104 protein-coding genes, 1 tRNA gene, 1 pseudogene and 1 riboswitch are annotated in these 113,926 nt (G+C 63.3%); of the genes and pseudogenes, 44 read left to right on the forward strand and 62 right to left on the reverse strand.

Translation table 11 applies throughout. From position 1 onward, the window contains the following. Positions 1-42 precede the first annotated feature (42 nt). From DSC91_RS28140 to rsmA, 3 genes are all read left to right on the forward strand, one after another. Positions 43-1,404, forward strand: coding sequence for a peptidylprolyl isomerase (locus tag DSC91_RS28140; RefSeq protein ID WP_115781853.1), 1,362 nt, complete (start codon positions 43-45; stop codon positions 1,402-1,404). Between the two features lie 5 nt (positions 1,405-1,409). Beyond that, positions 1,410-2,420 carry a 4-hydroxythreonine-4-phosphate dehydrogenase PdxA gene (pdxA, locus tag DSC91_RS28145; RefSeq protein WP_115781854.1) on the forward strand — a complete coding sequence of 337 codons (1,011 nt, stop codon included), beginning with the start codon at positions 1,410-1,412 and terminating at the stop codon, positions 2,418-2,420. Between the two features lie 184 nt (positions 2,421-2,604). Continuing rightward, complete coding sequence (gene rsmA, locus DSC91_RS28150; RefSeq protein ID WP_115781855.1) at positions 2,605-3,450, forward strand: 16S rRNA (adenine(1518)-N(6)/adenine(1519)-N(6))-dimethyltransferase RsmA; 846 nt, start codon at positions 2,605-2,607, stop codon at positions 3,448-3,450. 27 nt (positions 3,451-3,477) lie between these two features. On the opposite strand, the gene DSC91_RS28155 is transcribed toward rsmA, so the two are convergent. Then, a complete protein-coding gene (locus DSC91_RS28155) occupies positions 3,478-4,413 on the reverse strand; it encodes a DMT family transporter (RefSeq protein WP_115781856.1) in 936 nt (311 codons plus the stop codon). A gap of 360 nt (positions 4,414-4,773) precedes the next feature. Between DSC91_RS28155 and DSC91_RS28160 the strand changes: the two genes are divergently transcribed. The 3 genes from DSC91_RS28160 (at position 4,774) to DSC91_RS28170 (ending at position 6,809) form a co-directional block, all read left to right on the forward strand. Then, positions 4,774-5,883 (forward strand): porin, encoded by a 1,110-nt coding sequence (locus DSC91_RS28160; protein WP_115781857.1) that lies wholly within the window; start codon positions 4,774-4,776, stop codon positions 5,881-5,883. 114 nt (positions 5,884-5,997) lie between these two features. Beyond that, on the forward strand, positions 5,998-6,384 hold the full coding sequence (gloA, locus tag DSC91_RS28165) for a lactoylglutathione lyase (RefSeq protein WP_115781858.1): 387 nt from the start codon (positions 5,998-6,000) through the stop codon (positions 6,382-6,384). 26 nt (positions 6,385-6,410) lie between these two features. Next, complete coding sequence (locus DSC91_RS28170; protein WP_115781859.1) at positions 6,411-6,809, forward strand: hypothetical protein; 399 nt, start codon at positions 6,411-6,413, stop codon at positions 6,807-6,809. A 110-nt stretch (positions 6,810-6,919) separates the two neighbouring features. Here DSC91_RS28170 and DSC91_RS28175 read toward each other — a convergent pair whose 3' ends face one another. From DSC91_RS28175 to DSC91_RS28210, 8 genes are all read right to left on the reverse strand, one after another. Further along, complete coding sequence (locus DSC91_RS28175) at positions 6,920-7,810, reverse strand: M48 family metallopeptidase (RefSeq protein WP_115781860.1); 891 nt, start codon at positions 7,808-7,810, stop codon at positions 6,920-6,922. 44 nt (positions 7,811-7,854) lie between these two features. Beyond that, positions 7,855-8,613 (reverse strand): lysophospholipid acyltransferase family protein, encoded by a 759-nt coding sequence (locus DSC91_RS28180; protein ID WP_115781861.1) that lies wholly within the window; start codon positions 8,611-8,613, stop codon positions 7,855-7,857. A gap of 40 nt (positions 8,614-8,653) precedes the next feature. After that, positions 8,654-9,208 carry a D-glycero-beta-D-manno-heptose 1,7-bisphosphate 7-phosphatase gene (gmhB, locus tag DSC91_RS28185; RefSeq protein WP_115781862.1) on the reverse strand — a complete coding sequence of 185 codons (555 nt, stop codon included), beginning with the start codon at positions 9,206-9,208 and terminating at the stop codon, positions 8,654-8,656. Between the two features lie 10 nt (positions 9,209-9,218). Further along, on the reverse strand, positions 9,219-11,369 hold the full coding sequence (glyS, locus tag DSC91_RS28190; RefSeq protein ID WP_115781863.1) for a glycine--tRNA ligase subunit beta: 2,151 nt from the start codon (positions 11,367-11,369) through the stop codon (positions 9,219-9,221). A 15-nt stretch (positions 11,370-11,384) separates the two neighbouring features. Then, positions 11,385-12,392 (reverse strand): glycine--tRNA ligase subunit alpha, encoded by a 1,008-nt coding sequence (gene glyQ / locus DSC91_RS28195; RefSeq protein WP_115781864.1) that lies wholly within the window; start codon positions 12,390-12,392, stop codon positions 11,385-11,387. Positions 12,393-12,686: 294 nt separating this feature from the next. Then, on the reverse strand, positions 12,687-14,297 hold the full coding sequence (locus DSC91_RS28200; protein WP_115781865.1) for an FMN-binding glutamate synthase family protein: 1,611 nt from the start codon (positions 14,295-14,297) through the stop codon (positions 12,687-12,689). 227 nt (positions 14,298-14,524) lie between these two features. Beyond that, positions 14,525-15,682: a tRNA 2-thiouridine(34) synthase MnmA gene (gene mnmA, locus DSC91_RS28205; protein ID WP_115781866.1), complete on the reverse strand. Its 1,158-nt coding sequence runs from the start codon at positions 15,680-15,682 to the stop codon at positions 14,525-14,527. Between the two features lie 153 nt (positions 15,683-15,835). After that, a complete protein-coding gene (locus tag DSC91_RS28210) occupies positions 15,836-16,318 on the reverse strand; it encodes an NUDIX hydrolase (protein ID WP_115781867.1) in 483 nt (160 codons plus the stop codon). 244 nt (positions 16,319-16,562) lie between these two features. Here DSC91_RS28210 and DSC91_RS28215 point away from each other — a divergent pair, with 244 nt between their 5' ends. The 3 genes from DSC91_RS28215 to DSC91_RS28225 are packed head-to-tail and all read left to right on the forward strand — an operon-like array spanning position 16,563 to position 19,498. Beyond that, positions 16,563-17,705, forward strand: coding sequence for a Re/Si-specific NAD(P)(+) transhydrogenase subunit alpha (locus DSC91_RS28215; protein ID WP_115781868.1), 1,143 nt, complete (start codon positions 16,563-16,565; stop codon positions 17,703-17,705). A gap of 12 nt (positions 17,706-17,717) precedes the next feature. Next, positions 17,718-18,044, forward strand: coding sequence for an NAD(P) transhydrogenase subunit alpha part 2 (locus tag DSC91_RS28220; protein WP_115781869.1), 327 nt, complete (start codon positions 17,718-17,720; stop codon positions 18,042-18,044). Then, positions 18,044-19,498 (forward strand): NAD(P)(+) transhydrogenase (Re/Si-specific) subunit beta, encoded by a 1,455-nt coding sequence (locus DSC91_RS28225; protein ID WP_115781870.1) that lies wholly within the window; start codon positions 18,044-18,046, stop codon positions 19,496-19,498. The genes DSC91_RS28220 and DSC91_RS28225 overlap by 1 nt, the downstream gene beginning before the upstream one ends. Positions 19,499-19,729: 231 nt before the next feature. Here DSC91_RS28225 and DSC91_RS28230 read toward each other — a convergent pair whose 3' ends face one another. The 7 genes from DSC91_RS28230 to DSC91_RS28260 all read right to left on the reverse strand — a co-directional run bounded on the left by DSC91_RS28230 (position 19,730) and on the right by DSC91_RS28260 (position 26,360). Then, a complete protein-coding gene (locus DSC91_RS28230) occupies positions 19,730-20,470 on the reverse strand; it encodes a helix-turn-helix transcriptional regulator (RefSeq protein ID WP_115781871.1) in 741 nt (246 codons plus the stop codon). A gap of 46 nt (positions 20,471-20,516) precedes the next feature. Beyond that, entirely contained in the window at positions 20,517-20,900 is a 384-nt protein-coding gene (locus tag DSC91_RS28235; protein WP_115781872.1) for a VOC family protein, read from the reverse strand. Between the two features lie 228 nt (positions 20,901-21,128). Continuing rightward, entirely contained in the window at positions 21,129-22,424 is a 1,296-nt protein-coding gene (locus tag DSC91_RS28240; RefSeq protein WP_115781873.1) for a THUMP domain-containing class I SAM-dependent RNA methyltransferase, read from the reverse strand. 146 nt (positions 22,425-22,570) lie between these two features. Then, the gene (locus DSC91_RS28245) at positions 22,571-23,299 is read right to left on the reverse strand and encodes a PqiC family protein (protein ID WP_115781874.1); all 729 of its coding nucleotides are present in this window, start codon (positions 23,297-23,299) and stop codon (positions 22,571-22,573) included. Next, a complete protein-coding gene (locus tag DSC91_RS28250) occupies positions 23,296-24,954 on the reverse strand; it encodes a PqiB family protein (protein WP_115781875.1) in 1,659 nt (552 codons plus the stop codon). The genes DSC91_RS28245 and DSC91_RS28250 overlap by 4 nt, the downstream gene beginning before the upstream one ends. Next, positions 24,947-25,597, reverse strand: coding sequence for a paraquat-inducible protein A (locus tag DSC91_RS28255; protein ID WP_115781876.1), 651 nt, complete (start codon positions 25,595-25,597; stop codon positions 24,947-24,949). Before DSC91_RS28255 ends, DSC91_RS28250 begins: the two co-directional genes overlap by 8 nt. 7 nt (positions 25,598-25,604) lie before the next feature. Beyond that, on the reverse strand, positions 25,605-26,360 hold the full coding sequence (locus DSC91_RS28260) for a paraquat-inducible protein A (protein ID WP_115781877.1): 756 nt from the start codon (positions 26,358-26,360) through the stop codon (positions 25,605-25,607). A gap of 568 nt (positions 26,361-26,928) precedes the next feature. Between DSC91_RS28260 and DSC91_RS28265 the strand changes: the two genes are divergently transcribed. The 4 genes from DSC91_RS28265 to DSC91_RS28280 all read left to right on the forward strand — a co-directional run bounded on the left by DSC91_RS28265 (position 26,929) and on the right by DSC91_RS28280 (position 30,285). After that, positions 26,929-27,489: a cytochrome b gene (locus tag DSC91_RS28265; protein ID WP_115781878.1), complete on the forward strand. Its 561-nt coding sequence runs from the start codon at positions 26,929-26,931 to the stop codon at positions 27,487-27,489. 8 nt (positions 27,490-27,497) lie between these two features. Beyond that, positions 27,498-28,061 (forward strand): YceI family protein, encoded by a 564-nt coding sequence (locus DSC91_RS28270; protein WP_115781879.1) that lies wholly within the window; start codon positions 27,498-27,500, stop codon positions 28,059-28,061. An 83-nt stretch (positions 28,062-28,144) separates the two neighbouring features. Further along, on the forward strand, positions 28,145-28,714 hold the full coding sequence (locus tag DSC91_RS28275) for a YceI family protein (RefSeq protein ID WP_115783536.1): 570 nt from the start codon (positions 28,145-28,147) through the stop codon (positions 28,712-28,714). A gap of 293 nt (positions 28,715-29,007) precedes the next feature. Continuing rightward, positions 29,008-30,285, forward strand: a complete 1,278-nt coding sequence (locus DSC91_RS28280) for an MFS transporter (RefSeq protein WP_115781880.1) — start codon at positions 29,008-29,010, stop codon at positions 30,283-30,285. A gap of 164 nt (positions 30,286-30,449) precedes the next feature. Here the strand turns inward: DSC91_RS28280 and secF are convergent, their stop codons facing one another. The 5 genes from secF to queA all read right to left on the reverse strand — a co-directional run bounded on the left by secF (position 30,450) and on the right by queA (position 36,676). Then, positions 30,450-31,400 carry a protein translocase subunit SecF gene (secF, locus tag DSC91_RS28285; RefSeq protein WP_115781881.1) on the reverse strand — a complete coding sequence of 317 codons (951 nt, stop codon included), beginning with the start codon at positions 31,398-31,400 and terminating at the stop codon, positions 30,450-30,452. A gap of 18 nt (positions 31,401-31,418) precedes the next feature. Continuing rightward, a complete protein-coding gene (gene secD, locus DSC91_RS28290; protein ID WP_115781882.1) occupies positions 31,419-33,467 on the reverse strand; it encodes a protein translocase subunit SecD in 2,049 nt (682 codons plus the stop codon). Positions 33,468-33,585: 118 nt separating this feature from the next. After that, positions 33,586-33,915, reverse strand: a complete 330-nt coding sequence (yajC, locus tag DSC91_RS28295; RefSeq protein ID WP_007179286.1) for a preprotein translocase subunit YajC — start codon at positions 33,913-33,915, stop codon at positions 33,586-33,588. A 206-nt stretch (positions 33,916-34,121) separates the two neighbouring features. Next, positions 34,122-35,327 (reverse strand): tRNA guanosine(34) transglycosylase Tgt, encoded by a 1,206-nt coding sequence (gene tgt / locus DSC91_RS28300; protein ID WP_115781883.1) that lies wholly within the window; start codon positions 35,325-35,327, stop codon positions 34,122-34,124. Positions 35,328-35,617: 290 nt separating this feature from the next. Further along, the gene (gene queA / locus DSC91_RS28305) at positions 35,618-36,676 is read right to left on the reverse strand and encodes a tRNA preQ1(34) S-adenosylmethionine ribosyltransferase-isomerase QueA (RefSeq protein ID WP_115781884.1); all 1,059 of its coding nucleotides are present in this window, start codon (positions 36,674-36,676) and stop codon (positions 35,618-35,620) included. Positions 36,677-36,824: 148 nt separating this feature from the next. Between queA and recG the strand changes: the two genes are divergently transcribed. The 7 genes from recG (at position 36,825) to ubiA (ending at position 44,065) form a co-directional block, all read left to right on the forward strand. After that, positions 36,825-39,143 (forward strand): ATP-dependent DNA helicase RecG, encoded by a 2,319-nt coding sequence (recG, locus tag DSC91_RS28310; protein ID WP_115781885.1) that lies wholly within the window; start codon positions 36,825-36,827, stop codon positions 39,141-39,143. Between the two features lie 68 nt (positions 39,144-39,211). Beyond that, entirely contained in the window at positions 39,212-40,171 is a 960-nt protein-coding gene (locus DSC91_RS28315; protein WP_115781886.1) for a LysR substrate-binding domain-containing protein, read from the forward strand. Between the two features lie 183 nt (positions 40,172-40,354). Continuing rightward, positions 40,355-40,504 carry a hypothetical protein gene (locus tag DSC91_RS37925; protein ID WP_167470527.1) on the forward strand — a complete coding sequence of 50 codons (150 nt, stop codon included), beginning with the start codon at positions 40,355-40,357 and terminating at the stop codon, positions 40,502-40,504. A gap of 70 nt (positions 40,505-40,574) precedes the next feature. Beyond that, entirely contained in the window at positions 40,575-42,029 is a 1,455-nt protein-coding gene (locus DSC91_RS28320) for a catalase (protein WP_115781887.1), read from the forward strand. A gap of 80 nt (positions 42,030-42,109) precedes the next feature. Beyond that, positions 42,110-42,271: a hypothetical protein gene (locus tag DSC91_RS37930; RefSeq protein ID WP_167470528.1), complete on the forward strand. Its 162-nt coding sequence runs from the start codon at positions 42,110-42,112 to the stop codon at positions 42,269-42,271. A gap of 154 nt (positions 42,272-42,425) precedes the next feature. Further along, positions 42,426-42,914 (forward strand): Dps family protein, encoded by a 489-nt coding sequence (locus tag DSC91_RS28325; RefSeq protein WP_115781888.1) that lies wholly within the window; start codon positions 42,426-42,428, stop codon positions 42,912-42,914. A gap of 287 nt (positions 42,915-43,201) precedes the next feature. Further along, positions 43,202-44,065, forward strand: coding sequence for a 4-hydroxybenzoate octaprenyltransferase (gene ubiA / locus DSC91_RS28330; RefSeq protein WP_115781889.1), 864 nt, complete (start codon positions 43,202-43,204; stop codon positions 44,063-44,065). 288 nt (positions 44,066-44,353) lie between these two features. Here the strand turns inward: ubiA and proC are convergent, their stop codons facing one another. The 6 genes from proC to DSC91_RS28360 all read right to left on the reverse strand — a co-directional run bounded on the left by proC (position 44,354) and on the right by DSC91_RS28360 (position 51,756). Beyond that, positions 44,354-45,169: a pyrroline-5-carboxylate reductase gene (gene proC / locus DSC91_RS28335; protein WP_115781890.1), complete on the reverse strand. Its 816-nt coding sequence runs from the start codon at positions 45,167-45,169 to the stop codon at positions 44,354-44,356. A gap of 55 nt (positions 45,170-45,224) precedes the next feature. Continuing rightward, a complete protein-coding gene (locus DSC91_RS28340) occupies positions 45,225-45,923 on the reverse strand; it encodes a YggS family pyridoxal phosphate-dependent enzyme (protein WP_115781891.1) in 699 nt (232 codons plus the stop codon). A 204-nt stretch (positions 45,924-46,127) separates the two neighbouring features. After that, positions 46,128-47,354, reverse strand: coding sequence for a glycolate oxidase subunit GlcF (gene glcF / locus DSC91_RS28345; protein WP_115781892.1), 1,227 nt, complete (start codon positions 47,352-47,354; stop codon positions 46,128-46,130). An 8-nt stretch (positions 47,355-47,362) separates the two neighbouring features. After that, positions 47,363-48,451: a glycolate oxidase subunit GlcE gene (glcE, locus tag DSC91_RS28350; protein ID WP_115781893.1), complete on the reverse strand. Its 1,089-nt coding sequence runs from the start codon at positions 48,449-48,451 to the stop codon at positions 47,363-47,365. A gap of 269 nt (positions 48,452-48,720) precedes the next feature. Next, on the reverse strand, positions 48,721-50,214 hold the full coding sequence (locus tag DSC91_RS28355) for an FAD-linked oxidase C-terminal domain-containing protein (protein ID WP_115781894.1): 1,494 nt from the start codon (positions 50,212-50,214) through the stop codon (positions 48,721-48,723). Positions 50,215-50,340: 126 nt separating this feature from the next. Further along, a complete protein-coding gene (locus DSC91_RS28360) occupies positions 50,341-51,756 on the reverse strand; it encodes an FAD-linked oxidase C-terminal domain-containing protein (protein WP_115781895.1) in 1,416 nt (471 codons plus the stop codon). Positions 51,757-52,009: 253 nt separating this feature from the next. Here DSC91_RS28360 and DSC91_RS28365 point away from each other — a divergent pair, with 253 nt between their 5' ends. Both DSC91_RS28365 and hmpA read left to right on the forward strand, forming a co-directional pair. Next, positions 52,010-52,564, forward strand: a complete 555-nt coding sequence (locus tag DSC91_RS28365; protein WP_115783537.1) for a cob(I)yrinic acid a,c-diamide adenosyltransferase — start codon at positions 52,010-52,012, stop codon at positions 52,562-52,564. Between the two features lie 110 nt (positions 52,565-52,674). Beyond that, positions 52,675-53,880, forward strand: coding sequence for an NO-inducible flavohemoprotein (hmpA, locus tag DSC91_RS28370; protein WP_115781896.1), 1,206 nt, complete (start codon positions 52,675-52,677; stop codon positions 53,878-53,880). 55 nt (positions 53,881-53,935) lie between these two features. Here the strand turns inward: hmpA and DSC91_RS28375 are convergent, their stop codons facing one another. The 6 genes from DSC91_RS28375 to DSC91_RS28400 all read right to left on the reverse strand — a co-directional run bounded on the left by DSC91_RS28375 (position 53,936) and on the right by DSC91_RS28400 (position 63,059). Then, the gene (locus DSC91_RS28375; RefSeq protein WP_115781897.1) at positions 53,936-54,268 is read right to left on the reverse strand and encodes a helix-turn-helix domain-containing protein; all 333 of its coding nucleotides are present in this window, start codon (positions 54,266-54,268) and stop codon (positions 53,936-53,938) included. 3 nt (positions 54,269-54,271) lie between these two features. Beyond that, positions 54,272-54,610: a type II toxin-antitoxin system RelE/ParE family toxin gene (locus DSC91_RS28380; RefSeq protein WP_115781898.1), complete on the reverse strand. Its 339-nt coding sequence runs from the start codon at positions 54,608-54,610 to the stop codon at positions 54,272-54,274. Positions 54,611-54,808: 198 nt separating this feature from the next. Further along, the gene (gene aroG, locus DSC91_RS28385) at positions 54,809-55,882 is read right to left on the reverse strand and encodes a 3-deoxy-7-phosphoheptulonate synthase AroG (RefSeq protein WP_115781899.1); all 1,074 of its coding nucleotides are present in this window, start codon (positions 55,880-55,882) and stop codon (positions 54,809-54,811) included. Between the two features lie 403 nt (positions 55,883-56,285). Continuing rightward, the gene (tldD, locus tag DSC91_RS28390; RefSeq protein WP_115781900.1) at positions 56,286-57,752 is read right to left on the reverse strand and encodes a metalloprotease TldD; all 1,467 of its coding nucleotides are present in this window, start codon (positions 57,750-57,752) and stop codon (positions 56,286-56,288) included. Between the two features lie 93 nt (positions 57,753-57,845). Next, the gene (locus DSC91_RS28395) at positions 57,846-58,736 is read right to left on the reverse strand and encodes a carbon-nitrogen hydrolase family protein (RefSeq protein ID WP_115783538.1); all 891 of its coding nucleotides are present in this window, start codon (positions 58,734-58,736) and stop codon (positions 57,846-57,848) included. Between the two features lie 123 nt (positions 58,737-58,859). Continuing rightward, positions 58,860-63,059 (reverse strand): YhdP family protein, encoded by a 4,200-nt coding sequence (locus tag DSC91_RS28400; protein ID WP_229758295.1) that lies wholly within the window; start codon positions 63,057-63,059, stop codon positions 58,860-58,862. Positions 63,060-63,267: 208 nt separating this feature from the next. On the opposite strand from DSC91_RS28400, the gene glnE reads away from it, so the two are divergent. Next, positions 63,268-66,060, forward strand: a complete 2,793-nt coding sequence (gene glnE, locus DSC91_RS28405) for a bifunctional [glutamate--ammonia ligase]-adenylyl-L-tyrosine phosphorylase/[glutamate--ammonia-ligase] adenylyltransferase (RefSeq protein WP_115781901.1) — start codon at positions 63,268-63,270, stop codon at positions 66,058-66,060. 29 nt (positions 66,061-66,089) lie between these two features. Here the strand turns inward: glnE and recN are convergent, their stop codons facing one another. Both recN and DSC91_RS28415 read right to left on the reverse strand, forming a co-directional pair. Continuing rightward, on the reverse strand, positions 66,090-67,760 hold the full coding sequence (recN, locus tag DSC91_RS28410; RefSeq protein ID WP_115781902.1) for a DNA repair protein RecN: 1,671 nt from the start codon (positions 67,758-67,760) through the stop codon (positions 66,090-66,092). Between the two features lie 80 nt (positions 67,761-67,840). Beyond that, on the reverse strand, positions 67,841-68,743 hold the full coding sequence (locus DSC91_RS28415) for an NAD kinase (RefSeq protein WP_115781903.1): 903 nt from the start codon (positions 68,741-68,743) through the stop codon (positions 67,841-67,843). Positions 68,744-69,097: 354 nt separating this feature from the next. Here DSC91_RS28415 and hrcA point away from each other — a divergent pair, with 354 nt between their 5' ends. The 3 genes from hrcA (at position 69,098) to DSC91_RS28430 (ending at position 71,788) form a co-directional block, all read left to right on the forward strand. Beyond that, positions 69,098-70,117: a heat-inducible transcriptional repressor HrcA gene (hrcA, locus tag DSC91_RS28420; protein WP_115781904.1), complete on the forward strand. Its 1,020-nt coding sequence runs from the start codon at positions 69,098-69,100 to the stop codon at positions 70,115-70,117. 184 nt (positions 70,118-70,301) lie between these two features. Beyond that, positions 70,302-71,372: a ferrochelatase gene (gene hemH, locus DSC91_RS28425; RefSeq protein ID WP_115781905.1), complete on the forward strand. Its 1,071-nt coding sequence runs from the start codon at positions 70,302-70,304 to the stop codon at positions 71,370-71,372. Positions 71,373-71,380: 8 nt separating this feature from the next. Then, complete coding sequence (locus DSC91_RS28430; protein ID WP_115781906.1) at positions 71,381-71,788, forward strand: RNA-binding S4 domain-containing protein; 408 nt, start codon at positions 71,381-71,383, stop codon at positions 71,786-71,788. Here DSC91_RS28430 and DSC91_RS37935 read toward each other — a convergent pair. Next, complete coding sequence (locus DSC91_RS37935) at positions 71,760-71,921, reverse strand: hypothetical protein (RefSeq protein WP_012431795.1); 162 nt, start codon at positions 71,919-71,921, stop codon at positions 71,760-71,762. The genes DSC91_RS28430 and DSC91_RS37935 overlap by 29 nt on opposite strands. Before the next feature lie 379 nt (positions 71,922-72,300). Here DSC91_RS37935 and grpE point away from each other — a divergent pair, with 379 nt between their 5' ends. From grpE to pabB, 5 genes and pseudogenes are all read left to right on the forward strand, one after another. After that, entirely contained in the window at positions 72,301-72,885 is a 585-nt protein-coding gene (gene grpE, locus DSC91_RS28435; RefSeq protein WP_115781907.1) for a nucleotide exchange factor GrpE, read from the forward strand. 68 nt (positions 72,886-72,953) lie between these two features. After that, positions 72,954-73,096 (forward strand): annotated as a pseudogene (locus DSC91_RS38695) (thioredoxin family protein); the annotation flags it as partial. Between the two features lie 227 nt (positions 73,097-73,323). Next, positions 73,324-75,285, forward strand: a complete 1,962-nt coding sequence (gene dnaK / locus DSC91_RS28445) for a molecular chaperone DnaK (protein ID WP_115781908.1) — start codon at positions 73,324-73,326, stop codon at positions 75,283-75,285. A 266-nt stretch (positions 75,286-75,551) separates the two neighbouring features. Continuing rightward, a complete protein-coding gene (dnaJ, locus tag DSC91_RS28450; RefSeq protein ID WP_097391362.1) occupies positions 75,552-76,694 on the forward strand; it encodes a molecular chaperone DnaJ in 1,143 nt (380 codons plus the stop codon). A 24-nt stretch (positions 76,695-76,718) separates the two neighbouring features. Further along, positions 76,719-78,638, forward strand: coding sequence for an aminodeoxychorismate synthase component I (gene pabB / locus DSC91_RS28455; RefSeq protein WP_115781909.1), 1,920 nt, complete (start codon positions 76,719-76,721; stop codon positions 78,636-78,638). Positions 78,639-78,710: 72 nt separating this feature from the next. Here the strand turns inward: pabB and panB are convergent, their stop codons facing one another. The 7 genes from panB to DSC91_RS28490 form a co-directional block, all read right to left on the reverse strand. Beyond that, complete coding sequence (gene panB, locus DSC91_RS28460) at positions 78,711-79,526, reverse strand: 3-methyl-2-oxobutanoate hydroxymethyltransferase (protein WP_115781910.1); 816 nt, start codon at positions 79,524-79,526, stop codon at positions 78,711-78,713. Positions 79,527-79,561: 35 nt separating this feature from the next. After that, positions 79,562-80,242, reverse strand: coding sequence for a deoxynucleoside kinase (locus DSC91_RS28465; protein ID WP_115781911.1), 681 nt, complete (start codon positions 80,240-80,242; stop codon positions 79,562-79,564). Further along, positions 80,239-80,787, reverse strand: coding sequence for a 2-amino-4-hydroxy-6-hydroxymethyldihydropteridine diphosphokinase (gene folK / locus DSC91_RS28470; protein WP_115781912.1), 549 nt, complete (start codon positions 80,785-80,787; stop codon positions 80,239-80,241). The genes DSC91_RS28465 and folK overlap by 4 nt, the downstream gene beginning before the upstream one ends. A 48-nt stretch (positions 80,788-80,835) precedes the next feature. Further along, positions 80,836-82,419, reverse strand: coding sequence for a polynucleotide adenylyltransferase PcnB (pcnB, locus tag DSC91_RS28475; protein ID WP_115781913.1), 1,584 nt, complete (start codon positions 82,417-82,419; stop codon positions 80,836-80,838). Then, positions 82,416-83,102, reverse strand: a complete 687-nt coding sequence (locus tag DSC91_RS28480) for a histidinol-phosphatase (RefSeq protein ID WP_115781914.1) — start codon at positions 83,100-83,102, stop codon at positions 82,416-82,418. The genes pcnB and DSC91_RS28480 overlap by 4 nt, the downstream gene beginning before the upstream one ends. After that, positions 83,095-83,868 (reverse strand): DnaA regulatory inactivator Hda, encoded by a 774-nt coding sequence (gene hda, locus DSC91_RS28485; RefSeq protein WP_115781915.1) that lies wholly within the window; start codon positions 83,866-83,868, stop codon positions 83,095-83,097. Before hda ends, DSC91_RS28480 begins: the two co-directional genes overlap by 8 nt. A gap of 106 nt (positions 83,869-83,974) precedes the next feature. Next, the gene (locus tag DSC91_RS28490; RefSeq protein ID WP_115781916.1) at positions 83,975-85,051 is read right to left on the reverse strand and encodes an AI-2E family transporter; all 1,077 of its coding nucleotides are present in this window, start codon (positions 85,049-85,051) and stop codon (positions 83,975-83,977) included. Positions 85,052-85,210: 159 nt separating this feature from the next. On the opposite strand from DSC91_RS28490, the gene purM reads away from it, so the two are divergent. Next, positions 85,211-86,266 (forward strand): phosphoribosylformylglycinamidine cyclo-ligase, encoded by a 1,056-nt coding sequence (gene purM / locus DSC91_RS28495; RefSeq protein ID WP_115781917.1) that lies wholly within the window; start codon positions 85,211-85,213, stop codon positions 86,264-86,266. Between the two features lie 83 nt (positions 86,267-86,349). Here the strand turns inward: purM and miaA are convergent, their stop codons facing one another. Then, positions 86,350-87,306: a tRNA (adenosine(37)-N6)-dimethylallyltransferase MiaA gene (miaA, locus tag DSC91_RS28500; RefSeq protein ID WP_115783540.1), complete on the reverse strand. Its 957-nt coding sequence runs from the start codon at positions 87,304-87,306 to the stop codon at positions 86,350-86,352. Positions 87,307-87,349: 43 nt separating this feature from the next. Beyond that, entirely contained in the window at positions 87,350-89,392 is a 2,043-nt protein-coding gene (gene mutL / locus DSC91_RS28505; protein WP_115781918.1) for a DNA mismatch repair endonuclease MutL, read from the reverse strand. Positions 89,393-89,564: 172 nt separating this feature from the next. On the opposite strand from mutL, the gene DSC91_RS28510 reads away from it, so the two are divergent. Next, positions 89,565-90,239 (forward strand): DedA family protein, encoded by a 675-nt coding sequence (locus DSC91_RS28510; RefSeq protein ID WP_115781919.1) that lies wholly within the window; start codon positions 89,565-89,567, stop codon positions 90,237-90,239. Between the two features lie 167 nt (positions 90,240-90,406). Here DSC91_RS28510 and DSC91_RS28515 read toward each other — a convergent pair whose 3' ends face one another. From DSC91_RS28515 to DSC91_RS28525, 3 genes are all read right to left on the reverse strand, one after another. Next, a complete protein-coding gene (locus DSC91_RS28515) occupies positions 90,407-91,219 on the reverse strand; it encodes a mechanosensitive ion channel family protein (protein WP_115781920.1) in 813 nt (270 codons plus the stop codon). Between the two features lie 193 nt (positions 91,220-91,412). After that, positions 91,413-91,790: a hypothetical protein gene (locus DSC91_RS28520; RefSeq protein WP_115783541.1), complete on the reverse strand. Its 378-nt coding sequence runs from the start codon at positions 91,788-91,790 to the stop codon at positions 91,413-91,415. A gap of 244 nt (positions 91,791-92,034) precedes the next feature. After that, positions 92,035-92,979, reverse strand: a complete 945-nt coding sequence (locus DSC91_RS28525; protein ID WP_175172078.1) for an AraC family transcriptional regulator — start codon at positions 92,977-92,979, stop codon at positions 92,035-92,037. 186 nt (positions 92,980-93,165) lie between these two features. On the opposite strand from DSC91_RS28525, the gene DSC91_RS28530 reads away from it, so the two are divergent. Both DSC91_RS28530 and DSC91_RS28535 read left to right on the forward strand, forming a co-directional pair. Further along, positions 93,166-93,627, forward strand: a complete 462-nt coding sequence (locus tag DSC91_RS28530; RefSeq protein ID WP_115781922.1) for a (2Fe-2S)-binding protein — start codon at positions 93,166-93,168, stop codon at positions 93,625-93,627. A gap of 2 nt (positions 93,628-93,629) precedes the next feature. Next, on the forward strand, positions 93,630-95,840 hold the full coding sequence (locus DSC91_RS28535) for a xanthine dehydrogenase family protein molybdopterin-binding subunit (protein WP_115781923.1): 2,211 nt from the start codon (positions 93,630-93,632) through the stop codon (positions 95,838-95,840). Between the two features lie 207 nt (positions 95,841-96,047). Here the strand turns inward: DSC91_RS28535 and DSC91_RS28540 are convergent. The 9 genes from DSC91_RS28540 to ydfG form a co-directional block, all read right to left on the reverse strand. Next, positions 96,048-96,123 (reverse strand) — tRNA-Lys (locus DSC91_RS28540). Positions 96,124-96,318: 195 nt separating this feature from the next. After that, on the reverse strand, positions 96,319-97,068 hold the full coding sequence (ybgF, locus tag DSC91_RS28545) for a tol-pal system protein YbgF (protein ID WP_115781924.1): 750 nt from the start codon (positions 97,066-97,068) through the stop codon (positions 96,319-96,321). Positions 97,069-97,087: 19 nt separating this feature from the next. Then, a complete protein-coding gene (pal, locus tag DSC91_RS28550) occupies positions 97,088-97,597 on the reverse strand; it encodes a peptidoglycan-associated lipoprotein Pal (protein ID WP_035552920.1) in 510 nt (169 codons plus the stop codon). Between the two features lie 32 nt (positions 97,598-97,629). Further along, complete coding sequence (gene tolB / locus DSC91_RS28555; RefSeq protein ID WP_115781925.1) at positions 97,630-98,922, reverse strand: Tol-Pal system beta propeller repeat protein TolB; 1,293 nt, start codon at positions 98,920-98,922, stop codon at positions 97,630-97,632. A gap of 139 nt (positions 98,923-99,061) precedes the next feature. After that, entirely contained in the window at positions 99,062-100,063 is a 1,002-nt protein-coding gene (tolA, locus tag DSC91_RS28560; protein ID WP_115781926.1) for a cell envelope integrity protein TolA, read from the reverse strand. Next, positions 100,060-100,503 (reverse strand): protein TolR, encoded by a 444-nt coding sequence (tolR, locus tag DSC91_RS28565; RefSeq protein WP_115781927.1) that lies wholly within the window; start codon positions 100,501-100,503, stop codon positions 100,060-100,062. The genes tolA and tolR overlap by 4 nt, the downstream gene beginning before the upstream one ends. Before the next feature lie 10 nt (positions 100,504-100,513). Next, positions 100,514-101,191 (reverse strand): protein TolQ, encoded by a 678-nt coding sequence (tolQ, locus tag DSC91_RS28570; RefSeq protein ID WP_012431821.1) that lies wholly within the window; start codon positions 101,189-101,191, stop codon positions 100,514-100,516. 155 nt (positions 101,192-101,346) lie between these two features. Next, positions 101,347-101,826: a tol-pal system-associated acyl-CoA thioesterase gene (ybgC, locus tag DSC91_RS28575; protein ID WP_115781928.1), complete on the reverse strand. Its 480-nt coding sequence runs from the start codon at positions 101,824-101,826 to the stop codon at positions 101,347-101,349. Between the two features lie 70 nt (positions 101,827-101,896). After that, complete coding sequence (gene ydfG, locus DSC91_RS28580) at positions 101,897-102,643, reverse strand: bifunctional NADP-dependent 3-hydroxy acid dehydrogenase/3-hydroxypropionate dehydrogenase YdfG (RefSeq protein WP_115781929.1); 747 nt, start codon at positions 102,641-102,643, stop codon at positions 101,897-101,899. A 238-nt stretch (positions 102,644-102,881) separates the two neighbouring features. Continuing rightward, positions 102,882-102,990: riboswitch (ZMP/ZTP riboswitch) on the forward strand. A gap of 166 nt (positions 102,991-103,156) precedes the next feature. On the opposite strand from ydfG, the gene glyA reads away from it, so the two are divergent. The 7 genes from glyA to DSC91_RS28620 all read left to right on the forward strand — a co-directional run bounded on the left by glyA (position 103,157) and on the right by DSC91_RS28620 (position 107,937). Then, a complete protein-coding gene (gene glyA, locus DSC91_RS28590; RefSeq protein ID WP_115781930.1) occupies positions 103,157-104,404 on the forward strand; it encodes a serine hydroxymethyltransferase in 1,248 nt (415 codons plus the stop codon). Between the two features lie 6 nt (positions 104,405-104,410). Then, entirely contained in the window at positions 104,411-104,893 is a 483-nt protein-coding gene (gene nrdR, locus DSC91_RS28595; RefSeq protein WP_027799387.1) for a transcriptional regulator NrdR, read from the forward strand. 199 nt (positions 104,894-105,092) lie between these two features. Then, on the forward strand, positions 105,093-105,659 hold the full coding sequence (locus DSC91_RS28600; RefSeq protein WP_167470529.1) for a GspH/FimT family pseudopilin: 567 nt from the start codon (positions 105,093-105,095) through the stop codon (positions 105,657-105,659). After that, entirely contained in the window at positions 105,656-106,114 is a 459-nt protein-coding gene (locus DSC91_RS28605) for a type IV pilus modification PilV family protein (RefSeq protein ID WP_268238874.1), read from the forward strand. The genes DSC91_RS28600 and DSC91_RS28605 overlap by 4 nt, the downstream gene beginning before the upstream one ends. After that, positions 106,111-106,920 carry a PilW family protein gene (locus DSC91_RS28610; protein WP_115781932.1) on the forward strand — a complete coding sequence of 270 codons (810 nt, stop codon included), beginning with the start codon at positions 106,111-106,113 and terminating at the stop codon, positions 106,918-106,920. Before DSC91_RS28605 ends, DSC91_RS28610 begins: the two co-directional genes overlap by 4 nt. A 44-nt stretch (positions 106,921-106,964) precedes the next feature. Beyond that, positions 106,965-107,495 carry a pilus assembly PilX family protein gene (locus tag DSC91_RS28615; RefSeq protein WP_373291917.1) on the forward strand — a complete coding sequence of 177 codons (531 nt, stop codon included), beginning with the start codon at positions 106,965-106,967 and terminating at the stop codon, positions 107,493-107,495. A gap of 10 nt (positions 107,496-107,505) precedes the next feature. Then, complete coding sequence (locus DSC91_RS28620) at positions 107,506-107,937, forward strand: type IV pilin protein (RefSeq protein ID WP_115781933.1); 432 nt, start codon at positions 107,506-107,508, stop codon at positions 107,935-107,937. Positions 107,938-108,014: 77 nt separating this feature from the next. Here the strand turns inward: DSC91_RS28620 and DSC91_RS28625 are convergent, their stop codons facing one another. The 3 genes from DSC91_RS28625 to DSC91_RS28635 form a co-directional block, all read right to left on the reverse strand. After that, positions 108,015-108,494: a DUF3318 domain-containing protein gene (locus DSC91_RS28625; RefSeq protein ID WP_115781934.1), complete on the reverse strand. Its 480-nt coding sequence runs from the start codon at positions 108,492-108,494 to the stop codon at positions 108,015-108,017. 141 nt (positions 108,495-108,635) lie between these two features. Then, positions 108,636-109,022: a phage holin family protein gene (locus tag DSC91_RS28630; RefSeq protein WP_115781935.1), complete on the reverse strand. Its 387-nt coding sequence runs from the start codon at positions 109,020-109,022 to the stop codon at positions 108,636-108,638. A 140-nt stretch (positions 109,023-109,162) separates the two neighbouring features. Beyond that, positions 109,163-109,465, reverse strand: a complete 303-nt coding sequence (locus DSC91_RS28635; RefSeq protein ID WP_028198798.1) for an ElaB/YgaM/YqjD family protein — start codon at positions 109,463-109,465, stop codon at positions 109,163-109,165. Between the two features lie 345 nt (positions 109,466-109,810). Between DSC91_RS28635 and DSC91_RS28640 the strand changes: the two genes are divergently transcribed. Then, on the forward strand, positions 109,811-110,449 hold the full coding sequence (locus DSC91_RS28640; protein WP_115781936.1) for a peroxiredoxin: 639 nt from the start codon (positions 109,811-109,813) through the stop codon (positions 110,447-110,449). A gap of 161 nt (positions 110,450-110,610) precedes the next feature. Here DSC91_RS28640 and DSC91_RS28645 read toward each other — a convergent pair whose 3' ends face one another. Continuing rightward, positions 110,611-111,801 (reverse strand): acyl-CoA dehydrogenase, encoded by a 1,191-nt coding sequence (locus DSC91_RS28645; RefSeq protein ID WP_115781937.1) that lies wholly within the window; start codon positions 111,799-111,801, stop codon positions 110,611-110,613. Between the two features lie 109 nt (positions 111,802-111,910). On the opposite strand from DSC91_RS28645, the gene DSC91_RS28650 reads away from it, so the two are divergent. After that, the gene (locus tag DSC91_RS28650; RefSeq protein ID WP_115781938.1) at positions 111,911-112,696 is read left to right on the forward strand and encodes an IclR family transcriptional regulator; all 786 of its coding nucleotides are present in this window, start codon (positions 111,911-111,913) and stop codon (positions 112,694-112,696) included. A 131-nt stretch (positions 112,697-112,827) separates the two neighbouring features. Here the strand turns inward: DSC91_RS28650 and DSC91_RS28655 are convergent, their stop codons facing one another. Beyond that, positions 112,828-113,661, reverse strand: a complete 834-nt coding sequence (locus tag DSC91_RS28655; protein ID WP_115783544.1) for an EAL domain-containing protein — start codon at positions 113,659-113,661, stop codon at positions 112,828-112,830. Between the last annotated feature and the right edge of the window lie 265 nt (positions 113,662-113,926).

A 113,926-nucleotide genomic window follows, 5' to 3' on the forward strand; every position in this document is an offset into this window, starting at 1 on the left:
CGAAAAGACGGGCCAGGCGCGCCCGACATCATTGGAGTATCTGTGGCAATCATGAAAAAGCTTCGCTTGGCAACGCTTGCGGCCGGTCTCGCCGCCGCGGCGTCTTTCCTGTCGGTAGCGCCGGTTCAGGCGCAGGCGTTGTCCGGCAATCGCGGCCAGACGGTCGACACCATTGCCGCAGTCGTCAACAACGGTGTCATCACGCGGCGCGAGCTCGACGAGCGCATCGGCCTGATCGCCCGCCGGCTGAACCAGCAGAACGCGCCGGTCCCGCCGATGGACCAGTTGCGTCAGCAGGTGCTCAACCAGATGGTGCTGGAACGCATCCAGTTGCAGAAGGCGAAAGAAGACGGCATCAGCATCGACGACGCCACCGTGCAAAAAACGCTGGAGCGGCTCGCGCAGGCGAACAACCTGACACTCGACACGTACCGTGCGCGCATCGAGGCGCAAGGCGTGCCCTGGACCACCTTCACGAGCGACGCGCGCACCGAACTCACGCTCTCGCGTTTGCGTGAGAAGGAAGTGGACAGCAAGGTGACGGTCTCGGACGCCGAGGTCGCGAACTACATCGCCAGCCAGCGCGGACCGAACGCCGGCCTGACGAGCGATCTGCACCTTCAGCACATCTTCCTGAAGGCGCCGCTGAACGCCTCGGAAACCGACATCGAAGCCGCGCAGAAAAAGGCGCAGGCCCTGCTTACCGAAGCCAAGGGTGGCGACAACTTCGAAAAGCTGGCGAAGTCGAATTCGCAAGCGCCGGATGCGTCGAAAGGCGGCGATACGGGTTTCCAGTCGCCGTCCAAGCTGCCGCCTGAGTTCGTCAAGGCCGCCTCGGCGCTGCGCCCGGGCGAGGTCAATCCGGAGCTGATCCGCACCAACGACGGCTTCGAAATCGTGCGCCTCGTCGATCGCCGCGCAGGCCAGGGCGCCAGCTCCGATGCACCGAAGCTCGTACAGACGCACGTTCGCCACATTCTGCTGCGCGTCGGCGATGGCATGTCCGAGCCGCAAGCGCGTCAGAAGCTGCTCGAAATCAAGAGCCAGATCGCCGGAGGCGGCGACTTCGCGAAATTTGCCCACACCTACTCGCAAGACGGTTCGTCGTCGCAAGGCGGCGACCTCGGCTGGATCAGCCCGGGCGAGACGGTGCCGGAATTCGAGCGCGCCATGAACAACCTGCAGGACGGTCAGATCAGCGACCCGGTGCGCAGCGAATACGGCTATCACCTGATTCAGGTGCTGGGCCGCCGCGAATCGGAAGGCTCGGTTTCGCAGCAGATGGACCTGGCGCGTCAGGCAATCGGTCAGCGCAAGGCGGAACAGGCCTACGCCGACTGGCTGCGCGAACTGCGCGACACCGCCTACGTGGAAGTGAAGCCGGCTCTGACGAGCGCACAATAACCACCATGACAACCGCCGCGCAATCCGCCAGCCTTCCGTTGCAGATCGCGATCACGACCGGCGAGCCTGCCGGCGTCGGTCCCGAGTTGACCGTGCAGGCGCTGGCGGGCGCGGCAGCGCATTGGCCCGGAGTACAGTTCACCGTGCTGGGCGATGCGGATTTGCTGGCTGAACGCGCGCACGCGGTAGGCGTCGATTGGTCTGCGCTGGTGGCGGGCGGCAAGCGCGTGCAGGTGGCGCATCGGCCGCTTGGCGCGCCTTCGCTGGCCGGCAAGCTGGACGCCGCCAATGGCCGCTACGTGCTCGATCTGCTCGACAGCGCGATCGACGGCGCCATGGCCGGCACGTTCGACGCTATCGTGACGGCACCGCTGCAAAAAAGCACCATCAACGACGCTGGTGTGCCGTTTACCGGCCACACGGAATATCTTGCCGAGCGTACGCACACGCCGCGCGTGGTGATGATGCTGGCCGGCGCTGGCAAGCGTCCGTTGCGCGTCGCACTCGCCACCACGCATCTGCCGCTCAAGGACGTCTCCGCCGCGCTGACGATCGAAGGTATCGTCGAGACGCTGCGCATCGTCGATCACGATTTGCGCCACCACTTCGGTCTGCCCGCGCCGCGTATCCTCGTGACGGGTCTGAACCCGCATGCGGGCGAAAACGGTTACCTGGGCCGCGAGGAAATCGAGGTGATTTCTCCGGCGCTGAAACTCGCGAACGAGCAAGGCATCGACGCACCCGGCCCCTATCCGGCGGACACCTTGTTCCAGCCGCGTTATTTGGAGCAGGCCGACTGCGTGCTGGCCATGTTCCACGACCAGGGCCTGCCGGTGTTGAAATACGCAACGTTCGGCGAAGGCATCAACATCACGCTCGGCTTGCCGATCATCCGCACCTCGGTCGATCACGGCACCGCGCTCGATCTGGCCGGCACCGGCCGTGCCGATTCGGGCAGTCTGATCGCCGCGATCGATACGGCGGTTTCGATGGCGAAGCACCGCCGCGCGGGCTGATACTGCCGTGTCGATGGCATCGCGTCGCCTCGCCGGGCGGTCTGATCCGGCGGTGTCGATGGCGTAGCATGGCCGGGCAGGCCGCTTCAGCGGCGAGACCGCACGGCTTCATCAGCGTTTGCCGCGATTGCGCGTGGTTCCGCGTGCTCATTTTTTAAGCAGTTCTCTTTTTAGCGTTTCTTCGATGTCCACCAGCAGACAACAACAGGGCCGGCACCAAGGTCATATCGCGCGCAAGCGTTTCGGCCAGAATTTTCTCGTCGATATGGGCGTGATCGATTCGATCGTGGACGTGATCCGGCCGCAGCGCGGCGAGCGCATGGTCGAGATCGGTCCGGGACTCGGCGCGCTTACGGAGCCGCTGATCGAGCGTCTGGCGACGCCCGAGGCGCCGTTGCACGCCGTCGAACTGGATCGCGATCTGATCGGCCGTCTCAAGACAAAATTTGGCGATCTGCTCGAACTGCATGCGGGCGACGCGCTCGCGTTCGACTTCGGCACGCTGGCGGCACCGGGTGAGAAGGCGTCGCTGCGCATTGTCGGCAATCTGCCGTACAACATTTCGAGCCCGCTGCTGTTTCATCTGACCACGTTCGCGCATCGCGTGATCGATCAGCATTTCATGCTGCAGAACGAGGTCGTCGAGCGCATGGTGGCGGAGCCGGGCACCAAGGCGTTCAGCCGCCTCTCGGTGATGCTGCAGTACCGTTACGTGATCGACAAGCAACTCGACGTGCCGCCTGAAGCATTCCAGCCGCCGCCGAAGGTCGATTCGGCGATCGTGCGGATGATCCCGTACGAACTGCATGAACTGCCGGCCGTGGACGAGCGCGTGCTCGGCGAAGTGGTGACGGCGGCCTTCTCGCAGCGGCGCAAGATGTTGCGCAACACCTTGGCGGCGTTTCGTGACGCGGTGGATTTCGAAGCACTGGGCTTCGATCTGCAGCGCCGCGCCGAAGATGTGCCGGTGGCCGAATATGTGCGCGTGGCGCAGATCGTGGCGGCTTCGCCGTCGCGCGGTGCCGTTTAGGGCGCGCGCCCGGCGCCCGTACTGCGCCTAGGCGGCCCGACGCTTCGCCGGTGCATTGACCAGCGCGATGCCGGTCAGCACCAGCCCCGCGGCCATCAAAAAGCGCAGACTGAACGACTCGCCGAGCAACAACACGCCGAAGCTCACGCCGAACAACGGCGTCAGGAACGAGAACACCGACAGGCGCGACGCGGTGTAACGCGTCAGCAGCCAGAACCACACCAGATAGCTGACGAACGCCACGATCACCGCCTGATACGCAAGGCTCATCACCGCCAGCGGCGTGACGGTTTCCACGCGTGCCTGGCCCAGCCCCAGCGCGAGCGCGATCAGCACTACCGCCGACACCGCCAATTGATAGAACAGCGTCTTGCTGGCGCTCGATTGGGCGAGGCGCGTGGCGCGCACCACCACGGTGGTCGCCGCCCACGTAACGCCGGCCAGCACGCCGAGCGCGTCGCCGGCCACACCTGCCAGCATCGACCCCTGCGCCGCATGGCCGTGCAGGAAGCCGTCGGCGAACGCCAGCGCCATCCCCGCAAACGCCACCAGGATGCCGAGCCACTGAATGCGCCGCATCCGCTCGCCGTCGACGAACCAGTGCAGCCCGAGCGCGGTGAAGCACGGCGCGGTGTACAGAAAGACCGCCATGCGCGAAGCGCTGGTCAGCGTCAGGCCGAGAAAAATGCACACGAATTCCGCCGCGAACAGTACGCCCGCGAGCAAGCCCGCTCCCAGCGTGCCGTCGTCGCGAAAGAGGGGCGTGCCGCGCGAGCGCGCCCAGCCCCATACCAGTACGGCCGCGATTGCCGAGCGCAGGCCCGCCTGAAACACCGGCGGCAGCGTCGCATTGGTGCTTTTGATCGCAACCTGCTGGAACCCCCAGATCGCGCACAGCCCGATCATCAGAACGATGGCGAAGCTATCCGGGGCGCGGCGCGCGGGCAGGGCGGTGGTGCTCATGGCGGGGGCGTGGCGATCAAAGGTCATACCATATCAAAATCGTCCCCGCTACGATGCGATGACCCCATCGCCTACGCGTGCTTCTTGCAGGCTGCAAGCACTTCGATGACATAACAACACTTACGTCAGTCTATTTTCTTACAGCCCCTGTTTCGCGCTAAGGTTCACTCACACGCATTTCGTCAGCTTATTCAGACAGCCTGAACGGGCCGTCGTGCGAGGTTCCGATGTGGACATTGGGACTTTGCACTGTACCTGTCGATTTGCGCGGCCTCAAAAGAACAGCGTGCCGGTACTTTGCGTCAAGCGTGGCGGTGTCGAAATATCCGTGAAAAGCGGGAATCTGTACGAGGAGACGAAATGAAGCGCGTAAGCAGATGGGCGATGGCCGCGGTGCCGGCGGCACTGGCGTGTCAAATGGCGCACGCTCAATCGAGTGTGACGCTCTACGGCGTGATCGACGAAAGTGTGCGGTATCTGACCCACGCAAACCAGGCCGGCGATTCGTCGATCGGACTCGGCAGCGGCGGTATGACCGAAAGCCGCTGGGGGATACGGGGCGTCGAGGATCTGGGCGGTGGCTGGTCGACGTTCTTCAAGCTCGAAAACCGTTTCTATATCAATAGCGGCCAAAGCGATCCCACCTTGCCGTTCTTCAATGAAGCGCAGGTGGGTGTGCGCTCGGATTCCTACGGTCAGGTGATCCTGGGCCGTCAGTACAACGTGATGATCGAGGGCGTGACCATCGGCGGCTACGGCAGCAATATCTGGATTCCGTACGACTTCAGCTTTCAGCCGGAAGTGACGATGACAGGCGGCATCTGGACCAGCAACCAGGTGCAGTATCAGGCGAAATATGCCGGTTTTCATCTTGCCGCCGGCTACGCGTTCGGTGGTAACGCGGGCAATTCGTACGGCAGTCAGATCGGCGTGGCGGCGGCCTACGCGCCGGGCGGACCGTTCACCTTCGGCGGCGCGTATCAGGAGTCGAAAGATTCGGTCAACGGCGCGGCCTCGAAAGCGTGGACCTTTGGCGGCTCGTACACGTGGAACATGACCCGCTTCTCGGTCGGCTATATCGTCAATCAGAATGACGCCGGCTTTTCGAATTTCGCCAACGGGCCGTTCACGGCACCCGCTTTGACTGCGCTCAAGTACACGGACTTTTCGCGGCGTCGCATGATCATGGGCGGCATCACGCAGCAGGTCGGCACCACGTGGCACTTTGCCGCGAATGTCTGGCGCACCTTGCAGGACGGCAAAACCGCCGCGCAGGACGGCTCGGCATGGCAGTACCAACTGGTCGCCGACTACAACCTGTCCTTGCGCACCGATGTCTATCTGGAAGGCGATTACTCGCTATATCGGGGCGACCTGATCGGCGCGCAGTTGCAAGGTGTCAACGGTGTCGGGCTCGCGCAGAAGGGTAGCCAGATTGGCGTGATGGCCGGCATACGCCATCAGTTCTGAGCGCGTGCCCACGTCGGCGCGCACCACGCGTTTCGCCGCGTGTGACGCACGCTGCAGCGCGGCGTGATTCCGGGTACATTGTCGCTCTCGATATCACGCACTGGGGAGTACACAATGCGCCTGCTTCACACCATGCTCCGGGTCGGCGACCTGGACCGTTCGATCGCCTTCTACACCGAATTGCTCGGGATGAAATTGTTGCGCCGCGATGACTATCCTGACGGCAAATTCACGCTTGCTTTCGTCGGCTATGAAGACGAACGTGACGGCACCGTTCTCGAACTCACGCACAACTGGGACACGCCGTCGTATGACCTCGGCAACGGCTTCGGGCACCTCGCCGTCGAAGTCGAAGACGCATACGCCGCTTGCGACAAGATCAAGGCACAAGGCGGTAAGGTCGTGCGCGAAGCCGGCCCGATGAAACACGGCACCACCGTGATCGCTTTCGTCGAGGATCCGGACGGCTACAAGATCGAGTTCATCCAGAAGAAAAAGTGACGTAAGCGGTGGGGCGAGGACGAGCAATGAATACCAGCAATCCCTACTTCAAAGAACTTGACGACATCCATGTCGAAATCCAGTCTTTGTTCGACGGCTCCGCGGATCACGGCGCGCTGGAGCGCATCATGGCGCGCTTCGCTCCGCAATTCACACTGGTCATGCCGTCCGGTCTCACACTCGATCACGCGGGCCTGCGCGAGATTTTTGCGAAGCTGAACGGTGCGCGTCCCGGCTCGCAGATCACCATCCGCGATATGGAGATCGTGTCCGAGTACCCGTCGGGCGCGGTGGTGAAATATCGTGAGTATCAGCGCGACAGTGCGGGCAATGCGAACGTGCGGCGCTCAACGGCGGTGATGGACCTGGATGCGCACGGCAAGGTGACCTGGCGTCACTTGCAGGAAACTTTCTGCGCGGAGTGAGCGGTAGGTTTCGGAACGGCCGGCGCTTCGAATCGAGGCGCCGGCTTCAGGCCTTCATGACCGAAGTCCGAGGACCGAAGTCTTGAAGCGTCGAAAAAGACCCGAAGGCTTTAAAGCGTCGGCAGCAATTCCGGCGGATGCGACTTCAACGTCTGCCGCGCTTCGCGGAATTCCGGAAAAATCGATTCGACTGTCTGCCAGAAGCGCGGACTGTGATTCATCTCGCGCAGATGCGCGAGTTCGTGCGCGACGACGTAATCGATGATCGACAGCGGGAAGTGGATCAGCCGCCAGTTCAGGCGGATTTTGCCGTCGCTCGAACAGCTACCCCAACGCGTGGCCGCCGAAGAGAGTGCGTACGCGCGATAGTTGACCCCCAGCTTCTCCGCGTAGATCGCGAGGCGCTCGCCGAACAGGCGCTTTGCTTCGCCTTGCAGCCAGCCTTGCACGCGGTCCTTGATCTGCTGCGGGTCCGCTTGCAACGGCAGCGGCACTTGCAGTGCGGCTTCATTCGCGTCGAACGCGAGCGTGCCTTGCGGCGAACCGAGCTTCACGCGCACCGGCTGACCGAGATACGGCACTTCCGCACCGTCTTTCCAGTCGACCTTGGGCAACGCGCGCTGCTCGACACGCGTTTGCCATTCGATCAGCTTCGTAAAAATCCAGCGTTGCTTTTCCGTGATCGCGGTTTCGATATCGGCGAGCGTGACCCAACGTGGTGCGGTAATCATCAGGCCGCTGCTGTCGATCGCAAAACCGATCGAGCGGCGCGCCGAACGCTTGAGCACATAGTGCAGCGTGCGCGAACCGATGGTGAGGCTGCGCAGCTTGGTACCGTCCGGTGCGAGCGGCACGGCCGGCGGCTGCCCGCTCTGCGAGCCCGGCGATGGTGCGGAGGGTGTTGGGGACGACGACGTCGACCCCGGCTCGGCGAAGAGCGGGAGATCGAGTTGCCGGTTATCGAGCGCCGCAGCGGGCTGCGACGTAGGAGACTTCTGCATCGGATTCGGCTTCGCGCAAATGCGCCTTCGAGGGCGCGGGCGCGTCAGATTGGTGCGGCGGCGGAGCTGCTATCCGCCGCGCGGTACGCGGTAGGATCGATGCGCCGCATTTCAGCTTCGATCCACTGTTCGACGCGCGTGTTCACTTCGTCGGGCGTGAGCCCCTTCGTGTCGATTGGCTTGCCGATCGACACTGTGACTATACCCGCATATTTGAGAAACGAGTTGCGCGGCCACACACGTCCGGCGTTGTGCGCGATCGGCACGACCGGTGCGCCGGTGGCAATCGCAAATCGCGCGCCGCCGGTTTTGTACTTGCCTTGCTTGCCGGTCGGCGTGCGCGTGCCTTCCGGGAACATGATCACCCATGCACCTTCCGCCATGCGCTGCTTGCCTTGCTTGATGACCGATTCGAACGCGTACTTGCCTTCCTTGCGGTCGATGTGGACCATCTTCAGCAGGCCGAGCGCCCAGCCGAAGAACGGCACATACAGCAGCTCGCGCTTGAACACGTAGCACAACGGCCGCGGCATCAGTGCCGGAAACGCCAGCGTTTCCCAGGCCGATTGATGCTTCGACAGCAGCACGGCCGGACCATCGGGCAGGTTCTCAAAGCCCTCGATCCTGTAACGGATGCCGTTCAGCCAGCGTACCGTGCGCAGCGTGGCGCGGCACCAGCCGGCCGCCATCCAGTAGCGATTGTCGGCGCGCATGAACGGAAACGCGATGAAGCACGCGATCGCGTACGGCACCGTGAAGAGCACGAAGTAGATCAGCAGCAGCAAAGAACGAATGAAGCGCATCGGCGTGGTCGGTGAGGGTTGGGGACGCGCGTGGCGCGCGTCACTCTTGAGCGTCGGAAAGGAAGTCGAGTGCGAACGCGCGCAGGTCGTCGTGTACGCGGGTGCCTTCAGGCAGGCCGCCGGCTGCGAGCGTCTTGCGGCCCTTGCCGGACAGCACCAGATGAGTCGGATGGCCAAGCGACGCGCCCGCTTGCAGGTCGCGCATCGCGTCGCCGACCACCGGCGTATGTTCCGGATCGACTTCGAAACGTTCGGCAATCATCTTCAGCATGCCGGGCTTCGGCTTGCGGCATTCGCACTGATCTTGCGCGGTGTGCGGGCAGAAGAACACCGCGTCGATGCGCCCGCCGACCGCCGCCGCCATGCGATGCATTTTCAGATGCATGGCGTTGAGCGCGTTCATGTCGAAGAGGCCGCGGCCGATGCCCGACTGGTTGGTCGCGATCGCAATGCGATAACCCGCCTGGTTCAGCCGCGCGATTGCCTCGAGCGAACCGGGCAAGGCAACCCATTCGTCCGGCGACTTGATGAACGCGTCGGAATCGACGTTGATCACGCCGTCGCGGTCGAGGATCACCACTTTTTTGGTCGGCATGGCGCGGGGCTCAGGCGGCGAGTCGGGAAATGTCGGCGACGCAATTCATCTGCTGATGCAGCGCGCCGAGCAAGGCCAGACGGTTGGTGCGCAACGCCGGATCTTCGGCATTGACCATCACGTCGTTGAAGAACGTGTCGACCGGTTCGCGCAGCGCGGCGAGCGCCGTCAGCGCGCCCGTGTAGTCGCGTACGGCGAGTTGCGATTGCACGCGCGGGGCGACCTGTTCGAGCTGCGCGTGCAAGGTTTTTTCGGCCGCTTCGATCAGCAGCTCGGCCTGCACGCCGCCGTTCGTGGTGCTTTCCGATTTCTTCAGGATGTTCGAGATGCGTTTGTTGGCTGCCGCGAGCGATGCCGCTTCCGCCAGCGCCGCGAATTCGCGCACCGCGTCCAGACGCGCGACGATGTCGTCGAGGCGCGTTGGGTTCAAGGCCAGTACCGCATCGATTTCACCCGGCGCGTAGCCGCGTTCGCGCAGCAGACCGCGCAGGCGGTCCATACTGAATTCGTAGATCGCCTGCGTCGAATCGGCGACGCCCGGCACGGTGGCGAATTGCGCGTAAGCGGCGCGCAGCAGATCGACCAGATCGACCGGCAATTGCTTCTCGACCAGAATCCGCAGCACGCCGAGCGCATGACGGCGCAGCGCGAACGGGTCTTTCTCGCCGGTGGGTTGCAGGCCGATGCCCCAGATGCCGACCAGCGTTTCGAGCTTGTCGGCGAGCGCGACGACGGTGCCGGTTGTCGTGGTCGGCAAGGCATCGCCGGAGAAGCGCGGCTGATAGTGTTCGGAGCAAGCGAGCGCGACTTCTTCCGGCTCGCCGTCGTGGCGCGCGTAATACGTGCCCATCGTGCCTTGCAGCTCGGGGAATTCGCCGACCATGTCGGTGATCAGGTCGGCCTTGGCGAGACGCGCGGCGCGCTTTGCCAGCGCGACATGTCCACTGATCACCACGGAGACGTCATCCTTTGCCGCTTGGTTTTGCTCGCCCTCTTCGATCATCGACGCAATCGCGCCGGCCAGCGCTTCCAGCCGCTCGACGCGTTGCAGCGCCGAACCCAGTTTGTTGTGATACACGACGTTGGCGAGCAGCGGCACACGATCGGCGAGCGGCTTCTTCTTGTCCTGCTCGAAGAAGAACTTCGCATCGGCCAGACGCGGACGTACCACGCGTTCGTTACCTTCGACGATATCGCCAGGCGTCTTCGTTTCGATATTCGACACGATCAGGAAGCGCGAGCGCAGCTTGCCGTTCGCATCCGTCAAGGCGAAATATTTCTGGTTCGTCTGCATGGTCAGGATCAGGCATTCCTGCGGCACTTGCAGGAATTCGTCCTCGAAACGGCAGGCGTAGACCACCGGCCATTCGACCAGCGAATTCACTTCATCCAGCAGCGATTCCGGCATCACGACCTGGTCGCCCTCGGCTTGCGCGAGCAGGTGCGTGCGGATGGTTTCCTTGCGGTCGGCGAAATTCGCGACCACGCGGCCCTTGTGCAACAGCGTGTCGGCATAGGAATCCGCGTGCTGGATCTGCACGAAGCCTTCGGACAGGAAACGATGGCCGAGCGTGGTGTCGTCGGCGTCGACACCCAATGCCGTGACCGGCACGACCTGTTCGCCGTGCAAGGTGGTTAGACGATGCACCGGACGCACGAACTGCACATTGGTGCCGTCCGGGCGCTGATACGTCATGACCTTCGGGATCGGCAGCTTGGCGAGCGTTTCGTCGAGCGCGGTTTGCAGGCCTTCGGCGAGCGTGGCGCCCGGCGCGGCGTAGCGCAAAAAGAAAGCCTCGGCCTTACCGTCCTGCGCGCGTTCCAGGTCGTTCACCGAAAAATCGGGGAAGCCGAGCGCGGCCAGTTTCTTGGCGAGCGGCGCGGTGGGCTGGCCGTCTTTGTCGAGCGCGACGGAAACCGGCAGCACTTTTTCGCGCACGTGTTTTTCCGGTGCGACCGAACGCACGTTCCTGATCGTGACGGCGAGGCGGCGTGGCGTGGCGTAACGTTCGAACGACAGTTCGCCTTCGACCAGGTCGCGCGCCGCGAGGCGCTGCGCAATGCCTTCGGCGAAGGCGTCGCCGAGACGCGCGAGCGCTTTCGGCGGCAGTTCTTCGGTGAGCAGCTCGACGAGCAGGGTAGCTTGATGGGGTTGAGTCATTTCTTGATGTTCTCGTCAGTCCTGGTCGATCTTGCGTTCGACTTTCAGCGGCGGTGCCCACGCGGGCATGGCGGCATCCTGTTCGTCGGTGGTCAGGCCGGGCACGCCGTGCACCGGATTGCCGAGCATCGGAAATCCGAGCTTTTCGCGCGAGTCGTAGTAAGCCTGCGCGACCAGACGCGACAGCGCGCGAATCCGGCCGATATACGCCGCGCGTTCCGTGACGGAGATCGCACCGCGGGCGTCCAGCAGGTTGAACGTGTGGCCGGCCTTCAGCACCAGTTCATAGGCGGGCAGCGCGATCTGCGCTTCGATCATGCGTTTGGCTTCTGCTTCGTAGCTGTTGAAGAACGTGAACAGCAAGTCGACGTTCGCCTGCTCGAAGTTGTAGGTCGACTGTTCGACTTCGTTCTGGTGATACACGTCGCCGTAAGTCAGGCGACGAAGTTCCGGGCCGTTCGGGCCCTGCTCTTCCCACTCGGTCCAGACCAGGTCGTAGACGTTCTCGACCTTCTGCAGATACATCGCGAGACGTTCGAGACCGTAGGTGATTTCGCCGAGCACCGGCTTGCAATCCAGACCGCCGACTTGCTGGAAGTAGGTGAACTGGGTCACTTCCATGCCGTTCAGCCACACTTCCCAGCCGAGGCCCCACGCGCCGAGCGTGGGATTTTCCCAGTCGTCTTCGACGAAGCGCACGTCGTTCTGCTTCAGGTCGAAGCCGAGGGCCTCCAGCGAGCCGAGGTACAGGTCGAGGATGTTTTCCGGCGCCGGCTTCAGCACGACCTGATATTGGTAGTAATGCTGCAGGCGGTTCGGGTTCTCGCCGTAGCGGCCGTCTTTCGGGCGGCGCGACGGCTGCACATAGGCTGCGCGCCACGGTTCCGGACCGATCGCGCGCAGGAAGGTGTGAACGTGGGACGTGCCCGCGCCGACTTCCATGTCGATCGGCTGGAGCAACGCGCAACCCTGCTTGTCCCAGTAGGACTGCAGTGTCAGGATGATTTGCTGAAACGTGAGCATGAAGTGCCTTTCGGGCATGGGGCCGTGCTGTAAGCGCCAAAGCGCGCCAGCTGGCCGTGGAGCGAAGTGCTAAACCGTAGATTTTAACGGAAAGGGAGGGGGGTGTCCGTTTTGCGGGGACGGACGGGACCCGGCGCGTTCTTCAAAAGACAAAAGGCCGCTGCGGGCGGCCCTGGGTTGTTTGTCGTCCCGGGAAGTGTTCCGGCTGCCAACGCCTCAAACTCATCAACGCATGCGTGGCGGCATTCACTTCCACGACGATCGGCATGTCGGCCGACCGTCATCGCAACCGGATTACGTCGCCGCCAGCTCAACCTTCGGCGCAAACGAATCGCTTTGCGCCATGGGCCAATACTTCTCGTACAACGAGTAGCGATAGTTGCCGTTGAGCAGATCGTTCGGATCGAGATACTTCAGCAGTTCCGACATCAACCGCACCTCATGCGACGACACACGCCGCACGATGTGATGCGCGCGCAGCTCGGCCGGATGCTTGAGCCCCGCCGCCTGAATGATTTCCTTCAGCGCATGCAACGTGTTGTGATGGAAGTTGAACACGCGATCGGCCTTGTCCGGAACCACCAAGGCACGCTGACGCACCGGATCCTGCGTTGCGACGCCGGTCGGGCAGCGGCCGGTGTGGCAGGTCTGCGCCTGAATGCAGCCCACCGCGAACATGAAGCCGCGCGCCGCGTTGACCCAATCCGCGCCGATCGCCAGCGTCTTCGTGATGTCGAACGCGGTAATCATCTTGCCGCTCGCGCCGATGCGGATACGCTGACGCAAGCCGATGCCGACCAGCGTGTTGTGCACCAGCAGCAGGCCTTCCTGCAACGGCACGCCGACGTGATCGGTGAACTCCAGCGGCGCGGCGCCCGTGCCGCCTTCCGCACCGTCGACCACAATGAAGTCCGGCAGAATCCCCGTCTCCAGCATCGCCTTCGCAATGCCGAAGAATTCCCACGGATGCCCGATGCACAGCTTGAACCCGGTCGGCTTGCCGCCGGACAGCGTGCGCAAACGGTCGACGAATTCGAGCAGGCCGCGCGGCGTCGAAAACTCGGAGTGGGTGGCGGGCGAGATGCAGTCGCGGCCCATCGGCACGCCGCGCGTTTCCGCAATCTCGGGCGTGATTTTCGCGGCCGGCAGCACGCCGCCATGACCGGGCTTCGCGCCTTGCGAGAGCTTCACCTCGATCATCTTCACTTGCGGTTCGGCGGCCTGCTTCGCGAACTTTTCCGCGCTGAAGCTGCCGTCGTCGTTACGGCAGCCGAAGTAGCCCGAGGCGATTTCCCAGATGATGTCGCCGCCGTGCTCGCGGTGATATTTCGACATCGAACCCTCGCCCGTGTCGTGCGCGAAGTTGCCTTTCTTCGCGCCGAGGTTCAGCGCCATGATCGCGTTCGCCGACAGCGAGCCGAAGCTCATCGCGGAGACGTTGAAGATCGACATCGAGTAAGGTTGCGCGCGCTCGGGCCCGACGACGATACGGAAGTCGTGGTTGTCGAGTCTGGTCGGCGCGAGCGAGTGGCTGATCCATTCATGCGCGACGGCTTTGACGTCGAGCTCGGTGCCATACGGACGGCTGTCCACGTCGTTCTTCGCGCGCTGATAGACGATGCTGCGTTGCGCACGCGAGAACGGTTTCTCGTCGGTGTCGTCCTCGACGAAATACTGGCGGATTTCCGGGCGAATGAATTCGAACAGGAAGCGGAAGTGGCCCCATAGCGGATAGTTGCGCAGAATCGCGTGGCGCTCCTGTGTCAGGTCGAACAGGCCGAGCGCGACGAGCGCCGCCGGCACGATGATCCAGAACCACGAGATGTGATGCGCCGAGGCGAGCGCCGCACAGGCTGCGAGCAGAATGACCGCGCACCACATCGCCAGATAACGTCGAGAAAGCATGGGGACTCCAGTGCAGTGAAGATCGTCGCGGGGGGATCGTCGACGTTGTCGGCGCAGACGGAATCCGCCGCGAAGGGAAACGACCACCTGCTTGTTATAGTGAAGCTAGCTGCGGCTCGAAGATGAAACGCGTCGGTGAAGCGTGAAGTCTGAAGCTTGAAGATGAGGCATGCGGGTGAAGCAGGTGCGGCGGCGCGAAGGCGTAGCCGCACGGCCGGATTCATGGCTCAACGGGCGGTGAGCAGCGCGGCCTGTTGCGGCTGGCGCGCCGTTGGCTGCCCGGTCATGGCGTGTTCGATGATACCGCCACCGAGGCACACGTCGCCATCGTAGAGCACCGCAGATTGCCCCGGTGTGACAGCCCATTGCGCGGTGTCGAAATTCAGCTCGAAGAGACCGTCGCCGCCGTTTGCCACACTCGCCGCCGCGCTAAAGGAGCACGGTGCATCCGCTTGCCGGTAACGGGTTTTCGCCCCGCACGCAAAACCGTCGGCCGGCGGTTCGCCCGCGACCCAGCTCGTATTGCCCGCGCTCAACGTATGGCTCAGCAGCCACGGATGGTCGTGGCCCTGCGCGACATACAGCGTGTTCGACGCAATATCCTTACCGGCGACGAACCACGGCTCGCCGCTGCCTTCCTTGCTGCCGCCGAGGCCGATGCCCTTGCGTTGCCCGAACGTGTAGAAGGCGAGGCCGATGTGCTCGCCGACCACGTTGCCGTCGGTGGTTTTCATCGGGCCGGGTTGGGTCGGCAGATAGCGGTTCAGGAAGTCGCGGAACGGCCGTTCGCCGATGAAGCAGATACCGGTCGAATCCTTCTTCTTCGCATTCGGCAACGCGATCTGTTCGGCGATTTCGCGGACTTTGGTTTTCGGAATCTCGCCGAGCGGAAACAGCGTCTTCGACAACTGCGCCTGGTTCAGCCGATGCAGAAAGTACGACTGGTCCTTCGTATGATCGAAGGCCTTCAGCAGTTCGAAGCGGCCGTTGTTTTCACGCACGCGCGCATAGTGGCCGGTCGCGATGGTTTCCGCGCCGAGCGACATCGCGTGATCGAGGAAGGCCTTGAACTTGATCTCGGCGTTGCACAGCACGTCTGGATTCGGCGTGCGGCCGGCCGAGTATTCGCGCAGGAATTCGGCGAACACGCGGTCTTTGTATTCGGCGGCGAAGTTGACCGCTTCCACGTCGATGCCGATCAGGTCGGCGACCGAGACGACGTCGATCCAGTCCTGCCGCGTCGAGCAGTACTCGCTGTCGTCGTCGTCTTCCCAGTTCTTCATGAACAGGCCGACCACGTCGTAGCCCTGTTCCTTCAGCAGCCACGCGGTAACCGACGAATCGACGCCGCCCGACATGCCTACTACGACTTTCTGCTTGCTCATAAGGTGCTCACTGGGTGCTGCATGACTTCATTGATCGTGGATTGACCGTGTTGCCCGGTCGCCTGGCTGGCCGCTTATGACGGACCCGGCTCGTTTATGACAGGTTAAGCCTGCTACGCCTTGCGAAGCCCGCTTCCGTCTGCTTATGTCTGCCTATGTCTGTTTATGCCCGACCGAATGCGTATGCACGAAGTCGAGCGGGAATCGCCGCCCCGCGAGGTAGTCGTCGAGACATTGCATGACGAGCGGCGTGCGGTGCCGTTCGGGGCAGGCGCGCAATTCGTCGGCGCTCATCCACAGCGTGCGGACGATGTCGGGATCGAGCGTGCGCCTCGCATCCGCTTCGCCGCTCGTGCCGCAATAGGTGAGGCGCAGATACGTGACGCCCTCACTACCGGGCCGCTCGACATGCGTCACGTACATGCCGACCAGCGCCGTGGGCGTGAACGGATGCGCGGTTTCTTCGAGCGTTTCGCGGATGACCGCTTCCGGAAGCGTTTCACCCGCCTCCAGATGGCCGGCGGGCTGATTCAGGCGCAGGCCGTCGGCGGTATGTTCCTCGACCACGAGAAAACGCCCGTCACGCTCGACGATGGCCGCAACGGTGACGTGCGGCAGCCAGGTTTCCGGTTTCATGGCTGCGCATTTTACCGTTTATGGGCCTGGGCTGCCGGGAAGCGGGCGATCGGCTGCGCGGGCCGCCCAGCCCGCCCGGCCCCGGCCAGGGAGCCGTCCCGCCCGCCGGGCAACCCCGGATTGTCCCCGATTTCTGCGCAACCCCAGGTTTCGGTTAAAGTGACGCCGTTAGCCGTTGCACTTGCAAGCCGGCGTGCCTCGTCGGCAGCTCTGTCGTAAAACAGGAAGTCGAGGAGGAGAAACGATGCACATCGGAGTGCCAGCCGAGACGCGCGCGCACGAAACCCGCGTCGCCGCGACGCCCGAAACGGTCAGGAAGTATGTGACCCAGGGCCACCGGGTCACGATCCAGAGCGGCGCCGGTACCGGCGCAAGCTTTCCTGACGATGCCTTTACAGCCGCCGGCGCGGAAATCGTCGATGCGGCGACTGCTTTTGGCGCGGATCTCGTTTTGAAGGTCCAGTCCCCGACCGATGCCGAATTGCCGCTGCTCAAGCGCGGCGCGACGCTGGTCGGCATGCTCGATCCTTTTAACGCCGAAAACGCGCTGAAACTGGCTGCGGCCGGCGTCACCGCATTCGCTTTAGAGGCCGCGCCAAGAACCACCCGCGCGCAGAGTCTGGACGTGCTGTCGTCGCAGGCGAACATCGCCGGGTACAAGGCCGTTCTGCTGGCCGCCACGCTTTATCCCCGCTTCATGCCGATGCTGATGACGGCCGCAGGCACCGTGAAAGCGGCCCGCGTGCTGATTCTCGGCGCGGGCGTGGCCGGTCTGCAGGCGATTGCGACCGCCAAGCGCCTGGGCGCGGTGATCGAAGCGTCTGACGTGCGCCCGGCGGTCAAGGAGCAGATTGAATCGCTCGGCGCCAAATTTCTCGATGTCCCCTATGAAACGGATGAGGAGCGCGAAGCCGCGCAGGGCGTCGGCGGCTACGCGCGGCCGATGCCGCCTTCGTGGCTTGCGCGCCAGTCCGCACTGGTTCACGAGCGCGCGAAACAGGCCGACGTGGTGATCTCGACCGCCCTGATTCCGGGCCGCGCGGCGCCGACGCTGATCTCGGTGGAAACCGTGCAGGCGATGAAGCCCGGCTCCGTGCTGGTGGACCTCGCGGCAGGACGCGGCGCCGAGTACGAGGGCCGGCGCGGCGGCAACTGTCCGCTCACCGAAGCGGACCAGGTCGTCACCCGACATGGCGTGCAGATCGTCGGCTACACGAATCTGGCCTCGATGGTGCCCGCCGACGCGTCGTCGCTCTACGCACGCAACCTGCTCGACTTCCTGAAGCTGATCATCAGCAAGGAAGGCGCCCTGAACATCGATCTCGCGGACGACATCGTCGCGGCCACGCTGCTGGCCCGCGACGGCGAAGTCACGCGCAAGGCCTAGAGGAGAACGGCGATGGAAGTCATCAACCACACCGTCATCAACCTGATCATCTTCGTGCTGGCGATTTACGTCGGCTACCACGTCGTCTGGAACGTCACGCCCGCGCTGCATACGCCGCTGATGGCCGTGACCAACGCGATCTCGGCGATTGTGATCGTCGGCGCGATGCTGGCGGCCGGTCTCACGCTGGGTGCGCCCGGCAAGTTCTTCGGCACGCTGGCCGTCGCGCTCGCGGCAGTGAACGTGTTCGGCGGGTTCCTTGTGACGAGGCGAATGCTGGAGATGTTCAGGAAGAAAGAGCCGAAGAAGCTCCCCGCAGCCGCCAAGGAGAACGCGTAATGAGTCTGAACGTCGTCACGCTGCTATATCTGGTCGCGTCGGTCTGTTTCATCCAGGCGCTCAAGGGGCTGTCGAATCCGAAGACGGCGCGCACCGGCAATACCTTCGGCATGGTCGGGATGGCGATTGCGATCCTCACCACCATCGCGCTGATCGTCAAGCAGGCGAATGCACTCGGCTCGAATCTCGGGCTGGGGCTCGGCCTGCTGCTGGTCGCACTGGTGATCGGCGGCGCGATCGGCGCGTTTGTCGCCGCGCGCGTCGAGATGACCAAGATGCCGGAACTGGTCGCGGCGATGCACTCGCTGATCGGTCTCGCGGCCGTGTGTATCGCCTATGCGGTGGTGTCGGAGCCGTCGGCCTTCGGTCTCGTCGATCCGGAGAATCCGGTGCCGGGTTTCCTGCCATACGGCAATCGCGTCGAGCTGTTCATCGGTACGTTCGTCGGCGCGATTACGTTCTCCGGTTCGGTGATCGCGTTCGGCAAGCTGTCGGGCAAGTACAAGTTCCGGCTGTTCCAGGGCGCACCGGTGGTCTATGCAGGGCAGCACCTGATCAACCTGATGCTTGCGCTCGCGATGCTCGGTTTCGGCGTGATCTTCTTCCTCACGCAATCGTGGCTGCCGTTCATCATCATGACGATCATCGCCTTCGTGCTCGGCGTGCTGATCATCATTCCGATCGGTGGCGCGGACATGCCGGTGGTCGTGTCGATGCTGAACTCGTACTCGGGCTGGGCGGCGGCGGGCATCGGCTTCTCGCTGAACAATCCGATGCTGATCATCGCGGGCTCGCTGGTGGGCTCCTCGGGTGCGATCCTGTCGTACATCATGTGCCGGGCGATGAACCGCTCGTTCTTCAACGTGATTCTCGGTGGCTTCGGCAACGAGGCGGGTGCGGCGGCGGCGGGTGGGTCGGCGGAGCAGCGTCCGGTGAAATCCGGTTCGGCTGATGACGCTTCGTTCATGCTCGGCAATGCGGAAACCGTGGTGATCGTGCCGGGGTATGGTCTTGCCGTGGCGCGCGCGCAGCATGCGTTGAAGGAACTGACCGACAAGCTGGTCGAGAAGGGCATCGAGGTGAAGTACGCGATTCACCCGGTGGCCGGCCGGATGCCGGGCCACATGAACGTGCTGCTTGCGGAAGCCGAAGTACCGTACGACATGGTGCACGAGATGGACGACATCAACGGCGAGTTCGGCCAGGTCGACGTGGTGTTGGTGCTGGGTGCGAACGACGTGGTGAACCCGGCGGCGAAGAACGATCCGAAGTCGCCGATCGCGGGCATGCCGATCATCGAGGCGTACAAGGCGCGCACGGTCATCGTGAACAAGCGTTCGATGGCGGCAGGCTACGCCGGTCTCGACAACGACTTGTTCTACATGGACAAGACGATGATGGTATTCGGCGACGCGAAGAAAGTGATCGAGGATATGGTGAAGGCGGTGGAGTAACGCGCCTCGTTGCCTCGGCGGTTCGCGGCTTGCCTGACGGCAGGCGGCGGACTGCCGGGCGTACAGCCTTGGATGCGTGTGCGAAATCTAGCCGGCGCAGGGCGCTTCGTGATTCACCGCCTGGGACTGTCCGTTCTTGAAATTCAGGCAGATTGCGCGACCGGCACGTGAGGTCGGGTGTCAAATCCTGGACATGCGCTCGCGTCTCACTGCTGCGTTGCATCCACATCTTTACCGCGGCTTCGCATTCACATGCCGCAGCAAGTCCGCCAAGCGTCGTCCTTCCTGATCCGGATACGTTTCGAGCACCTGAAGATCCTGGATCTTCTCCAGACCGAAATTGCGGAAATCGCTGCGCAATTCGCACCATGCGCCGAGTGTCCAGCGTGCGCCCCAATAGGCCAGCGCCAGGGGCCACACGCGCCGTTCGGTCGCGGCGCCGTTCGCATCGGTGTAGGCAAAGCTCACGACGTGCCGGGTGTCGATCGCGCGATGCAGGATATCCACCTTCGCTGAAAAATCCGCCTTGATGTGAAACGACGGCGCGAAGATCGCCAGCCGTTCGAGCGTTGCGCGTTTGTCGGCGGGCATTGCCGAGGCGATCTTTGCCAACGCCCCACGCGCGCCGCTCGCGAAGCCGGCGCCACCCCACGATTCGAGCATTCGCGCGCCTGCTGCGAGCGCGGCCAGTTCATCGACGGTGAAAGTGAGCGGCGGCAGGCTCGCCGCGCGGCTCAACCGATAGCCGATGCCCGCTTCGCCTTCGATCGGCACGCCTGATAGCTGCAGATCGCGCACGTCGCGATAGACCGTGCGCAGCGAGATATTCATCCAGTCGGCGAGTTGTTGCGCGGTGGTCAGACGCCGTCCGCGCAACAGTTCGGCGATCTGGAAGAGGCGGTCGGCGCGGCGCGTCATCGTGGGCGTCTTGTAGAAAAGGACGGGGACAGTCCCGCGATGATAGCGCCGCATGCTGCGCTCCGGTCGGCGTTCTGCGTGGTGCCTGCTGGCCGCGCGCTTAACCGTTGGTCCGCGAATGCAGGCCGAGGCGGTTGCCTTCCGTGTCGATGAAGAACGCGATGTAGCCGATGTCCTGCGGCAGTTTGATCACCGGGCCGTCGGTCTTGCCGCCGGCCTGTTCGACGCGGGCGAGCACCGCGTCCACGGTGGGTTGCGCGTTCAGATAGACGAGCACGCCGTCGTCGGTCGGTGTCATCGACGGGCTATGGACGATTGCGCCGCCGGTGGCCGGTTCCTCGTAGCCGAAGATGGCGATCGGCTGGCCGCCGACTTCCTCGCGATTCAGTTTGACGTCGAGTGCGGTTTCGTAAAAGCGCACAGCGCGCTCGAAATCGACGGACGGAATTTCGAACCATGCAACAACTTTGGATGATGCGGACATGACACTCTCCTGTGAATGGCGGTAAGCCGTGCAAAGCGCCGGATGGCGTGAGAAGGAGTGTGCGGGGGTGCTACTGACAGCGTAGTGTCAGTAGGGCGCGGCGAGTGCAGTAAAAGGATCGGGGGAGGAGGAGTGCGCCGGGCGACCGCCGAGTATCGGCGAAAAAAAACCGCGGACCAGGATCCGCGGTTTCTTTCGATGCTGTTCAGCCTCAGCTTCAGCTTTGGCTTACGCTGCCGGCGTGTCGTTGCTCTGCGGCCGTTGGCGAACGCTGCCCGCGATCAGATCGAAGCGGAACAGCCGGCATTCGAGCGCGCCGTTGAAGAGTGGCGTCTTGGTCGATTCACGCAGACGCAACTGGCCCGGGAGTTTGCGATCCGACGTCAGGATGAACGCGTGCCAGCCGGTGAAACGCTGCTTCAGCGCATCGCCGAGCGATTGGAAGAACTCGCTGTCTGGTGCTTCTTCCTGGGCGCGGTGGAAGGTGTCGTCGTCGCGGCCTTCGCGCGCCGCACGGCCTTCGCGGATTTCGCCGCGCGCATTGCGGCCGCGCACTTCAATCCGCTCGCCATAGGGCGGATTCGCGACGAGGATGCCCGGCTCCGCCGACGGCGCCGTCATGCCGCGCGCATCGACCTGTTTGAGCGGAATGGAAGGCAAACCGGCACGTTGAAAGTTCGCACGCGCCTTGTCGAGCATGTCGCCGGAAATATCGCTGCCGAAGATTTGCAGATCGGCGCGCGAAGAGCGGGCGGCATGCTTGGCGTCGAGCGCGGCAGCCTTCAGCGGTTGCCAGGTTTTGGCGTCGAATTGCTTGAGCTTTTCGAAGCCGAAGCGGCGTTCCGCGCCCGGCGCGATATTCAGCGCCACTTGCGCGGCTTCCGCGAGGAAGGTGCCGCTGCCGCACATCGGATCGTACAGCGGCGTGCCCGCGGTCCAGCCGGTCAGGCGCAGGATACCTGCCGCGAGGTTCTCGCGCAGCGGCGCCGCGCCCTTGTCCAGCCGCCAGCCGCGCTTGAAGAGCGGATCGCCGGAGGTGTCGAGGTAGAGCGTGCAGTCGGTGGCGGTGAGGAACGCGAACACGCGCACATCGGGCATGGCGGTGTCGATGCTCGGACGCGCGCCACTTACTTCACGCAGACGGTCGCAGATCGCGTCCTTGACGCGCAGCGTGGTGAATTCGAGACTGCGCAGTGGCGACTTGATGGCGGTGACGTCCACGCGCAGCGTTTCGTTCGCCGAGAACCATTGCTCCCAGCGCTGTTCAACTGCGAGCGCGTAAATGTCCTGTTCGCTGCGATACGGCCGATGCGCGATTTTCAGCAGCACGCGGCTTGCGAGGCGCGAGTGCAGATTGGCGGCCATACCGGCGGCCCAGCCGCCGCGGAAATGCACGCCACCGGGCACTTGCGCGCCGGCCGTGAACGGCGCGCCGTTCAGGTGCTTCGCGGCAATTTCGGCGAGTTCGGCGGCGAGCGAGGCTTCAAGGCCGCGCGGACAGGGAAGGAAGAAATCGAAGGACATTGAGGTTGCCGGAAGGCGTTAGATAAGGCGCTATTGTACGCGGTCGGGGTGAGGCACCACTTTGGCCGGCCACACCAAGTCCAGCGGATGCCGGAACACCCGCTACCAGATCGCGCCACCCACCACCCGCAGGGAAAAAACCTTCCTCAACTACCCGCGCCAGCAGTCACACCAGCAGAAGGACACGCCGGCACGGCAAAACCAGTCCCCTTGGCAGCGGAGCCACTTTTAAGCCCCGACCCCGCCATCCCCTGCACACCAGCAGCAACCTGCACAGCAATCCGCTGCAAAGCCGCCCGATGCCCATTAACAAGCGCATCGTAGCCGCCGCTAACCGGCTCATTCACCACACTCCGGCAGGTCATCACAGCACTACCCCGCACAGCCCGCACACTCCAGACCGCATCGATCAACGCATGCGACCCCGGCCATGACTCGAACCGCTGCACATTCATGCTGACCCGGTACACCGGCGTCGTATCCGGATACGCGGTGCCATACACGTCGATCGTGCCTAGCTGCTGCGTAAGACTGGTCGACAAGGCCCGGCGAATCTCGTCACCCGGCAACGAAGCCCAACGCTCCTGTTCGAGCACCTGAACCTGTGTCGGTCCCGTCTGCACGACAAGCTGATTCTTCGCCACTTGCGGCGGCACATCGATCGGCGCGACCTCGATCAGCCATGCCGGTGCAGCAGAAGTCCGGGCGCTAACCGGCGCCGCGGAGCCAGCGGGCGCGCCTTCCGCGCCGAGCGTATAAAAGCGGCTGCTCGGCGACGAACACGCCGCCATCGCCACCAGTCCGGCCAGAGCGCCGACATAAACAGCGCCGCGCACGAGCCCGCGCGGCGGGCGGGGGAGCCGGGCAAACATCATGGTTTATCTCCTGTTTTACCGCGCAACAGCGATTCCGGATGACGCTCCAGATAATCCGACAACGCATTCAGCGACTGCAACGTGCGCGTCAGCTCCTGCAACGCCTGATGAACATCGGACTGCAACGGCGAGTCCTGCTGCAACGTCGCCTCGGCCGATCCGAAGGTCCGCTTCGCCGCGGCCAGCGTGTCGCGCGCCTCCGGCACGACTTCCTTGTCGAGTCGCGCGAACAGTTGGTCGGCATTCTTCAACGCGCTGTTCAGGTTCGAACCGATCTGGTCGAACGGCACCTTGTCGAGCTTCTTCGCAATGTCGGCGAGCTGCACCTGCAGTTCGTCGAGCGAGTTCGGAATGGTCGGCAACTCGAGCGGATCGCCCGTGACGTCGACCGTGGCCGGCGGCGCTTTCGGGAAGATATCGAGCGCGACGTACAACTGGCTCGTGATCAGATTGCCGGTCCGCAGCTGGCCGCGCAGGCCATGCTTGACGAGTTGCTGCAGCAAGGTTTGACCCGCGAGGCTGCCCGGTGCCGGCGCGGTTTCGCGGAAGCGCTTGCCGAGACGGTCCGGGTACAGATTCATCGTTACCGGCATGGTGAAGCTGCGCGTCTTTGGATCGTAGTCGATGCCGATGTTGGTCACCTGGCCCAGCACGATGCCGCGGAAATCGACGGTTGCGCCGACCGACAGCCCACGCAGCGACTGATTGAAGTTCATCACCACGCGCAATGGGACGCCGTCCGGTTCGCGCATCGCGTCCTGTTCATCCGAGCCGAGGCGGAATGTCGTGTTGTTCGGCGCCTGTGCGCCCACGCCCTGGCCTGGCGGCGACTGGAACGACAAGCCGCCGACGATCACCGTTGCAAGCGACTGCGTATTCAGCTTGAAGCCGCTCGAATCGAGCCGCAGATCGACGCCGCTCGCATGCCACCAGCGCGAATTGGTGCCGACATACTGGTCGAACGGCGCCGACACGAAGACCTGCATCGTCACGCCGGTGCCGTCCTTGTCCAGTGAGAAACCGACTACCTGGCCGACCTGCACGCGTCGGTAGAAAATCGGCGAACCGATGTCGATCGAGCCGAGCGAGTCGCCGTGCAGAATGAACTGGTGGCCCTTCTGGTCGCCGGTGATGGGCGGCGGCGTTTCCAGGCCGACGAAGTTCCTCTCGCTGTCCGGTGAATGGCCGGCGTCCGCGCCGATGTACGCGCCCGAGAGCAGCGTGGTCAGCCCGGATACGCCACTCGCGCCGACGCGAGGGCGCACCACCCAGAAGCGCGAATCCTTGACCGCGAAGTCTTCGCCTTCCTTGGTGAGCTGCACCTGAACCAGCACGTGTGAGAGATCCTTCGACAGCGTGATGGTCTTTACCGAGCCGACGTCGACGTCCTTGTACTTGACCTTGGTCTTGCCGGGCTCGAGGCCTTCGGCGCTGACGAACGTGATCGTGATGGTCGGGCCTCTTTCGGTCACCGACTTGATCACGAGTGCGACGCCGATCAGCGCGGCGATCAGCGGAATCACCCAGACGAGCGAGGGCAGCCAGCGGCGGCGCTGTTCGATCTCGGGATCGGGTAGTTCGGGGGGCAGCTTCGGTCCGTTCGAATCGTTGCGCGGCGCATCGGAGGCGGGCGTCGGTCCTTGCGGGCTAGTCATGGTCGAGGTCCTGAGGTTTTTGGGTACTGCCTTCCACGTTGTCCCAGATGAGCCGTGGATCGAATTGCATGGATGCCATCATCGTCAGAATCACCACCGAGCCGAAGGCGATCGCGCCCGGTCCGGCCGTGATCACAGCAAGCGACTTGAAGCGGACCAGCGCGACGGTCAGCGTGACGACGAACACGTCGAGCATCGACCAGCGCCCGATCCGTTCGACCATCCGGTACAACGTGGTGCGTTGCTCCGGCCGCCAGCGCGAGCGGCGCTGCGCGGTGACGGTGAGCAGCACCAGCACGCTGAGCTTGAGCATGGGCACCATGATGCTGGCGATGAACACGATCACGGCCAGCGGCCAGTCGCCCGAGGTCCAGAAGTACACGACGCCGCTCATGATGGTGTCGTCTTCCGAACCGAGCAGCGACGACGTATGCATCACCGGCAGCAGATTCGCGGGAATATACAGCAAGGCAGCGGCGATCAGCAGCGCCCACGTGCGCATCAGGCTATCGGGGTGGCGCCCGTGCAGCACCGCGCTGCAACGGCTGCAGTGCTGTGGCGTGACCGAGCGGATGCGCGGCTCGACGCGTCCGCACGCATGGCAGGAGACCAGACCCGCGCGCTTCGCAGTGACGTATTTCATCGTGCGCTCATCCCTGATGCGGGGCCGGTGGCGCGCCGGGCGGCAATGCGGATTGCGCGCCGCCTCGCACCTCGGGCGGCGCGGTCGGCCCGGCGACCGAACCGACGGTAGCCGCCGCGTTGTCCGCGGAGGTACCCGGCAACGGCCGCCGGCCGCGGTCGGCTATTTCGTCGGCGACATCCCACAGCACGCGCGGATCGAACGTGAGAACCACCGCGATCATCAGCGTCAGCACGCCGAACGCGAATAGCGCAGCTTCGGGAATCACGCGCGCGAGACTCACCATCTTCACGATGGTGATCAGCACGCCGAGCATGAACACTTCGATCATGCCCCACGGCCGCACGAACTGGATGGCGCGCAACACCCGGTTGAAGGCGGGCGGCACATAACCGGCGCGCAGCGGGATCAGCACGTAGAGCAGCGCGACCAGCTCGGTCAGCGGGAACAGGATGGTCGAGCAGAACACCATGACCGCGACGATCTGCATATCCTCGCCCCATAACGCGACTAGCGCGCCGAACAGCGTGGTTTGCGAGGTGATGCCGCTGGTTTCGAGTTCGACGATCGGGAAGGCCTGGGCGATGATGAAGGTGATCAGCGCGGCCAGCGTCATCGCGCAGATGCTGTCGAGCTTGCGGGAGACGCCGCGATAGAGTGTCGCGCCACAACGCGGACAGCGCGCGACCGTACGCCCGACAAGCCGAGGCTTGCGGAACAGCGTATCGCATTCATGGCACGCGATCAGGTTGTCATGGTCCATACGGCAGAAGGGCTAACGACGTGATGGGAGGCGCGCGGTGCCGATTTTAGGGCAGGGCTGCAGAAAGCGTGGGGCAATAGTACCAAACGCGCTTCGCCGCTGGGCTGGCCATTGCACCCTGTGCGAGTAGTGAAGCCGGCGGTGCCGGAATTAGGATTAGGAATAGTCTTGCACAAGAATGCTTACTTCTGACACTGTCCGTCCCTAATTGTTCAATATCATTCTGCACGCGGGGAAATTTTCCGCATGACAGCCTTCAGGGCCGCTAGCTCGGCTGGGACCGGGGTAAGTGCTTTGCATGGGACTGGAGTAAGAGCTTTGCATGGGACCTGAGTAAGCGCTAAAGCGCTAACTCAGGTCGACGGCTTTGCATGGGACCTGAGTAAGCGCTAAAGCGCTAACTCGGGTCGACACAGCCAGCTTTTTCCGCTTGCGGTAGCATGGCGGCCTTGGCGTGTGCCGCAGCGGCCATGCTTTCTATCGTGTCGTACGAGGCAGTCTGCCTTGGCGGCGTGGAATAGCAGGGCCGGCTGCGCCGTTAACCTTTCTTAGCTTGCGTTGACCTGTCATGGCACTCAATCCTTCTTTCGGCGGCCGGGAGTCGTACACGCGGACCGCCATAGCCTTTCACTGGCTGATCGCGCTGCTGATCGTGTGCGGCTTCGCGCTCGGCTGGGTGATGACCGACATCCCCGGCTTCACGCCCACCAAGCTGCGCTACTTCTCCTGGCATAAATGGATCGGTTGTACGGTGTTCGCGCTCGCCGTGCTGCGCATTCTGTGGCGCGCTACCCACGCGGGCCCGCCCATGCCGCGCCGCATGCCGGCCTGGCAACGCGGCGCCGCGCATCTCACGCATTTCCTGCTCTACGTGCTGATGATCGTGATTCCGGCCTCTGGCTATCTGTATAGCTCGGCGGCCAACATACCGGTGGTGTACCTCGGCCTGATTCCGCTGCCTCGCCTGATCGCACCGGATCCGCATCTCAAGGAGTTGCTGAAGAACGTGCACATCGCATTGAATTACACGTTGCTCGTGCTGGTCGCGTTGCACGTCGCGGCGGCGCTCAAGCATCAATGGTTGGACCGCGACGGCCTGTTGTCGCGCATGCTCCCTTTCATCAAATAAGGATAACCATGAAAGTTTCGTTTTATCGCTACATGCTCGCCGCGTTCGCCGCGGCCTCGCTGACCGCAGCCGGCAGTGCGCTGGCCCAGGTCGACGTCGCGAAGAGTTCGGTGACGGCAACCTCGAAGCAGATGAACGTGCCGGTGGAAGGCAAGTTCGGCAAATTCACGGCGCAAGTGAAGTTCGATCCGGCAAAACCGGCCGAGGGCAGTGCGCAGTTCAGCATCGACGTGGCCAGCTACGATCTCGGCGACGAAAGCTATAACGACCAGGTGCGCGGCAAGGACTGGTTCGACGCGAAGACCTATCCGACTGCAACGTTCGTGTCGAGCGCGATCGCGCCGGCCGGCGGCAGTCAGTACAAGGTCACCGGCAAGCTGACCATCAAGGGTAAATCGCAGACCGTCGTGGTGCCGGTCACGGTCACCCAGCAGGGCGCGACCCAGACGTTCGACGGCTCGCTGCCGATCAAGCGCTCGCAATTCGACATCGGCACCGGCGAATGGAAAGACACCTCGGTGGTCGCCGACGACGTGGTGATCAAGTTTCGTATCGTCGCAGCACACAAGTGACGTTCGCCGCGCCCTCCGCGCGCAGCCGCTTCCCTTTCAGTCGGGAATTCCGGAAACATAAGGAGCATGAATTGAAAACATCCCTGTTGATCGCCGTCGGCGCATTGGCTTCTTCTTTTTCGCTCGGCGCGTTTGCCGCTGCCGATACCTATCAGCTCGACCCGACTCACACGTATCCGAGCTTCGAAGCGGATCACTTCGGCGGCCTCTCGGTGTGGCGCGGCAAGTTCGTCAAGAGCGCCGGCACGGTCACGCTCGACCGCGCAGCGAAGACCGGCACGGTGGACGTCACGGTCGACCCGGCTTCGGTCGAAACCGGCAACACCAAGCTCGACGACCATCTGAAGACGGACGCATTCTTCGACGTGACCAAATATCCGTCGGTGACGTATAAGGGCACCGATATCAAGTTCGACGGCGACAAGCCGGTCGAAGTGGTCGGCAGCCTGACGATCCGTGGCGTGACCAAGCCGCTGAATCTGACGATCGAATCGTTCAAGTGCATGCCGCATCCGGTGCTCAAGCGCGAAGTGTGCGGCGTGGAAGCGAGCGCTCATTTCAACCGCAACGACTATGGCTTGGATTTCGGCGCCAAGTACGGCTTCAGCATGGATACCAAGCTGCACATTCAGGCTGAAGGCATCAAGCAATAAGCGCTTTAACGTGCCTTTTGCGTACTCGTATTGAATGTCACGGGTGGCGCGGCCATTGCGCCGCAACAAAAAAGAAGACCGCTTTGTTCGCTTTTGCGACAAAGCGGTTTTTTATTGCCCGCTCGAAACGCCGGAAGCCTTGTGCAATGGCAACAAGCGATTTGGCGCTCGCGCCGTTTTAATTTTTCAGGTACATAGAGCGCTGACACCGCATTGGTTGTGCGCGCACCCAGTTCGGCAAGATCCGGCGTAAAACCTACGTAGAAAATATTTCGCGCGCATTGGAGATCTGCATGAATGCAACGACAGCGGCAAATCTCGCGGGGAGCCGGCAGAATTCGTGGCGCGCGGTGGTCGCCGCCTCGATCGGCAACGCGCTGGAGTGGTTCGACCTGGTGGTGTACGGCTTTTTCGCGGTCACCATCGCCAAACTGTTTTTCCCGGCGGGTAACGACACGGTGTCGCTGCTGCTGACGCTCGGCACCTTCGGCGTGTCGTTCTTCATGCGGCCGCTCGGTGCGATCGTGATCGGCGCTTACGCCGACCGCGCCGGACGCAAGGCGGCGCTCACGCTGTCGATCCTGCTGATGATGTGCGGCACGCTGATCATCGCGGTTCTGCCGACGTATCAGAGCATCGGCATTGCCGCGCCCGTGATTCTCGTGATGGCGCGCCTGATGCAGGGCTTTTCGGCGGGCGGCGAGTTCGGCAGCGCCACGGCCTTTCTCGCGGAACACGTACCGGGACGGCGTGGCTTCTTCGCGAGCTGGCAGGTCGCGAGCCAGGGGCTCACCACGCTGCTCGCGGCCGGCTTCGGCGTGCTGCTGACCGGCAAGCTGTCGCCGGAGCAGATGGCTTCGTGGGGCTGGCGCGTGCCGTTCTTCTTTGGTCTTCTGATCGGGCCAGTGGCGTGGTACATCCGCACCAAACTCGACGAAACGCCGGAGTTCCTTGCGGCGGACACCACCACGACGCCGCTGCGCGACACGTTCACGAACCAGAAACTGCGCCTCCTGATCGCGATTGGCGTAGTCGTGCTCGGTACGGTGTCGACCTATCTGGTGCTGTTCATGCCGACTTATGGCGTGAAGCAGCTGGGGCTGGCGCCTTCGGTCGCGTTCGCGGCGATCGCGCTCACCGGCGTGATCCAGATGGTGTTTTCGCCGCTGGTCGGACATCTGTCGGACCGTCACGGGCGCACCACGATCATGCTGATCTCGGCGTTGCTGCTTCTCGTGCTGATCAATCCGGCGTTCGTGTATCTGGTCGCGCATCCGACTTTCGGTACGCTGATTGCGCTGCAGGTCGTGTTCGGCTTTCTGATGACGGGTTACTTCGCGGCGCTGCCGGGTTTGCTCTCCGAGATGTTTCCGGTCCAGACGCGCACGACCGGCATGTCGCTGGCCTATAACATCGCCGTGACGATCTTCGGCGGCTTCGGGCCCTTCATCATCGCGTGGCTGATCAGCTTTACCGGTTCGAAGGCCGCGCCGAGCTACTACATGATTCTTGCCGCGGCCGTGAGCCTGGTGGCGCTGATGGCGGCGCGGCGCAAGCTCGGGTTCCGCTGAAACGTTGCTGGGTTGTCCTGCCGCGCGGCAGGGCTCGGCGAGCGCGTAGCGAGCCGGTGCAGATGGCCGGTGCAACCAGGCAGGCAGTGCGGCAAAGCGGTAAACGTAAAAGGCCGGTTCGCGAGAACCGGCCTTTCTTATTGCGACTTCCAGCTACAGCAAGCTCAAACCTGTGCGCCTGCGTTTGGATCGTCCGGATCGACGCGTTCCTTCTTGTCCTTGATCAGGTCTTCGCGCTTTACGCCGAGCCACATGGCGAGCGCCGCGGCGACGAACACCGACGAGTAGATACCGAACAGAATACCGACCGTCAGCGCCAGAGCGAAGTAGTGCAGCGTCGGGCCGCCGAACAGGAACATCGACAGCACCATCATCTGCGTGCAGCCGTGGGTGATGATCGTGCGCGACATGGTGCTGGTGATCGCGTGGTTGATCACCTCGATCACGGTCAGCTTGCGTTCGCGGCGGAAGGTTTCGCGAATCCGGTCGAAGATAACGACGGATTCGTTCACCGAGTAGCCGAGCACCGCGAGCACCGCGGCGAGCACCGACAGCGAAAACTCCCACTGGAAGAACGCGAAGAAGCCGAGAATGATGATCACGTCGTGCAAGTTGGCGATCACGCCGGCCACGGCGTATTTCCACTCAAAGCGGAACGACAGGTAGATCACGATGCCGACCACCACGCAGGCCAGCGCGAGCAGGCCGTCGGTAGCGAGTTCCTTGCCGACCTGCGGGCCGACGAACTCGACGCGCTGCAGCTGCACTTGCGGATCCTGGCCCTTCAGCGCGCCCATCACCTGATCGCTCTGTTGAGCCGACGTGTAGCCTTGCTTGAGCGGCAGACGGATCAGCACGTCGCGCGAGGTGCCGAAGTTCTGCACCTGCGCGTCGGCATAGCCGAGCTTGTTGAGCGTGCCACGTACCGGTTCGAGCGGTGCGGCCCCCGGATACTGCACTTCGATGACCGTACCGCCGGTGAATTCCACCGACAGATGCAGCCCGCGATGCAGCAGGAAAAACACGGCGGCGACGAACGTCAGCAGCGAGATTGCGTTGAACAGCAACGCACGCTGCATGAACGGAATGTCTTTGCGAAAACGGAAAAATTCCATGGTCTTGTTCTCCGGGACTCAGCGGGATGAACCCGGTTTCTGCGGCGTGTTCGACGAACCCGACGCGTCGCGGCGGCGCACGGTCGGCTTGGCGCGCGCCTGGGCCGCAACTTTGGCTTTGGGCTTGGCGCTGGCCGCGGCGACGGCTCGTGCTGTGTCGGTCGCGGCGTCATCGTTGCCGAGGTAGGCGGCAGCGCCGTCGATGCCTTCCGGCTGCGGACGCCACACCTGACCGATGGCCAGCGACTTGAGCTTCTTCTTGCCGCCGTACCAGAGGTTCACGAGGCCACGCGAGAAGAACACGGCCGAGAACATGGAGGTCAGGATGCCGATACAGTGGACCATCGCGAAGCCGCGCACCGGGCCGGAGCCGAAGGCGAGCAGCGCGAGGCCGGCGATCAGCGTGGTGACGTTCGAGTCGAGAATCGTCGCCCATGCGTGCGCGTAGCCGTTCTGGATCGCCAGTTGCGGCGGCGCGCCGTTACGCAGTTCTTCGCGCACGCGCTCGTTGATCAGCACGTTCGCGTCGATCGCCATACCGAGCGCGAGCGCGATAGCGGCGATACCCGGCAAGGTGAGCGTGGCCTGCAACATGGACAGCACGGCGATCAGCAGCAACAGGTTGACCGACAGGCCGATCATCGAGATCACGCCGAACAGCATGTAGTACGCGATCATGAAGACGGCGATTGCCGCGAAGCCCCATACCACCGAGTGGAAGCCCTTCTTGATGTTGTCCGCGCCGAGGCTCGGGCCGATCGTGCGTTCTTCGATGATGTCCATTGGCGCGGCCAGCGAACCGGCGCGCAGCAGCAGTGCGAGGTCGGCGGCGCCTTGCGGCGTGGCCTGGCCGGTGATCTGGAAGCGATCGCCCAGTTCCGACTGGATCGTCGCCACCGTCAGCACTTCGCCCTTGCCCTTTTCGAACAGCACCATCGCCATCGGCTTGCCGATGTTGTCGCGCGAGACGCTGCGCACCGCGCGGCCACCCGCCGAATCCAGCCGGATATTCACCGACGGACGCTGGTGCTCGTCGAAACCTGCCGACGCGTCGATGATGCGGTCACCCGTGAAGATGATCTGCTTGCGCAGCAGGACCGGCGTCTGATTGCCTTGCGTGAACAGCTCGTCGCCCGGCGGCACCGGATCGGACGGATTCGGGTGCGTGTTCACCGGGTCGGCGAGGCGCGCTTCGAGCGTTGCCGTGCGGCCGATGATGTCCTTCGCCTTCGCCGTGTCCTGCACACCCGGCAGTTCGACGACGATACGGTCCGAGCCTTGCTGCTGGATCACCGGCTCGGCCACGCCGAGTTCGTTCACGCGGTTATGCAGTGTGGTGATGTTCTGCTTGAGCGCTGCGTCCTGCACGGCTTTCTGCACCACTGGCGTGAACGTGCCGACCAGTTGCACCCCGCCGTCCGGGTTCGCTTGCGAGGCCCACTGGAGTTCGCTGATGCCGCGGCCCAGTTGTTTGGATGCCGCGTCCGCCGTAGCCTGGTCGGCGAAATTGATCACCACCGTCTGGTTGACGCGGTTCACGCCGCCGTCGCGGATGTTGTTGTCACGCAGCATGGTGCGTGCATCCGATGCGTCGGAGTCGAGCTTCTTGTTCAGCGCGCCGGCCATGTCGACCTGCAGCAGGAAGTGCACGCCGCCGCGCAAGTCCAGGCCCAGGTACATCGGCAGCGCATGCAGGGCGGTCAGCCAGCGCGGCGACGCGCTTTGCAGGTTCAGTGCAACGATGAATTGCGGGTCGGTCGGGTCGCTGTTCAGCGACTTCTGCAACAGGTCCTTCACGCGCAATTGCGTGTCGGTGTCGAGGAGACGCACGCGGATGTTCGCGTTGGTCGACGAGTTGTCGAACGTGACGTCGTCAGGCTTGATCTGATTGGCGGCAAGCGCCGCTTCGACTGCCGACAGCGTGGTCGAGTCGAGCTTGACCGTTGCCTTGCCGCTCGACACCTGCACCGCCGGCGCTTCGCCGAACAGATTGGGCAGCGTGTACACGAGGCCGATGACCAGAGCCACCAGCATCACGGCGTATTTCCAGAGGGGGTAGCGATTCATGAGTGGTCCAACGGGAAGGTTGGCTTGGAAGCGATGCGTCCGGCGATGAGCGCGGGCAGTTCGGCGTTGTTTCGCGAGAACCGCCGGCGAGGCCGCGCCGGACGCGAGAGAGCAGGCCTTACAGCGACTTGATCGTGCCCTTCGGGAGAATCGTCGTGACCGACGCTTTTTGCACGGTGATCTCCGTGCCTTCCGAGATTTCGACGCCGACGTAAGCCTCGCCCACCTTGGTCACCTTGCCGACGATGCCGCCATTCGTCACCACTTCGTCGCCCTTGGCCATGGCGGCGAGCATGTTGCGGTGCTCCTTCTGGCGCTTCATTTGCGGGCGAATCATGATGAAGTACAGCACGCCGAACATCAGGATCAGCGGCAGGAAGCTCATCAGGTTCGATTCAATGCCACCTGTTGCTGTGCCTTGGGCGAAGGCATTGGAAATGAACGACACGTTGGTCTCTCCGTTATAAATCAAAACGATCAAAAAAATCAGCCGGTTATTCTACCACCGGCCAGACAAGGCTCGGCGCGGCGAATCGGCTTTGCGATCAACCGTTTAAAGCCTTTTTTGCTGCGCACGAAAGTTAATTGTAAGGTTTTCCGTGCGAAGCCGGCCGATTCGTCCGGCAAATTCGTCAGCTGATTTCCGGCTACCGGCTAGTCGATGCCGCGCGCACGGTTCTCGTGGAAGCGCTTGCGGAAAGGCTCGAACAGTTTTGCGTCGATCGCGTCGCGCATTTCCTGCATCAATTCGAGGTAGTAGTGCAGGTTGTGAATCGTGTTCAACTGCGCACCGAGGATTTCCCCTACACGATGCAGATGGTGCAGGTAGCCACGGGTGAAATTTCGGCAGGTGTAGCAGCCGCATTGCTCGTCGAGCGGGCGCAGCGAGTTTTTGTGCACGGCGTTACGGATCTTGATGTCGCCGAAGCGGGTGAAGAGCCAGCCGTTGCGCGCATTGCGGGTCGGCATCACGCAGTCGAACATGTCGACGCCGGCGGCCACGCCCGCCACCAGGTCTTCCGGCGTGCCGACGCCCATCAGGTAGTGCGGCTTGTCGGCCGGCAGCTTCGGGCCGATGTGGTTCAGCACGCGCATCATGTCTTCTTTCGGTTCGCCGACCGAGAGGCCGCCGATCGCGAGGCCATGGAAATCCATCTCCGCGAGGCCCGCCAGCGATTCGTCGCGCAGGTCTTCGAACATACCGCCCTGGACGATGCCAAAGAGGGCATTCGGATTGCCGAGGCGATTGAATTCGTCGATCGAGCGCTGGGCCCAGCGCATCGACATGCGCATCGAATCGGCCGCCTCCTGATGCGAGGTCGGCACATTGTTGGTTGCGTAGGGCGTGCATTCGTCGAACTGCATGACGATGTCCGAGTTCAGCACCTTCTGGATCTGCATCGACACTTCCGGCGACAGGAAGAGCTTGTCGCCGTTGATCGGCGATGCGAACGTGACGCCATCTTCGGTGATCTTGCGCAGATCGCCGAGCGAAAATACCTGAAAACCACCCGAATCCGTCAGGATCGGCTTCTTCCAGCCCATGAAGCCGTGCAGGCCGCCGTGCGCCTCGATCGTTTCCAGGCCCGGGCGCAGCCACAGGTGGAAGGTGTTGCCGAGGATGATCTGCGCGTGCATTTCCTCGAGCTCGCGCGGCTGGACTGCCTTCACCGTGCCGTACGTGCCGACCGGCATGAAAATCGGCGTTTCGACTACGCCGTGATTCAGCGTGACGCGCCCGCGGCGGGCTTGCCCGTCGGTGCCGAGCAGTTCGAACTTGAGGCCGTTTTCAGGGCGCTCGCCTTGGCTCGCGCAGGTAGTGCAGGTACCGCTTGTATCGTGGGTATGACCGTCGGTCATGGGGACTCCTGTGCCACCGGAGAACAGCCTTGCATGGGACCGGAATAAGCGCTGAAGCGCTAACTCCGGATCGACAAGTCCGGCGCAAATGATGAACGCCGCCGGGTAGGCCACGGCGGCTGGGTAAAGAAAACTCGAAATGCAGCGCCGATCTGCTGTTGCACGTGAGTGCAGGAGAGGTCAGCGACGACCTGCCGCTACACCAACGTAGCAAGGAGCGGCAGACTACCGCGCGCGCTGCCGGCGCGCAACGCTATCGCACGGGATATCCCTGTGCGACACGGAACATGTCAAACGTCGCGGCGCGTCAGCAGCATCGCGTCGCCATAACTGAAGAAGCGGTAACGCTGTTCGATCGCATGCCGATACGCCGCGCGGATGGTTTCAACGCCCGCGAACGCCGACACCAGCATCAGCAACGTCGACTTCGGCAAATGGAAATTGGTCACCAGCCGGTCAACCACGCGGAATGGGTAACCGGGCGTGATGAAGATGTCGGTTTCCGTGCTGGCCGCGCCGAGCGGGCGTCCGGCGGCTTCGGCATCGCGCGCGGCGGCTTCGAGCGCGCGCATCGACGTCGTGCCCACCGCGATCACGCGGTTGCCGCGCGCCCGCGTCGCCGCGATCTTGTCGGCGAGCGATTGCGGCAGGTGATACCACTCGCTGTGCATCTTGTGTTCGGCCAGATTTTCCACTCGCACCGGCTGGAATGTGCCGGCGCCGACGTGCAGCGTCAGCGTCGCGCGTTCCACGCCGCGGGCGTCGAGTCGCGCCAGCAGCGCGTCGTCGAAATGCAGGCCGGCGGTGGGCGCGGCCACCGCGCCCGGATTTTGCGCGAACACCGTCTGGTAACGGGTTTCGTCGGTTGCGTCGGGATCGTGCTCGATGTACGGCGGCAGCGGCAGGCGGCCGAATTGCTCGATCAGCGTCAGGCAGTCGTCGGGGAAGTGCAGCGTGTAGAACGGCTCGACGCGTTCGCCGACTGTCACGTCGAACGCGTTGGCGAGACGGATCGTGGTGCCCGGCTGCGGACTCTTGCTCGCACGGATCTGCGCGAGCGCCGTGCGTTCGCCGGTCAGGCGCTCTACCAGCACTTCGATCTTGCCGCCACTGGCCTTCTGGCCGAGGAAGCGCGCCTTCAGGACTTTGGTATCGTTGAACACCAGCAGATCGCCGGGCGCGATGCACTCGGGTAACTCGGCAAAACGGCGGTCGATCAGGCGCGCGGCGTCGGGGGCATCGGCCGTGTTGGCTACTTCGAGCAGACGGCTGGCGCTGCGCTCGGGCAGCGCGACTTGCGCGATCAGCTCGGGCGGCAGATCGAAATCGAAATCGGAAAGCGTAAACATGCGGACGACTGAAAGCGAATTGGGACTGAATTGAGCCGAAGCCGGAGCCGGGCGGCTATGATTGCGGGACGCCGGAGCGGCCCGCGAGCCCGCGCGCTGATTGGCGGCGACACCTTTGACAGCCGATATTGTACTTGCGAAGCAACCCATGCCTTTGTCCGAACGCCGATTGCCCTCCGCTACCGACGAAGTGAGCGCCGAGCCGAAGCGCCGCGTCTCGCGGGGCAAGGCAGCGGCGGCGGGCGTCAACGACCTCGCCGCGGGTGCCGCGCTGGAGAGCGGCAAGACCGCGCGTGAAGGTGGGATTGCCGACCCATTCGGTGACAAGCCCGCCGGCAAATCCGTGGGCAGAGCCACCGGGAAGGCGGCTGCCGAAGCCGGCGCCAAATCCACCACCAAACCCGCGGCCAAACCCGTCGACAAGCTCGCCAAACTCGGCCTCACGCGCGACATCGATCTGGTGTTGCATCTGCCGATGCGCTACGAAGACGAGACCTCGCTGACGCCGATCGGGCATCTGCTGCCGGGCGGCATCGCGCAAACAGAAGGCGTGGTGTTCGACAACGAGATCGCCTATCGCCCGCGCCGGCAGTTGCTGGTGAAACTGCGCGACGATGCCGGAGACGAACTCGTTCTCCGCTTTCTGAATTTCTACGGCTCGCAGGTCAAGCAGATGGCGATCGGCGCGCGGCTGCGCGTGCGCGGCGACGTGCGCGGCGGCTTCTTCGGCGTGGAGATGGTGCACCCGGCAGTGCGTGTGGTGGACGAAGACACGCCACTGCCGCAGGCGCTCACGCCGGTGTATCCGAGCACGGCAGGCGTGACGCAGGCGTATCTGCGCAAGTCGATCGACAACGCATTGTCGCGCACCTCGTTGCCGGAGCTGCTGCCCGAGCCGATCGCGCAAGCTTATTTGCAGCCGCTCGGCGTGCCTGCGCTGATGGAGGCGGTGCGCACGCTGCATCACCCGGGTGTGCAGTCCGATGAAACCGCGTTGATCGACGGCACGCATCCGGCGTGGGTGCGCATCAAGTTCGAGGAATTGCTGGCGCAGCAGATGTCCTTGAAGCGCGCCCATGACGAGCGCCGTACGCGTGCGGCGCCGGCCATGCCGCGCCGCAAGCTGGGCGATGAATCGGCGCTGGTGGCGCGTTTGCTGAAGGCGCTGCCGTTTTCGCTGACGGCGGCGCAAGAGCGCGTGGGTGGCGAGATCGCGCTCGATCTGACGCAGCCTCATCCGATGCAGCGGTTGCTGCAGGGCGATGTCGGCAGCGGCAAGACAATCGTGGCCGCGCTGGCCGCGGCCCAGGCGATCGACGCCGGCTACCAGGCCGCGCTGATGGCGCCGACCGAAATCCTGGCTGAACAGCACGCGCGCAAATTGCGCGGCTGGCTGGAGCCGCTCGGCGTAAGCGTCGCGTGGCTCGCCGGCAGTCTGAAGACCAGGGAAAAGCGCGCCGCGATCGAAGCGGCGGCGCTCGGCACCGCGCAACTCGTCATCGGCACGCACGCGATCATCCAGGACGCGGTCGAGTTTGCGCGGCTGGGCCTTGTGATCGTCGACGAACAGCATCGCTTCGGCGTGGCGCAGCGCCTCGCCTTGCGCGCCAAGGCGCAGAACGCCGCCGACGGCGCGCACGATTTCCAGCCGCATCAATTGATGATGTCCGCCACGCCGATTCCGCGCACGCTGGCGATGACCTACTACGCCGACCTCGATGTCTCGACCATCGACGAATTGCCGCCTGGACGCACGCCGATTCTGACCAAGCTCGTTTCCGACGCACGCCGCGAGGAGGTGATCGGCCGGGTCCGCGAGGCTGCGCTGACGGGGCGCCAGGTGTACTGGGTGTGTCCGCTGATCGAGGAAAGCGAGACCTTGCAGCTGCAGACCGCGGTCGAGACCTACGAGACGCTGGTGGCCGCGTTGCCCGAATTGAATGTCGGTCTCGTGCACGGACGTCTCGCGCCGGCGGAGAAGGCTGCCGTGATGGATGCGTTCACGCGCAACGAGGTGCAGTTGCTGGTGGCGACGACGGTGATCGAAGTGGGCGTCGATGTGCCGAATGCGTCGCTGATGGTGATCGAGCATGCCGAGCGGTTCGGTCTCGCGCAGTTGCATCAGTTGCGCGGGCGGGTGGGGCGCGGAAGTGCCGCGTCGGTCTGCGTGCTGCTCTATACCGGGCCGCTGTCGATGACGGCGCGGGCGCGCCTGCAGACCATGCGGGAGACGACTGACGGATTCGAAATCGCCCGGCGCGACCTGGAGATTCGCGGTCCGGGCGAATTTCTGGGCGCCCGGCAGTCGGGTGCGGCCATGTTGAGATTTGCCGATCTCCAGAATGATCAGTGGCTCATCGAGCCGGCCAGAGAGGCCGCCGCGGCTTTGCTCGCGACGTATCCGGACGTGGTGATGCAGCATCTGACCCGCTGGCTGGGCGCTCGCGAGCAATATTTGAAGGCCTAGGTTGGCGAACCGACCCTATCGGTGTATAACTAGAACCTATCGAACTCATCGCACTGATTGGTCCCCCAATGACGCTCACCGAATTGAAATATATCGTCGCGGTTGCCCGCGAGCGGCACTTCGGCCGGGCCGCCGAAGCGTGTTTCGTTAGCCAGCCGACCTTGTCGGTGGCAATCAAAAAGCTCGAAGACGAGCTCAACGTCCAGATTTTCGAGCGCGGCACCAGCGAAGTCAGTGTCACGCCGATCGGCGAACAGATCGTCACGCAAGCGCAGCGCGTCCTCGAGCAAACGCTCGCCATCAAAGAGATCGCGAAACAGGGCAAAGACCCGCTGGTCGGGCCGTTGCGCCTCGGCGTCATCTATACGATCGGGCCGTATCTCCTGCCTACGCTCGTCAAACAGATGATCCAGCGCGTTCCGCAGATGCCGCTGATGCTGCAGGAAAATTACACGGTCAAGCTGATCGAACTGCTCAAACAGGGCGAAATCGACGTCGCCATCATGGCACTGCCGTTCCCGGAAACGGGTCTCATGCAACGCCCGCTCTATGACGAACCGTTTGTCGTCGCCCTGCCTTCCGGTCACGCGTGGGAAAACCGCACGAAGATCGACGCCGAGGATCTGAAGCAGGAAACCATGCTGCTGCTCGGCAGCGGGCACTGCTTCCGCGACCACGTGCTGGGCGTCTGTCCGGAACTGATGCGTTTCTCGCAGAACGCGGACGGCATCCAGAAGACCTTCGAAGGTTCGTCGCTGGAAACCATCCGTCATATGGTGGCGAGCGGCGTCGGTATTACCGTGCTGCCGCGCATGTCGGTGCAGGAGGTCAAGCCGCACGCCGGCGGTATCGACGCGGGTCTGCTCAGCTATGTCGCCTTCGACGAGCCGGTGCCGGATCGCCGCGTCGTGCTTGCCTGGCGCAAGAGCTTCACGCGGATGCCCGCGATCGACGCCATTTGCGACGCCATCAACGCCTGCGATCTGACGGGCGTCAAAAAGCTCGATCTGCCTGTCGCCGTCAATTAAAGGGCCACGCCCGCACCCAGGCCGGACCGCCGCGCACTCTCTGCGCGCCGGTTCGGCGGCGCCCAAGGCGCCGATGGTCGCAATCCCTATCGAATAGATATAATTAATCAAACACGATAATTCGATAGGGTTGTTATAGTTTCCTCCATGGATCGCCCGATCCCACCAGACCCGGAGGAAATCATGACGCAATCGAACTCGCAACCAGTCCAAACCGTCGCCACCCAACCGGCTCGTATCGCCACCGGCAGCACCGGCACTTTCGCCGCTTCGGTGCGCAGCATACGCACGGTCGCCGTGTCCTTGCTGGTCGATCGGGCCTTGTCCGCATAAGCCGTCAGCATCGGCGCGCCGCACCTCTCCCCACATTTCGTTTCCGATAAAAGCCACTCAGGAGTCACGCATGTCCGAACGTAAGCTCACCAATGCAGCCGGCGCACCCATCGCCGACAACCAGAATTCGATGACCGCCGGCGCGCGCGGTCCGGTCGTCTTGCAAGACGTCTGGCTGCTCGAAAAACTCGCTCATTTCGACCGTGAAGTGATTCCGGAACGCCGCGTTCATGCCAAAGGTTCGGGCGCATTCGGCACGCTGAAGGTCACGCACGACATCTCGCGTTTCACGAAGGCGAAAGTGTTCGCCGAGGTCGGCAAGGACACGCCGGTCTTCATGCGATTCTCGACGGTGGCGGGCGAACGCGGCGCCGCCGACGCGGAACGCGACGTGCGCGGTTTCTCCATCAAGTTCTACACGGAGGAAGGCAACTGGGACGTGGTCGGCAATAACACGCCGGTGTTCTTCATCCGCGATCCGCTGAAGTTCCCGGACTTCATCCACACGCAAAAGCGCGACCCGTACACCAACATGCGCAGCAATGTCGCGGCGTGGGATTTCTGGTCGCGCCATCCGGAGTCGCTGCATCAGGTCACCATCCTGATGAGCGATCGTGGAATTCCGCAGAACTACCGCCAGATGCACGGTTTCGGCTCGCACACGTACTCGTTCATCAACGCGAACAATGAGCGCTTCTGGGTGAAGTTCCACTTCAAGTCGATGCAGGGCGTTGAGAACTTTACCGATGCCGAAGCGGCGCAAGTGGTCGCACAGAATCGTGAAAGCGCGCAACACGATCTGCTCACGAGCATCGAGGCAGGCAACTTCCCGAGATGGCGTTTTGCCATTCAGGTGATGCCGGAAGCGGAAGCCGCCGCCTATCGCTTCAATCCATTCGACATCACGAAGGTGTGGTCGCAGAAGGATTACCCGTTGATCGACGTCGGCACGATCGAGTTGAACCGCAACGCGGCGAACTACTTCGCGGACGTGGAGCAGGCAGCATTCACGCCGGCCAACGTGGTGCCGGGGATCGGCTTCTCGCCGGACCGTCTGTTGCAAGGCCGTTTGTTCTCGTATGGCGACACGCAGCGCTATCGTCTCGGCGTCAATCACCATCAGATTCCGGTGAATGCACCGCGCTGCCCGGTCCACCATTCGTTTCATCGCGACGGCGCGATGCGCACGGACGGCAACCTCGGCGGCAATGTGAACTACGAGCCGAATCGCTTCGGCGACTTCGCGCAGGACAGCAACGCGGCGGAGCCGCCGCTCGCAGCGGGCACGGTCGATCGCTACGATCATCGGCTGGACGAGGACTACTACACGCAGCCGGGCATGTTGTTTGCGCTCTTCGATGCGGCACAGCGTCAGCGGTTGTTCGACAACATTGCGCGCCATATCGACGGTGTGCCGCAAGAGATCGTCGCGCGTCAGATCGAGCATTTCCGCCGTGCCGATCCGGCCTATGCGGAAGGCGTGATCGCCGCGATAGCCGAACTCGCCGAAGGCGGCAAGAAGTAATCAGTCGAAGTGAGTCGATGCAGCAGGGCGGGGCGCAACGGGGCCCCGCCGGTATTGATACGAATCGAGGAAGCACGATCATGATCCAGATGATGATGTCCACCATTGGCGGCTCGTCGGCCGCCCGCGGCACGCACCGGCACCACGCATCGATGCTGCGCAAGGCCGTGGGATTCGCGATCGTCCTGAGCGGACTCGTGGTGATCGTTGCGCAAGCCGTGCAACATGCGCTCGGTGGGTGATTGAACGGCAGGCCGTGGGTGCCGCGAGCGACCACGCGTCACACGAACGCAACGGCTTTCCAGGCTAAACTGGCGGGCGTTCGGCGCGCCGGCTTTGCTATCCGCGCGCCGTCACTCTACCGATCGGTTCGTATCGCTCTTCAAAGGAGTCATCATGGCCAAGAAAGAAACCGTACAGCACGTCAATATCGGCATCAGCGACAAGGATCGCAAGAAGATTGCGGAAGGTCTGTCGCGATTGCTCGCCGACACCTACACCCTCTACCTGAAAACCCACAACTTCCACTGGAACGTGACGGGTCCGATGTTCAACACGCTGCATCTGATGTTCGAAACGCAGTACAACGAGTTGTCGCTCGCGGTCGATTCGATCGCTGAACGTATTCGCGCACTGGGCGTGCATGCGCCGGGCAGCTACAAGGAATTCGCGAAGCTGTCGTCGATTCCGGAAGCGGACGGCGTGCCGGGTGCGGAAGACATGATCCGCCAACTGGTGGAAGGTCAGGAAGCCGTGGTGCGCACCGCGCGCGCGATTTTCCCGTCGACGGAAGCCGCCAACGACGAGCCGACCGCCGACCTGCTGACGCAACGCATGCAGACGCATGAAAAGACCGCGTGGATGCTGCGCTCCATGCTGGCTTGAATGCCCTGGCGTTCCGGGCGTAGTGCCCGGAATTTCAGCGCCGTGCCTGAGCGTGGCGTTGAATCGTTGAATGGCAACACCAACAAAGCCTCCCTTTGCGGGAGGCTTTGTTTTTTTGAGGTGCAGGTTTTCGGCTGTGAGCTTCGGGGTTCAACTCGGACCTGGCGTTGGTCTTGATGCTGGTTTCGGTTTTGGCGCTCGGCATTTTCGCCTTGCTTGCCCGAAGGCTGCCTGACGTCCGCATCCCGTAAAATAGCGGCACTGTCTGCACTTCACCGAATCCGCCCATGTTCGCCCGACTTCCCCTGTATCTGCGCCTCGTCCGCATGGACAAGCCGATCGGCAGCCTGCTGCTGCTGTGGCCGACGCTCAACGCGCTGTGGATCGCGTCCAACGGTCATCCGTCGTGGCCGCTGCTGGCGATCTTTACGGTGGGTACGGTGTTGATGCGCTCGGCGGGTTGCGCGATCAACGACTACGCCGATCGCGACTTCGATCGCTACGTGAAGCGCACGGAAAACCGGCCGATCACCTCGGGCAAGATCAAGGCATGGGAAGCGGTGGCGCTGGCGGCCGGCTTGTCGCTGCTAGCCTTTCTGCTGATTCTGCCGCTGAATACGCTGACCAAGGAGTTGTCGGTGGCGGCGCTGTTCGTTGCCGGTTCGTATCCGTTCACGAAGCGCTTCTTTGCGATTCCGCAGGCTTATCTGGGCATCGCGTTCGGCTTCGGCATTCCGATGGCGTTCGCCGCAGTTCAGGATCACGTGCCGATGCTCGCGTGGGTCATGCTGCTGGCCAACGTGTTCTGGTCGGTTGCGTACGACACGGAATACGCGATGGTCGATCGCGACGACGACATCAAGATCGGCATCCGCACGTCGGCGCTGACGTTCGGCCGCTTCGACGTGGCGGCGATCATGCTGTGCTATGCGGTGACGCTGGGAATTTACGTCGGCATCGGCATGATGCTCGGCTTTGGCGTGTTGTATTGGCTGGGATGGGCGGCGGCGGCGGGTTGCGCGATCTATCACTACACGCTGATCCGCAATCGCGAGCGCATGGCGTGCTTCGCGGCGTTCCGTCATAACAACTGGCTGGGCGGCGCGTTGTTTGTCGGCATTGCCGCGCATTACGCTGCTGCTTCGTTGTAGTTCTTCTGGTTTTTTTCATGGCTCGCGCCATAGAAGCCGGCTTGTTTTAATTCTTCCGCGCTTCTTCATACCCCGGCCATATAAGCTACTTTGGTTTGAACCGCGCCGAGCAGCCCCTCTTGCGGCGCGGACGCCGCCCGGGTTCTATCCGGGGCGCAGCGTCGCTTTACGTACACTCCTTCCAGACGGCCAGACGGCCAGACGGCCAGACGGCCAGACGGCCAGACGGCCAGCCGCCAAGCGCCAAGCGCCAAGGGCCAAGCGCCAAGCGCCAGCCACCAACCGCGCTTACAGCTTGCCGAACTCGTCGCCCATTTCCCTGGCGCGTGCATCGGCGGCGAGTACGCCGCGCACAATCGCGTCCTTGATCCCGCTAGCGTCGAACGACGTCAGCGCGGCCGCCGTGGTGCCACCCTTCGACGTCACCCGTTCGCGCAGCAGGCTCGGCGGCTCGTCCGAGTTCGCGGCCAATTGTGCCGCACCGGTGAAGGTCGCGACGGCCAACGCGCGGCCTTGCGCTTCATCCATGCCGAGCTGGCGCGCGGCCTCCTGCAACGCTTCGATGAAATAAAACACGTAAGCGGGGCCACTGCCCGAGATCGCGGTGACGGCGTCGATCTTCGCTTCGTCGTCGAACCAGACGGTTTCACCGACTGCGCCCAGCACCTGCGATGCGAGCGCGCGGCCGGCTTCGTCGACGCTGCCGGTCGCAACCAGGCCCGTGACGCCCATGCCGATCAGCGCCGGCGTATTCGGCATGACGCGCACGATGCGCGCGTGGCCGTTCAGCCAGCGCGACATGTCATCCATGCGAATGCCCGCGACGATGCTGATCGCCAGTTGCGGCGCCGTCAGATACGGCGCCAGCGCCTCGGCGACGCTCTTCAGGATCTGCGGCTTCACCGCCAGCACGACGGCATCGTACGACGCGAGCGCGGCGTCCGCGGCAGCGCCGGTCTTGATGCCGAATTGCTGCTCGTTGCGTTTGCGCGCGTCTTCGTTGGGGTCGATTGCGTACAGGTCAGCGGGCGCGACGCCGCGCTTGATGAGACCGCCGATCAACGCCGCAGCCATATTGCCGCCGCCGATAAAAGCAATTTTCATGATGTTCCGAAAGAAGTGCCGTGAGGTGTCGAGAAAAGGAAAAGGCCTGAAACGGTCAGTGAGCGTAGTCGCGCGCGCCGAAGATCGCGGTGCCGACGCGCACGATCGTCGCGCCTTCCAGCACGGCGGCTTCGAGGTCGCTCGACATGCCCATCGACAGCGTATCGAGTTCGAGGCCGTCGTTACGCAGACGCTCGAACAGTTCACGCAGTTGCCGATGCGGCACGCGCTGCTCTTCGATGCTGCCGACCGGCTCCGGAATCGCCATCAGGCCGCGCAGATTCAGCTTCGGCAGCGCGGCGATTGCCTGCGCGACCTCCACGGCCTCGGGAATGCTCACACCGCTTTTCGACGCTTCGCCGCTAATGTTGATCTGCAGGCAGACGTTCAACGGCGGCAGGTTGTCCGGGCGCTGCTCCGATAGCCGCTGTGCGATCTTCAGGCGGTCGACCGAATGCACCCAGTCGAAATTCTCGGCAACCGGCCGCGTCTTGTTCGATTGCAGCGGTCCGATGAAATGCCATTCGAGCGAAGTGCGCAGATCGGCCAGCGCGTCGATCTTGGCAATGGATTCCTGCACGTAGTTTTCACCGAACGCGCGTTGGCCGGCCGTGTGGGCGGCGCGCACGTCTTCGGCGGGGAACGTCTTCGAGACCGCGAGCAGGGCGATCGAGCGCGGGTCGCGTTCGGCCGCCTGCGCGGCTTGGGCGATGCGCTGCCGCACCGCTTCGAGGTTGTGAATCAGATCGGGCATGGAACGGATCCGGAAATCCAGCGAAAGGCGATGGTCGAATTATACGGACGCCGCCTTATACCGTTGCGGACCTGATCGGCAATGCCGCCAACCAGGTCGGGAACTCCGCTGGGCAGCCGGGTTGCGGCCTGTTGCAGGAGCGAAGGCGGTCACCGTGACGTGTACCGCAAGCCACGTGCCGCGCTTGCCTCAAAATCGATCGCCTCAAGCGGACAGCATGTGCTCCACCAGTTCGATCCAATGCGCGACCGGCGTGGACGTGCCGCTTTGCAGATGCGCAATGCAGCCGACATTCGCCGACACGATCACCTGCGGCTCCTGCGCCTGCAGCCGCTCGAGCTTCTGATCGCGCAGCGCGTACGAGAGCTTGGGTTGGGTCAGCGAATAAGTGCCGGCCGAGCCGCAGCAGAGATGATTGTCGGCGGGCAGACGCACTTCCACGCCGAGCGCCGTCAGCAGATGTTCGACCTTGCCGCGCACCTGCTGGCCGTGCTGCAAGGTGCACGGCGGATGGAATGCGACCGTATGGATCGCGCGGCGGCGCGTCACGGCAACGAGCGCTTCCTCGAATTCCGGCAGGATCTCCGCGACGTCGCGCGTCAGCTCGGTCACGCGGCGCGCCTTTTCCGCATACGCAGGGTCGTTGCGCAGCAGATGCGCGTATTCCTTGACCGTCGCGCCGCAGCCGGACGCGTTCATCACGATCGCTTCGACACCTTGTTCGATATACGGCCACCAGGCGTCGATGTTGGCGCGCAGGTCGTCGAGCGCTTCTTCGTTGTAGCCCAGATGCAGACGGATCGCCCCGCAACAGCCGGCTTCCGGCGCGATCAACGTTTCCACGCCGAGCGCGTCGAGCACCCGCGCCGTCGCGACGTTGACGTTCGGCATCATCGACGGTTGCACGCAGCCCGCGAGCATCAGCATCTTGCGCGGATGGTTCGCGGTGGGCCATTCGAGCGGACGCTGCCGCGCGGGCACCTTGTCGCGCAGTTTTCTGGGCAGCAGCGGGCGGATATGCTGACCGAGGCGCATGGTCGGCGTGAACAATGCGCTGTTTGGCACGAAGCTCGCGAGCAGCCGGCGCACCATCCGCTGACGGAGCGGACGGGTGACTTTTTCCTCGGTGATCTTGCGGCCGATCTCGACCAGCCTGCCGTATTGAACGCCGGACGGGCAGGTGGTCTCGCAGCTGCGGCACGTGAGGCAGCGGTCCAGATGAACCTGGGTGCTGCGCGTGACCGCCGCGCCTTCGACCATCTGCTTGATCAGATAGATGCGGCCGCGTGGGCCGTCGAGTTCGTCGCCGAGTATCTGATAGGTCGGGCACGTCGCCGTGCAGAAACCGCAATGCACGCAATTGCGCAGGATGGCGTCGGCTTCGTCGCCATCGGGCGTGTTGCGAATGAAGTCCGCGAGGTTGGTTTGCATCGCGTCGCTCAGAAGTCGGGGTAGAGGCGGCCGCGATTGAAGATGCGGGCCGGGTCGAAGGCGGTTTTCAGGCCGCGATGGATTTTCATGAGCGGTGCGGGCAGCGGCGTGAAGACCCCGGCGCTGCGGTCGTAGCCATAGCCGGTACGAAAGATGGTGGCGTGGCCGCCGGCCTGTTTGGCGCTGATGCGCACGGTTTGCGCGTCGGTGTCGGTGATCCACCAGCGCTGGCCGCCGCCCCATTCCATCAATTGCGCGCCGGGCAATTGCATCGGCTCGGTGATCGACGGCAGGGCGAGGCGCCATAGCGCGGCCTTCGGCGGGATCGCTGCAAAGAACGAGTCGGTCTGTTCGCGCAAGCCGGCCCAGAAACGCTCCGCCTCAACGGCATCGACGACTTCGCCGCCGAGCGCGGTGCGCGCTGCCTTGACCGCGGCTTCCGCACCGCCCATGCGCACAGCCAGCGTGCCGTGGCGCCATGCGCTCGCCGTGATCGGCAGTGGGCGGCCGCCCCATTCGTTGAGCTTGCGGACCGCGTCGGTGCCGTTCATGTCGAACTTGAGCGTGGCTTCGGCCTGCGGCAGCGGCAGCACTTTGATCGACAGTTCGAGGATCAGCCCAAGGGTGCCCAGCGAACCCGCCATCAAGCGGGAGACGTCGTACCCGGCGACGTTCTTCACCACCTGGCCGCCAAAATGCAGCGTCTGGCCCTGGCCGTTCATGATGACGGCGCCCAGTACGAAGTCGCGCGCCGCACCGGCGGACGGGCGGCGTGGACCGGCAATGCCCGCCGCGATGCAGCCGCCGAAGGTAGCCTGCGGCCCGAAGTGCGGCGGTTCGAAGGCGAGCATCTGATGATGTTCGGCGAGCGCGGCCTCGATCTCCAGCAGGGGCGTGCCCGCGCGCGCCGTGATGACCAGTTCGGCCGGGTCGTAGGCGATGATGCCGCGATAAGCGCGCGTGTCGAGGATGTCACCTTCCAGCGTCTGACCGTACCAGTCTTTGGTGCCGCCGCCACGGATGCGCAATGTGCGCCCTTCGGCGCTGGCTGAACGCACGCGTTCAGACCAAATGGCGACGATGTCGTCCTCTTCCATGGTGTCCTGCGTCGTTGTGTTTCGATTGATTGTACCGGGCGGGGGCGCGCTGGCAACCCGGAACGGACCCGCATCCGGGTAATCAGGGTGGGAGCCCGTAAGCGCTGCGGGCGCGGGTCATGCGGGATGGATCGGCGGGGAACTTGCGTGCGGGGGAGCGGGCGGCGCGGCATGCGGGCGTTCCGCGATCCGGACAGGCCCAGCCGCGCGGGACGGCCGTGCCATGCGACGCTGCCGGGCCGCCCTCGGCCGGCAGCGTCGCATGCCTCCTAGAACCGCGGCAGCTCCGGATGCGGCAGCAAGCCGCCGCGCACATGCATCTTGCCGTACTCGGCGCAACGCGCACGAGTGGGAATGCCCTTGTCTGGATTGAGCAGGCCCGGCGCGTCAAAGGCACGCTTGACGGCGTGGAACGCATCGCGCTCTTCGGGCGAAAACTGCACGCACATCGAATTGATTTTCTCGATGCCCACGCCATGCTCGCCGGTTACCGTGCCGCCCAGTTCGACGCACGTCTCGAGAATGTCGCAACCGAACGCTTCGGCCCGGTGCCACTCGTCCATATCGTTGCCGTTGAACAGGATCAGCGGATGCATGTTGCCGTCGCCGGCATGGAACACATTGATGCAGCGCAGACCGTATTTCTTCTCCATGACTTCGATGCGCGCCAGCAGCGGTCCGATACTGCGGCGCGGCACGGTGCCGTCCATGCAGTAGTAGTCGGGCGAAATGCGTCCTGCTGCCGGAAACGCGTTTTTGCGCCCGGACCAGAAGCGCAGCCGTTCATTCTCCGAGCGCGAAATCTGGATGCGGGTTGCGCCCTGTTCGCGCAGCACCGCGGTCATGCGCACGATCTCGTCGGCGACTTCTTCAGGCGTGCCGTCCGATTCGCACAGCAGGATCGCCGCCGCGTCGAGGTCGTAGCCCGCGTTGACGAACTCCTCGACGGCGCGCGTAGCCGGTTTGTCCATCATCTCCAAACCCGCCGGAATGATGCCTGAGGCAATGATGCCGGCGACGGCGTCGCCGCCTTTCACGACGTCGTCGAAACTGGCCATGATGACCTGCGCCGTTTGCGGCTTGGGGATCAGCTTGACGGTGACTTCGGTGACGATCGCGAACATGCCTTCACTGCCGATCAGCACCGCGAGCAGATCGAGCCCGGGCGCGTCAGGCCCGAGCGAGCCGAATTCAACGATGTCGCCTTCCATTGTCACGGCGCGCACACGCAGCACGTTGTGCACGGTCAGGCCGTATTTGAGGCAGTGCACGCCGCCCGAATTCTCGGAGACGTTGCCGCCGATCGTGCAGGCGATCTGCGACGACGGATCGGGTGCGTAGTAAAGGCCGTAGGGCGCGGCGGCTTCGGAGATCGACAGATTGCGCACGCCCGGCTGCACGGTCGCGGTCCGGGCGTACGGGTCGACTTCGACGATCTTGCGGAAGCGGGCGAGCGACACCACCACGCCGTGGCGAATCGGCATCGCTCCGCCGGACAAACCGGTGCCCGCGCCGCGCGGGACGATCGGCACGTCGAGCCGGTGGCAGATCTGCACGATGCGCTGGACCTGCGATTCCGTCTCGGGCAATGCGACTGCGAGCGGCAGACGCCTGTACGCAGCGAGGCCGTCGCATTCGTAGGCAACGGTGTCTTCTTCTCGATACAGCAGACAGTGGTTCGGCAGTACCGCCATCAACGCCTGCACGACTTCGCGCTGGCGCTGGGCGAGAACTTCGGCCGTCAGTTCGACGGGTGCGTTCATATGACTTGTCTCCTGGTGTCCTTCACCCTGCGTGCCCGGTCAAGCCTGGTTGTGCGGCTGCGGACGTTGCTGCTGCCGCTGTCGCTGTCGCAACTGAGCTGAGCTCAGCTGAGCGTCGATGATCTCTCAAGCCGCCCAGGAAAAGATCTTGCCCGGATTCATCAGATTGCGCGGATCGAGCGCGTGCTTGATGGAGCGCATCGTGTCGACGGCGACTTCGCCGTGTTCTTCGAGCAGGAAGTTCATCTTGTGCAGACCGACACCGTGTTCGCCCGTGCAGGTGCCGTCCATGCGCAGCGCGCGCTGCACGATGCGATGGTTCAGGCGTTCGGCCTCGACGAGTTCTTCCGGCTTGTTCGGATCGATCAGGATCGCGACGTGGAAGTTGCCGTCGCCGACATGGCCGACGATCGGGCAAGGCAGCGGCGACGCGTTCAGATCCTGCTCGGTTTCCACCACGCATTCCGCAAGGCGCGAGATCGGCACGCACACATCGGTCGTGACGGCGCGGCAACCGGGCTTCAGTTGCAGCATCGCGAAATAGGCGTTGTGACGCGCGTTCCACAGGCGGCTGCGGTCTTCCGGCCGGGTTGCCCATTCGAAGCCTTCGCCGGCATTCTGCGCGGCGATCTCCTGCACCAGTTCCGCTTGCTCTTTCACACCGGCTTCGGTGCCGTGGAATTCGAAGAAGAGCGTGGGCGCCTCACGCAATGTGAGGTTCGAATGGCGATTGATCGAGCGGATCGCGAGCGCGTCGACGAACTCGACGCGCGCAATCGGCACACCCATCTGAATCGTTTCGATGACCGCGCGCACCGCATCGCCCATCGACGGGAACGTGCAGACTGCCGCCGAGACCGCTTCCGGCTGCGGATACAGCCGAACGGTAATCTCGGTAATCACGCCGAGCGTACCTTCCGAGCCGACGAACAGGCGCGTGAGGTCGTAACCCGCCGACGACTTGCGTGCGCGCGTGCCGGTTTTGATCACGCGGCCGTCGGCGAGAACCACGGTCAGCCCGAGTACGTTTTCGCGCATCGTGCCGTAGCGCACGGCGTTGGTGCCCGAGGCGCGCGTAGCCGACATGCCGCCGATGCTCGCGTCGGCACCGGGGTCGATCGGGAAAAACAGGCCGGTGTCACGCAGTGCTTCGTTCAGCTGTTTGCGCGAGATGCCGGGTTCGACGGTGACGGTCAGGTCTTCGGCGTTGATCGACAACACGCGGTTCATTTCCGACAGGTCGATCGACACGCCGCCTTGCACCGCCAGCAGATGCCCTTCGAGCGACGATCCGTTGCCGTAGGGGATGATCGGTACGTTGTGCTGGCCGCACAGCTTGACGATGGTTTGCACGTCTTCCGTATTGCGCGCGAATACGACGGCGTCGGGCAGTTGGGGATCGAACGGCGACTCGTCGCGGCCATGGTGGGCACGCACGGCCTCCGCGGTGGACACGCGTTCGCCGAAAGCGGCTTTGAGGGCAGCCAGCAACTCGGCGGGAAACGGCCGGCGCAGCGGGGCCGGCGGCACGGGATGGTTCACGCATGTCTCCAGATATTGGGGCGGAGTTGTTCTACAGCATGTGCTTCATTTTACGCCGATCGTCTGCGGGCCGGCGTCGGGGGGTAGCTGCCGCTCCTATAATGGCGGCGACCTCGCGATGCGCGCAATATGGATAAACGCGGTGGCCGGCCTGGTGGTGGCTGACCTGCCGGATTTGCCGGATAGATTCAACGGATGGATTCGGCGGCGCCGTGCCGACGCATCGTCACTGAATGAATGCATGGGAGACATCATGGGCAACCGCTTGAGCAAGATCGCCACCCGTACGGGCGATGACGGCAGCACCGGTCTCGGCGACGGCCGGCGCGTGCGCAAGGACAGCGCACGCATTGCCGCGATCGGCGACGTCGATGAACTCAATTCGAATCTCGGCGTGTTGCTGTGCGAAACCTTGCCCGACGAGGTGCGGACGGCACTGATCGCGATTCAGCACGATCTGTTCGATCTGGGCGGTGAACTCTGCATTCCCGGCCACACGATGATTACCGACACGCATCTCGGCCAACTCGACGACTGGCTGGCTGACTACAACGCGACCCTGCCGCCATTGAAGGAATTCATTCTGCCCGGCGGCTCGCGCGCGGCCGCGCTTGCGCACGTGTGCCGTACGGTGTGCCGGCGTGCTGAGCGGTCGATCGTCGCCCTGGGTGAAAGCGAGGCGATCAATGAGGCGCCGCGTCAGTATGTGAACCGGTTATCCGACCTGCTGTTCGTGCTGGCGCGCGTGCTCAATCGCGCGGACGGCGGCAGCGACGTGTTATGGCGGCACGATCGTCGCCCCGGCTGACACCGCGCGCCAGTCCCCGTTCTAGTCCCTTTAAGCACTGTGACAATCTGTCCGGGGCAAAACTTCTCCTTAAAGAGGTATTGTAGCCGCATCTTTAAGGAGAAATCGCAATGACCGCTCTCACCGCCGACCAGATCGCCCGCGTCAAAGCCACCGTTCCCGTACTCGCCGTGCACGGCACGACCATCACCAAACACTTCTACAAGCGCATGTTCGCGCACCATCCCGAGTTGAAGAACGTGTTCAACCAGACTCATCAGATGAGCGGCAATCAGCCGGAAACGCTGGCAAAGGCGGTGTATGCGTATGCCGCCAATATCGATAACCTCGGCGCGCTGGGTCCGACTGTCTCGCGCATCGCGCATAAGCACGTGAGTCTGAATATCCGGCCGGAGCAATATCCGATCGTGGGACGCCACCTGTTAGGCGCAATTGTCGACGTGCTCGGCGACGCCGTCGATCCGGAAACGCTCGGCGCATGGGAAGCCGCTTATGGGCAGCTCGCGAAGATCTTCATCGGCACGGAGGCCACGCTTTACGAAGGCGCGGCGTGGAGCGGCTTCCGGCCGTTCAAGGTTGCGCGCAAGGAAGTGGAGAGCGATGAAATCACGTCGTTCTATCTGACGCCCGCCGATGGCTCGCCGGCCTGCGGTTTCGAGCCTGGCCAATATCTGAGCGTGAAGCGTTTCGTGGATGAACTCGGCGTCGATCAACCGCGGCAGTACAGCTTGTCGGATGCGCCGAACGGCAACTGGCTGCGCATTTCGGTCAAGCGTGAGGCCGGCCGCGAAGATGTGGCGCCAGGCCATGTATCGAACCTGCTGCACGACGGCGTGGAAGTGGGCGCGGTAGTGCATGTCAGCGCGCCAATGGGCGATTTCACACTCGACCGCAAGAAGACGACGCCGGTCGTACTGATGAGCGGCGGTGTGGGCGTGACCCCGATGACCTCGATGCTGGCGACGTTGCTTGCCGACCAGAGCGAGCGCAGCGTGACCTTCGTGCATGCCTGCCGCAATGGCCGCGTGCACGCGTTCCGGCAATGGCTGAACGATGCGGTCACAGCGCATCCCAACGTTACACGTGCGGTGTTCTACGAAGCCATTGAAGCAAGTGATCGCGCCGGTATCGACTACGATTTCGAAGGCCGCCTCGATCTCGCGAAAATCGCCGGCAAGGTGATCGTTCCGGATGCGGATTACTACATCTGCGGACCGTTGCCGTTCATGCACGCGCAATGCGAGGCGTTGGCCTCGCTCGGTGTGGATGCGGCGCGGATTCACACCGAAGTGTTCGGTTCAGGCGTGGTGGAGTGAAGCAAGGGCGCACGGCAAGCGGCGTGTGAAAACACGCGAGGGCGTGCCGTGCACCTTATCCAATCGCCAGTGTGACCGGCTTGCCTATCCGGCTCATCATTTCGACCAGGGTGTCGATAGTGAACTTGGTGGTCTTCTTGTTGACCACATCGGACACGCGCGGACGCGACACCATCAGAATCTCGGCTGCCTCGGCCTGCTTCAGATGATGCTGTTCGATCCAGCTGGACAGCTCCGTCATCAACTGCTCCTTGAGCAGCCGCGTGTCGTTGATCTGTTTTTGCGACGCGGCGTGCAAGCGCTTCGCTTCTTCGGCGGAGAAGCCGAGTTCGAGAAACAGGTTTGCGCCGGGCTTTGTTACGTGACGGATTTTCGTGTCGATCGTCATTTGTTAAGTTTTCCTCTCATTGATGATGGCACGGTACCGCATCTCGGCAATCTTTCTATCGTGCGGGCCTAGCTTCTGCGTTTTCTTCTGGAAGCAATGCAACACATACAGCGCTTCCACGAACTTGGTGACATACATCACGCGGTAAATGCCGTCGGTTTCCTTGATGCGGATCTCACGCGTTCCAGCGCCGATCGAATCAAACGGCTTCCAGTCGTCGGGGTCCAGTCCTGCCTGGATCTTGCCAAGCTGAAATCCGGCCCGGCGACGCGGTTCTTCGGGAAAAACAAGTAAATCGCGATAGCTGGAGCCCATCCAGCGAATTTCTTTTTCCTGCTCCATAACCACCTTTCATGTACAAAATATTATACGTACTTCTCAACCTGGTCAAGTTGTATTCGACCCGGCAACGAGTTGTTACGGTACAGAGGCGGTGCAGGGAGCACCATTCGTCCGTTCGGCCAATAAAAAACCCGGCTGAGCGAGCCGGGTTTTCGGTGAGCCAACTACAGCGATCGCACGGAAGTGCGCAGAGACCTTTTAGTTGCCGCTGCCGCGCGCCACACGCCGTTGCTTGACTGCTTCGGCGAGACCTTCCAGCACAGCGACGCTTTCGTCCCAACCGATGCAGGCATCGGTGATGCTCTGGCCGTACGTCAGCGCGCAGCCTTCCTGCAGATCCTGACGGCCTGCGATCAGATGCGATTCCACCATCACGCCGACAATCCGTTCGTCGCCCGAAGCAATCTGACGGCCGATGTCCGCGCACACCGGAATCTGGTTCTCATGTTTCTTCGAGCTGTTCGCGTGACTCGCGTCGATCATCAGACGCGCGGCAAGACCGGCCTTGCCGATGTCCGCACATGCCGCATTGACGCTGTCCGCGTCGTAGTTCGGCGTCTTGCCGCCGCGCAGGATGATGTGGCAGTCCTCGTTGCCGGCGGTCGAGACGATCGCCGAGTGGCCGCCCTTGGTGACCGACAGGAAATGGTGCGGCTGCGAGGCGGCCTTGATCGCGTCGACGGCGATCTTGACGTTGCCGTCCGTGCCGTTCTTGAAGCCGACCGGGCACGAGAGTCCCGACGCCAGTTCGCGGTGCACTTGCGATTCGGTCGTCCGCGCGCCGATCGCACCCCACGAGATCAGATCGGCGATGTATTGCGGGCTGATCATGTCGAGGTATTCGGTGCCGGCCGGCAGGCCGAGTTCGTTGATACGCAGCAGCAGTTCGCGTGCGGTGCGCAGGCCGTCGTTGATCTTGAAGCTGTTGTCCATGTGCGGGTCGTTGATGAGACCCTTCCAGCCCACCGTCGTGCGCGGCTTTTCGAAGTACACCCGCATGACGATTTCGAGCTCACCGGCGAAGCGCTTGCGCTGTTCGACGAGACGCCCGGCGTATTCCATCGCCGCCTTCGTATCGTGAATCGAGCACGGTCCGATGATGACGATCAGACGGTCTTCCATGCCGTGCAGAATGCGATGCATTGCATTGCGCGAGTGGTAGATCACGTCGGACACCGTTTCGTCGCAGGCGAATTCGCGGATCAGGTGAGCGGGCGGCGTGAGTTCTTTCAATTCGCGGATGCGGACATCGTCGGTGTTGTGCGGGGGCATGCTTGTTCTCCTGAATCGGGTCGTAGCGTGTTCGCGCGGGCAACGAAGGCTGCGATCGGACAACAATCAGGCAGCGATGCCAGGGCGGACAACAATCAAAAAGATTTCAACGGCAAAAATTTCAAAGACGTGGGGCGAAAAAAAACCGCCAGGCTAGCTGGCGGTTTTCGTGAATTCTGAGTGTCTTGCGTGCACTAACACCCCTCTCGATCCGCCAGCGGTCTGAGATGCCAAAAAAAGTAAAAGTAAAACTTGGCGGACATGGCGAAATAGGTCGCTGGTCAAAAAGGGTGAGTGACTTTATAACCCGCTCAGGCTCGGCTGACAAGCTGCCGGGTGTAAAAATGCGGAAAATCCGCATACTTCGCACATTCCATGCGCGAAGTATGCGTCGGCATCTCAATCAGGCTGTGCCGCCAACCGTCATCTTGTCGATGCGCAGCGTCGGCTGACCGACACCCACCGGCACGCTCTGGCCTTCCTTGCCGCACACGCCGACGCCCGAATCGAGCTTCATGTCGTTGCCGATCATGCTGACGAATTTGAGCGATTCCGGGCCGCTGCCGATCAGCGTCGCACCCTTGACCGGGTAGGTGACCTTGCCGTTTTCGATCATGTACGCCTCGGAGGCAGAGAACACGAACTTGCCGTTCGTGATGTCGACCTGACCGCCGCCGAAGTTCACCGCGTACAAACCGTTCTTCACGGACGCGATGATTTCCTGCGGGTCTTTGTCGCCGTTGAGCATGTACGTGTTCGTCATGCGCGGCATCGGCAGCGCGGCATACGATTCGCGGCGCGCATTACCCGTGACCGGCATCTTCATCAGGCGTGCGTTCAGCGTGTCCTGGATGTAGCCCTTCAGGATGCCGTCTTCGATCAGCGTCGTGCACTGGGTCGGATTGCCTTCGTCGTCGATGTTCAGCGAGCCGCGGCGGTTCGGCAGCGTGCCGTCGTCGACCACCGTCACACCCTTGGCCGCCACCTGCTCGCCGATTCGACCCGCGAACGCCGACGATCCCTTGCGGTTGAAGTCGCCTTCGAGGCCGTGGCCGATCGCTTCGTGCAGCAGCACGCCGGGCCAGCCCGGTCCGAGCACGACCGTCATCGCGCCGGCCGGAGCCGGGCGGGCATCGAGGTTCACGAGCGCGGCATGCACGGCGTCGTCGACATAGCCGGACAGCACTTCGTCAGTGAAATAGCCATAGTCGAAGCGGCCACCGCCGCCGCCGCTGCCGATTTCTCGGCGGCCATTCTGTTCGGCGATCACCGTGACCGACACGCGCACGAGCGGACGGATATCGGCGGCGAGCGCGCCGTCGCTGCGTGCCACCAGCACCACGTCGTATTCACCGGCGAGGCCCGCCATCACTTGCTGAATGCGCGGATCGCGGCCGCGCGCCATCTGTTCGATGCGCTCGAGCAGCTTGACCTTGGCAGTCGCGTCGAGCGAATGCAGCGGATCGGAGGGCAGATACAGATCGCGCCCGGCGATGCCGGTCAACGATGAGGCCACCTTGATCTTCTGCTTGCCGCCGCCCGCCTTGGCAATCGAACGGGTGGCGAGTGCCGCCTGACGGATCGCCTCGGGCGACAGATCGTCCGAATACGCGAAGGCCGTACGGTCGCCCGCCACGGCGCGCACGCCGACACCCTGGTCGATGCTGAAGCTGCCCGACTTCACGATGCCTTCTTCGAGACTCCACGCTTCGCTGCGCGTGTACTGGAAGTACAGGTCGGCGTAGTCGATCTTGTGCGTGAAGATTTCGGCGAGCGTGCGGGTGAGCAGGGATTCGTCGAGACCGTAGGGCGTCAGGAGGATGTCCTTGGCGGTGGCGAGATTGCGGATACCGGGTTCGATGATGTTCATGCGAAGTATGTTCTGCTCGATACGAAGGATTCGGTTAGCGCCTGCATCACTATATGAGTGACCGGCGCCGCACTTTCAATGTCAGGCAACAATTCAGCAGCTCAGCACGCGGTGACGCCAGGCGGGCAGGCTCTGTCGCACCTCGTCGATGCGCGCACGCTCGAGATTGCCGCTCACCACGCCGGCGCTTTCGTCGCGCACCGCGACGATTTCGCCCCACGGGTCGATCAGCATGCTGTGGCCCCATGTCCGGCGGCCGTTTTCATGTTTGCCGCCTTGCGCGGCGGCCAGCACGTAACACTGGTTTTCGACCGCCCGGGCGCGCAACAGCATCTCCCAGTGCGCGCGGCCGGTGGTGTACGTGAACGCCGACGGCACCACGATCAGCGCGCAGTCGCCCATGCGCCGGTACAGCTCCGGAAAGCGCAGATCGTAGCAGACCGACAGGCCGACCCGGCCGAACGGCGCTTCGAAGGTGCGGACCTCGCCGCCGGGGCAGATGGTGCGTGCCTCGTCGAACGATTCCTCGCCCTTTTCGAAGTTGAACAGATGGATCTTGTCGTAGCGCGCGGCCTCGTGGCCCTGCGGGTCGAACACCAGCGTGGTGTTCAGCACGCGCGACGGTTCCTGCGACATCAACGGCAAGGTGCCGCCGATCACCCACACCTTGTGGCGGCGCGCGGCATCGGCGAGAAAGCGCTGGATCGGGCCGTCCTGGTAGGGCTCGCGCACGGCGAGCTTGTCCGTGTCCTTGAAGCCCATGAAGCAGAAGTATTCGGGCAGCAGGACGAGTTGCGCGCCGTCGGCGGCGGCCTCAGCGATCAGGCGTTCCGCTTCGGCCAGATTGCGTTCGCGATCCGGCGTGCTCACCATTTGCAGCGCGGCAACGCGGAACGCGCTTTCGGAAGACCCGCTGGGCGCCGCGCCGGGCGAGGCAGTGGACGAAGCGGCGGACGAAGTTGAAGAGACGTGTGTTTCGCTCATGAGCGTTTCGAAAAACTCCCGGCAAGGCGGCGGCGCGAACCGCTGGCGCCGCATACGTCGTTCAGGGCTGGCTGGGGCCGGTGGCGCGGCGCTTTTCTGATCAAACAAAGGGGCGAATCAAGCTCAGTGCGCTTCCACGGTCGAAGCCGGAGCGTCCATCTTACCGCGATCGCTCGTGACCCGCTCGATGTGAGGTTTCGACCACGGACCGGTGATCGCATACTCGCGCGCAAACGCCGTGGAGACCGATTTGCTGAACGCCAGATCGGCCACCAGCGCACCCAGCCCGAGCAGCGGATTGATCACGGTCGCGGCGATCACGGCGGCGCCGGCGCTGACGGTCGGCACGATCTGCACGTGCAGATCCTGGGTTTCCTGCGCCAGATCCACCGAGCCCTTCATCTCGGCGCGGGCCGGCGCTGTCACCATCTCGAAGTTCTCGGTGCGGCCAATGCCATTGTGGATCTCGCCCGTGCCGGTGACGCGCTCGAACGGCAGTCCTTCGCCGATCACGTCGCGGAAATTGAGCGTGGCGAAGCGCGCGAGGCTTTGCAGGCTGAGCACGCCCAGCAGTTTCGCGACGCCCGGGTCGACCTTGAGAATCTGTCCGTGGCGCAGATCGACAGCCAGATTGCCGTTGAGCGTCGGATAGTCGATGGTGGTCGGCCCGCCGCGCCACACGACCTTGCCCGACAGCGTGCCGTTGCCCGCCTTGAGCGTGTGAGGCTGGCCGAAGCGTTCCAGCAGCGCGCCGGCGTCCTTGATGTCGAGTTTGAAATCGAACACGGTACGGCGCGGCGTCGCTTCGTCGGCGGTATTGCCGAGGCCGGTCGAGGTGCGCCAGTTCGCGGTGGCGGTCAGCGTGGCGGCGGGGTTGGTGATGTCCAGCTTGTCGAGCTGCCAGACCGGCACGCCGTCTTCCTCGAAGTTGTGCGCGTCCACCTCGAGCCGGCCGATGTTGCGATCGCGCACGATCAACTCATTGACCACCAGATCGATCGACGGCATGTTCTGCGCCGGCGCCGAAATGGCCTGGCCGAGCAGGTCCTTATCCGTGGCCGAAGGGATCACCACACGGGCAAAGCGCGCCTGCAACGTGCCCGGCGATTCCTTGTTGGCGCCCGGCAGCCAGGAAACGTGGCCCGACACCTGGTTCGATGCGATGTTGGCCTGCCATTTGCCGTCCGCATGCGACGCGCCGACGATCACGCTATCCCAGTGGCGCTTGAGCAGCGTCAGCGTACCGACGTGCACCGCGAAGCGGCTCGGCAGGAATTGCGCAACGGTCGGATTGGGCGCTACCGGTGCGGCGGTGGCGGCGGGCGCGGGAGTCGGCGCGTCCTTGTTGCGCATCTGCGTGACAAGCGCGCGCCAGGCATCGGCATCGAACGCTTCGAGATCGACGGCGGCGATCACGCCCTCGGACGGCAAGTCGGCTGGCTTGTTGACGCCGATCGCCCCGCTCACGACCGTCGGCGGTGTTTTCGGCTCGTAGCGCAGCAGGTAGGTGGCGGCGATCGGGCCGAAGGTTAGGTCTGCGCGTTCCAGACCGGCCTCGCTTGCATCGGCGAAGGGGCCGACCGCGAAGTGCAGCGGCATCGGGGTGCCGACCGGTTTGTTGAACGGCGCGGGGAAGTCGAGCGCGAGGCCGCTCAGATCGGAGTTCGCCGTGACTTCCGGCAATCGTCCCTTGGCGCCACGCACGTTGAGCGAGTAAGGCGCGCTGCCGCTCATGCGCGTCAGCACCTGGGCGGCCGGGCCATGCAGATTCAGGCCGCGTGCGGCATCGACGGCGATATGGCCGCCGAGATCGAGTGCATATGTGCCGTCCTGCTTCAGGCCGCCATTCGCGTGCACGTCCCCGCCGAGGAACTGGCCCGAGAGCCGGTCGACCTGCGCGGTATGTTCGGTAAAGCGTACCTTGCCGTTCAGTTGCGACAGCGGCGGCACGTTGTCGACCGTCAAGCGGTTGTTCTGGAAGCCCACTGCGCCTTCCACGGCGATATGCGGCTTCGGCGTGCGCGGCACGGTCAGTTTGAGCGCCAGCGCGGCGGGTCCTTCGGCGCGCACTTTCTCGGTCTCATGTTGGGTCATGATGCCGAGCGAGCTTTCGTTGACGTAGTCGAGCATGTCGGCAAGCGGCCCGCGGCCGTTGCCGTCGATGACCAGGTTGGACGCCTTGGTGCCGAGATCGTCGATCCTGCCGTTCACCCTGTTTAAAGCGACCCGCTTGTAATGGGCGCGGTCGATATCGAAGCGCAGCACGTTCTCCTTGAGTTCGAACACGCCGTCGATGCCGTCCAGCGGCGGCCACACATTCGGCGTGCCGTTCTTCATCTTGCGCGGCGGATACGGCGAAGGGTCGAACTTGCCGCCCTTGAACGGCGCGACGATATGAAAGACGCCTGCCTCCGGGGCGCGGGAGTAGGGGAATTTGGTCAGGTCGCCATGTATTTCGATCGTCGCGCCGCGTGAGACGCCGGCTTGCAACCCATGGCCCAGGTAGATGCGCAGCTTTTCGCTGATGCTGGTCGGCAGATAGCGGACGATGCGCGTGACCTGCGCGCGCTGGAAGTCGGCCTTCAGGTCGAGCGAGCCGCGCCCATGGCCCGGGTTGCTGTAATCGACGGTGGCGGTGGCGTCAGCGTCGGCGTTCGAGATGCCGAAATCGGCCAGCTTGACGGTGAAGCCACGGTGATTTTCGCCCGGCGCCTTTGGCGTGATGGTCCAGTCTGCCCGGCCATGCAGACGGTCGAGTGTCAGGCGCGGGTCGTCGAACACGCCAGGCAGCGTAATCGCCACGTTGGAGGTATTGAGCGTCGCGGTGCCGTGGTTTTCGTCGGCGTCGACGCTGCCCCACAGGTTTTCGATGCCGGGAATGCCCGCCCGCGGGTGATTCAACGGGGTGAGCCCCGGCGGCGGTTCCTGCGCGGCAACGCTGATGCCCTGCAGGTCGCCCTTGAAGCGATAACGCTCGATCGGTTCTGCGCCGCTCGGCCGATGGTCGCTGCCCGCTTCGCCGGATTCGGGTTTGCCGCGTTCGACTTCGATCACATAGTTCGCCACCATGCCGCGCGGATTGAAGCGCACCAGATTGTTCAGCAGGGGGCGCGGCAACGGCAGCGCGCGGCTGAATTCGGCGAGGATGCCCAGATCGACGCGGTCGCCTTCGACACTGACGAGTTGCCCATGCTGCAGCGAGGCGGTCCGGTAGCGGCCGTTCAGCGTGGATAGCGCGAGGGTGCGGGTGAGCGGCGTGCCGTCTTCGAGCGGCGGCTGGCCGAGTTCGGCGTGCAAGTCGTTGAGTTGCAGCGTGTAGTCGCCCTGGCCGACCTCGACACGCCACGAGAAATTGGCGATCGGCACGACCAGCTTGGGCTGGGTCGGGCGCACCCGCATGGCGACATCCATGCCGGCCAATTGCCCGCTCGCCGACTTCATGCGGCCATCGGCGAAGTCGGCCCAGATCGCATTGTCGATGCGCCCGGCAAACGTCTCGATCGGGAAATTGATGTAGCGCGCAAGGGTCGGCAGATCGACCGGACCGGTCGACATATAGACCTGCCCGGCCCAGTTGACCGGCTTGCCGATCGCGGAGAGCCGGGCGTGTTTGAAATGCGTGCGGAAGTCGATCGGCCCGTGCAGGACATGGCCGTCGGCGGGCGCTTGCAACGCGAGCTGGTGATCGTAGCCGTCGTTGAGAATCGCGATCCGGATGTCGCGCAAGGCAAGTTCCGGCGCGTCATGCTGGGCATCGCGCCAGCGCAGCACGCCGCCGCGCACCACGATCGCCTGTTGACGCAATAGCCACGTGGACAAGGTGTCGTTGCCGCTGTGCCGGGTCGGCACCGGCACGCCCGCCACCGAAATCACGCCGTCGCTGCTGCGCGACACCAGCACGTCGGGCTGATCGACGATCAGGCTGGAAAGCGCGGGATGGAACTGCCAGAGCGACTTCCACGAGAGCGTGGCGGTGGCGTGCGGAATGGTCAGCGCCGCTTTGCCTTCCGGGTCGCGGATGACGATATCGGTGGCGTCGAGGCCCGGCTGAAAGCCGCTCCAATGCGGCGCCAGCTTGCCGATCGTGAATTGCGTGTGCAGCTTGTCGGAGACGGTGGCTTCGATGCGCGGCCGGAACGAGTCGATGTGCGGCAGCAGTACGTAGCGCAAACCGAGAAACAGAGCCGCCGCGATGAAATAGAAGGCGAGTGCGAGCGCCAGCACCACGTGGGACGTCCGATGCAGCACCACGTGGGCGGTTCCGCTCGCGGGCCGGACCTGCCCGGTTTCGTGCGGGTCGGCGGATTCGTTTCGCTCGGACATGCTGCGGCGGGTGGGCGTATGGTAGTTTTGCGAATTAACGACGAAATGTAACACACGAGAAAGCGTCGGCGGACCTCCGGCAAACCCTTTCTCCATGCCGTCTTGCGACCCGCGCGAGGCGGCCGGACCCCGCATGGACCCTGCATGGACCGGTGTGTTGCCGCGAACTGAACAACGCTTATAAAGCAACGAGCGAGCCAGACCCTTGATGACTGACGCCACTCTCCTGAGTTCCAGCTATTCGCATTACGCGGCGCGTGCCGCGGCGGCGCGTCCGCAAATCGTGGCGCACGTGGCGGCGCTTGCGTCCGCGCCTCTGACACGCGAACGGATTGACGCGCGCTTTGACGCGCTGTGCGCCGAGGCGGCCGGCGCGGGCGGCGGCCCATTGAGCGAGGATGCACTCAAACGAGCCTTGCGGCAGTTGCGCACCGAGGTATTTTGCGCCGTGATGGAGCGCGACCTGGCAGGCGAGGCGGATGTCGCCGAAGTCACGGGCGCGATGACCGATCTGGCGGAGACGACGATCCAGCGCGCGCTCGCGGTCGTGTCCGCCGAACTCGAAACGCTCTACGGCGAACCGCGCGGACCGCAGGGCGAACGGCTCGCCCTCGGCGTGGTCGGGATGGGCAAGCTGGGTGGGCGTGAGCTGAACGTCTCGTCGGACATCGATCTGATCTTCATCTATGAAGAGGACGGCGAGACCGCGGGCGGTCAGCGCCCGCCGATCGCGACGCAGGACTTTTTCACGCGTCTGGGCAAGCGTTTGATCGGCGCATTGGCGGAGGTGACCGCCGACGGTTACGTGTTCCGGGTCGATATGCGCTTGCGGCCGAACGGCGATTCCGGGCCGCTCGTATGCAGCCTCGGCATGCTCGAAGAGTATTTCTACGTGCAGGGCCGCGAGTGGGAGCGCTATGCGTGGATCAAGGGCCGGCTCGTGTCCGAAGGTGCGAGCGAGGCAGCGCAGCGTCTGCAGAAGCAGCTCGACGCGATCGTCACGCCGTTCGTCTATCGGCGCTATCTCGACTTTGGCGTGATCAGCGCAATCCGTGCGCTGCATTTGCAGATTCGCCAGGAAGCGCAGCGGCGCGCCTCGATGCGGCCCGACAAGGCCGACGACATCAAGCTGGGTCGCGGCGGCATCCGCGAAATCGAATTCAGCGCCCAGGTGTTCCAGCTGATCCGCGGCGGCCAGGACGCCGGCTTCCGGGTGCGTCCGACGCTCGCTGTCTTGCGGCACGCGGCCACGCACGGGCTGCTCGATACCTCGGTCTGCGTGAAGCTTTCGCAGGCGTACCGCTTCCTGCGCGAACTCGAGCATCGCCTGCAATATCGCAACGACGCGCAAACTCACGCGATGCCGGTCGTTCCAGAGGAGCGCGCGGCGCTCGCGCGGGCAATGGGTTGCGACGACTATGCCGCGCTGATGCTCAAGCTCGACGCGCATCGCGAGTTCGTCGAACAGCAGTTCGACCAGATTTTCGCCGACAAGGTGAGCGGTCGCGATGGTTGCGGCGCACCGGAAGACGGCGCGGCGGTCTGGGTCTGGAGCAGTGCGCTCGCCGACGAAAGCGCCGAGGACGCGCTTCGCGCGCGCCTGGTCGAACTGGGTGTGTCCGAGCCGGGCGAGCTATTGGCGCGTTTGCGTGCGGTGTGGCAGTCGTCGCGTTACGCGGGGCTAGCCGAGCGGAGCCGCCAGCGCTTCGATATCGTCGCGCAGCGCGCGCTGGAGGCCGCGCGTACTCTCGAGCCGCCCGAACGGCGGGGCGATACGGTGGCGCGTTTCTTCGACCTGCTCGAAGCCGTGAGCCGGCGCGGCGCGTATCTCGCGCTGCTGACCGAATATCCGCAGGCGCTGCATCGGGTGCTGTCGGTGCTGGGCGGTTCGCGCTGGGCCGCCGGCTATCTGATTCGCCATCCGCAGTTGCTTGACGAGCTCCTCGACGACGAGGCGATGGACAGTCCGTTCGATTGGCCCGAATTCAAGCGCACGCTGCGCTTGCGCCTGGCCGCGGCGGATGGTGTCGAGCAACAGATGGATCTGCTGCGCCACGCGCATCAGGCCGAGGTGTTCCGCATCCTGCTGATCGATCTGGCCGGCAGGCTGAGTGTCGAGCATGTGAGCGACCGCCTGTCCGAACTCGCCGACGCCGTGCTCGACGTCACGCTCGAAGCAGTCTGGAATCAACTGGCCAAGCGCCACCGCGATGTGCCGAAGTTCGCCGTGATCGCGTACGGCAAGCTGGGCGGCAAGGAGCTCGGCTACGCGTCCGACCTCGACGTCATTTTCCTCTACGACGATCCGGACGATGCCGCCGCCGACGTCTATGCCACCTATACCCGTCGCCTCATCACCTGGCTGACGACGGCGACCGGCGCGGGCACCTTGTTCGATGTCGACTTGCGGCTGCGGCCGAACGGCGAGTCGGGGCTGCTCGTCACCGATCTGGACGCGTTCCGCCGTTATCAATTGCGTGAAGGCGACGCCGCCAACACGGCATGGGTGTGGGAGCATCAGGCGTTGAGCCGTGCGCGCTACTGCGCGGGCGACGCCGAAATCGGCGCGAAATTCGAGCAGATCCGCGAACAGGTGCTGACCACGCCGCGCGAGGCCGCGCCGCTCGCGAAGGAAATCGTCGAGATGCGCGAGCGCGTCGAGGCGGGGCATCCGAACCATACGGCGCTGTTCGACCTGAAGCACGATCGCGGCGGCATGGTCGATATCGAGTTCACCGTGCAGTACTGGGTGCTGCTGCATGCGGCGAGCGATCCCGAACTGATCCGCAATACCGGCAACATCGCGCTGCTGCGTGAAGTGTCGCGTTTCGGCTTGATGAGCGAAGCGGAAGCGGAGACGGTCGGGGCGGCTTATCGGATCTACCGGAAGCTGCAGCATCAACTGCGGCTGGACGGGATGGAGAAGGCGCGAGTCGATCCGGCGCTGGTGGCGACTGAGAGTGAGGCGGTGCTGGGGCTGTGGCAGCGGGTGTTTGGCTGAGGCTCCGCGACGATTTCCTGCCCGCGTTCCTAGGCCGCCAGCATTTCCTTCGCGTGCTTGCGGGTGGTCGCCGTGATCTCCAGTCCGCCGAGCATCCGCGCGACTTCTTCGACGCGGCTCGCGCGGTCGAGCGAGGTCACGCTGCTGACCGTGCCGCCCTTGCCGTTGCCCGACTTCGCCACCTGGAAATGATGGTCGCCGCGCGCGGCGACTTGCGGCAAGTGCGTCACGCACAGCACCTGACGTGCTTGCCCCAGTTGATGCAGCAACCGCCCAACCACTTCGGCGACGCCGCCGCCGATCCCCGTATCCACTTCGTCGAAGATCAGGGTTGGCGTCGGACTCGCGGCGCTCGCAATGACAGCCAGGGCGAGGCTGATCCGCGCCAGTTCCCCGCCTGAGGCGACCTTCGCGAGCGGCCGCAGCGGCACGCCGGCATGACCGGCGACGCGGAATTCGACCTGCTCGAGCCCGTGCGCGCCACCTTCCGGCAACGGCACCAGCGCCACTTCGAAGCTGCCGCCTTTCATCGACAGTTCCTGCATGCCGGTGGTCACTGCTGAGCCCAGAGCCTTGCCGGCCTTGGCGCGCGCCTTCGACAGTTTTTTCGCTTCCATAAGGAAGGCTTCCCTGGCCTTGGTTTCGGCCGCGTGGAGGCTGTCGAGGTCGGCTGCGGCGTCGAGCGCGGCAAGTTGCGCGCGACGTGCTTCGTGTTCTTCCGGCAGCGTCTCGGGCTGCAGGCGAAATTTGCGTGCGGCCGAGTGCAGCGCGTCGAGGCGCTTTTCGACCTGGGCGAGGCGGTCTGGATCGAGATCGAGCTTCTGTGCGTAGTGGCTGAGCGAATAGGCCGCCTCCTGCAACTGAATCTCGGCAGGTTCCAGCGCCGCCAGCACATCGTTCAGCGCCGGGTCGATCTCGGCGAGGTCACGCACCTTCGACACGATCGAGGCGAGATGCGTGATCATCGCCTCGTCCGACTCGGACAGCGCGCCGAGCGCCCCCTGGACGCCGTCGATCAGGTTGGCCGAATGCGACAGGCGCCGGTGTTCGGCGTTGACCTCTTCCCATTCGCCGGGTTGCGGCGAAAGTTTGTCCAGCTCGGTAAGCTGCCAGGCGAGCCGTTCGCGCTCGAGTTGCAGCTCGCGGTCGCGCGTTTGCGCATGTTCGACGGCCTGCACCTTTTCCCGCCACGATCGCCATGCTCGCGTGACGGTCGTGGCGGTTTCCGCGAGGCCGGCGTGGGTGTCGAACAGTTCGCGCTGCGCGTCCGGACGCATCAGCAACTGGTGCGCATGCTGCCCGTGAATATCCACCAGCATTTCGCCGACTTCGCGCAATTGCGCGAGCGTCGCCGCCGTGCCGTTGATGAACGCCCGCGAGCGGCCGTTCGCATCCACCACGCGGCGCAGCATCACGGTGCCGCCGTGGTGGCCGTCGTCGGCGGCCGCGCCGAGCGCCTGCTCGTCGAGCCATTGCTCGACTTGCGCATGCGTCTCGAATTCGGCGGTGATGTCGGCGCGGGTCTCGCCGGTGCGCACCACGTTCGCATCGGCACGGGCGCCGAGCGCGAGGGCCAGTGCGTCGATCAGGATCGACTTGCCGGCGCCTGTTTCGCCTGAGAAAACGGTGAAGCCGCTGTCGAATTCGAGATCGAGCGCGGCGACGATGACGAAGTCGCGTATCGAGAGGTGGCGAAGCATGGAGGTCGTCTGGTGAGCTTGAGATTCAGGGTTCGGCCGCGGCGGCGTTCGTGTTCTGGCGGTCCGGCATTCGGGGCCGCTCAGGGCTTGATATCTTCTTCGTGCGACGGGTATTCGTTCCAGTGCAGCTTCTTGCGCAGCGTCGCGAAATGGCTGTAGCCGACCGGGTGCAGCATCGGCACCGTATGACGCGAGCGGCGCACTTCGATCGTGTCGCCCAATTCCAGCGAAGTGAACGACTGCATGTCGAAATTGACGTTCACTTCGCGGCCCGAGACGATCTGAATGCTCACCTTCGAGTCGTCCGGCAGCACGATTGGCCGGTTCGACAGGGCGTGCGGCGCGATCGGCACCAGCACGATGCCTTGCAATTGCGGATGCAGGATCGGCCCTTGCGAAGACAGCGCGTAAGCGGTCGAGCCCGTGGGCGTGGCGACGATCAGGCCGTCGGAGCGCTGGTTGTACATGAAGCGCCCGTCCACCGAGACATGCAGTTCCGCCATCCCGGAGAAACCGCTACGGTTGACCACCACGTCGTTGAAGGCCAGTGCGTGATAGATCGGCGCGCCGTTGCGCATGATGCGCGCTTCGAGCAGCATGCGCTCTTCGCGCTCGAAGTTGCCCGAGAGCATTTGCGGCACGATCTCGCGCATGTCGGAGATCGGAATGTCGGTAATGAAGCCGAGCCGCCCGTGGTTGATGCCGATCAGCGGCGTGCGGTAGGGCGCAAGCTGGCGGCCGATGCCCAGCATCGTGCCGTCGCCGCCCAGCACGACGGCAACGTCGGCGCGCGCGCCGATCTCGGCGGGACGCAGCGCCGGATAGTCGGTGACGCCGATTTCGGCGGCGGTGTCGGCTTCGAATACAACCTCGAAGCCGCGTCTCGCGATGCACGAGGCGAGCTCGGTCAGCGGCTCGCCGATGCCCGGCGTATTGTTGCGCCCGACGAGCGCGACGGTCTTGAACTGGCTGGTCACTTGCATGCCGGCATTACACCATAGGTAGGGCCTGAAAAGAACCGCAGACAGACCCGGTAGCGAGCCGGCGCAAGCGGGCTGCCAGCGCATTGGGCGATTATCGTTAGAATGGTGAAACCTTGATGACATGCACGCCGGTTGTAGTGCGGCGGCGTGCCGCCGGCGGACGCACCGAAGTGGCGGCCGGCGAGGCGCGGAGCCCGAGTCCGGGCGGCGCGCTGGCAAGGACGCTGGACACGGCGCCAGTCAAGGCGCTGCACGGAACACCAGGCGCCGCCCCGCCAACCGGCGGCGCGATAGTCAGGGGTTGGCGCCGTTAGCGCTCGCTGTAGCCGCGTCATTGAGCTAAAATTTTCCGTCATGCTAGATCCTCGCGCACAAACCCTCCTCAAAACGCTGATCGAGCGCTACATCGCCGAAGGTCAGCCGGTCGGCTCGCGCACGTTGTCACGCTATTCCGGCCTCGAACTGAGCCCGGCGACGATCCGCAACGTGATGTCCGATCTCGAGGATCTGGGGCTTGTGATCAGTCCGCATACTTCCGCGGGCCGCATTCCGACACCGCGTGGCTACCGGCTGTTCGTCGATACCATGCTGACGGTGGAATCCGCCGCGGACGAAGAAGCGGTGATGCGTATCGTCAAGACTACGCTGCAGGCGGGTGAGCCGCAGAAAGTCGTCGCCGCGGCGGCCGGCGTGCTGTCCAATCTGTCGCAGTTTGCCGGTGTGGTGCTTACCCCGCGCCGCAGCCACGTGTTCAAGCAGATCGAATTCATGCGCCTGTCGGACAAGCGCATCCTGCTGATCATCGTGACGCCCGAGGGGGACGTGCAGAACCGCATCATGGCAACTCAGCGCGATTTTTCGCCGGCGCAGCTGGTGGAGGCCTCCAACTACATCAACGCGCACTTCGCGGGCCTCTCGTTCGACGACGTGCGCCGCCGCCTGCGCGAAGAAATCGACGAATTGCGCGGCGACATGACCACGCTGATGCACGCCGCGGTCACGGCCAGCACGGATGAGTCCGACACCGGCGAGACCGTGCTGATTTCCGGCGAGCGCAACCTGCTCGAAGTCGCCGACCTGTCGTCGGACATGGCGCGCTTGCGCAAGCTGTTCGATGTGTTCGACCAAAAGACCAGTCTCCTTCAGTTGCTCGACGTGTCGAGTCACGCCGCCGGCGTGCAGATTTTCATTGGCGGCGAGTCGAATCTCGTGCCAATCGAGGAAATGAGCGTCGTCACCGCGCCTTATGAGGTGAACGGCAAGATCGTCGGCACGCTCGGCGTGATCGGGCCGACCCGCATGGCCTACAACCGCGTGATTCCGATTGTCGACATCACCGCGCGGCTGCTTTCCCTGACGCTGAGTCAACAGTAACCGGCAGCAAGCCGCGGTTACTGCCGGCTGCGGCACTTCATGTCGCAAATGATGCGCGACGGCGCGCCGCTTGCCAATTGGCCGAATGGCCAGGGGCCCCTGGCGGACCTTGCAATGGACCGCGCCGCTATAATGAATTCCACCTGAACCGACTCTCCGCCCAAAGCGGTTACCTCTGCTGCCTATGCGCTTCGACCTCGAGCGGCCATCGCAGAACGCCACGTCACACCGTGTCGCCGTGTTGCTGATCAATCTCGGCACGCCCGACGCGCCGACGCCGCGTGCGGTCCGTCGCTATCTTGCGCAGTTCCTGTCCGATCCTCGCGTGGTCGAAATTCCGGCGCTGCTCTGGCAGGTGATCCTGCGGTTGTTGATTTTGCCGTTCCGGAGCCCCGCGTCGGCGAAGAAGTACGCGGCTGTGTGGATGCCGGAAGGCTCGCCGCTGCGTGTCTTCACGGAGAAGCAGGTGGAGGGTTTGCGTCATCTGTTGCAATTGAACGACTACACGGTGTTGGTCGACTACGCCATGCGCTACGGCACGCCCGGTATTCCGGCCATGCTGAACCAGCTCAAACTGGCGGGCGCCGAGCGTGTGCTGCTGATGCCCATGTATCCGCAATATTCGTCGTCGACCACGGCCACGGCTTTCGACGAAGCCTTTTCGGCCCTCAAGCGCATGCGCAATCAACCGGAAATCCGCACGGTGCGCCAGTATGCCGATCATCCTGCGTATATCGCCGCGCTCGCCGCACAGGTGCATCACTACTGGCATCAGCATGGCCGGCCGGACTTCGCGGCGGGTGACAAGCTGGTGCTGAGTTTTCACGGCGTACCCAAGCGCACGATGGATCTTGGCGATCCGTATCACGAGCAATGCCAGCAAACCGGCGCGTTGTTGATGCAGGCGCTGGGACTGACGCAGGTGGAATGCCGCATCACCTTTCAGTCGCGCTTCGGCAAGGCCGAGTGGCTGCAACCGTACACCGCACCCACATTGAAGGAATTGGGCTCGGCAGGCGTGCGGCGTGCCGACGTGTTCTGCCCGGGCTTTACCGCCGATTGCCTTGAAACGATTGAAGAGATCGGCATGGAAGTGCGCGACGAGTTCCTCCATGCGGGTGGCCAGGAATTTCACCGGATTCCCTGCGTGAACGCCTCGCAGCCGTGGGTCGCCGCGCTTGGCGAAATCGTCGCGCAGAATCTGCAGGGCTGGCCCGTGCAAGCGGTGCCGGTGCCGCATACGAGCGGGGCGTAAGCAGGCTCATGAATTACAGGATCTCGACCGAACCGGGCGCGAAGCTGCGCATCGACAAATGGCTTTGGGCGGCGCGCTTCTTCAAAACCCGTTCGCTGGCGGCGGATGCCGTCGACAAAGGGCATGTGCGCATCGGCGGCGCGAATGTCAAACCGGCCAAGGATGTGCGCGTCGGCGACCTGGTCGAGATCGAGATCGAGCGGATTGTCTGGCAAGTGGAAGTGCTGGGCGTGTGCGACGTGCGCGGCCCAGCCAGCGTCGCGCAGACGCTTTACGCGGAAACCGAGGAGAGCAAGGTGAAGCGGCAGGTCGAGCAGGAGCGGCGCAAGACGTACCGCGAGCCGGCTGCCGCTTTGCACGGCAGACCGACCAAGCGCGACCGGCGCACTATCGACAAACTTTCAGGTGGGGATTGAACAATTGTTCCATCGTCGCGTGCACACCGCCGTATTCGGTGGTGTGATCGTTGACGGCCCCGGACATGCAGATGGTCGTGGTGCCCGCGATCAGTACCAATGCGACCACCGATATTGCAAAGGTCAGTTTCACGGTACTCCCCTTGGGAAGATTCAGGACGGAAACAGGCGAATCAGGTGGAATTGAAAAATGTCGGTAAGGCTTACGTTAGATTAGGGTTAACGTGTCTTTTCCGACGCTTTATTGGAGCATAGGCCACTTGTCGGGCGCACTCAATCTCAATCTGATTGCGACGCAATAATGGTTGTAACCGGGCATTTCCGTCGCGCGTCCACGGTGCGAAAAGTTCCGGGAGAGGCGCTTGAAATGGGTCTTTCCGGCCCCATCTGCCGTTTCGATCCGCGTTAACGTACCAAGTTGTCTGTCGCAATTTTGCAACGCACAAATTGCGACAGCTTTTGACGCGTTGCCGTCACCGTTAGCTTTAACTTTTTTAACGACTTTCAGCGACATGGAAAACACGCAAGAGAACCCGACGAGCCAGAATCCCACGCCCGCCGACGAAACCGCGCGCCAGGCCGCCGAGGCTGCGGCATCCCAGCAGGACGCGGCTGCAAGCGCTGCGCCTGAAGCGCCGGCAAGCGGTGCGGAAGCCGCATTGGCCGAAGCAGAAGCGAAGATCGTCGAGTTGCAGGAAAGCTTCCTGCGGGCGAAGGCTGAGACTGAAAACGTGCGCCGCCGCGCCCAGGAGGATGTCGCCAAGGCGCACAAGTTCGCGATCGAAAGCTTCGCTGAGCATTTGCTGCCGGTGGTCGACAGCCTCGAAGCGGCGGTTGCCCACTCGTCCGACGACCTGCAAAAGGTGCGCGAAGGCGTCGAACTCACGCTGCGCCAGCTTTCCGGCGCGCTGGAGAAGGGTCGCGTCGTCGCCCTGAACCCGGTTGGCGAGAAGTTCGACCCGCACCGTCACCAGGCTATTTCGATGGTGCCGGCCGACCAGGAGCCGAACACCGTCGTTGCTGTGCTGCAAAAAGGCTTCGTGATCGCCGACCGCGTGCTGCGTCCGGCGCTCGTGACGGTCGCGGCGCCGAAGTAAGCAGTACAAGCCGCGGCACAGGCCACAGCAGAAGCTGTTTATCAGCCGTTCCGCCGACAGGCGCCGTTATGGCCAACATTCCCGTGGACGCCACTGCGTTCGCTGTCTTCGGCATGCAGGAGCTCAGCGCCGAGTCATTCGGCGCCGGCTGGCCGAAACGGGTGATGGGCTGCCCGTGGTGTTTTTCCGGGATCTCGCCTGCTTCGGCTGCTAGATCGCCAGGAAGGCCAGGCTGGCGCAGCCGGACGCGATGGTGAAAAAAGCGGCAAAAGTTCGACCGATTGAAAAAAATTAAAGACCGCATCGTAAAAGAGGTCTTGAAAACGATGCGGACGCACTTATGTTGAGTGCAGGTAGGAATTCAGAGCGGATCGCCTTACCGCCAGCTGGGCAAACAAGGCGATTCCCGCAGCGATCAAAGTCAGGAGATTAGTAAAAATGGGCAAAATCATCGGCATCGACCTCGGCACGACCAACTCGTGCGTGGCGATCATGGAAGGCAATTCGGTCAAAGTGATCGAGAACTCGGAAGGTGCGCGCACCACGCCGTCGATCATCGCTTACATGGAAGACGGCGAGATTCTCGTCGGCGCGCCGGCTAAGCGTCAGTCGGTCACGAACCCGAAGAACACGCTGTACGCCGTCAAGCGCCTGATCGGCCGCCGCTTCGAAGAAAAAGAAGTGCAGAAAGACATCGGTCTGATGCCGTACAAGATCATGAAGGCCGACAACGGCGACGCATGGGTCCAGGTGCGCGACGACAAGCTGGCACCGCCGCAAATCTCGGCGGAAGTGCTGCGCAAGATGAAGAAGACCGCTGAAGACTACCTCGGCGAGCAGGTCACCGAAGCGGTGATTACGGTTCCCGCGTACTTCAACGACAGCCAGCGTCAGGCCACCAAAGACGCAGGCCGCATCGCCGGTCTGGAAGTGAAGCGGATCATCAACGAACCGACCGCAGCCGCTCTGGCATTCGGTCTGGACAAGGCCGAAAAGGGCGACCGCAAGATCGCGGTGTATGACCTGGGCGGCGGTACGTTCGACGTGTCGATTATCGAAATCGCCGACGTTGACGGCGAAATGCAGTTTGAAGTGCTGTCCACGAACGGTGACACGTTCCTCGGCGGCGAAGACTTCGACCAACGCATCATCGATTACATCATCGGCGAGTTCAAGAAGGAGCAGGGCGTCGATCTGTCGAAAGACGTGCTCGCGCTGCAACGCCTGAAGGAATCGGCTGAAAAGGCGAAGATCGAACTGTCGTCGAGCCAGCAAACCGAAATCAACCTGCCGTACATCACGGCCGACGCGTCGGGTCCGAAGCACTTGAACCTGAAAATCACGCGCGCCAAGCTGGAAGCGCTGGTCGAAGAACTGATCGAACGCACGATCGAACCATGCCGCACGGCGATCAAGGATGCGGGCGTGAAGGTCGGCGAAATCGACGACGTGATTCTGGTCGGCGGTATGACCCGCATGCCGAAGGTGCAGGAAAAGGTTAAGGAATTCTTCGGCAAGGATCCGCGCCGCGACGTGAACCCGGACGAAGCCGTGGCCGTTGGCGCCGCGATTCAAGGCCAGGTTCTGTCGGGCGACCGCACGGACGTTCTGCTGCTCGACGTGACCCCGTTGTCGCTCGGCATCGAAACGCTCGGCGGCGTGATGACGAAGATGATCAACAAGAACACCACGATCCCGACCAAGCACGCACAGGTCTACTCGACGGCTGACGACAATCAGAGCGCCGTGACGATCAAGGTGTTCCAGGGCGAGCGCGAAATGGCGGCGGGCAACAAGCTGCTGGGCGAGTTCAACCTTGAAGGCATTCCGCCGGCACCGCGCGGCACGCCGCAGATCGAAGTGAGCTTCGACATCGACGCGAACGGCATTCTGCACGTCGGCGCGAAAGACAAGGCGACCGGCAAGGAAAACCGCATCACGATCAAGGCGAACTCGGGTCTGTCCGAAGCCGAAATCGAAAAGATGGTGAAGGACGCCGAAGCGAACGCGGAAGAAGATCACAAGCTGCGTGAGCTGGCCGATGCCCGCAACCAGGGCGACGCACTGGTCCACAGCACGAAGAAGGCGCTCACCGAATACGGCGACAAGCTGGAAGCTGCTGAGAAGGAAGCGATCGAAGCCGCGCTGAAGGACCTCGAGGAAACGCTGAAGAGCGGTTCGAGCGACAAGGCCGCGATCGAAGCCAAGATCGAAGTGGTGGCCACCGCCTCGCAGAAGATGGGCGAGAAGATGTACGCCGACATGCAGGCAGCGCAAGGTGCCGAAGCTGCGGCAGCGGGCGCGGCAGGCGCGGGCGCATCGGCGTCGGCGGGTGGCGCGAACCATCAGCAGCAGGACGACGTGGTCGACGCCGAGTTCAAGGAAGTGAAGAAAGACTAAAGCCAGGTCGCAATCTGACCGTAAAGCCGCACACAGCAATGTGTGCGGCCTGGCTGCAAAACGGTTTGCTCCCGTCCGGGTGCATGAACCTGCAAAGCGGTTATCGCGCCTGGTGAGCCTGTTTGGGCTCTCCGGGCACATTTGTTTTATGGAGGGCGTTGTCTGAGCCGCGTAAAAACGGTTTGAACAGCGGCCGGACGAGTCGCAAGACTCCAGCATTCAAGAGGAGCCACCGCGTCGCATTGCGCGAGTGGCGTTGAACCGATATGGCGAAACGGGATTACTACGAGGTTCTGGGCGTCGCAAAGAACGCGAGCGACGACGAAATCAAGAAGGCTTATCGCAAGCTTGCGATGAAGCACCACCCCGACCGCAATCCGGGCAACAAGGATGCGGAAGAGCATTTCAAAGAGGTGAAGGAAGCCTATGAAATGCTGTCGGACTCGCAAAAGCGTGCCGCGTACGATCAGTACGGCCACGCGGGCGTCGATCCGAACATGGGCGGAGCCGGGGCGCAAGGCTTCGGCGGTTTTGCCGATGCGTTCGGCGATATTTTCGGCGACATCTTCGGCCAGGCAGCCGGCGGTGCCGCACGCGGCGGTGCCGGCCGTGCCGGTCCGCAGGTGTATCGCGGCGCCGATTTGCGTTACAGCATGGAAATCACGCTGGAACAGGCCGCGCATGGCTACGACACGCAGATTCGCGTGCCGAGCTGGGTGTCGTGTGAAATCTGTCACGGCTCGGGCGCGAAGCCCGGCACCAAGCCCGAGACCTGCCCGACCTGTAGCGGCTCGGGTTCGGTGCGGATGTCGCAGGGTTTCTTCAGCATCCAGCAGACCTGCCCGAAGTGCCACGGCACCGGCACCTATATCCCCGAACCGTGCGGCCATTGCCATGGCGCGGGCAAGGTGAAGGAAACCAAGACGCTGGAAGTGAAAATCCCGGCAGGCATCGACGACGGCATGCGTATCCGCTCGGCCGGCAACGGCGAGCCGGGTATCAACGGCGGTCCGTCGGGCGATCTGTACGTCGAGATTCACATCAAGCAGCACTCGGTGTTCGAGCGCGACGGCGACGATCTGCATTGCCAGATGCCGATTCCGTTTACCACGGCGGCACTCGGCGGCGAAATCGAAGTGCCGACCCTCGCGGGCCGTGCAAGCTTCACGGTGCCGGAAGGTACGCAATCGGGCAAGACGTTCCGTCTGCGTGGCAAGGGTATCAAGGGGCTGCGTTCGAGCATTGCAGGCGATCTTTACGTGCACGTGCAAGTCGAAACCCCGGTCAAGCTCACCGAGCCGCAGCGCGAGTTGCTTCAGCAATTCGAGAAGGCGCTCGTGGAAGGCGGCGCGCGGCATAGCCCGCAGAGCAAGAGCTGGTTCGATCGGGTGAAGAGCTTTTTCGATTAATAGCGGTTTGATTTGGCGGTAAGCATGACGGCAGATGAGCGCGACGCAGTGTTCGCGTTGCTCGACGATTGCGACGCGACGGCGGCGCGCCGTTCGAGTCGTCTGTACACGGGTTTTGTGCATGGACGGAGTTGCGCTGCGCCCGCGCAACTCGAAGCCGTGTGCGAGACCGTGGCCGCGGACACGCGGCGTGGTTTGCATGCCGTCGTGCTCGCCGACTACGAGTTTGGCCGGCATCTTCTCGACGGCGGCCTTCCTCACCGGGCATTGAAAGAAACGCAGCGTGGCGATGCCACGCTGCGTTTTTTATTGTTCGAACGTTGCGAGAAGCTATCGCGCGACGAGGTCGACGCCTGGCTCATGGCGCGCGACGGCGCAGCAGCCGACGCGTCGGTAGCAGGGACCGCAAACGTGCGTGCGAGCGTCGATCCAAAGCAATTCAACGAAGCGATCGACGCGATCCATGCCGCCCTGCGCGCGGGCGATTCTTACCAGGTCAACTATACGTATCGGCTGGGTTTCGACGTATTCGGCTCGCCGACCACGCTGTATCGGCGCCTGCGAGCGCGTCAGCCGGTTCCCTACGGCGCGTTGATCGCGTTGCCGGGCGACGAGTGGGTGCTGTCGTGCTCGCCGGAATTGTTCATCGAGAAGGAAGGCGCCATGTTGCGCGCCCGTCCGATGAAAGGCACGGCGCCACGGTCGGCAGATCCTGACGCGGATCGCAATGCCGCCGACTTCCTCGCGAACGACCCGAAGAATCGCGCCGAGAACGTGATGATTGTCGACCTGTTGCGCAACGATCTGTCGCGCGTGGCGCAAACCGGCTCGGTCAATGTGCCGGCGCTGTTTTCGGTTGAGCCGTATGCGTCGGTTTGGCAGATGACGTCGACGGTGCATGCGACGTTGCGCGCCGGCACGTCTTTCGCCGAGATCCTGCGCGCACTGTTTCCCTGCGGCTCGATCACCGGCGCGCCGAAGCATCGCACGATGCAGTTGATCGAGGCGCTGGAAAGCACGCCGCGCGGCCTCTATACCGGCGCGATCGGTTGGCTCGACGCGCCCGCCCCCACACTCACTGCTGCCGACACCCTCCCGGCGACTGCAAGCGAAAACACCTGCGGCGACTTTTGCCTGTCCGTCGCCATTCGCACGCTGACCTTGAAGCCGGCTGCGACGCCGGGCGCACTGAAAGGCACGATGGGCGTCGGCGCGGGCATCGTGCTCGACAGCGTCGCCGCCGACGAATATGCGGAGTGCCAATTGAAGGCCAGCTTTCTGACCGGCGCCGAGCCGGGTTTCGAGCTCTTCGAAACGATGCATGCGACGCAGGAAGAGGGGGTGCGGCATCTGTCGCGCCATCTTGCGCGACTCTCGGCGAGCGCCGCGACGCTGGGTTTCAAACTCGGCGATGAAAATGAGATTCGCGCGCAAATCACGGAGAAATGTGCGGCGTTGCCAACGCAGACTCCACATCGCATGCGTCTCGCATTGAGCAAGAACGGCGCGGTACACATAACGGCGGCGGTGCTGACGCCGCTGGCCGACTCGACCGTCGGCGTGTTACTCGGACCGGATCACCAATTCCCTGCGACGGACGCCAACGATCCGCTGCTGCGCCACAAAACCACGCGCCGCGCCGAATATGATCGCGGTTGGCGCGAAGCCGAAGCGAGGGGCGCGTTCGACACGCTGTTCTTCAACGAGCGTGGCGAGTTGACCGAAGGTGGCCGGTCGAACGTGTTTGTGAAGCTGGCGGGACGGTGGTGGACGCCGCCATTGGAGTCGGGCGTGCTGCCCGGGATCATGCGAGGTGTGCTGCTGGAGGATCCCGGTCTTCATGCGGCCGAACGCGTGCTGACTCGAGTCGATGTGCAGAATGCCGAGGCGCTTCTGGTGTGCAACGCACTGCGAGGCGCGGTAAGGGCGCACGTGCTGGGCTAAGGCGTAAAGGGCGGCAGCGGCGGCGTGAGGCAACCGCGCCCGAGCAATGTAGTCGGCAGTCCGACTGAGCGTTCAGAACGTGTGCTCAGGCCCGGGGAACGAGCCGTCCTTCACGGCACGCACATACGCTTCCACGGCAGCCTGGATAGTCGGCTGCCCCTGCATGAAATCTTTCACGAAGCGCGGCCGCTTGCCTGGGAAAATCCCCAGCATGTCGTGCAGCACCAGCACCTGACCCGAGCAATCCACACCCGCGCCGATGCCGATTGTCGGAATCCGCAATTGTTTCGTGACTTCAGCGCCGAGCAGCGTCGGAATCGCTTCTAGCACGATCAGTTGGGCGCCCGCATTCTGCACGGCGAGCGAGTCGCGCAGCACCTGGCTCGCGCCGGCGTCGGTCTTGCCCTGCACCTTGAAGCCGCCGAACGCATGCACCGATTGCGGCGTCAGGCCGACGTGCGCGCACACTGGAATCGATCGTTCGACCAGAAAGCGCACCGTGTCCACGAGCCACTCGCCGCCCTCGAGTTTCACCATCTGCGCGCCGGCGCGCATGAGCTCCACCGAACTCCTGAAGGCGTCCTCCGGCGTGCCGTACGTGCCGAACGGCAGGTCGGCGACCACCAGCGCCGAGGGCCGCGCCCGCGCGACGTTCGCCGTGTGGTACGCGATGTCGGTGAGCGACACCGGCAGCGTGGTCGTCTGGCCTTGCAGCACGTTGCCGAGCGAGTCGCCGATCAACAGCACGTCGACGCCCGAGCGATCCAGCAGCGCGGCGAAGCTCGCGTCGTAACAGGTCAGCATGGCGATTCTTTCGCCTGCGTCGCGCATCGCCTGCAGTTTCGGCACGGTGATGGCGTTCCGGCTCGCTTCCTGCAAATAGGTCATGGGGAAATCCGTTGGAAAGAAGAGAGGCGCGCCGCTTAAAGCGACGTGCCTTTGACAAAGAATTCCTTGCGGCCGCGCATGGTTTCGATGCGTTCGGCGAGTAGCGCAAGGTCCGCGTCCGAGTCGAGCGGATTCAGGTGTTCAGCGTTGACCGTCAGCACGGGCGTGCGGTCGTAGTGATAGAAAAACTCGTTGTAGGCATCGCAGAGCGCGTGCAGATACGCATCGGAAATCTGCAATTCCATTGGCACGGCGCGCTTCTGGATGCGTGCGAACAGCACTTCAGGACTGGCTTGCAGATAGACCACGAAATCCGGCGCGGGCGCGCTCACGTCGAGCCGCGCGGCGAGGGCGCGATAAAGCTGCCACTCGTCTTCCTGAAGGGTCAGACGCGCGAAGATCTCGTTCTTCTGCGTCAGGAAATCGGCGATCAGCGGCGTACCCGCCACATGCGCGGCCGTCACGTTCTGGGCCTGCTGTGCGCGCTGCAAGGCGAAGTGCAATTGCGTGGGCAGCGCATAACGCGCGGTGTCGCGATAAAAACGCTCGAGAAAGGGATTGTCCTGCGGCCGCTCGAACACCTCCTGCATCGACCAGCGCTGGGCGAGCCGCCGGGCGAGCGAGGTCTTGCCGACGCCGATCGGCCCTTCGATCGCGATATAGCCAAAGGGCGGCCGCAGATGCGGCGGGGTCACGGTGAGCGGCGGCGAATTCATTCGCAACGGCCCTTGTCCACAGCCGGGGCGCCGGCTGCCAATGCATTGAGCATGGGACATTGGCAAGGACTCTTCACCTTTTCGATGCGTTGATCGCGCACGCCGTCGAGCAGCGCTTCGGCACGACCGTATCGAGGGATGATCAGCGCCGCGTCGATCTCGACGAGCGGCACGAGTGCAAAGGCGCGCTCGGTCAAGCGCGGATGCGGCACGATCAGATCGGCTTCGTCGATCGATTGATCGCCGTATAGCAGGATGTCCAGATCGAGCGTGCGCGGGGCGTTGCGAAACGGCCGTTCACGGCCGAACTGATGCTCGATCTTGTGGCATAGCGCGAGCAGATGCCGCACGGGGAGCGTCGTTTCGACCTTCACGACGCAGTTGAAATAGTCGTCGCCGCCCGCGTCGATCGGGGCGGTGCGATAGAAGCTCGACTTGGCGAGCACGGTGATGGTGTGCTGTTGGGCGAGGCACACCACCGCGTCTTTCAGGGTCTGGCGCGCGTCCCCGAGATTCGCGCCGAGGCCGAGATAAGCAACCGTCATGGCATAACTTCCTGCAACTATCGTTCGACGGCAACAGCCGACGCTGCGTCAGTCTTCGTGCGAACCGTCGTGGCCCGCGTCGGTGGCTGTGCGTTCGGCTGGCGTGCCGCCCTCCATTCCGTCGCCCGGTTTGCGGCTCCTCGCGCCACTGCTGCGCCGCCGTCGTTTTCTGGGGCTCCGGTCCTTCCCGCTTTGCGTGAGCAATGTCTCCCGCGCAGCGACGTCTCCTTCGATGAACTCCGTCCACCACGCACCGACCGACTCGTCGAGTTCGCCCGATTCGCAGCGCAACAGGAGGAAATCATACCCCGCTCTAAATCTTTGGTGTTCCAGCAGCTTCAGCGCGCTTCTTCCCGAGCGTTTCTCGAGGCGCAGCTGCAGACCCCAGATCTCGCGCATATCCGACGAAAAGCGCTTGTGGATGGCGAGCTTCTCGGTTTGCATGTCGAGGACCTCGTCCATCGCGCGATGCAGGGCCGGTACCGGGTATTCGCCGTTTGCTTCAAATTGTTGCCAGCGCGTCTGGACGTCGTGCCACAGCAGCGTGGCGAACAGGAAACCCGGCGAAACCGGCTTGCCGGCGCGCACGCGGGCGTCCGTGTTGGAGAGCGCGAGCGAGATGAATTTTTCGCCGATGGGTTGTTCCAGCACCACGTCGAGCAGCGGCAGCAGACCGTGATGCAGGCCTTCCTGGCGCAGACGCTTCAAACAGGCGAGCGCGTGGCCCGATAGCATCAGCTTGAGCATCTCGTCGAACAGACGCGCGGCCGGCACGTTGTTGATCAGATCGGCCATTCTGGCGATCGGCGCACGGGTCGCGTCTTCGATCTCGAATTCGAGCTTGGCGGCAAAACGCACCACGCGGAGCATGCGCACCGGATCCTCGCGATAACGCGTGGCCGGATCGCCGATCATGCGCAACAGGCGCGCGCGCATGTCGGCCATGCCGTTGTGATAGTCCAGCACGGTTTGCGTGGCCGGATCGTAGTACATCGCGTTGATCGTAAAGTCGCGGCGCGTGGCGTCTTCGTGCTGCTCGCCCCAGACGTTGTCGCGTAGCACGCGGCCGCTGGCGTCCACCGCGTGGGTGCGGCGGTCGAGCTCGTCGCGCTTCAGGCGACGCGGCGGCGCGGCGTTGGCCGCGGGCGGATCGACCAGCGCGCGGAACGTCGAGGTTTCGATGATTTCCTGGCCGAATTGCACGTGCACGATCTGAAACCGGCGGCCGATGATGCGGGCGCGGCGGAACAGCTTTTGCACCTGTTCGGGCGTGGCGTCGGTCGCGACGTCGAAGTCTTTGGGCTTGATGCCGAGCAGGAGATCGCGTACCGCACCGCCGACGATGAACGCGCGATGCCCCGCCTCCTGCAAACCTTCGGTGACGCGAATTGCGTTCTTCGAGATCAGCGACTGATCGATGCCATGCACGTCGTGCGGAATGATGACGGGCACGTCGGGATCGCGCACGGTTTTGGCGGCCGGGCGTGCCGGCTTGCGGCGCGCTTTGGCGGCGCTGGACGCGTGGCGTGCCGGTGCTTCGCCGGCTTCGTCTGCTTCGGCCTCGGCGGGCGGGGTGTCGTCAGCGGGCGCCGAGTCCTGGCCGAACAGCTTGCGGATAAGTTTTTTGATCACGAGGGTTGAAAGAGTTCGAGGATGCGCCAGCCTTTGGCCTGCGCGTGGGCGCGCAATGTGTCGTCGGGATTGGTCGCGATCGGATCGGTGACCTTTTCGAGCAGCGGGATGTCGTTGTGCGAGTCGCTATAGAAATAGCTGTGCTCGAAGTCGCTCCAGCGCTTGCCGAGCGAAGCCAGCCACGCCTCGGTACGGATGATCTTGCCTTCCTTGTAGCTCGGCGTGCCGGTGGGGCGGCCGGTGTACGGCGAATGCGGCTGGCCGTCGACGGTTTCCGCTTCGCAGGCGATCAGCGCGTCGACGCCGAACGCCTGAGCGATCGGGCGGGTGATGAACTCGTTGGTCGCGGTGACCACGCAGCAGAGATCGCCGGCTTCACGGTGCTCCCGGACCAGCTCCAGCGCGACCGGGAAGATGGCCGGCTTGATCACTTCATGCATGTACTGCGCGTGAAGATCGGCAAGCTGCGCGCGCGTGTACTTCGCGAGCGGTGTGAGCATGGCGATCAGATAAGCGTGAATGTCGAGCTTGCCGGCCTTGTAGTCGGCGAAAAAGCGGTCGTTTTCACGGGCGAAGTTTTCAGCGTCGACCATGCCTTGTTTCACCATGAAGCGGCCCCATTCGTGGTCGCTGTCAGTGGGGATGAGCGTGTGGTCGAGGTCGAAGAGTGCGAGGTTAGCCATGGGGGCCTATTTTACTTGAAGCGGCGGCGGGGGACGCGGATGAGGCGGACGAAGAGGGTGCCGTGCGCCGATCGTCAGCGTCGGGCGAGGCCAGCATGGTGCGCAGAAGCGGCAGCGTGACCGCGCGTTTCTGTTCGAGCGAGAAGCGGTCGAGCGCGTCGAGCAACGCCATCAGGCTCGGCATGTCGCGGCGAAAATGCGTGAGCAGGTAGGCGGGGACGTCGTCGGCGAGCATGATGCCGCGTTCGCGCGCCGCGTGTTTCAGCACGGCGGCCTTGCCTTCGTCCGGCAGCGGCGCGAGATGAAACACAAGGCCCCAGCCGAGGCGCGTGCGCAGATCTTCGCGTACGGTCATGCCGATCGGCGGGGCATTGCCCGCGGCGACGAGCGCGCTGGTGGGATGCGCGCGCACCTCGTTGAACAGGTTGAACACGGCGATCTGCTGCGCCGCGGACAGGCCGTCGCAATCGTCGATCGCATACAGCGCGACGCGCGGGTCGAAGGTGAAAGCGGCGAGGCTGCTCTGCGGACCGGCGAAGCGCGCATGGCCCGGCGGCGCTTCGTGAACCAGCGCCTGCAGCAGGTGTGTGCGGCCGCTGCCGGTTTCGCCCCAGACGTAGAACGTACGATCCGCCACCGGCCCGGCCGCGAGCGCGTTGTCGAGCTCGCGTAGCCGCGTGACCAGCTCGGCGTTGGCGCCGGCGAAGAAATTGTCGAATGTCGATGGCGGCGGGGTGCCGAGATCGAGCGTCAGTTGACGAAGCACAGTAGGTTAATGCCGAAAATGAGGCTTAAGGCCGCAAATGGCCCGGATATCGCGCCCTAAAACGTCCGTGAACAGTCAATGAGCAGTTAGTGGCTCAGTCAGTGACTCAGTTGTTGTAAAGCGTGCTCGTCAGATAACTTTGACGCAACTCGCGCATGGCGACCGACAGAATCGCGCTGACCGGCAGCGCCAGCAACACGCCGAAAAAGCCGAACAGCTGACCGAACGCGAGCAAGGCGAAGATGACCGCGAGCGGGTGCAGGCCGATCCGCTCGCCGACGAGCCGCGGCGTGAGATAAAAGCTCTCCACGATCTGGCCGACGCCGTAAATCAACGCGACCGCGCCGAAGCCGTACCAGTCGCCGAACTGTAGCAGTGCGGCGAGCAGCGCCAGCGCGAGACCGGTTGCAAAGCCGACGTACGGGATAAACACCGCGAGGCCCGTGAAAATACCCACCGGCAGCGCGATCTCGAAGCGGGCGATGGTCAGCGCAATCGCATAATAGACCGCGAGCACCGCCATCACGAGGAGCTGGCCGCGCAGGTATTGCGACAGCATCTGGTCCATGTCGTGTGCGAGTTGCAGCGTCTTGTCGAGCCAGCGGCGCGGCACCACGATCTGCACGCGAGCGAGCATGCGGTTCCAGTCATACAGCAGATAAAACAGCACGAGCGGCACCATCACGAGGTTGCCGACCACCGTCATCATCACGTTGCCGCTGGTGCGAACGGACGTCCACACATACAGCGCGACCTGCTGCGCGCTGCCTTCGAGCTGCCCCATCACGAGATCGCGGATGCTGGCGAAATCGAGCGAGTCGGCGAGGCCCAATAAGGCAAGTTTCGGCTGCAGCCAGGCGCTCACGTGGGCGAACAGCACGGGCACCTGCTGCTTCAACTGCGGCCCTTCTTTCTGGATGACGGCCAGCACCAGCAGCACGAGCAGCGTCATCATCAAGGAGAAGACCAGCATCATCAGCAAGGCGGCGAGTCCGCGCGGCACGCGCCGCCGTACCATCCAGGCGACGCCCGGTTGCAGAATGTACGCGAGAATGGCGCCGAGCAGGAACGGCGTGAGGACCGGACTCAGGAGCCAAAGCAGGATGCCGACGCCCAGCGCGATCGCCAGCCAGATCAGGGCGCGGCGCTGTACAGGCGTGAGGATCGAGGAGTTCTGTTGCAAAGTTGTTTCCCTGGTGTCGTCGCGACCGGCAGATTCACGATGATTCAAATTCCAGCCAGACGGCCGGCAACTCTGTATGGGACCAGAGTAAGCGCTGAAGCGCCAACTCTGGTCGGCATCGGGTAAAATCGCATTTTACCGACCTTCTTGCTCTTCCCCATGAATCAACCGAAATCCGCCCCTGACACCCAAGGTTTGTCGTATCGCGACGCCGGCGTGGACATCGACGCGGGCGACGCCCTTGTCGACGCGATCAAGCCCTTTGCCAAAAAGACGATGCGCGACGGCGTGCTGGGCGGCATCGGCGGTTTTGGCGCGCTGTTCGAGGTGCCGAAGAAATACAAGGAGCCGGTGCTGGTTTCGGGCACGGACGGCGTGGGCACCAAGCTGCGCCTCGCGTTCCAGCTGAACAAACACGATACCGTCGGCCAGGATCTGGTGGCGATGAGCGTGAACGACATTCTGGTTCAGGGCGCCGAACCGCTGTTCTTCCTCGATTATTTCGCTTGCGGCAAGCTGGACGTCGGTACGGCGGCAACGGTCGTGAAGGGCATCGCGCATGGCTGCGAACTGTCCGGCTGCGCGCTGATCGGTGGCGAAACGGCTGAAATGCCGGGCATGTATCCAGACGGCGAATACGATCTGGCCGGTTTTGCGGTCGGCGCGGTAGAAAAGAGCAAGATTATCGACGGCAGCACGATCGCCCCGGGCGACGTGGTGCTGGGGCTGGCTTCCAGCGGCATCCATTCGAACGGTTTTTCGCTGGTGCGCAAGATCATCGAGCGCGCGCAGCCGGATTTGAACGCGGACTTCGATGGCCGCTCGTTGGCGGATGCGCTGATGGCGCCCACGCACATTTATGTGAAGCCTTTGCTGGCCTTGATGCAGCAGATCGCTGTCAAGGGCATGGCGCACATCACCGGCGGCGGGCTGGTCGAGAACATTCCGCGCGTTTTGCGCGAAGGTCTGACGGCCGAGCTGGATCATCGTAGCTGGCCGATGCCGCCGCTGTTCTCGTGGCTGCAGAAGCACGGCGGCGTGGCGGATGCGGAAATGCACCGTGTTTTCAACTGCGGGATCGGGATGGCGGTGGTTGTGTCTGCTGCTGATGCCGACGCTGCGGTCGCGTCTTTGTCGGCTGCCGGCGAGCAGGTATGGAAGATCGGCGTGATTCGCGAGAGCGCGGCCGGTGAAGCTCAGACGGTAGTGATCTAACCAGACCCAGCTTGGCCAAAGGCTGGTTTGCCTGCGCGGCGTAGAGACAGAACGCGAAAGAAAGCGCCGCGCGGGCAAAAACTTCAAATTATCGCTTCAATCAAGCTGACGACCTGCCCGGTAGCGTTGGGATCGCAGCAGTCCACCACAACCCGCTCTGTCATGCTGCGCAGCCACGTGAGCTGCCGCTTGCACAATTGCCGGGTTGCAAAGACTCCCTTATCCCGCATGGTCGAGTAATCGATCGCTCCGTCGAGATATTCCCAGACCTGGCGATATCCCACGCAGCGCATGGACGGCATCTCGGGCAACAGATCCCCGCGCTCGCGCAATTTCACCACTTCGTCGATGAAACCCTCGGCCAGCATGGCGTCGAAGCGTTTTTCGATGCGCGTATGCAGCACGCTCCGTTCGGAAGGCTCCAACGCAATGGGCACGAAGCGCCACGCCAGCGCGGCGTCATCGGTTCGAGCGGGCGCGGCCAGCAAAGCGGACATCGCTTGGCCTGTCAGCATGAAAACTTCGAGCGCCCGCTGAATTCGCTGCGAATCGTTCGGCGCGAGACGCGCAGCCGTAACGGGATCGACGGCGGCAAGCCGCGCATGCAGTGCCGGCCAGCCGTCGCGTGCGGCGTCGGCATCGAGCGTCGCGCGCAAGTCGGCATCGGCGGCGGGCAAGTCGTTTAGCCCCTGCGTGAGCGCCTTGTAGTACAGCATGGTCCCGCCGACCAATAAAGGCAGCCGACCGCGCGCACTGATCTCGCCGATCAGGCGCAACGCGTCGCCGCGAAATTCCGCCGCCGAATACGCGTTGGCCGGATCCACGATGTCGATCAGATGATGCGGCGCGACCGCGCGTTCTGCCGCCGTCGGCTTGGCGGTGCCGATATCCATCTCGCGATAGACCAGCGCCGAATCGACACTGACGATTTCAACCGGCCGCCGTGCGGCCAGCGCCAGCGCGGCAGCGGTTTTGCCGGATGCGGTCGGGCCGAGCAGGCAAGGGATCGGCGCGGGCGTGCTCGAAGGGCGTGAATTCATAGGCAACACGGCGCGCGCCGGATCAGCGGAATCAGGCGCACCGTCATTGCCCACGCATGAACAGCCGATCGAGATCGGACAGTGTCAACTGATACCACGTCGGACGCCCGTGGTTGCATTGGTCGGCGCGCTCGGTCGCCTCCATCTGGCGCAGCAGGGCGTTCATTTCGTCGAGCGTCAGACGCCGGTTCGCGCGCACCGCGTGATGGCAGGCGAGTGTGCCGAGCAGTTCGTGCTGACGCTCGGTCAACACGCGTGAACCGCCGAACGCATGCAGGTCGGAGAGCACTGCGCGTGCCAGCGCCTGCAGATCGGCGTCTTTCAACAAGGCCGGCACGGCTCGGATCGCGAGCGTGGTCGGCGACAGCACGGCGAGATCGAAGCCGAGTGCGTCCAGCGTGTCGCGCTCTTCCTCGACCGTGCCGATTTCGATCGGATCGGCCTGCATGGTCTGCGGGATCAGCAGCGGCTGCACGGCAATCGTGCGATCGGCGAGCGCGTTCTTGAACTGCTCGTACAGGATGCGCTCGTGCGCGGCATGCATATCGACAATGACCAATCCATGCGCGTTCTGCGCGAGCACATAGATGCCGTGAATCTGACCGAGCGCGAAGCCGAGCGGCTGTTCGTCCGAGGCATTGAACGCAGGCGATGCGTAGGGGCTCGAGGTGTTGTAGGAGGACGGGGCCTCTGCAGCCGAGTCGCGCGCTTCGAAGAGCGTCGCGCCTTCTGCTGTGCCGGTGTTTGTGTCTCTGCGGCCGAATAGAGCGTCGTAGAAGGCCAGCGGTTGTGCAACCGGCAGCGTGCCTTGCGTCATGCGCGCCTGACGCATCCAGGTATTGCCGGGCTGCGAGGATCCGCCACCAAAGCCGCTGCCGAGGCCGCCTGTGCCTGCACTGGCCCCGCCACCGAAGCCACCGGCGCCCGCGCCCGCGCCGCCCAGCGGCGTCGCGCCGAACGAAGCCGGCCCACCCGGCGACGCTTCCAGATGCGCCGCGTGCCCGCCCGCTGTCGTTTCCGGCGACGCGCCCGCGTGCCGCGCCAGCGCGCGCTGCACCGCGTGGAACACGAACTGGTGAATCGAACGGGAATCGCGAAACCGCACTTCGATTTTCGACGGATGCACGTTCACATCGACCGCTTCGGGCGGCAGATCGAGAAACAGCACGTAAGACGGATAGCGGTCGCCGTGCAGCACGTCTTCGTAGGCGGCGCGCACGGCGTGCGTAAGCAGCTTGTCGCGCACGAACCGGCCATTGACGAAGAAATACTGCTGATCGGCGCGTCCGCGGCTCGCTGTGGGCAGGCCGGCACAGCCATAGACGGCGAGCGGCCCGGCGGATTCGTCGAGCGGCAAATGAGCCGTCGCAAAGGTTTCGCCGAGAATCTTGGCGACCCGCACGGGCGGCTCGGTGGCGTTCCAGTGTTCGACCGCCTTACCGTTATGCAGGACCGAAATCGCCACATCCGGTCGCGCCAGCGCAGCGCGGCGAATCTGCTCGAGGCAATGGCCGAGTTCAGTCTGCTCGCTTTTGAGGAATTTGCGGCGCGCGGGCGTATTGAAGTACAGCTCGCGGACCTCGATCATGGTGCCCTGGGTGCCGGCGGCGGGACTCAGCACACCGGTTTGCGCGTCGACACGCACGGCATGCGGCGCGTCAGCCGTGCGGCTCGTGATGGTCATCTGCGCGACCGACGCAATCGACGCCAGCGCCTCACCGCGAAACCCCAGCGTGGCGACCGCTTCCAGTTCGGCGAGCGAGCGGATCTTGCTGGTCGCGTGCCGCATCAGCGCGAGCGCGAGTTCGTTTTCGGGGATGCCGCAGCCGTCGTCGGTAATCGAGATGCGTTTGACGCCGCCTTCGTCGAGCAGGATGCGCAGCGTCTGCGCGCCGGCGTCGAGCGCATTTTCCAGCAATTCCTTGACCACCGAGGCCGGCCGCTCGACCACTTCGCCGGCGGCAATCTGGCTGATCAACTGATCGGGCAGGGGCTGGATCGCCCGCAACGGGCGTGGGACGGGCGCGGCGGCGGAAACTGCGGCCGCGTCGGCGGTGCCGGCAGGCGTTTCGGAGAATTCTGACATGGCGAAATTATAGCGATTCGGCGCGAGCAGTTTTTTAATCGCAGCCGGGCACTTTCGGTATCATGACGCGGTCAATTTCCGGCGGCGAGCATGTGCTCGTAGCTCATCGCCCGCAAGGCTGCTGACGCGGCCGCTCCCGCCATGCTCACATTCGCTTAATAAAGGACGCTTTTTGGACACGCTGCTACAGTTCGCCAACCTTGTCTTGCACATCGACAAGTTTCTGGGGGTCTTCATTCACGAGTACGGCGCGTGGGTCTACGCGGTACTGTTTTTGATCGTATTCTGCGAAACCGGGCTGGTCGTCCTGCCGTTTTTGCCGGGAGATTCGCTGCTGTTCATCGGCGGCGCTTTTTGCGCGACCGGTGAAATGAATCTCGGTTTGCTGATCGTGCTGCTGCTCGTCGCAGCGGTTGTCGGCAACACCGTCAACTACATGGTCGGGCGGTCCATCGGGCCTCGGGTGTTCAATTCGCACATCCCTTTCCTCGAACGTTTCCTCGACCGCAGCGCGCTGCAGAAGACTCATAACTTTTACGAAAAGCATGGCGGCAAGACCATCGTGCTGGCGCGTTTCATTCCGGTGGTGCGGACATTTGCGCCGTTCGTCGCGGGCGCCTCGGAGATGACGGCTAGCCGGTTCCAGCTTTTCAATATCCTGGGTGCGCTGCTCTGGGTGTTGCTGCTGGTGTTCCTCGGGTACTTCTTCGGCAACATTCCGTTTATCAGGCAGTATCTGAACCTGATCGTGCTGGTGGGTATCGGCGCGGCCGTGGTGCCGGTTGTGCTCGGCGCGCTGTGGAAAGTGACGCGCAAGAACGCCGCGGCCAAGTCGGGCAACCACTGACGCGTCTCGCAGTACGAAGCTGGACGAACAAACGGCGTCGCGAATCTCGCGACGCCGTTTTCGTTTTGCGGTCCGGCCTTCGGTGAGTTGGGCCGCTGAGGCAGCGGAAAAACGCTTCACCTCAGCGAGCGTCAGCCTCGATCCCGGGACCTACGCCCCGGTCGTGCTCAACTGACTATGCGCGGCGCAATCGGTGTCTCCGGTGTCGGATAGCCTGCATCCTTGAAGGTCTGGATGATCGCGCGGTTGGTGTCGAAGTAGACCTGCCAGTAATGGTCGGTGTGTGTGTAGGGTCGCACGCACAGCAACGGTCCTTCCGGTGTGAAGCTCAGCACTTCGATATCCGGTGCGGGGCTCTCCGCCACGTTAGGAATCTGCGTGACGGCCGCTTTCAGCCGGCTCATCGCGTCGGTCGGGTCGACGCCGTTCGCAATCTTCGCGGTCAGCTCGACGCGCCGCACCGGCAATGCGCTGTAGTTCGAGATTGTGTCCGAAAAGATCTTGTTGTTGCCGATGATGGTTGTCACATTGTCGGGCGTCACGATGGTCGTGCCGAACAGGCCCAGTTCGGAGACCGTGCCCGTAACGCCGCCCGCCATGACGAAATCCCCCACCTTGAACGGCCGCAATACCTGCATGAAGATGCCCGCGGCGAAGTGCGCGAGCAAGCCGCCCCACGCGGTGCCGATCGCAAGACCGAGGCCGGCGAGCAGCGCGGCGAACGAGGTAGTCTGGACGCCGAACACCTGCAGAATCGCCAGGATCAGCAGCAGGTTCAGCAGTGCGCCGAGAATCGAACCGAGGTAATGAGCGAGTGTTGGATCGACGCGGCCGTTTTTCGAAAGCAGTTTGCGAAGCAAGCCGGTGATGAGACCAATGACCCACCGGCCGACGATCCACAAGACGATTGCGCCGAGTACCTTGGTGCCGAGGTCGATGCCTCGGGTCATGATGAATACGCGTACGGTTTCGAGATCCAAGATGTTCCTCGCTGGTTGAGTTGCCTTCGACTGATTGAACGGCGGTAGTGCAATACAGCGGCAAATGCCCGGTGACGGGCACAAACAGTAAATCTCGATCTTCGAAAGTTATATGCGACGGCGCGCGCAACCGCAAGGTCCGTTCCTGCTGACGATGCGGATTGCGTACGGGAAGAAAGCGGGCTGCTTGAGCTTACATCGGCAGGCGAGATTCGGAATGCGGGGAGGTCCGAATGACCAGTGTGTTGTTGTTGTTGTTCGTTCTGGCGGGGCGCATGCAACGTGCCGCGTACTGCCATGTCAGTGCGGCAATCGCCGCCAGCACGTACGCGCCGGTGCGTTCGAAGAACGCGCTCGACGTGCTGAACTTGCCATAGCGACTCTGCGCGTCGGCGAACACGAGAAAGGTCAGCGCGGCATCGAGCAGCAGGGCGGCCGAAACCAGCGCGACGAAAATGTGCGCACCGTTGAGCGCGGCGTTGGGCACGAGCCGGTTGCACAGATGACACGCGCTCAGCACGATAGCCAGCAATGCAAGGTTCGAGACGAGGTCGAACAGAAAATTGGTCATCTTGACGGAATGAAAGCGCAGGGATCTACGGTGTTGCCGAAACGTCTGCTCGCGCAGCGTTGCAGCATGAATCGCGGAATCGGCGGCGATCATTGCACGTCTTTATGTCTCAATAAATATTAATGTTTGGAGTCCGTTGTATCTATTCGGTATTGAGGATGTGTCGTGTAAGAGCGGACTCGAGGTTGAGTGAGGCTTTGTGACGTGTGCTGTGAGAATGTTTCGCACCCATGCGAAAGAGCCGCTACTCTCCAAACCCCACGCCTTCCTGGCGCCTCAACTGCGCGACGTCGCGAAGCGGCGGCGCACCGAAGAGCCGGCTATATTCGCGGCTGAACTGCGAAGGGCTGTCATACCCGACTCGAATCGCCACCGACCCGACATCTCCGCTCTGCTGGAGGAGCAACCTGCGTGCTTCGTGCAGCCGCAACTGCTTCTGATACTGCAACGGACTCAGCGTCGTGACGTTCTTGAAGTGATGATGGAGCGACGACACGCTCATGTTCACCGCCTGTGCCAGCGTCTCCACTCGCAAGAGTTCGGTGTAGTGGTGCTGGATCCACTCGATCGCACGCACGATCCGGTAGGTCTGGCTCCCATTCACCGCGACGTGCCGCAGCCGTTTCCCTTGCTCGCTCGTCATCAGCCGGTAGAGCAATTCCTTCTCAATGAGCGGCGCGAGCACGGGAATGTCACCCGGAGTATCGAGCAAGCGCACGAGCCGCAGCGCCGCGTCGAAAACCGGTGCGGACAGTGGGGCCACAGCGATGCCTTCGCCTGCCGATGTGGCATCCGGTTCGGGCAAACGCAGTTGCGTCGCCAGTTCGACGATCCGCTGCGGATCGAGCGTGAGCTTCACGCATAGATAGGGCGCGTCGGACGACGCCCGTGTCACCTGCGACATCATCGGCAGATTGACGGACGTCACGAGGCAATGCAGATGATCGTACTCGTACGCCTGCCCCGCGACCATGACCCGCTTGGCGCCTTGCGCCGCGAACACGAATGCGGAGCTCGTTACGCCGCAGCCGAGATCGACGGGCTGCGAATACCGGTAGAACGTCAGCGACGGGATCGCCGTCTGATAGGCGCCGTCCGCCGGCGCGAAGCGGCTGATGAGCGCGGCGAGTTCGCGGCGCGCCGTTTCGCGCGCCGCCGAAGGATCGAGCCGGGAGGAGTGCTGTTTCATGCGCATGGAAACCCGTGGATGGAATCGAGCATACTCAACCGCTGCCGGCCAAGCGCGGCTGGCCTGTTGAATTTGCAGCATTGTTCAATAATTTTGCAGGATTGTGTAAGCATAACGGCGGGTGGCCGGTACACACTGCCGCGTACACCCGGCGCCAAGTTCGGGCTTTCCCCACGGAGAGGTTCCATGTCTACATCGTTTGTTCTCAACGGCAAGAACGTTACGCTCGATGCCGATCCCACTACGCCGCTCCTCTGGGCGATCCGCGAGAACGCGGGCCTGCACGGTACGAAGTTCGGCTGCGGCATGGCGCAATGCGGCGCCTGCACGGTTCATCTGGAAGGCGAAGCCACCCGCTCGTGCGTGCTGCCGCTCGCGGCCGTCGCGGGCAAGCGCATCACGACCATCGAAGGCATCGAAAGCCGGCCCGCGAAAGCCATCCAGGCCGCGTGGGTCAAGCTGCAGGTGCCGCAGTGCGGCTACTGTCAGTCCGGGCAGATCATGTCCGCGACAGCCTTGCTCGAACACAACGCCACGCCTACCGACGCCGACATCGACGCCGCAATGAACGGCAATATCTGCCGCTGTGCGACCTACACCCGCATCCGCGCGGCCATCCACGAAGCCGCTGCCACCCTGAAGGCCTGACCATGACGACCGATCTCGATCTCAAGGATTCGGTACGCCCGTCGCGCCGGACCTTCCTGAAAGCAGCCGGCGCCGTCGCGGCAGTCGGTCTTACCATCGGCTTCGAATGGGCGGGCACGGGTCGCCGCGCGCTCGCCGCCACCATGCCCGACGCGACGTTCGCGCCCAATGCGTTTTTGCGCGTTGCGCCGGACAACAGCGTTACGGTCATCGCGAAGCACGTCGAGATGGGCCAGGGCGCGTACACCGGCATCGCGACGATCGTCGCGGAAGAGCTGGATGCGAACTGGCAGGACGTGCGTGTCGAAAGCGCGCCCGCCGACGCGAAGCGCTACGCGAATCTCGCGTTCGGTACGATCCAGGGCACGGGCGGCAGTTCGGCAATGGCCAACTCGTGGATGCAATTGCGCGATGCCGGCGCGAAAGCGCGGGCGATGCTGGTCTCCGCTGCAGCTGCTCAGTGGAAGGTGCCCGCGTCCGAGTTGACGACGCGCGACGGCAGCGTTCATCACGCGGCGACGAACCGGACCGCGACCTACGGCTCGCTCGCGTCGGCCGCAGCCCGCTTGCCGGTGCCGGACAAGGTCACGCTCAAGTCGCCGAAGGATTTTCGTTTGATTGGCCATCAGCTGCCGCGCGTCGACGTGCCGCCGAAAACCGACGGCACCGCGCAGTTCACGCTCGACGTGACGTTCCCCGGCATGCTGGTCGCGCTGCTGCAGCGTCCGCCGCTCTTCGGCGCGACGGTCAAGTCGTTCGATGCGTCGGCCGCGAAAGCCGTGCCGGGCGTCGTCTCGGTCGTGCAGGTGCCGGCGGGCGTCGCGGTGGTCGCGAAGGGCTTCTGGGCGGCGAAGCAGGGCCGCGATGCGCTGAAAGTCGAATGGGACGATTCGAAGGCCGAAAAGCGCAGTTCGGACGCGATCATGGCCGAATACCGGCAGCTCGCCGAACAGCCGGGCGCATCCGCCCGCAAGGACGGCGATGCGACACAGGCGCTTGCCGGCGCGGCGAAGAAGATATCGGCCACCTACACGTTCCCGTATCTCGCTCACGCGCCGATGGAACCGCTCGACGCCGTCGTCAAGCTCACCGCCGACAGCTGCGAGATCTGGGCCGGCGACCAGTTCCAGACTGTCGACCAAGGCAACGCCGCACACACGGCCGGGCTCGATCCGCAGCAGGTGAAGATTCACACGCTGTATGCGGGCGGCAGCTTCGGGCGGCGCGCGAACACACGGTCGGACTATATCGTCGAGGCCGTGTCGATCGCGAAGGCGCTGGGTGCGAACGGCACGCCGGTCAAGCTGCAGTGGACCCGCGAGGACGATATCCACGGCGGCCTCTATCGGCCCATGTACTTCCACAAGCTCGACGCGGGCCTGAGCGCGGACGGCAAGCTGGTCGGCTGGCGGCATCGCATCGTCGGTCAGTCGATCCTTGCCGGCACGCCGTTCGCCAGCGTGATGGTCAAGGACGGGATCGACGGGACGTCTGTCGAGGGGGCCGCGAACGTGGCCTACGCGATTCCGAACCTCTCAGTCGAACTGACGACCACGCAGACCGGCGTGCCGGTGCTGTGGTGGCGGGTGGTCGGCAGCTCGCACACGGCATTCGCGGTCGAGGCGTTCATCGACGAAGCCGCGCATGCCGCGGGCAAGGATCCGTTCGTCTTCCGCCGCGATCTGCTCGCGCACGAACCGCGCATGCGGGCCGTGCTCGAACTTGCTGCGCAGAAGGCGGGCTGGGATCCGGCGAGGCCGTTGCCGAAAGGCCGCGGGCGCGGCATCGCGGTCGCCGAGGCGTTCAAGACGTTCGTCGCGCAGGTCGCGGAAGTGTCCGTCGACAAGGATGGCAACGTGAAAGTGGAGCGCGTTGTCTGTGCGGTGGATTGCGGCACGCCGATCAATCCCGACGTTATCGCGGCGCAGATGGAAGGCGGCGTCGGCTTTGGTCTCGGCGCGGCGTTGCATGGCGCGATCACGCTGAAGGACGGCAAGGTCGAGCAGAACAACTTCGACGGCTACCAGGTGCTGCGGATCGCCGAGATGCCCAAGGTCGAGGTGCATATCGTGCAATCGGGCGAAGCGCCGACGGGCGTCGGCGAACCGGGGGTCGCGCCGGTCGGGCCGGCGGTGGCGAACGCGATCTTCGCGGCCACCGGCAGGCGGATTCAGTCGCTGCCGTTCCCTGCTGCCTCGGAAAAGACCGCCTGAAGGACTGACGGAGGGTGACAGGTCGCGTCGTGGTGAATCGCGCTGTCCGCGTGCATGCTGCGCGGACAGCGGGGCACGCTTTCCGCGCCTGTCTCGCCCTCGCCGAGGCCGATGACGAGCCGTAAAGTACGCTACAAAGAAAAGAGTGCCCGTTGCGCGCCGGCAAATAAAAAGGGCCTAGCGCGAACGCTAAGCCCTTGAATCTTTTGGTAGGCCGTACGGGATTCGAACCTGTGACCAACGGATTAAAAGTCCGCTGCTCTACCAGCTGAGCTAACGACCCAAAAGAGAAGCGAGATTATAGCGATGGCGCCCGTGGGCTGTCAACCCATGGTGGTTTGTCGAGCTATCCGCACTTCAGATAGTGAAAAGCCCGAGGTATTGCTACCCAGGGCTTTCCGGCGAGAGGCGCGCGTGGCTGTTGATTTGGAGACTGCGTGGCCACTGCGCGTTACGTCAACTGCCAAACCCTGTACGGCTACTTGATCTGCGACAGCTTGCTCTGAGCCGACTGCGCAACGTCCGAGCCGCCGTACTGCGCGACGATCTGCTCCAGCGTCTTCTTGGCCGCAGCCTTTTGACCTTGCTCGAGCTGATTGTTCGCAATCGCGAGCAGCGCTTCCGGCGCGCGCGGATGCTGCGGATAGTTCTTCACCACACCTTGCCACGTCGCCGTTGAACCCTTGTAGTCGCGCAGCGCATACAGCGCGTTGCCTAGCCAGTACTGCGCGGTCGGTTGGTAAGGGCTGTTCGGAAACTTGGCGATGAAGCTGCGGAACGACGCCGCCGCATTCTTGAAGTCGCCGTTGCGGAACTGCTGTGAAGCCGCATTGAACGAATCGGTCTCACCCGGCTGCACCTCACCCTGGACGCCGTCCACTGTCTGTTGCTGTGGCTCGAATTTCTTCAGCCGCGTGTCCAGATCGGTGTAGTAATCCTTCTGCTGTTTTTGCAGCGTGACGAGTTGGTTGCCCATATCTTCGTTCTGCCCACGCAACGTCGCGACCTGCTGATTCAGCTGGTCGAGGCGGTTGGACTGATCGAGGATCGTGCGCTGTGCGGCCGACAGTTGGCTTGACAGGCTATCGGTCTTCGAACGCAGATCGAGAATAGCCTGGCGGGCCTGATCGTCGTCGAATATGCCTGCCTGCGCGGGCACAGCCGCGAAGGCCGTGCCCGCGACGCAGGCCGCTGCGGCAAACCGCAGCCAGGAGAAACGATGCGTCATTCGGCTCATCACCTGTTACTTACTGTTGGTACACGAGGTCGGCGCGGCGGTTTTGTGCCCACGACGATTCGTCATGACCGGTAGCTTGCGGCTTTTCCTTGCCGAGGCTCACGGCTTCCATTTGCGAGTCCGTCACGCCCATCAGGGACAGCGAACGGCGCACTGCTTCAGCACGCTTCTGACCGAGCGCGAGGTTGTACTCGCTGGTGCCGCGTTCGTCGGTATTGCCCTGGATCAGGACGTGACGTTGCGGATGGCTCTTCAGGTATTGCGCGTGTTGTTGCAGCAGCGATTGATAGTCGTCCTTGACCGAGTAGCTGTCGAAGTCGAAGTAAATGCTGCGCTTGGCGAGCGGGCTGTTCGGATCGTTCAGCGGATCGACGTTGACCTGAGCGACATCGGTCGGATTCGGTTGCGTCGAAACTGCACCACCCTTGTTAGCGTTTTCGTCGAGCTTGACGCCCGAGTGACATGCGGCCAACGCACCGACCATCAATACGGCAAATGCGAAACGAAGTTTTGACATCATTTTGTGACTCTCCTTGTGTTATTGCATCAACATTACTGCATAAACGGGCCCCAGGATGGCTCGCGTACAGTGCCACCCTGAACGGACAGGACCTGCCGAGTGCGACCGTCGGTCGATACTGCGGCCAACACGCCACGGCCGTTCACCTGTGTGGCGTAAAGAATGTACTGACCGTTCGCCGCGAAGCTCGGCGATTCGTCATGTGAGGTGTCCGTCAAGCCCGTCGCCGTATTGCCTTGCAGGTCCTGGATGTACAGCTTGAAGGCGCCGCCGACGCGCGAGATATAGGCGAGCTGCTTGCCATCCGGACTGACGCGCGGGCTGGTGTTGTAGCTGCCCGTGAAGGTCACGCGTTGCGCGGCGCCGGCGTTCTCGCCCTGAGCCGACATCTTGTAGATCTGCGGTTGGCCGCCACGGTCGCTGGTGAAATAGATCGACTGGCCGTCAGGAGAGAAGCACGGTTCAGTGTCGATCGAACTGCCTTGCGTCAGGCGACGCAGGCCGCTGCCGTCCGCATTGACGGCGAAAATCTGTGTGTTGCCGGTGCGCGAGAGCGCGACGGCCAGCGTACGGCCATCCGGCGACCACGCCGGTGCACTGTTGTTACCCTTCTGGTCCGATACGATCACGCGACGGCCCGTAGGCAAGTCGTGGATATAGACGATCGGCTTCTTCTTTTCGAACGAGACGTAAGCGACCTTGGTGCCGTCAGGCGACCAGGCGGGCGAGATGATCGGCTCGGGACTCGACAGCGCGATGTGCGCGTCCTGGCCGTCCGAATCGGAGATCTGCAACTGATAACGGCCGCCCGTCTTGATCACGTACGACAGGCGCGTCGCGAACACGCCGCGGCCGCCCATCAGCTTCGCGTAGATATAGTCCGCGACTTTGTGCGCGCTCATGCGCAAGCCGCTTTCCGGACTCACCAGCACGAGGCCGCCAAGGCTTTCGCCTTTGACGGTGTCGTACAGCTTGAAGCGCACTTCGTACTGGCCGTTCGGCAGACGGTTCACGCTGCCCGACACGAACGCGTTGGCACCCTTGGCCTTCCAGCTGCCAAGGTCGACGGAATCGGTTTCCGCGACCGGTGTGCTGCCCGCGTCGATATTCGTGAATTTCCCGCTGCGTTGCAAATCCTGGCGCACGATTGTGCTGACCTGCTGCGGCGAGTTCGCTTCATTGGCGAAATTCGCCGTTGCGATCGGAAACTGGGTGGACCCGACGCCCGTTACGAGGACGTTGAGTTGTGCGTGGGCGGCGCCGCCGACGGCGATCAGGCACGACGCTACAAGTGTCCGCAGGCCTAGCTTGGTCATCAAACTCATGCTGAATGGTTTCCCCAAAAACGGTTTTACTAACACTTCATGACAGCAGAGAGACCCGCGAATATCCAATTCGTTCCCGGGGGCGCCCCGCTGGGCGGGGCGCCGCGTCTGCTGTCAACTGACTGTCAAACTGCTGCGATCAACCTGCCGGGCGCAACGTAATCTTGAAGCTGGTCGGCGTTTTTCCATCGATGTCCTGTGGCATCGGATTGGAACGCTGGACGGCTCGCAGTGCCGCGTCGTCCCACGCCGGGTTGCCGCTGCCGCGCGAGATCTGCGCGTCCAGCAGTGTGCCGGTCGGCGAGCAGCGCACGGAGATGACGGTCTCCAGACCTTCCGTTTCGCCACCCCACGAGATGTTCGGGCGCACCACGCGACGCACCTTGTCGGCGTAACCCGGCGACGTCGCCGTGCCACCCGAGCCGCTACCCGTGCCGCTCTTCGCGAGCCCGTTGCCGGTCGAGCCTGCGCCGCCCGCCGAACCTTGCATCTGGGCAAGCCGCGCGCGACGTTCCGCATCCAGTTTCTTGGCTTGCGCCGCTGCATCGGCCTGAGCCTGGGCCTTCGCCTTCGCCGCTTTCTGCGCATCGGCCTTCTTCTGCGCGTCAGCTTCGGCCTGTTTCTGCTGCTCCAGTTGCTGCTTTTGCTGCTCGGCCAATTGCTGTTGCTTCAGCTTGTCAGCCTGCTGCTGTTGCAACTGTTTCTGCTTGGCCGCCGCTGCTTTTTGCGCGGCAAGTTGCGCAGCCTGATCGGCCGCCAGTTGCTGCTGGCGCTTCGCCTCGGCTTCCTGCTGGGCTTGCAGTTTCTGCTGACGCTGCTGCTCGGCGAGTTGTGCCTGACGCGCCGCTTCCTGTTGCTGGCGTTTCTTTTCCTGAAGCGCGATGTCGGCCTGCTCGTCAGGTAGCGGCGGAGCAGGGGCGACAGGAACGGGCGGAGGCGGGGGCGGTCGCGGAATCGCCGAATCCGGCACCTCGGTCCACAGTTCTGCTTCCGCACCTTCCGGCGTGCTGTTCTGCCATTGAATGCCGTGATACAGGAAGAACCCCAGCAGCGCGTGCATCACCAGGGCGAACGCAAAGGCTCGCCAGGTGCCGCGTTCACGCGGTGGCTGAAGCGGGTATTCGGAATTCTTGCGGATCATTGTGATTTGACGAGCAATCCAACGCGCTTGACACCCTGAGCCTTCAACTCGGACATCACGTTCATCACGACTTCGTACTTCACGGTCTTGTCGGCGGCGATCACGACAGGCTGGTCAGGGTGCGACTGCGCGCGGTCAGTGATGAAACCACGCAGATCGGCCTTGGTCATGTCTTCCTGCTGCTGCGCGCCGGCATCGTCCTTGTATTTGACGCTCATATTGCCGTCTGCGCGAATATTCACGATCACGGGCGGGGTCTGCTGCTGAGGCGCGGCGCCGCCGACGGTCGGCAGATTGACGATCGACGGGGCGACGAGCGGCGCGGTCACCATGAAGATCACAAGTAGCACGAGCATCACGTCGATGTACGGCACGACGTTGATGTCGGCCATCGCGCGGCGCTGACGGCTGCCGCGCATGCTGGAGGAAGAGCCTGCCATCGTGGACTCCTTACTGTGCCTGACGCTGCAAGATGTTCGAGAATTCTTCGATGAAGGTCTCGAAGCGGATCGCCAGACGGTCGATGTCGTGCGCGTAGCGGTTGTAGGCGACCACGGCCGGAATCGCGGCGAACAGACCGATTGCGGTGGCGGTCAGTGCTTCGGCAATGCCCGGCGCGACGTTCGCAAGCGTGGCCTGCTGCACGTTGGCCAAGCCGCGGAACGCATTCATGATCCCCCACACCGTGCCGAACAGACCGATATACGGGCTGACCGAGCCGACCGACGCGAGAAACGCCAGATTTGCCTCGAGTACGTCCATTTCGCGCTGGAACGCGGCGCGCATGGCGCGGCGTGCGCCGTCGAGAATCGCGCCTGAATCGTTCAGGCGCTTTTCCTTGCCTTTCAGGAACTCGCGCATGCCGGACTCGAAAATCCGTTCCAGTGCGCCGATCGTGTGGCGGTTGTTCGCGGCGCTCTGATAGAGCGCCTGCAGGTCGCCGCCCGACCAGAAATCGCGTTCGAAACGCTCAGTTTGCGCGCGTGCCCGGCGGATCGCAAACCACTTGCGGAAGATGAAAGTCCACGACAACAGCGACAGCAGAAGCAGCAGCGCCATGACGGCCTGCGCCAGCAGGCTCGCATTGAGTACGAGAGAAACGATCGACAGATCTTGTGTAGTGTTCATAAAGGTTCGTTTTAACGTCCCGGAAGGGGGCGTCCGGCTGCAAGGTCACTCGAAGCTTGCCGTGAGCAAAACGGAAGCGTCGGCGATATTGCAAGCCGAACCATGCTTTGTGCTGCTTGATCGATACGAGTTCACTGGCCCCGTAACAACGGGGTTCAGTCGTTGTCCGTTGACATACCACTGTCGTTCACGCCCGGCCCGCGCCGCAACGCAGCGAGAACCGGTGGAGGAATCGCGACCGGCCGCAACCCGGTGCGGTCGACGCAGCCGACCCGGATGGAGCCGGAAGCAAGCAGCGTGCCGTCCCGCCACGCTTCCTGCGCAAAATCGACGGACGCACGGCCAAGACGTTCGATTCGGCTCACCACCTTGACGACATCGTCGAGCCGGGCGGGTGCCCGATAGTCGACGGCGGTGCTGCGCACGATGAAGATTGCACCCGCTTCGCCGGCGAGCCGGTTCTGGTCGACGCCGCACGCGCGCAGCCATTCGGTGCGCGCCCGTTCGAAAAATTTCAGGTAGTTCGCGTAAAACACGATGCCGCCGGCGTCGGTATCTTCGTAATACACGCGGATTGGCCACGTGAAGCCGATTTCCGTGCCGGGCTGGCTGGTCGACATATTCATGCCGCGCATTTTACCGGAACGCATACCTCGAGGTCTGTTTCAAGATGTGCGCCCCGCCTGGCGGGCCTCAGCGGCAATTTCAACCGCGATGGATGTTCAAACCAGCGAACGATTGGGCCACCGGCATCAGCTCGATCGTGTTGATATTGACGTGCGCCGGACGCGTGGCGATCCAGTAGATCGAGTCGGCAATGTCTTCGGCTGTCAGCGGCTGCACGTTCTGGTAGACGTTGGCTGCTTTTTCGTCGTCCCCGCGGAAACGAACGTTCGAGAATTCGGTGCCGCCGCACAGGCCTGGCTCGATGTCGGTCACGCGCAGTGCGGTGCCGGCCAGATCGGCGCGCAGGTTCAGACTGAATTGACGCACAAACGCCTTGGTGGCGCCATAGACATTGCCGCCCGCGTACGGCCAGCGGCCGGCCACCGAACCCAGGTTGAAGATATGGCCGCGGTTGCGTTCCACCATGCCGGGCAGGAGTGCATGCGTGACCTGGACGAGACCCGTGCAGTTGGTCTCGATCATGGTGTTCCATTCGTCCAGACTGGCCTTTTGCGCCGGCTCGACGCCAAGCGCGAGGCCGGCGTTGTTGACAAGTACGTCGAGCGCGGCGAAATCGGCGGGCAGTGAGGCGGGCACGGCTTCGACGGCGGCGCGGTCGCGCACGTCGAGCTCGTATGGCAGAAGGGCGTCGCCGAGTTCGTCGGCGAGTACCTGCAGGCGGTCCTTGCGGCGCGCAGTGGCGACGACACGATGGCCGCCCTTGACGAAAGCACGGGCGATAGCGGCGCCGAATCCTGCGGACGCTCCGGTGACGAACACGATCATTGCAGTTCCCTGGTCGGTAAGAGAGAAAGGCCCCAAGCCTACTTCCAATGCGGCGCTGCGGCAAGGATGAACCAGCCGCACCAGCGGCTGGGGCAGGGAGGCGGAGCGGGTTCGGGGCGTACTTTCATCAGACGTTTGCGCGCCGCGCGCAGCGGCGCCAGGACCGGCTTCGAGAGCGCCCGCCGGCGCGGCGGGAAGCCGGTTGCCTATTCGATCCTCTTCCAATAAACTAACGCGCTCATCCCTGCGTGACTGGCGATAGAACCGGTTCAAGCAATCGGATTCAAGGTGGAGCAACCCACCGTGAAGCGCAGGGAGCCGTTTTGCCGTTCGCCTGGGCAGCCGTGATCCGCGCGCATTGATCTGCGCTGACGGTGGCTGTCCTGCCTTGCGTGTGCGGCGACTCTCCATCCGCCACGTCAGGGCTGGCCCAGCCGCCAGCAGCGCTGCGTACCCTCTACGCAAGATTCGGCGCACGATCCGGTCAACCTGAACACACTCAACGGAATCCGTATGTTTGATAGAGCCCAAAGCACCATCGCCAACGTCGATCCTGAACTCTGGAAGGTCATCGAGCAGGAAAACCGCCGTCAGGAAGAGCACATCGAACTGATCGCGTCGGAAAACTACACGAGCCCGGCCGTGATGGCTGCGCAAGGCTCGCAACTCACCAACAAGTACGCCGAAGGGTATCCGGGCAAGCGCTACTACGGCGGCTGTGAATATGTCGACGTGGCCGAGCAGCTGGCGATCGACCGCGTGAAGCAACTGTTCGGCGCCGAAGCCGCCAACGTGCAGCCGAACTCCGGCTCGCAGGCGAATCAGGGCGTGTTCTTCGCCATGCTCAAGCCGGGCGACACGATCATGGGCATGAGCCTCGCGCACGGCGGTCACTTGACGCACGGTTCGCCGGTCAACATGTCGGGCAAGTGGTTCAACGTGGTGAGCTACGGCCTGAACGAAGCCGAAGACATCGACTACGACGCCGCTGAGACGCTGGCTCAGGAACACAAGCCGAAGCTGATCGTGGCCGGCGCGTCGGCGTTTTCGCTGCGCATCGACTTCGAGCGGATGTCGAAGATCGCCAAGTCGGTCGGCGCGTATTTCATGGTCGACATGGCGCACTATGCCGGCCTGGTCGCCGCGGGTGTCTATCCGAACCCGGTGCCGCATGCTGATTTCGTCACCACCACCACGCACAAGAGCCTGCGCGGCCCGCGCGGCGGCGTGATCCTGATGAAAGCCGAGTTCGAAAAGCAGATCAACTCGGCAATTTTCCCGGGCATTCAAGGCGGTCCGCTGATGCACGTGATCGCCGGCAAGGCCGTCGCGTTCAAGGAAGCCCTGTCGCCGGAGTTCAAGGCGTACCAGCAGCAAGTCGTCGAGAACGCACGCGTGCTGGCTGAAACGCTGGTCAAGCGCGGTCTGCGCATCGTCTCGGGCCGCACCGAAAGCCACGTGATGCTGGTCGACCTGCGCGCCAAGAAGATCACCGGCAAGGCAGCGGAAGCTGCGCTCGGCGCGGCGCACATCACCGTCAACAAGAACGCGATTCCGAACGACCCGGAAAAGCCGTTCGTGACGAGCGGCGTGCGTCTGGGCTCGCCGGCCATGACCACGCGTGGCTTTGGCGTCAAGGAAGCGGAACAGGTGGGCAACCTGATCGCCGACGTGCTGGACAACCCGGAAGACGCAGCCACGATCGAGCGTGTGCGGGCGCAAGTCGCCGAGCTGACCCAGCGCTTCCCGGTTTACCGCTAAGCCGCCATGCACTGCCCCTTCTGCCGTCACGCCGATACGCAAGTTGTGGATTCCCGCGTATCCGAAGACGGCGCGACGATTCGCCGGCGCCGCCGCTGCCCGGCCTGCGACAAACGTTTCACGACGTATGAGCGGGTCGAGCTGGCGTTGCCGTCGGTCGTCAAGAAGGACGGCAGCCGCACGGAATTCGATCGCCGCAAGATCGTCGCAAGCATGCAACTGGCGCTGCGCAAGCGCCCAGTGGCAGCGGACGCGATCGATGCGGCAGTCGCCCGCATCGAGTATCAACTGCTCGGCAGCGGAGAGCGTGAGGTGCGCAGCGAGCGCCTCGGCGAACTCGTGATGAATGAGTTGCGCGCGCTCGATACCATTGCCTATGTGCGTTTCGCCTCCGTCTACCGGCGCTTCGAAGACGTCTCCGAATTTGAGGACGTAATCGAAGAATTTCGCCGTGCATCTTCTCCTCCCAAGCCGTCCCGTAAGCGCTGATTGCTGTCGCGCCTGAAGTTGCGCGCCAGCTTCTGTTTTTCGCTGCGTAGGTTCGTGCATCTGTATCTCCGCTCCCGTTATGGTTCGTCACGCGTGCATTTTTGCGCGGGATAGCGTCTGAGTACCACCTGGCCATTCGGCCGATTGTGGGCCCGCTTGCGAATCGCTAGATTGGCTGCATTCTTTGAAACGATCAGGGATGCAGATGAAATGGGAAGCAGTCTGTTTGCGGCCGCGCCGCGGCTTTACGCTTGTCGAAACACTGGCCGTTGTCGCGCTGCTGGCGATCATCGCGGTAATGGCGACGCCGTCGTTCGTTGCGTGGCACCTGCGGGACCAGGTCGACGCACGCGCGAAGGCGCTTGCCTCGACGCTCGCCTATGCGCGCAGCGAGGCATTGCGCCGCGGCACTCGCGTCACGGTGTGCCGAATCGACGCCGCACGGCATTGTCTTGCCGCAGGCCAGGCGTGTGGCAACGGCGTCACGGACTGGTCGTGTGGCTGGGCCGTACTGGCCGAGCGAGGTAGCACACTCTCGCTACTGCGCGCGCATCCTTTGCTCGCGGCAGTCAGCATCACGGGGACGCAGACAAATCTCACCTTTACGCCGCCGGCGGGGCAGTTGATCGGCACCTTTCGCAGCTTTGACATTGCGCCGCGCGTGCCGTCGAAAGCGACGCAGGGCGACAAGTGGCGGCGCTGCATCCGCATCGCGGCGGGCGGGCGCGCGCGGATTGTCGAGGGCGGATGTGGAGCGGCATCGTGAGCCGATATCCGCCGAATCCGCGCGCGCGTAACTGTCCAGCAAGGCGCTCAACAAAGCATAAGGGCAGTTCCCTGATCGAAGTGATGCTGGCGCTTGCGCTGATGGCGGTGTCGGCGCTCGGCTTGATCGCCGGTCAATTGTGGACTGCGCGCGAGGCCCGTGCGATGGCGATGCGCGAGCACGCGGCATGGATAGCGGATTCCGTCGCCGAAGCGATGCGCGAGCCTTCGGCAGGCGATTCCGCGAGCAGACAATGGAGCGCGCGTGCAGCGGCCTTGTTGCCGCATGGCGAGGCGTCGGTAGGGGAGCGCAACGGTGTGTCCGCCGCACGTGTCACGTGGACGACCCTGCGTGACATGCCGCGCACCGGCGATGTCATCGACAAACCCGAGTCGTGCGGCGGTGCGGATGTCCCCACGGGTTCCTCGTGCGTTGCGCTGGCGTTCGCAAGATGATGCAACGTATGGATATCGCGCGTGGCCATACGCTCGTCGAGTTTGTGATCGCCATTGCGTTAGGGCTGCTGGTGACCGCCGGCGCGGTCTCGCTTTATACAACGCAGCGTAACGTGTTCGAGCGTGCGGGCGATGCGATGCGAATGCGCGAAGCCGGCCTGAGCGCGCTTACGCTGATGGGCCAGCAAATTCAAATGGCCGGCTTCGTGCCTGCGGACGTCGTGAGGTTCAATAGTCCGCCGCCGCTGTTCGGTTGTTCGGGCGGTCGTCCGACCGGCGCGGACGACAGCATTGTCTGCGAGGCGGTGTCGGGCCACTCGGACGGTATCGTGGTTCGTTATGTCGGGGACACCGTGTCGACGTGGCCGTCAGCAACCGGCCAATCGACCGACTGCCTCGGCCAGGCGGTAACGAACAGCAACGCGGCACTCGGCGGGCAGGGCGTATTGGTGGTCAACCGTTACTTCGCCAGGGTCAGCGGTTCGACGGGTGAGCCGGAACTCTACTGCGAAGGCAATGGCAAGACAGGGTCCGCGCAGCCACTGGTCGAAGGCGTCGAGCGCGTGCGACTCAAGTACTGGCTTGCCGGAGGGCTGGCCGCAGTAGACGCGTCAGCGGTGACAGCCGGTCAATGGGCAAAGATCGTCGCCGTCGATCTCTGCGTGCTGGTCCGCGGAGCGCCGCAAGGACGGCGTATGCGCTATGTCGATTGCGATGGCGCGAGCACTCCTGGCGCCGACATGCGGGCGCGACAGGCTTTCTGGCGGCGGGTGGCGATACGCAATCACGCGGAGGAGTCCCTGTGACAGGAGGGCTTTGCAATCCAACATACCGCGCGTCGTCGAAACAAGTGACACGCGTTGTCCGTACCGATCGTAGATCACGCGCTCGCAATAGCGGCATCGTCCTGCCGATCGTCCTGCTGATTGCCGCGATGATGTTGACCACCTCCGCAGCCTGGTTCGAGACGTCGCTGGCGGCGGCGCGCAGCGCCAACAACGTGCGCGACTATTTGCAGGCATTTCATGCCGCGGACTCGGCGTTGACCTTATGTGCCCGGGGCGTGGTCGCCGCGGCTGCCTTCGAATCGCAGCCAGTGGCGCCGCTCTCATCCGGCGAGCCGACGCAATGGAAGAGCGAAGCCGCCTTTGAAGCCGGAGCCGTCGTGCCTGTCGCGCAATGGCCCGGATCGCGGCGTGCGCCGCAATGTCTGATCGAAGCGTGGAGCCTGGGCACTCGCGCCGACGCCCGAGCCTATTTACTGACGTCGCGTGGCTTCGGCCAGGCCAAAGAATCGCAGGTGTGGTTGCAGATGGAGCTCGTGATCGCTGGCGAGCAAGTTGAGCGCCATTGGCGTCGCGTTGCCGCACGCCCATTTTGACGGGAGGTCCATGACGAGGCCGCACCTATCCGCATTTACGCTACTGGAACTGATGATCGCACTGGCAATCGCTGCCACGCTGGTCGCTTTTGCGGTGCCCTCGTACCGGAACCATGTCGCGCGAACACATCGGGTCGACGCGGCGTCGGCCGTTTATCGAGCAGCGCAATTCGTCGAGGGATCGGCAAGCGATGGCATTGCGACATTGCCGCCGGGTCTGGATCAGGCTCCGCAATTCGGCGCACCGATCTACCGGCTGCAAGTGCTGTCGGCGGATGATGCCAACGGTGGTTATTCGGTAGAGGCCGTGCCGACCGAAATCGGCCCGATGCGCGACGATGCGTGCGGCACCTTCACTCTGGACGCGACAGGGCTGCGAGGCAATAGAAGCGGCGCAAACGGTGCAGTGCCGGCAAGCGGCGAATGCTGGAATACGAGCTAGGGAGCGCTACTCGGGAACGCTATGACGCGGCAAGCAAAACGCAACGGCATGCCAATAGACCTTTCCTGCGCCGCGCTCTAGTACCCACTGTCAGCAGCGGCTTCCTCGCTGTCGGCTGACGCGGCGGAATCCTTTTTTATCTGCTTCCAGATTCGATACGCTTCCCAACCGGCAAGCGCAAGACTGCCCCATTTGAGTGCGGGTTTTGCACCCGCGGCAAGGGTCGCGCGGAGCGGTTTCGCCAACAGCAGCGAAGCAACCGAACTAACGAACGGATACTGCTTGAGGAGCGCGCCGATGCTCCCCGCGTTGAGAAAGTTCGCCTTCGACCCCCTGCCCATGCGTAGGCCGCCGAAGCCCGGCAGAATGAATTTGAGCCAGCTGAAGTGCTTGACTGCCTGCCGCAATTCGATGGTCGCCTGAGCGAATTCCATGCGTTCAACATCCGCGCGCACCAGCAGCAGTTCCTTGCGTAGTGCTCGCAGGTGCGGCGCACTCAGATCTTTGGCCTGGGGGCGTGTGTTGCGGAATGCGGTATCGGAACGGGTTTGGCTCATGGTGTGTCGGCGGCAGTGAGGGTGGGGCAGTCAAACCGTGCTGCAAATCGCTCGAGGTATTGGTGTTGGCGGTATTGGCGAAGTTTTTTCGAAGGCGCGGGGCATTCGAGGTGCGCCGATGAACCCGTTACGCCTCGTGCGTCACGGTTTGCGGAACACCTCGCGGTCTTTTTCGAACTCGGCAAGGGTGGCTTCGAACATCACTGGTGAATTGCGCAAACCGCTGCGCGCTTTCAGTGCACAGGCTATTCCCGCGATGGCATAAACCACCGTGATGCCGGCGAGCGCTTGCCATCGGTAGGTGTCCCAGAACGCGATGGCGACGAGCGCCGTCAATGCGATCAAGGCCATCGTTGCGAGCATCATGGCCGCGAGGCCGAGGAACAGCACGCCGATCAAACGGTCTTTTTCCTCGGCGAGCTCGATGCCGACCAGTTCAAGACGTGTTTGCAAAATGGCAAACACGGATCCGATGATACGGCGCAACGGACTATGTTCGCCGTGCTGCGATTGTGGTTCGATCGTCATGGCTTTGGGCGTTGCGCGTGAATGCCTGAGCGGCGCGTGAAAACGAGCGCGCCAAAAGAAGCGGACCGGCCAGACGTGCGCCGGTCAACTCGATCCGCCGATGTGCCGGACGCGGATTCGCGCCGGCAGCGTCACCAGTGTTACTTGCGGTTGATCAACAGTCCCAGCAGTACGCCGGCGCCCGCGGCGATGCCGATGGATGCCCACGGATGCTCATGCACGTAGTCGTCGGTGGCGCGGGCGGCCTTCTTGCCTTTTTCGACCACCACGACCTGCACGTCAGCCGCCTTTTCCTTGGCCTGCTTCAGGCGCGTAAGCGCCGTTTCACGCAGTTCCGAAGCGCGCTCGCCGGTGGCGCTCGCGGCTTGTTTCAGCAAATCTTCAGCGTCCGCGAGGACGGTTTTGATATCCGACATCAATCTCTCCTTGTTGACTTCCGACATTGACAGCTCCCCTTCGTCTCACGTCACGCGTGAATCGTAACCAAAGAAACGGCCGCTGGCGAGCGCAGCGCTCGATTCATGAAAAACAAACGCACGAACCGTTCCTGGTTGAAGCGAAGCCTTAAAAACTTCACCTTTGCAGCACAGCAGTGCAAAGTTTGCTTAAGATGGAGTTGATCTGACCCGCAAAGTTTCCACTAAATCAGTGAAAATTACAAAAACGCATAAAGTAGTGACGCGATGTTGGTTCGTTGTGCATGGTCACTTCCGTATGCTGTACCTTTGCTGCGCGTCGCGGGCGAATGCTCGCGGGGATCGTCCGAATACTAATCAAGGAGCTGCAACATGAGTCTACGTCTTGGCGATATCGCGCCGGATTTCGAGCAGGAGTCGAGTGTCGGCCGCATCAATTTCCACGACTGGCTGGGCGATAGTTGGGGCGTGCTGTTCTCGCACCCCGCTGACTTCACGCCGGTCTGCACGACCGAGCTGGGTTTGACGGCGAAACTTGCCGGAGAATTCGAGAAACGCAACGTGAAGACGATTGCATTGTCGGTCGATAGCGCCGAGTCGCACAAGGAATGGATCAAGGACATCAACGAGACGCAGGCCGCCAATGTCGGCTTCCCGATTCTCGCCGACGGAGATCGCAAGGTCGCCGAGCTGTACGACATGATTCACCCGAATGCCAGTGAAACCTTCACCGTTCGGTCGCTATTCGTGATCGATCCGAAAAAGAAAGTGCGTTTGACCATTACCTACCCGGCCAGCACCGGGCGCAACTTCGACGAAGTACTGCGCGTGATCGACTCGCTGCAACTCACCGACCACCACTCGGTCGCCACCCCCGGCAACTGGAAGCAGGGCGACGACGTGGTGATCGTGCCGTCGTTGAAGGATGAGGAAGTCATCAAGCAGAAATTCCCGAAGGGCTACAAAGCGCTGCGTCCGTATCTGCGTTTGACGCCGCAGCCGAATAAGTAAGCGGCTGATGCGTCGCGAAGCATGCCGTTAGCCGCAACGCGGCGGCGCAACGAAAAAAGGCCGGCTCAAAAAGAGCCGGCCTTTCTTTTTGTACTTTTTGTACTTTTCGAATTTCCATTCAGCGGCCAGGACAAAACGCCGCCATCGAGGCGCTCAGCGCATCAGAAGAACGCCTGAATCCCCGTCTGCGCGCGCCCGAGAATCAGCGCGTGAATGTCGTGCGTGCCTTCATACGTGTTCACGACTTCCAGATTGACCAGATGACGCGCGATGCCGAACTCGTCCGAGATGCCGTTGCCGCCGAGCATGTCACGCGCGAGCCGGGCGATGTCCAGCGCCTTGCCGCACGAATTGCGCTTCATGATCGACGTTATTTCGACGGCGGCCGTGCCTTCATCTTTCATGCGGCCGAGACGCAGCACGCCTTGCAGACCAAGTGTGATTTCGGTCTGCATGTCGGCGAGCTTTTTCTGGATCAACTGGTTTGCGGCGAGCGGCCGGCCGAACTGCTTGCGATCCAGCACGTACTGACGTGCCGTATGCCAGCACGCTTCAGCCGCGCCGAGCGCGCCCCAGGCAATGCCGTAGCGCGCCGAGTTCAGACATGTGAACGGACCACGCAAGCCGCTGACTTCGGGGAAGCGGTTTTCTTCCGGCACGAACACGTCGTCGAGCACGATCTCGCCGGTGATCGATGCACGCAGGCCGACCTTGCTATGAATGGTCGGCGCCGACAGCCCCTTCCACCCTTTCTCGAGAATGAAGCCGCGGATCGAATCCTTGCCGTCCTCTTCGAGCTTGGCCCAGACGACGAACACGTCGGCGATCGGCGAATTGGTGATCCACATCTTCGCGCCCGACAGCAAATAGCCGCCGTCGACTTTCTTCGCCCGTGTGATCATGCTGCCCGGATCGGAGCCGTGGTTCGGTTCGGTCAGGCCGAAGCAGCCGATCCATTCGCCGGTGACGAGCTTCGGCAGGTACTTCTGCTTTTGCGCTTCCGAGCCGAATTCGTAAATCGGCACCATGACGAGCGACGATTGAACCGACATCATCGACCGGTAGCCGGAATCGACGCGCTCCACTTCACGCGCGATCAGGCCGTACGCCACGTAGTTCAGACCAGGGCCGCCGTATTGCTCGGGAATCGTCGGGCCGAGCAGGCCGAGTTCACCCATCTCGCGGAAGATCTCGATGTCGGTCTTCTCGTGACGGAACGCTTCGAGCACACGCGGCTGCAGCTTGTCCTGCGCGTAAGCGGCAGCGGCGTCGCGCACCATGCGCTCGTCTTCGGTGAGCTGCTGATCCAACAGCAACGGGTCTTCCCAGTGAAACTGCGCGGCCTCTGCCATGACGTATCTCCTGATTTCTCGCTTGACCAAAACAAAACGTGTCTGAGCTTGACTTGAGTTCCGCTATGCGAAACAATGTTTTGCAAACTACGACCGAGTGTATCACCACATGACGCCCATATCCACTCTCTCCGAACCGCTCGACGAGCGCAAATTCGTCGTCGCCCTCGCGCGCGGGCTGGATTTGCTGCGCGCGTTCAAGCCGGGCGAAACGATGCTCGGCAACCGCGATTTCGTCGAACGCACGGGGTTGCCGAAGGCGACCGTCAACCGTCTGGCCTACACGCTGACCGTGCTCGGCTATCTGCGGCTTGACGAAACCCTGGGTAAATATGCACTCGACGCCGGCGTGCTGTCGCTCGGTTTCGCGCTGCTCTCGGGCACCGACACGCTCGAACTCGCGCGCCCGCACATGCGCACCTTCGCGCGGGAAGTGGGCGCGGCGGTGTCGCTCGGATGCCGTGACGGTCTCGACATGATCTATCTGGAGACGATTCGCAGTGAAACCGCGCTGACGCTCGGACTCGCCTCCGGTTCGAAACTGTCGATGCTGACCAGTTCGATGGGGCGCGCGTATCTGGCGGTGCAGCCATGGGACGTGCGTGCCGCCTTGCTGGCCGAGCTCGAGAAGTTAGCGGGCAAAGAAGGTGCCGCGTTGCTGGCTGATGCCGAAAAGGAAATCGAAGCCTTCGCGCAGGAGCGCTGCTGCTATTCGTTCCGTGCGTGGCATGACGACGTGAACGCGGTTGCTGTGCCGTTTCGCGAGCCGCGCGAGGGCCGCTGGCTGGTGCTTAGTTGCAGCGGGCCGGCGTCGTCGATGGGAGAGGATGTGTTTCGGGACAATGTGGCGCCGCGTCTGAAGGCGTTGGCGCGTCGGCTGGGCGATACCGGTTGAAGCGCCGGCCTGCGCTACGCAACTAAGCGAGCCCAGCAGATAAGTAAGCAGTGAGCCCGTTCGAATGCGGGTTCAAGTCCATCCTCGGCGCGGCCATGTTGCCGTCAGCGCCTCAGGCTTCGGCGCAGTACTCACACCGCCCGATCGTGATAATGCGCGGTGAACAACGGTCCTTGCACGAAGCGCACGTCGTACTGCTGCAGCGCGAGGAACTGCGGCTCATCCATCACCCGATTGAAGATCAGCGGAACGCGCAGCCGGCTCGCATAGCCGACTAGCGGTTTCACCATCGCATCGCGCAACGCGGTCGCCGCATCCATCTTGATGAAGTCGAGCCGCGCCGCTTCCGACACCGACAGAATCTGCCCCGCGTTCGAGAGATTGCCCGCCACCTTGAAGCCGTAGCGCTGATAGCTCGTGGTCAGATAGCCGAGGAAGGTCTTATGCGCGACCGCGGACGCCGGCAACTCGATCACCACCCGCGAGGGGTTCAGTCCGAACGACACCAGCACGCTCGAAAAATGCCGTCCGTGGTCGTACTTGACGCTCTTGAGCAGGCGCTCGTGCACGCGCAGAAATAGCAGCCCGTGCCGTTGCGCGCCAAAGAAGTTGATGGCGTGCAGCGCGCGTGACATGCGGTCGAGCGCAACCAGCTCCTGATCGTCAACGATACGGTCGAAGGGATCGAAGGCATCGAAGGGCGCGCCGTCTAGCCGCTGCGTGACCGCCTGAAACCCGAGTTCATCGCCGAAACGATCCACGCCCTCGGCGCCCGACGACAACGACTGCGCCAACGCATGCACGCTGATATCGAAGATCGGCTCATAGGCGCTGGCGAGTTCGACGCCGCCGAATTGCGCCAGCGCGATCTCGCTATGCACGCCGGTTCCCATCACCAGATGTTCGCCGAGAAATGGGTGGGCGGCGGCGCGTGCGATCAGGTTGGGGATGGTCGGCGGAATCATGTAGGCGAATGGATGGCGATAGGTGCGCACTCGGCGCCCGGCAACGCGACTCGGTTGCCGCATCTATTGATGGTAGCAGTCCGCGCCGCGCGTACTTGAACAAAATGCTCATAACGTTATCGGCCGAACGCTTGTCGTCACGGGCCGCCGTGGTTTGCGCGGGCAATTTCCAGGGTATACGTTAATTTCACTATACGTAATTAGTTTTACTATACGTAAATTGCGGCGCGAATGCGGTGGGGGTTGCGTTCGTGTCTCCTCGGTG

The sequence above is a fragment of the Paraburkholderia caffeinilytica genome, assembly GCF_003368325.1.
Classification (GTDB): domain Bacteria; phylum Pseudomonadota; class Gammaproteobacteria; order Burkholderiales; family Burkholderiaceae; genus Paraburkholderia; species Paraburkholderia caffeinilytica.

Coding starts and splice junctions, on each gene's coding strand:
- pdxA (WP_115781854.1), top strand. CDS start 1,410: ATGACAACCGCCGCGCAATCCGCCAGCCTTCCGTTGCAGATCGCGATC.
- rsmA (WP_115781855.1), top strand. CDS start 2,605: ATGTCCACCAGCAGACAACAACAGGGCCGGCACCAAGGTCATATCGCG.
- DSC91_RS28155 (WP_115781856.1), bottom strand. CDS start 4,413: ATGAGCACCACCGCCCTGCCCGCGCGCCGCGCCCCGGATAGCTTCGCC.
- DSC91_RS28160 (WP_115781857.1), top strand. CDS start 4,774: ATGAAGCGCGTAAGCAGATGGGCGATGGCCGCGGTGCCGGCGGCACTG.
- gloA (WP_115781858.1), top strand. CDS start 5,998: ATGCGCCTGCTTCACACCATGCTCCGGGTCGGCGACCTGGACCGTTCG.
- DSC91_RS28170 (WP_115781859.1), top strand. CDS start 6,411: ATGAATACCAGCAATCCCTACTTCAAAGAACTTGACGACATCCATGTC.
- DSC91_RS28175 (WP_115781860.1), bottom strand. CDS start 7,810: ATGCAGAAGTCTCCTACGTCGCAGCCCGCTGCGGCGCTCGATAACCGG.
- DSC91_RS28180 (WP_115781861.1), bottom strand. CDS start 8,613: ATGCGCTTCATTCGTTCTTTGCTGCTGCTGATCTACTTCGTGCTCTTC.
- gmhB (WP_115781862.1), bottom strand. CDS start 9,208: ATGCCGACCAAAAAAGTGGTGATCCTCGACCGCGACGGCGTGATCAAC.
- glyS (WP_115781863.1), bottom strand. CDS start 11,369: ATGACTCAACCCCATCAAGCTACCCTGCTCGTCGAGCTGCTCACCGAA.
- glyQ (WP_115781864.1), bottom strand. CDS start 12,392: ATGCTCACGTTTCAGCAAATCATCCTGACACTGCAGTCCTACTGGGAC.
- DSC91_RS28200 (WP_115781865.1), bottom strand. CDS start 14,297: ATGCTTTCTCGACGTTATCTGGCGATGTGGTGCGCGGTCATTCTGCTC.
- mnmA (WP_115781866.1), bottom strand. CDS start 15,682: ATGAGCAAGCAGAAAGTCGTAGTAGGCATGTCGGGCGGCGTCGATTCG.
- DSC91_RS28210 (WP_115781867.1), bottom strand. CDS start 16,318: ATGAAACCGGAAACCTGGCTGCCGCACGTCACCGTTGCGGCCATCGTC.
- DSC91_RS28215 (WP_115781868.1), top strand. CDS start 16,563: ATGCACATCGGAGTGCCAGCCGAGACGCGCGCGCACGAAACCCGCGTC.
- DSC91_RS28220 (WP_115781869.1), top strand. CDS start 17,718: ATGGAAGTCATCAACCACACCGTCATCAACCTGATCATCTTCGTGCTG.
- DSC91_RS28225 (WP_115781870.1), top strand. CDS start 18,044: ATGAGTCTGAACGTCGTCACGCTGCTATATCTGGTCGCGTCGGTCTGT.
- DSC91_RS28230 (WP_115781871.1), bottom strand. CDS start 20,470: ATGCGGCGCTATCATCGCGGGACTGTCCCCGTCCTTTTCTACAAGACG.
- DSC91_RS28235 (WP_115781872.1), bottom strand. CDS start 20,900: ATGTCCGCATCATCCAAAGTTGTTGCATGGTTCGAAATTCCGTCCGTC.
- DSC91_RS28240 (WP_115781873.1), bottom strand. CDS start 22,424: ATGTCCTTCGATTTCTTCCTTCCCTGTCCGCGCGGCCTTGAAGCCTCG.
- DSC91_RS28245 (WP_115781874.1), bottom strand. CDS start 23,299: ATGATGTTTGCCCGGCTCCCCCGCCCGCCGCGCGGGCTCGTGCGCGGC.
- DSC91_RS28250 (WP_115781875.1), bottom strand. CDS start 24,954: ATGACTAGCCCGCAAGGACCGACGCCCGCCTCCGATGCGCCGCGCAAC.
- DSC91_RS28255 (WP_115781876.1), bottom strand. CDS start 25,597: ATGAAATACGTCACTGCGAAGCGCGCGGGTCTGGTCTCCTGCCATGCG.
- DSC91_RS28260 (WP_115781877.1), bottom strand. CDS start 26,360: ATGGACCATGACAACCTGATCGCGTGCCATGAATGCGATACGCTGTTC.
- DSC91_RS28265 (WP_115781878.1), top strand. CDS start 26,929: ATGGCACTCAATCCTTCTTTCGGCGGCCGGGAGTCGTACACGCGGACC.
- DSC91_RS28270 (WP_115781879.1), top strand. CDS start 27,498: ATGAAAGTTTCGTTTTATCGCTACATGCTCGCCGCGTTCGCCGCGGCC.
- DSC91_RS28280 (WP_115781880.1), top strand. CDS start 29,008: ATGAATGCAACGACAGCGGCAAATCTCGCGGGGAGCCGGCAGAATTCG.
- secF (WP_115781881.1), bottom strand. CDS start 31,400: ATGGAATTTTTCCGTTTTCGCAAAGACATTCCGTTCATGCAGCGTGCG.
- secD (WP_115781882.1), bottom strand. CDS start 33,467: ATGAATCGCTACCCCCTCTGGAAATACGCCGTGATGCTGGTGGCTCTG.
- tgt (WP_115781883.1), bottom strand. CDS start 35,327: ATGACCGACGGTCATACCCACGATACAAGCGGTACCTGCACTACCTGC.
- queA (WP_115781884.1), bottom strand. CDS start 36,676: ATGTTTACGCTTTCCGATTTCGATTTCGATCTGCCGCCCGAGCTGATC.
- recG (WP_115781885.1), top strand. CDS start 36,825: ATGCCTTTGTCCGAACGCCGATTGCCCTCCGCTACCGACGAAGTGAGC.
- DSC91_RS28315 (WP_115781886.1), top strand. CDS start 39,212: ATGACGCTCACCGAATTGAAATATATCGTCGCGGTTGCCCGCGAGCGG.
- DSC91_RS37925 (WP_167470527.1), top strand. CDS start 40,355: ATGACGCAATCGAACTCGCAACCAGTCCAAACCGTCGCCACCCAACCG.
- DSC91_RS28320 (WP_115781887.1), top strand. CDS start 40,575: ATGTCCGAACGTAAGCTCACCAATGCAGCCGGCGCACCCATCGCCGAC.
- DSC91_RS37930 (WP_167470528.1), top strand. CDS start 42,110: ATGATCCAGATGATGATGTCCACCATTGGCGGCTCGTCGGCCGCCCGC.
- DSC91_RS28325 (WP_115781888.1), top strand. CDS start 42,426: ATGGCCAAGAAAGAAACCGTACAGCACGTCAATATCGGCATCAGCGAC.
- ubiA (WP_115781889.1), top strand. CDS start 43,202: ATGTTCGCCCGACTTCCCCTGTATCTGCGCCTCGTCCGCATGGACAAG.
- proC (WP_115781890.1), bottom strand. CDS start 45,169: ATGAAAATTGCTTTTATCGGCGGCGGCAATATGGCTGCGGCGTTGATC.
- DSC91_RS28340 (WP_115781891.1), bottom strand. CDS start 45,923: ATGCCCGATCTGATTCACAACCTCGAAGCGGTGCGGCAGCGCATCGCC.
- glcF (WP_115781892.1), bottom strand. CDS start 47,354: ATGCAAACCAACCTCGCGGACTTCATTCGCAACACGCCCGATGGCGAC.
- glcE (WP_115781893.1), bottom strand. CDS start 48,451: ATGGAAGAGGACGACATCGTCGCCATTTGGTCTGAACGCGTGCGTTCA.
- DSC91_RS28355 (WP_115781894.1), bottom strand. CDS start 50,214: ATGAACGCACCCGTCGAACTGACGGCCGAAGTTCTCGCCCAGCGCCAG.
- DSC91_RS28365 (WP_115783537.1), top strand. CDS start 52,010: ATGGGCAACCGCTTGAGCAAGATCGCCACCCGTACGGGCGATGACGGC.
- hmpA (WP_115781896.1), top strand. CDS start 52,675: ATGACCGCTCTCACCGCCGACCAGATCGCCCGCGTCAAAGCCACCGTT.
- DSC91_RS28375 (WP_115781897.1), bottom strand. CDS start 54,268: ATGACGATCGACACGAAAATCCGTCACGTAACAAAGCCCGGCGCAAAC.
- DSC91_RS28380 (WP_115781898.1), bottom strand. CDS start 54,610: ATGGAGCAGGAAAAAGAAATTCGCTGGATGGGCTCCAGCTATCGCGAT.
- aroG (WP_115781899.1), bottom strand. CDS start 55,882: ATGCCCCCGCACAACACCGACGATGTCCGCATCCGCGAATTGAAAGAA.
- tldD (WP_115781900.1), bottom strand. CDS start 57,752: ATGAACATCATCGAACCCGGTATCCGCAATCTCGCCACCGCCAAGGAC.
- DSC91_RS28395 (WP_115783538.1), bottom strand. CDS start 58,736: ATGAGCGAAACACACGTCTCTTCAACTTCGTCCGCCGCTTCGTCCACT.
- DSC91_RS28400 (WP_229758295.1), bottom strand. CDS start 63,059: ATGTCCGAGCGAAACGAATCCGCCGACCCGCACGAAACCGGGCAGGTC.
- glnE (WP_115781901.1), top strand. CDS start 63,268: ATGACTGACGCCACTCTCCTGAGTTCCAGCTATTCGCATTACGCGGCG.
- recN (WP_115781902.1), bottom strand. CDS start 67,760: ATGCTTCGCCACCTCTCGATACGCGACTTCGTCATCGTCGCCGCGCTC.
- DSC91_RS28415 (WP_115781903.1), bottom strand. CDS start 68,743: ATGCAAGTGACCAGCCAGTTCAAGACCGTCGCGCTCGTCGGGCGCAAC.
- hrcA (WP_115781904.1), top strand. CDS start 69,098: ATGCTAGATCCTCGCGCACAAACCCTCCTCAAAACGCTGATCGAGCGC.
- hemH (WP_115781905.1), top strand. CDS start 70,302: ATGCGCTTCGACCTCGAGCGGCCATCGCAGAACGCCACGTCACACCGT.
- DSC91_RS28430 (WP_115781906.1), top strand. CDS start 71,381: ATGAATTACAGGATCTCGACCGAACCGGGCGCGAAGCTGCGCATCGAC.
- grpE (WP_115781907.1), top strand. CDS start 72,301: ATGGAAAACACGCAAGAGAACCCGACGAGCCAGAATCCCACGCCCGCC.
- dnaK (WP_115781908.1), top strand. CDS start 73,324: ATGGGCAAAATCATCGGCATCGACCTCGGCACGACCAACTCGTGCGTG.
- dnaJ (WP_097391362.1), top strand. CDS start 75,552: ATGGCGAAACGGGATTACTACGAGGTTCTGGGCGTCGCAAAGAACGCG.
- pabB (WP_115781909.1), top strand. CDS start 76,719: ATGACGGCAGATGAGCGCGACGCAGTGTTCGCGTTGCTCGACGATTGC.
- panB (WP_115781910.1), bottom strand. CDS start 79,526: ATGACCTATTTGCAGGAAGCGAGCCGGAACGCCATCACCGTGCCGAAA.
- DSC91_RS28465 (WP_115781911.1), bottom strand. CDS start 80,242: ATGAATTCGCCGCCGCTCACCGTGACCCCGCCGCATCTGCGGCCGCCC.
- folK (WP_115781912.1), bottom strand. CDS start 80,787: ATGACGGTTGCTTATCTCGGCCTCGGCGCGAATCTCGGGGACGCGCGC.
- DSC91_RS28480 (WP_115781914.1), bottom strand. CDS start 83,102: ATGGCTAACCTCGCACTCTTCGACCTCGACCACACGCTCATCCCCACT.
- purM (WP_115781917.1), top strand. CDS start 85,211: ATGAATCAACCGAAATCCGCCCCTGACACCCAAGGTTTGTCGTATCGC.
- miaA (WP_115783540.1), bottom strand. CDS start 87,306: ATGAATTCACGCCCTTCGAGCACGCCCGCGCCGATCCCTTGCCTGCTC.
- mutL (WP_115781918.1), bottom strand. CDS start 89,392: ATGTCAGAATTCTCCGAAACGCCTGCCGGCACCGCCGACGCGGCCGCA.
- DSC91_RS28520 (WP_115783541.1), bottom strand. CDS start 91,790: ATGACCAATTTTCTGTTCGACCTCGTCTCGAACCTTGCATTGCTGGCT.
- DSC91_RS28525 (WP_175172078.1), bottom strand. CDS start 92,979: ATGAAACAGCACTCCTCCCGGCTCGATCCTTCGGCGGCGCGCGAAACG.
- DSC91_RS28530 (WP_115781922.1), top strand. CDS start 93,166: ATGTCTACATCGTTTGTTCTCAACGGCAAGAACGTTACGCTCGATGCC.
- DSC91_RS28535 (WP_115781923.1), top strand. CDS start 93,630: ATGACGACCGATCTCGATCTCAAGGATTCGGTACGCCCGTCGCGCCGG.
- ybgF (WP_115781924.1), bottom strand. CDS start 97,068: ATGACGCATCGTTTCTCCTGGCTGCGGTTTGCCGCAGCGGCCTGCGTC.
- pal (WP_035552920.1), bottom strand. CDS start 97,597: ATGATGTCAAAACTTCGTTTCGCATTTGCCGTATTGATGGTCGGTGCG.
- tolB (WP_115781925.1), bottom strand. CDS start 98,922: ATGAGTTTGATGACCAAGCTAGGCCTGCGGACACTTGTAGCGTCGTGC.
- tolA (WP_115781926.1), bottom strand. CDS start 100,063: ATGATCCGCAAGAATTCCGAATACCCGCTTCAGCCACCGCGTGAACGC.
- tolR (WP_115781927.1), bottom strand. CDS start 100,503: ATGGCAGGCTCTTCCTCCAGCATGCGCGGCAGCCGTCAGCGCCGCGCG.
- tolQ (WP_012431821.1), bottom strand. CDS start 101,191: ATGAACACTACACAAGATCTGTCGATCGTTTCTCTCGTACTCAATGCG.
- ybgC (WP_115781928.1), bottom strand. CDS start 101,826: ATGCGCGGCATGAATATGTCGACCAGCCAGCCCGGCACGGAAATCGGC.
- ydfG (WP_115781929.1), bottom strand. CDS start 102,643: ATGATCGTGTTCGTCACCGGAGCGTCCGCAGGATTCGGCGCCGCTATC.
- glyA (WP_115781930.1), top strand. CDS start 103,157: ATGTTTGATAGAGCCCAAAGCACCATCGCCAACGTCGATCCTGAACTC.
- nrdR (WP_027799387.1), top strand. CDS start 104,411: ATGCACTGCCCCTTCTGCCGTCACGCCGATACGCAAGTTGTGGATTCC.
- DSC91_RS28600 (WP_167470529.1), top strand. CDS start 105,093: ATGCAGATGAAATGGGAAGCAGTCTGTTTGCGGCCGCGCCGCGGCTTT.
- DSC91_RS28610 (WP_115781932.1), top strand. CDS start 106,111: ATGATGCAACGTATGGATATCGCGCGTGGCCATACGCTCGTCGAGTTT.
- DSC91_RS28620 (WP_115781933.1), top strand. CDS start 107,506: ATGACGAGGCCGCACCTATCCGCATTTACGCTACTGGAACTGATGATC.
- DSC91_RS28625 (WP_115781934.1), bottom strand. CDS start 108,494: ATGAGCCAAACCCGTTCCGATACCGCATTCCGCAACACACGCCCCCAG.
- DSC91_RS28630 (WP_115781935.1), bottom strand. CDS start 109,022: ATGACGATCGAACCACAATCGCAGCACGGCGAACATAGTCCGTTGCGC.
- DSC91_RS28635 (WP_028198798.1), bottom strand. CDS start 109,465: ATGTCGGAAGTCAACAAGGAGAGATTGATGTCGGATATCAAAACCGTC.
- DSC91_RS28640 (WP_115781936.1), top strand. CDS start 109,811: ATGAGTCTACGTCTTGGCGATATCGCGCCGGATTTCGAGCAGGAGTCG.
- DSC91_RS28645 (WP_115781937.1), bottom strand. CDS start 111,801: ATGGCAGAGGCCGCGCAGTTTCACTGGGAAGACCCGTTGCTGTTGGAT.
- DSC91_RS28650 (WP_115781938.1), top strand. CDS start 111,911: ATGACGCCCATATCCACTCTCTCCGAACCGCTCGACGAGCGCAAATTC.
- DSC91_RS28655 (WP_115783544.1), bottom strand. CDS start 113,661: ATGATTCCGCCGACCATCCCCAACCTGATCGCACGCGCCGCCGCCCAC.